At 72.5% G+C, this 103,842-nt stretch carries 70 protein-coding genes and 1 pseudogene; 43 read left to right on the forward strand and 28 right to left on the reverse strand.

Annotation, left to right across the window (positions count from 1 at the left end):
• Positions 1 to 71: 71 nt before the first annotated feature.
• On the reverse strand, positions 72 to 3,143 hold the full coding sequence (locus BCD49_RS33220) for an ATP-binding protein (RefSeq protein ID WP_071042290.1): 3,072 nt from the start codon (positions 3,141 to 3,143) through the stop codon (positions 72 to 74).
• A gap of 354 nt (positions 3,144 to 3,497) precedes the next feature.
• Between BCD49_RS33220 and BCD49_RS33225 the strand changes: the two are divergent.
• Positions 3,498 to 4,457 (forward strand): annotated as a pseudogene (locus BCD49_RS33225) (IS256 family transposase); the annotation flags it as partial.
• A gap of 473 nt (positions 4,458 to 4,930) precedes the next feature.
• Here BCD49_RS33225 and BCD49_RS33230 read toward each other — a convergent pair.
• Together BCD49_RS33230 and BCD49_RS33235 are read right to left on the reverse strand one after the other, a co-directional pair.
• On the reverse strand, positions 4,931 to 6,064 hold the full coding sequence (locus tag BCD49_RS33230; protein ID WP_007515662.1) for an epoxide hydrolase family protein: 1,134 nt from the start codon (positions 6,062 to 6,064) through the stop codon (positions 4,931 to 4,933).
• A gap of 198 nt (positions 6,065 to 6,262) precedes the next feature.
• Positions 6,263 to 6,679: a tellurite resistance TerB family protein gene (locus BCD49_RS33235; protein WP_425343368.1), complete on the reverse strand. Its 417-nt coding sequence runs from the start codon at positions 6,677 to 6,679 to the stop codon at positions 6,263 to 6,265.
• Between the two features lie 270 nt (positions 6,680 to 6,949).
• Here BCD49_RS33235 and BCD49_RS33240 point away from each other — a divergent pair, with 270 nt between their 5' ends.
• The 12 genes from BCD49_RS33240 to BCD49_RS33295 all read left to right on the forward strand — a co-directional run bounded on the left by BCD49_RS33240 (position 6,950) and on the right by BCD49_RS33295 (position 19,180).
• A complete protein-coding gene (locus BCD49_RS33240; protein ID WP_241832444.1) occupies positions 6,950 to 7,450 on the forward strand; it encodes a PPOX class F420-dependent oxidoreductase in 501 nt (166 codons plus the stop codon).
• Positions 7,451 to 7,601: 151 nt separating this feature from the next.
• Positions 7,602 to 8,678: an ABC transporter ATP-binding protein gene (locus tag BCD49_RS33245; RefSeq protein WP_007515659.1), complete on the forward strand. Its 1,077-nt coding sequence runs from the start codon at positions 7,602 to 7,604 to the stop codon at positions 8,676 to 8,678.
• A gap of 252 nt (positions 8,679 to 8,930) precedes the next feature.
• A complete protein-coding gene (locus BCD49_RS33250) occupies positions 8,931 to 10,175 on the forward strand; it encodes an extracellular solute-binding protein (RefSeq protein WP_007515657.1) in 1,245 nt (414 codons plus the stop codon).
• Between the two features lie 213 nt (positions 10,176 to 10,388).
• Positions 10,389 to 11,276, forward strand: a complete 888-nt coding sequence (locus tag BCD49_RS33255) for a carbohydrate ABC transporter permease (RefSeq protein WP_007515656.1) — start codon at positions 10,389 to 10,391, stop codon at positions 11,274 to 11,276.
• Entirely contained in the window at positions 11,273 to 12,100 is an 828-nt protein-coding gene (locus BCD49_RS33260; protein WP_007515655.1) for a carbohydrate ABC transporter permease, read from the forward strand. The genes BCD49_RS33255 and BCD49_RS33260 overlap by 4 nt, the downstream gene beginning before the upstream one ends.
• Entirely contained in the window at positions 12,097 to 13,227 is a 1,131-nt protein-coding gene (locus BCD49_RS33265; protein WP_007515654.1) for an ROK family transcriptional regulator, read from the forward strand. The genes BCD49_RS33260 and BCD49_RS33265 overlap by 4 nt, the downstream gene beginning before the upstream one ends.
• Positions 13,228 to 13,334: 107 nt before the next feature.
• Positions 13,335 to 14,252, forward strand: coding sequence for an ROK family protein (locus tag BCD49_RS33270; RefSeq protein ID WP_007515653.1), 918 nt, complete (start codon positions 13,335 to 13,337; stop codon positions 14,250 to 14,252).
• Positions 14,242 to 15,468, forward strand: a complete 1,227-nt coding sequence (locus tag BCD49_RS33275; RefSeq protein ID WP_232794377.1) for an N-acetylglucosamine-6-phosphate deacetylase — start codon at positions 14,242 to 14,244, stop codon at positions 15,466 to 15,468. The genes BCD49_RS33270 and BCD49_RS33275 overlap by 11 nt, the downstream gene beginning before the upstream one ends.
• A 49-nt stretch (positions 15,469 to 15,517) precedes the next feature.
• Positions 15,518 to 16,303 (forward strand): glucosamine-6-phosphate deaminase, encoded by a 786-nt coding sequence (locus BCD49_RS33280; RefSeq protein WP_007515651.1) that lies wholly within the window; start codon positions 15,518 to 15,520, stop codon positions 16,301 to 16,303.
• Positions 16,304 to 16,566: 263 nt separating this feature from the next.
• The gene (locus BCD49_RS33285; protein ID WP_007515650.1) at positions 16,567 to 16,845 is read left to right on the forward strand and encodes a hypothetical protein; all 279 of its coding nucleotides are present in this window, start codon (positions 16,567 to 16,569) and stop codon (positions 16,843 to 16,845) included.
• A gap of 309 nt (positions 16,846 to 17,154) precedes the next feature.
• Positions 17,155 to 17,661, forward strand: a complete 507-nt coding sequence (locus tag BCD49_RS45470) for a hypothetical protein (RefSeq protein ID WP_007515649.1) — start codon at positions 17,155 to 17,157, stop codon at positions 17,659 to 17,661.
• Between the two features lie 70 nt (positions 17,662 to 17,731).
• A complete protein-coding gene (locus BCD49_RS33295) occupies positions 17,732 to 19,180 on the forward strand; it encodes a hypothetical protein (protein WP_007515648.1) in 1,449 nt (482 codons plus the stop codon).
• A gap of 21 nt (positions 19,181 to 19,201) precedes the next feature.
• Here the strand turns inward: BCD49_RS33295 and BCD49_RS33300 are convergent, their stop codons facing one another.
• Positions 19,202 to 21,508 carry a hypothetical protein gene (locus tag BCD49_RS33300; RefSeq protein WP_083401852.1) on the reverse strand — a complete coding sequence of 769 codons (2,307 nt, stop codon included), beginning with the start codon at positions 21,506 to 21,508 and terminating at the stop codon, positions 19,202 to 19,204.
• 255 nt (positions 21,509 to 21,763) lie between these two features.
• On the opposite strand from BCD49_RS33300, the gene BCD49_RS33305 reads away from it, so the two are divergent.
• The 7 genes from BCD49_RS33305 to BCD49_RS33335 all read left to right on the forward strand — a co-directional run bounded on the left by BCD49_RS33305 (position 21,764) and on the right by BCD49_RS33335 (position 28,992).
• Positions 21,764 to 22,498: a DUF7873 family protein gene (locus BCD49_RS33305; protein ID WP_007515646.1), complete on the forward strand. Its 735-nt coding sequence runs from the start codon at positions 21,764 to 21,766 to the stop codon at positions 22,496 to 22,498.
• Between the two features lie 823 nt (positions 22,499 to 23,321).
• On the forward strand, positions 23,322 to 24,557 hold the full coding sequence (locus BCD49_RS33310) for a glycosyltransferase family 4 protein (RefSeq protein WP_035931593.1): 1,236 nt from the start codon (positions 23,322 to 23,324) through the stop codon (positions 24,555 to 24,557).
• Positions 24,554 to 25,663 carry a lysylphosphatidylglycerol synthase transmembrane domain-containing protein gene (locus BCD49_RS33315; RefSeq protein WP_007515644.1) on the forward strand — a complete coding sequence of 370 codons (1,110 nt, stop codon included), beginning with the start codon at positions 24,554 to 24,556 and terminating at the stop codon, positions 25,661 to 25,663. Before BCD49_RS33310 ends, BCD49_RS33315 begins: the two co-directional genes overlap by 4 nt.
• 149 nt (positions 25,664 to 25,812) lie before the next feature.
• On the forward strand, positions 25,813 to 26,703 hold the full coding sequence (locus BCD49_RS33320) for a sulfite exporter TauE/SafE family protein (protein WP_007515643.1): 891 nt from the start codon (positions 25,813 to 25,815) through the stop codon (positions 26,701 to 26,703).
• A gap of 110 nt (positions 26,704 to 26,813) precedes the next feature.
• On the forward strand, positions 26,814 to 27,410 hold the full coding sequence (locus tag BCD49_RS33325; protein ID WP_007515642.1) for a sulfite oxidase-like oxidoreductase: 597 nt from the start codon (positions 26,814 to 26,816) through the stop codon (positions 27,408 to 27,410).
• Between the two features lie 46 nt (positions 27,411 to 27,456).
• A complete protein-coding gene (locus tag BCD49_RS33330) occupies positions 27,457 to 28,185 on the forward strand; it encodes a ferredoxin reductase (RefSeq protein ID WP_051467611.1) in 729 nt (242 codons plus the stop codon).
• Between the two features lie 135 nt (positions 28,186 to 28,320).
• Entirely contained in the window at positions 28,321 to 28,992 is a 672-nt protein-coding gene (locus tag BCD49_RS33335; RefSeq protein ID WP_007515639.1) for an O-methyltransferase, read from the forward strand.
• Between the two features lie 45 nt (positions 28,993 to 29,037).
• Here BCD49_RS33335 and BCD49_RS33340 read toward each other — a convergent pair whose 3' ends face one another.
• Positions 29,038 to 29,907: an MBL fold metallo-hydrolase gene (locus BCD49_RS33340; RefSeq protein WP_007515638.1), complete on the reverse strand. Its 870-nt coding sequence runs from the start codon at positions 29,905 to 29,907 to the stop codon at positions 29,038 to 29,040.
• Entirely contained in the window at positions 29,904 to 30,980 is a 1,077-nt protein-coding gene (locus BCD49_RS33345) for a cyclic nucleotide-binding domain-containing protein (RefSeq protein ID WP_007515637.1), read from the reverse strand. Before BCD49_RS33345 ends, BCD49_RS33340 begins: the two co-directional genes overlap by 4 nt.
• A 341-nt stretch (positions 30,981 to 31,321) precedes the next feature.
• Here BCD49_RS33345 and BCD49_RS33350 point away from each other — a divergent pair, with 341 nt between their 5' ends.
• The 5 genes from BCD49_RS33350 (at position 31,322) to BCD49_RS33370 (ending at position 40,959) form a co-directional block, all read left to right on the forward strand.
• Positions 31,322 to 32,863, forward strand: coding sequence for an adenylate/guanylate cyclase domain-containing protein (locus BCD49_RS33350; protein WP_241832445.1), 1,542 nt, complete (start codon positions 31,322 to 31,324; stop codon positions 32,861 to 32,863).
• Between the two features lie 164 nt (positions 32,864 to 33,027).
• Complete coding sequence (locus tag BCD49_RS33355; RefSeq protein WP_007515635.1) at positions 33,028 to 33,834, forward strand: ABC transporter ATP-binding protein; 807 nt, start codon at positions 33,028 to 33,030, stop codon at positions 33,832 to 33,834.
• Between the two features lie 82 nt (positions 33,835 to 33,916).
• On the forward strand, positions 33,917 to 36,328 hold the full coding sequence (locus BCD49_RS33360; RefSeq protein WP_232794376.1) for an ABC transporter permease: 2,412 nt from the start codon (positions 33,917 to 33,919) through the stop codon (positions 36,326 to 36,328).
• Positions 36,329 to 36,363: 35 nt separating this feature from the next.
• On the forward strand, positions 36,364 to 38,811 hold the full coding sequence (locus tag BCD49_RS33365) for an ABC transporter permease (RefSeq protein ID WP_007515633.1): 2,448 nt from the start codon (positions 36,364 to 36,366) through the stop codon (positions 38,809 to 38,811).
• 6 nt (positions 38,812 to 38,817) lie between these two features.
• Positions 38,818 to 40,959, forward strand: a complete 2,142-nt coding sequence (locus BCD49_RS33370) for a sensor histidine kinase (RefSeq protein ID WP_131803612.1) — start codon at positions 38,818 to 38,820, stop codon at positions 40,957 to 40,959.
• Positions 40,960 to 40,975: 16 nt separating this feature from the next.
• On the opposite strand, the gene BCD49_RS33375 is transcribed toward BCD49_RS33370, so the two are convergent.
• Together BCD49_RS33375 and BCD49_RS33380 are read right to left on the reverse strand one after the other, a co-directional pair.
• Entirely contained in the window at positions 40,976 to 41,413 is a 438-nt protein-coding gene (locus BCD49_RS33375; protein WP_007520617.1) for a response regulator, read from the reverse strand.
• A 192-nt stretch (positions 41,414 to 41,605) separates the two neighbouring features.
• Positions 41,606 to 42,292, reverse strand: coding sequence for a response regulator transcription factor (locus BCD49_RS33380; RefSeq protein ID WP_007520618.1), 687 nt, complete (start codon positions 42,290 to 42,292; stop codon positions 41,606 to 41,608).
• 180 nt (positions 42,293 to 42,472) lie between these two features.
• Between BCD49_RS33380 and BCD49_RS33385 the strand changes: the two genes are divergently transcribed.
• On the forward strand, positions 42,473 to 44,056 hold the full coding sequence (locus BCD49_RS33385; protein WP_071042300.1) for a phytoene desaturase family protein: 1,584 nt from the start codon (positions 42,473 to 42,475) through the stop codon (positions 44,054 to 44,056).
• A 72-nt stretch (positions 44,057 to 44,128) separates the two neighbouring features.
• Positions 44,129 to 44,902 (forward strand): class I SAM-dependent DNA methyltransferase, encoded by a 774-nt coding sequence (locus BCD49_RS33390; RefSeq protein WP_007515252.1) that lies wholly within the window; start codon positions 44,129 to 44,131, stop codon positions 44,900 to 44,902.
• Between the two features lie 166 nt (positions 44,903 to 45,068).
• On the opposite strand, the gene BCD49_RS33395 is transcribed toward BCD49_RS33390, so the two are convergent.
• Complete coding sequence (locus BCD49_RS33395; RefSeq protein ID WP_157845323.1) at positions 45,069 to 45,632, reverse strand: hypothetical protein; 564 nt, start codon at positions 45,630 to 45,632, stop codon at positions 45,069 to 45,071.
• Positions 45,633 to 45,747: 115 nt separating this feature from the next.
• Positions 45,748 to 46,095 carry a type IV toxin-antitoxin system AbiEi family antitoxin domain-containing protein gene (locus BCD49_RS33400; RefSeq protein WP_131803613.1) on the reverse strand — a complete coding sequence of 116 codons (348 nt, stop codon included), beginning with the start codon at positions 46,093 to 46,095 and terminating at the stop codon, positions 45,748 to 45,750.
• A gap of 350 nt (positions 46,096 to 46,445) precedes the next feature.
• On the opposite strand from BCD49_RS33400, the gene BCD49_RS33405 reads away from it, so the two are divergent.
• The 5 genes from BCD49_RS33405 (at position 46,446) to BCD49_RS33425 (ending at position 53,138) form a co-directional block, all read left to right on the forward strand.
• Positions 46,446 to 48,353 (forward strand): methylmalonyl-CoA mutase subunit beta, encoded by a 1,908-nt coding sequence (locus BCD49_RS33405; protein WP_007515255.1) that lies wholly within the window; start codon positions 46,446 to 46,448, stop codon positions 48,351 to 48,353.
• Positions 48,353 to 50,674 carry a methylmalonyl-CoA mutase gene (scpA, locus tag BCD49_RS33410; RefSeq protein ID WP_007515256.1) on the forward strand — a complete coding sequence of 774 codons (2,322 nt, stop codon included), beginning with the start codon at positions 48,353 to 48,355 and terminating at the stop codon, positions 50,672 to 50,674. The genes BCD49_RS33405 and scpA overlap by 1 nt, the downstream gene beginning before the upstream one ends.
• Positions 50,675 to 50,769: 95 nt before the next feature.
• Positions 50,770 to 51,777 carry a methylmalonyl Co-A mutase-associated GTPase MeaB gene (gene meaB / locus BCD49_RS33415; protein ID WP_335341731.1) on the forward strand — a complete coding sequence of 336 codons (1,008 nt, stop codon included), beginning with the start codon at positions 50,770 to 50,772 and terminating at the stop codon, positions 51,775 to 51,777.
• A 63-nt stretch (positions 51,778 to 51,840) separates the two neighbouring features.
• Entirely contained in the window at positions 51,841 to 52,167 is a 327-nt protein-coding gene (locus tag BCD49_RS33420; protein ID WP_198939474.1) for an SH3 domain-containing protein, read from the forward strand.
• A 110-nt stretch (positions 52,168 to 52,277) separates the two neighbouring features.
• Positions 52,278 to 53,138, forward strand: coding sequence for a class I SAM-dependent methyltransferase (locus tag BCD49_RS33425; RefSeq protein WP_007515259.1), 861 nt, complete (start codon positions 52,278 to 52,280; stop codon positions 53,136 to 53,138).
• Here BCD49_RS33425 and BCD49_RS46605 read toward each other — a convergent pair.
• The 6 genes from BCD49_RS46605 to BCD49_RS33460 all read right to left on the reverse strand — a co-directional run bounded on the left by BCD49_RS46605 (position 53,084) and on the right by BCD49_RS33460 (position 63,707).
• The gene (locus BCD49_RS46605) at positions 53,084 to 54,298 is read right to left on the reverse strand and encodes a type IV toxin-antitoxin system AbiEi family antitoxin domain-containing protein (RefSeq protein WP_442960537.1); all 1,215 of its coding nucleotides are present in this window, start codon (positions 54,296 to 54,298) and stop codon (positions 53,084 to 53,086) included. The genes BCD49_RS33425 and BCD49_RS46605 overlap by 55 nt on opposite strands.
• A 238-nt stretch (positions 54,299 to 54,536) precedes the next feature.
• Positions 54,537 to 55,013, reverse strand: coding sequence for a DUF5990 family protein (locus BCD49_RS33440; RefSeq protein ID WP_007515261.1), 477 nt, complete (start codon positions 55,011 to 55,013; stop codon positions 54,537 to 54,539).
• A gap of 106 nt (positions 55,014 to 55,119) precedes the next feature.
• Positions 55,120 to 57,672, reverse strand: coding sequence for an Hsp70 family protein (locus BCD49_RS33445; protein ID WP_007515263.1), 2,553 nt, complete (start codon positions 57,670 to 57,672; stop codon positions 55,120 to 55,122).
• Between the two features lie 241 nt (positions 57,673 to 57,913).
• Positions 57,914 to 60,766: a WD40 repeat domain-containing serine/threonine protein kinase gene (locus tag BCD49_RS45985; protein WP_071042292.1), complete on the reverse strand. Its 2,853-nt coding sequence runs from the start codon at positions 60,764 to 60,766 to the stop codon at positions 57,914 to 57,916.
• A gap of 311 nt (positions 60,767 to 61,077) precedes the next feature.
• Positions 61,078 to 62,160, reverse strand: coding sequence for a hemolysin family protein (locus tag BCD49_RS33455; protein WP_007515266.1), 1,083 nt, complete (start codon positions 62,158 to 62,160; stop codon positions 61,078 to 61,080).
• A complete protein-coding gene (locus BCD49_RS33460; protein WP_007515267.1) occupies positions 62,157 to 63,707 on the reverse strand; it encodes a hemolysin family protein in 1,551 nt (516 codons plus the stop codon). The genes BCD49_RS33455 and BCD49_RS33460 overlap by 4 nt, the downstream gene beginning before the upstream one ends.
• Before the next feature lie 579 nt (positions 63,708 to 64,286).
• On the opposite strand from BCD49_RS33460, the gene BCD49_RS33465 reads away from it, so the two are divergent.
• The gene (locus BCD49_RS33465) at positions 64,287 to 66,413 is read left to right on the forward strand and encodes a glycosyltransferase (protein ID WP_007515268.1); all 2,127 of its coding nucleotides are present in this window, start codon (positions 64,287 to 64,289) and stop codon (positions 66,411 to 66,413) included.
• A 28-nt stretch (positions 66,414 to 66,441) separates the two neighbouring features.
• Here the strand turns inward: BCD49_RS33465 and BCD49_RS33470 are convergent, their stop codons facing one another.
• A complete protein-coding gene (locus BCD49_RS33470; RefSeq protein ID WP_007515269.1) occupies positions 66,442 to 67,344 on the reverse strand; it encodes a TauD/TfdA dioxygenase family protein in 903 nt (300 codons plus the stop codon).
• Between the two features lie 508 nt (positions 67,345 to 67,852).
• Between BCD49_RS33470 and BCD49_RS33475 the strand changes: the two genes are divergently transcribed.
• From BCD49_RS33475 to BCD49_RS33490, 4 genes are all read left to right on the forward strand, one after another.
• Complete coding sequence (locus tag BCD49_RS33475; RefSeq protein ID WP_083401856.1) at positions 67,853 to 68,725, forward strand: ABC transporter permease; 873 nt, start codon at positions 67,853 to 67,855, stop codon at positions 68,723 to 68,725.
• A gap of 229 nt (positions 68,726 to 68,954) precedes the next feature.
• Positions 68,955 to 70,073: a taurine ABC transporter substrate-binding protein gene (locus tag BCD49_RS33480; protein WP_106410592.1), complete on the forward strand. Its 1,119-nt coding sequence runs from the start codon at positions 68,955 to 68,957 to the stop codon at positions 70,071 to 70,073.
• On the forward strand, positions 70,057 to 70,932 hold the full coding sequence (locus tag BCD49_RS33485; protein ID WP_007515272.1) for an ABC transporter ATP-binding protein: 876 nt from the start codon (positions 70,057 to 70,059) through the stop codon (positions 70,930 to 70,932). The genes BCD49_RS33480 and BCD49_RS33485 overlap by 17 nt, the downstream gene beginning before the upstream one ends.
• Positions 70,933 to 71,320: 388 nt before the next feature.
• Positions 71,321 to 72,856, forward strand: a complete 1,536-nt coding sequence (locus BCD49_RS33490; protein WP_007515275.1) for an NAD(P)/FAD-dependent oxidoreductase — start codon at positions 71,321 to 71,323, stop codon at positions 72,854 to 72,856.
• A 92-nt stretch (positions 72,857 to 72,948) separates the two neighbouring features.
• On the opposite strand, the gene BCD49_RS33495 is transcribed toward BCD49_RS33490, so the two are convergent.
• The 3 genes from BCD49_RS33495 to BCD49_RS33505 form a co-directional block, all read right to left on the reverse strand.
• Entirely contained in the window at positions 72,949 to 73,944 is a 996-nt protein-coding gene (locus BCD49_RS33495) for an acyl-CoA thioesterase (RefSeq protein WP_007515276.1), read from the reverse strand.
• A gap of 175 nt (positions 73,945 to 74,119) precedes the next feature.
• On the reverse strand, positions 74,120 to 75,361 hold the full coding sequence (locus tag BCD49_RS33500) for a hypothetical protein (RefSeq protein WP_071042293.1): 1,242 nt from the start codon (positions 75,359 to 75,361) through the stop codon (positions 74,120 to 74,122).
• Positions 75,358 to 76,353: a hypothetical protein gene (locus tag BCD49_RS33505; RefSeq protein WP_007515278.1), complete on the reverse strand. Its 996-nt coding sequence runs from the start codon at positions 76,351 to 76,353 to the stop codon at positions 75,358 to 75,360. The genes BCD49_RS33500 and BCD49_RS33505 overlap by 4 nt, the downstream gene beginning before the upstream one ends.
• Before the next feature lie 344 nt (positions 76,354 to 76,697).
• On the opposite strand from BCD49_RS33505, the gene BCD49_RS33510 reads away from it, so the two are divergent.
• A complete protein-coding gene (locus BCD49_RS33510; protein WP_007515279.1) occupies positions 76,698 to 77,717 on the forward strand; it encodes a hypothetical protein in 1,020 nt (339 codons plus the stop codon).
• Positions 77,718 to 77,846: 129 nt separating this feature from the next.
• On the opposite strand, the gene BCD49_RS43300 is transcribed toward BCD49_RS33510, so the two are convergent.
• A complete protein-coding gene (locus BCD49_RS43300) occupies positions 77,847 to 78,029 on the reverse strand; it encodes a hypothetical protein (RefSeq protein WP_035931136.1) in 183 nt (60 codons plus the stop codon).
• Between the two features lie 734 nt (positions 78,030 to 78,763).
• On the reverse strand, positions 78,764 to 80,248 hold the full coding sequence (locus BCD49_RS33520) for a PP2C family protein-serine/threonine phosphatase (RefSeq protein ID WP_007515281.1): 1,485 nt from the start codon (positions 80,246 to 80,248) through the stop codon (positions 78,764 to 78,766).
• Positions 80,249 to 80,390: 142 nt separating this feature from the next.
• Here BCD49_RS33520 and BCD49_RS33525 point away from each other — a divergent pair, with 142 nt between their 5' ends.
• Both BCD49_RS33525 and BCD49_RS33530 read left to right on the forward strand, forming a co-directional pair.
• Positions 80,391 to 83,432, forward strand: coding sequence for an effector-associated domain EAD1-containing protein (locus BCD49_RS33525; RefSeq protein WP_007515282.1), 3,042 nt, complete (start codon positions 80,391 to 80,393; stop codon positions 83,430 to 83,432).
• 180 nt (positions 83,433 to 83,612) lie between these two features.
• The gene (locus tag BCD49_RS33530; RefSeq protein ID WP_007515283.1) at positions 83,613 to 84,440 is read left to right on the forward strand and encodes a DsbA family protein; all 828 of its coding nucleotides are present in this window, start codon (positions 83,613 to 83,615) and stop codon (positions 84,438 to 84,440) included.
• Positions 84,441 to 84,486: 46 nt separating this feature from the next.
• Here BCD49_RS33530 and nhaA read toward each other — a convergent pair whose 3' ends face one another.
• Positions 84,487 to 85,878 carry a Na+/H+ antiporter NhaA gene (gene nhaA / locus BCD49_RS33535; protein WP_007515284.1) on the reverse strand — a complete coding sequence of 464 codons (1,392 nt, stop codon included), beginning with the start codon at positions 85,876 to 85,878 and terminating at the stop codon, positions 84,487 to 84,489.
• Between the two features lie 280 nt (positions 85,879 to 86,158).
• Here nhaA and htpG point away from each other — a divergent pair, with 280 nt between their 5' ends.
• Complete coding sequence (gene htpG / locus BCD49_RS33540; RefSeq protein WP_071042294.1) at positions 86,159 to 88,120, forward strand: molecular chaperone HtpG; 1,962 nt, start codon at positions 86,159 to 86,161, stop codon at positions 88,118 to 88,120.
• A gap of 108 nt (positions 88,121 to 88,228) precedes the next feature.
• Here the strand turns inward: htpG and BCD49_RS33545 are convergent, their stop codons facing one another.
• The gene (locus BCD49_RS33545) at positions 88,229 to 88,630 is read right to left on the reverse strand and encodes a hypothetical protein (protein ID WP_007515286.1); all 402 of its coding nucleotides are present in this window, start codon (positions 88,628 to 88,630) and stop codon (positions 88,229 to 88,231) included.
• 25 nt (positions 88,631 to 88,655) lie between these two features.
• On the reverse strand, positions 88,656 to 92,828 hold the full coding sequence (locus BCD49_RS45990) for a CHAT domain-containing protein (RefSeq protein ID WP_274535052.1): 4,173 nt from the start codon (positions 92,826 to 92,828) through the stop codon (positions 88,656 to 88,658).
• 187 nt (positions 92,829 to 93,015) lie between these two features.
• Here BCD49_RS45990 and BCD49_RS33555 point away from each other — a divergent pair, with 187 nt between their 5' ends.
• Positions 93,016 to 97,224, forward strand: a complete 4,209-nt coding sequence (locus BCD49_RS33555; RefSeq protein ID WP_083401860.1) for a CHAT domain-containing protein — start codon at positions 93,016 to 93,018, stop codon at positions 97,222 to 97,224.
• A gap of 128 nt (positions 97,225 to 97,352) precedes the next feature.
• Here BCD49_RS33555 and BCD49_RS43805 read toward each other — a convergent pair whose 3' ends face one another.
• Entirely contained in the window at positions 97,353 to 97,517 is a 165-nt protein-coding gene (locus BCD49_RS43805; protein ID WP_157845322.1) for a hypothetical protein, read from the reverse strand.
• A gap of 1,029 nt (positions 97,518 to 98,546) precedes the next feature.
• Between BCD49_RS43805 and BCD49_RS41375 the strand changes: the two genes are divergently transcribed.
• Positions 98,547 to 102,482 (forward strand): helix-turn-helix domain-containing protein, encoded by a 3,936-nt coding sequence (locus BCD49_RS41375; protein ID WP_158072979.1) that lies wholly within the window; start codon positions 98,547 to 98,549, stop codon positions 102,480 to 102,482.
• Positions 102,483 to 102,489: 7 nt separating this feature from the next.
• Here BCD49_RS41375 and BCD49_RS33565 read toward each other — a convergent pair whose 3' ends face one another.
• On the reverse strand, positions 102,490 to 102,972 hold the full coding sequence (locus BCD49_RS33565) for a GNAT family N-acetyltransferase (protein WP_007515292.1): 483 nt from the start codon (positions 102,970 to 102,972) through the stop codon (positions 102,490 to 102,492).
• A gap of 10 nt (positions 102,973 to 102,982) precedes the next feature.
• Positions 102,983 to 103,842: hypothetical protein (locus BCD49_RS44420; RefSeq protein ID WP_198939475.1), on the reverse strand; the 860-nt coding region annotated here is incomplete at its 5' end.

A 103,842-nucleotide genomic window follows, 5' to 3' on the forward strand; every position in this document is an offset into this window, starting at 1 on the left:
CTCGTGAACCTCTTCCCGGGGCGCTTGCCTTTCTGATAACGTCGACGTGTAGGCTGCTATTCACCTCTGGCTTACACGGAAATCATGACAGGCTCGGCCAGCACTCCGGCCGCATCCCCCAACAGGCCCCGGATCTGCAACACCTGGCCCTCGTCCGTCGCCTGCGTCCAGGCGCCCAGTCCGCCCGCCGCCGTGTGCGCCGCTGTGTCCCGTGCCATGGCCAGCGCCTCCCGCAGCCGGCCCTGCCCCCACAGCAGGTTTGTCAGTTCCCCGGCTGCCGCCGAGGCGCCCCGGTCGTCGCCCGCCGAGGTCGCTGCCGCCAAGGCGGCGCGTAGTACCCCCTCCGCTCCGACCGGATCCACCCGGCTCAGCACCCGCCCATACATCCCCAGAGCCCTCGGCGCGCCGGTAGCTTCGGCGACCCGCGCCAGCAACGGCAACACCCGACCCGCTACCCCCGGATTCCGCCCCGTCCGCCGATACGCCTCCTCCAGGAGGAACGCCGCCCGGTCGAACTCGGCCAGCCGCAGCAGGTACGGCGCCGCCGCCACCCCCGCCCGCACCACCAGCTCCCCTTGCTCCGCAGTGCCCTCACGGCCACGACCCACGTCAACACCGGCATGCCAGAGGTCGGCCAGCTCTTCGTCGACCGCCTGCCGCACCCCGGACGTCGCTGCGGCTCGCACCACTTCGGCGACACCGGGATGCACTCCGAACCCGCCGTTCCTGCCGTTCGTCGCCGAAGCTGACGTGTCCGGTGTCTGGGGATCCACCGCAAGGACGGCCAGTGCTCCTACCGCCAGCTCCCGGGTCAGGCCTTCGACCGCGGGGGGATCGCCCGAGCGGCCCAGCTTCGACCAGATCTCGGCCCAGGCCGACTCGATGATCCAGAGCTGTCGGTCGTCCTCCTCCAGGCAGCAGACCACCTGCAGGAAGAGACGGGCGGGGTCGGACAGCGCCGCGACCGCGATCTCGACCCAGCCGGCCAGCGCGGCGAGGAACCCACCGGCGCCGACGGCGGACTCGCCGGACCCGAAGAACGCGTCCAGCGCACGGCCGTCGGCGGTGGTGGCCTGCTCGGCGAGTGTCACCCGGGCGGCGAACACGTCGCGGCCGGCGCGGGCTGCGGCGTCCGCCAGCTCCAGCAGCTTCGGATGGCCCTGGACGACCCGCAGCGCCCGGACCAGCAGGGCACGGTCCTCCTCCACCTCGGCGGGGCTGGCCGCCGTGGCCAGGGTGGATTCGCGTTCGGCGCCGGGGTCGTGGTCGTCGGCGTGGAGCAGCGCGCGCAGCCCTGGGAGCTCGCGGGCGAGCAGCGCGGCCTCGGCGAGGGGGAGGGCGTTGACCGGCTCGACGCGGATGGCTGGGTCGAGGCCGGCCGGGCGGATGCGGCTGGTCAGGACCACGCGGGACTGGCCGCCGCGCCTGGTCAGCGCGCCGAGAAGCGCCGGCCAGCGGGGATCCCGCCAGTGGCCATCCTCGCCCAGCAGGGTCTCCAKATTGTCGAGGACGAACAGGACGCCGACGCGGGCGCAGAGATCGGCGAGGGTCGGGAGGTACGCGGCGAGCCGGTCGGCGGTGGCGGCCTTGTCCGCGATCGGGACGTCGAGCTGTGTTTCCAGTGCAGCGGCGAAGGAGGGGAGGCCCTGGAGGTAGTCGTCGGGTGTGTCGGATGCGGACCAGAAGACGACCTTGGCGAAGTTGTCGGCGTGCTGGTGGGCGAGCTCGACGGCGCAGGCGGTCTTGCCGGCGCCGGCCATGCCGTGGAACAGCACCCCGGACTGGCCGCTGCGTGGCGCCAGCGCGGCGGAGGCACGGGTCATGACGGCGACGCGGCCGACGAACCGGRCCGGCTCCGCGGGCAGCCAGGCTGTCCTCGTCGACACGGTCCCCAGGTCGACGGCGCCGGTCGGGGCGGCCAGCCGCAGGCCCTCGGCCGGGCCGAGCAGGACGGGAGTCACGGCACAGGGCGGCGGGATGGCGGCCGTGGGCGCCGGGCCGGCCGCGTGGACGACGGCCAGGCCGGTCGCCGTGTCGAGGGTCCTGCCCTTGTCGAGGAGCAGGTCGTAGAACCTGTCGGTGAGCCGGATCGCGAACTCGTCGCCCACCGGGTAGCGCATCGCCAGCACCGCGCACCCCAGCGCGTCCACCAGCCCGCGTGCCAGCCCGGCGCCGGAACCGTTCCCTGAGTCTGCCCTGTCCGGGCCCGCCGCCGTGGCGGCGGTGGCCTCGGGTGTGGCGTTTCGCTCGACCTTTTCAGCCTGGTCGTCGAGGCCGAGCCAGCGCAGGATCTGGGCGGCGTCGGCGGCGGCCGACTGACAGGCGGACAGGACGGCGAGCTTCATCCGGCGCCGGGAAGGGCGCAGCATCTCGATCAGGTCGACGGTCGAGATCCGGTCGAGACGGCCGTCGGTCCGCTCCAGGGCCAGGGTGTCGACGGTGCCGTGGCAGGACAGATGCAGCAGATCCCATCCGTCGGCTTCCTCGACGGTCGCGCGCAGCTTCTCCCGGGTGACGCCGTACTGCAGGACGCGCAGCTCGATCCGGTAGCCGCCGCGGCCGGCGAGGGTGCGGATCAGGTCGACGAGCGCCCGACGTTCCCGGCGCAGTGCCAGAGGGCTGGTGCCGGAAGGCTGGGAGAACACCGCGAGCACCCGCAGTTTCTCGCCTACCGGGGCCTTGCTCGCCGCCCAGGCCGGGGCGGGTGGCATTCCGGCCGGAGCGTCGAGCAGGTAATCGAACGTAGCGTTGTGCGCGGCCAACGGCCGGCCGGCGACGTGGGCGATCTCCCAGGGCCAGTCCGGCAGGAAGCGGAGCCGCTCCGGTACCTCGACGGTGACGGTGACGGGCGCCTGGTCTGCGATGACCTTGCTGATGGTCGGGCCGAGGGCATGTGCGGCGGCCCACTCGCCGACCTCGCCGACGATCCGGGTCGCCGACGCCACTCGCTGATCTGGCGCGGTGTTCGCGTGCAGGTAGTCGTGAAGCCCGGTGAACGCGGCGAACTCCCACTGGCCACGGCTGGCGCCGAGCTCGACCGGATGATCCGCGATCGGGTTTCCGGTGGCGCCGTCAACGAGCAGCCATCGCCATCGCAGGCCGTCGGCGATCTCCACCGGCCGCAGAATCAGTCCATTCGCCACGCACGGCACCCCCGATCTTTCGCCGTGGGTCGACTGTAGCGGTCATGGTGGCAGATCCGTCGCGCTCCGCATCGAACCGCCGCGCCCCGGCCGCTGACACCCGACTCCTGGGTGATGTCGGGTTCCGACGTGACGTCGAGGCTTCTGATCGCGCCTCCGGGGCTCATCTGCCTCCTGACGTGCTGTCCGTTCGCGCGGTTCCGCGGAACCGCGCGAACGCGTGAACGGACAGCACGCCGCGGACGTCGACCGAGGGGCATGCCAGCGTCGAGGCGCCGACGGCGGGAGGTTGTTCGCACGGGCAGCGGCGCGGCGCGCGTTCGCCGATGAAGTGCGGTGGGGTGCCGGCGATCCCGACGCCGGCGCGCCGAACAGGCGCTGATATCCGTCGTCGCGACGTCGTATCTTCTCGGGGTCTCGACGCGCCGCGTGGACAAACTCGTCGAGCAGCTCGGTGTCGCCCATATCTCGAAGTCGCAGGTCTCGGAGCTCGCTCGTCATCTCGATGGCCAGGTCGAGGCGTTCCGCTCGAGGCCGCCCAACGCGGGGCCGTACCGGTTCGTGCAGGCCGACGCGCTGACGATGAAGGTCCGCGAGGACGGCAGGGTGATCAACGTGCACTGCCTGCTCGCGGTCGGCGTCAACGGCGACGGGCACCGCGGGATCCTCGGTCTCGACGTCGTGAGCAGCGAGGACGGCGCCGGCTGGCTGGCGTCCTTCCGCGGCCTTCTCGCCCGTGGCCTGACCGGGGTCCGGCTGGTGACCTCGGACGCCCACGCCGGCCTCGTGGCCGCGATCGGCGCGACGCTCCCCGGCGCTTCGTGGCAGCGGTGCCGGACGCATTATCTGCGGGATCTGCTGACGTTCACACCGAAGGGCTCACAGCCGTGGGTCGCCACGTCGGTGAGAACGATATTCGATCAGGCTGACGCGAACGAGGTCGCCGTCCACTTCGACCGGGTCGTCGACGCTCTCATCGAGAAACTACCCCGCGCCGCGACCCATCTGGAGGAAGCGAAAGCCGACCTGCTCGCGTTCACCACCTATCCCCGGGAGATCTGGCGCCAGATCTGGTCCTCCAACCCGCAGGAACGGCTCAACAAGGAGATCCGTCGACGCACCGATGTCGTCGGGATCTTCCCGAACCGCGACGCCATCATCAGACTCGTCGGCGCGGTCCTCGCCGAACAGCACGACGAATGGATCGAGACCCACCGCTACTTCGGCCTGGAAATCCTCGCCAAAACCGACCCAGCCGAAACAGCACCCGACACACCCGAGATCAGCGTGACCACCGAAGCCCTCACCGCATAACCTGCACCAGGGATCACGCGACGTCACTCTCCGTACACCACGCCGCTGGACGTGACCCTCAGTGATCGCTGTGTGTGCCCTGCCGTGGTTGCCGGCGGGGCACAATCGCGACCACCGGAGGGCCGAGACGGCGATCAGGCCGCAGGTCCGACCGCTGGGGGCGGCAGTGGTGAACTCGCAGGTCACAGCCGTCTGCGCGAAGTCACAAATGTAGTGCTTGACCACCGCGGTGAACGGAAAGTACTAATGGGCGCGGACGGCCACCCGTACTTCATCCCGCCCTATTCGGTCGACACCCGGCAGCGGCCCCGGCGAAACCCGCTCCACCGCACCCTCGACCACCTCTACACTGGAATCTGGGAACCTCCAGACTGACTCCAGCGCTGACATTCCCCAGCCGGGAAGGCGACCCCTGCGGTCGTCATCCCGGCATGTCTGCGTTCGGCTGGTCGGCGGATGCTGATGAGGGGCGGTCAGCGGACCTTCGCGAAGAAGGCGCGGAGATCGGTGGCGAAAGGACCCGGCTGGTCCATCGCGATGAAATGGTGGCCGGCCGGGTTGTCGTCCGGCCAGTGAACGATGGTGTTGTGGCGTTCGGCCAGTCGGCGGATGCCTGGCGGTCCGCTGTAGACGCCGGTGGGCGCGGCGGTCTGGCCTTCGGGCCAGCTGGAACTGGTGCTGTCGTAGTACGGCCAGGCTGACGTTCCGAACGTTCCGGTGAACCAGTACAGGCTCACGTTGGTCAGGAACAGGTCCCGGTCGATCACCTGGTCGAGCGGCCGGCCCGAGGCGTTGAACTCGTGGAACTTCTGGGTCATCCAGGCCAGTGCCCCCAGCGGGGAGTCGTGCCACCCGTACGTGAAGGTCTGGGGCGCGGCCCGCAACAGCGCGTGATGGTCGACGCCGCTCGCCCAGTCCTGCGACATCATGCTGGCGTACGCCGCCCGCTCGTCCTCGGTCAGGTCGGGAAGATCCTTCTCGGTAGGAAAGCCGAGACCGCTGACGACGTGGACGCCCACCACCTGGTCCGGCGCCGCCCTGGCCAGCTCCGGTGCGACATAGGCGCCGAAATCCCCGCCCTGCGCGCCGTACCGCTCATAGCCGAGACGGCGCATCAGTTCCGCCCACGTCCGGGCCACCCGCGTCGCGGTCCAACCAGTCTCCCGTGGCGGTGCGGAGAACCCGAATCCCGGCACGGAGGGCGCGACCACATGGAATGCCTGGGCCGGGTCGCCCCCGTGCGTGCGGGGGTCGGTGAGGTGGCCGATGAGGTCGGCGAACTCCACGAACGAGTTCGGCCAGCCGTGCGTGAGGACGATCGGCAGAGCGTCGGGCTCGGCCGAGCGCACGTGCAGGAAATGGATGTCCTGGCCGTCGATCTCCGTCATGAACTGCGGGAACTCGTTCAGCCGCGCTTCGTGCGGGCGCCAGTCGTAGCCGTCACGCCAGTAGCCGGCCAGCTCTCGGAGGTCGGCGGCGGGGACGCCGCGGCTCCAGTCCTCGCCGGGCAGTTGCCGCGGCCACCTGGCGCGGCCCAGCCGCTCGTTCAGGTCGTGCAGGTCCGTGGTGTCGATCTCGATCTGGAACGGACGGATCTCGGCGCTCATGTCTCTCCCGATTCGTCTCGACAACGGGATCAACGCTAGAACCCCTACAGGCCGGAACCTGTCCTAAATTCGCGGACCTGATGCCGGCCGTCGGTTCGGATTCGTGCTCCAGGCCCGATCGCCAAGCCGGGATGGCGACCAGACGCGGTCTCCATCCCGGCCATCCGTGCCTCGATCGCGGGCGTCAGAGGCCGCGGGTCAGAGGTCGAACTCCTCGGGGGACAGGCCGACGGCGAAGCAGGCCTCGCGGACGACCGCCTGCTCGGTCTTGTCGAAGCTGCCGTCCGCGCCGCCGATGATGATGCCGATCTGGATCACGGCGCGGGCCTCGGCCGGCTTCTTCTTCGTCTTGCCGATCTCCTGGAGCACCGAGACCTTGCCGAAGGCGAAGTCGGCCATCAGTTTGTTCAGGTACTCGTTGAAGCGCCGCTGCAGGTCGTCGGCCGGGAAGTTGTTGAGGACCTCGTTGGTCGCGATCAGGCCGGCCACCCGCTGACGCTCCGCCGGGTCGACGCTGCCGTCGGCGGCGGCGACCAGCGCGCACATCGCCATGCTCGCGTCGCGGAAGGCCCCGCTCTTCAGGTCGTTCTTCTTCGCGACCAGCTGGGTCTGCATGCCCTGTGCCGACTGCCGCAACTGATTCCAGATTGCCACCGCTGCTCCTTCGCGCGCGGCCGGCCGGGCGGGTATGCCGGGCCGGTCCCTCGTCCGCCTCCGACCGGATCGCCGCCGGGTGCCGTCGCGCCAGCAGGGTCGCCGCTGGCGTCGGCGACGGGCCGCGCCGTCGTCGGCGTTGCCGAATCTGCCCAGACAACGTCCGACGATCGCGGTGCGCTCCCGGCGCCCGGACGACGAGTCACCGGCGGGGGTTGACCTCAAGCATGCTTGAACTACCAGAGTATCGCCATGATCTTCACCGAGGCCGAGCGCCGGTATCTCACCACTCACCCACTGGGGCGTCTCGCCACCGTCGGGCCGCGCGGGGCGCCGCATGTCCACCCGGTCGCGCTCTGGGTGGACCTCGACGCCGGGACCATCGACATCGGCGGCCCGGCGCTGAGCCGTAGCCAGAAGTTCCGCAACGTCCAGGCCGACCCGCGGATCTCCCTCATCGTCGACGACCAGGCCACCMCCGAGGAATCGGTGGGGCCGGGCGGCCAGACCGGACGGGGCCTGGAGATCCGCGGCAGCGTCGAGATCCTCGTCGCCGGGGAGCCGCCGATGACGGGGTTCGGCAACGACGTGCTCCGCGTGCACCCACACAAGATCATTTCTTGGAACGTCGATGGACCTGGCTACACCACCCGCACCGTCTCGGCCGCTGCCGCCGAGACCGGGCGGCGGCGCTGGTCCTGGCCCCCGGTGACTGACGGCGAGCCCGTGTGAGCGTCGCGGCATTGCGCTCGAACCGGGCGTCTCTGACCGGGATGTCTCGAAACCGGGTGTACGGTGACGTCCGCCGCGTGCCGAGACAAGGCGCCGGTGTCTCTTCACAACGGATCGTCCGGCACGTACCTGCCGGTGGAGGGGAAACAAGATGGCGACCGTGGTCTTCGAGAAGGCCGAACGGCGATATCCCGGAGCGCCCACCGCGGCGGTGAAGGGCATCGATCTGACGATCGAGGATGGCGAGTTCATGGTGCTCGTCGGTCCCTCGGGGTGTGGCAAGTCCACCACACTGCGCATGCTCGCGGGGCTCGAGGAGGTGACCTCGGGCCGCATCCTCATCGGCGGCCGTGACGTCACCAACGCCCCGCCGAAGGACCGCGACATCGCGATGGTCTTCCAGAGCTATGCGCTGTACCCGCACATGTCGGTCTTCGAGAACATGGAGTACTCGCTCAAGATCGCCAAGGCGCCCAAGGAGGAGCGTGAGCGCCGGGTGAAGGCCGCGGCGGCGCTGCTCGGCCTGACGGACTACCTCGACCGCAAACCGAAGGCGCTCTCCGGTGGTCAACGCCAGCGGGTGGCGATGGGCCGGGCGATCGTCCGGGAGCCCCAGGTCTTCTGCATGGACGAGCCGCTGTCGAACCTCGACGCCAAGATGCGGGTGCAGACCAGGACCGACATCGCGAAGCTGCAGGCCGACCTCGGTGCCACGACCGTGTACGTCACCCACGACCAGGTCGAGGCGATGACGATGGGTGATCGCGTCGCGGTGATGAACGAGGGCGAGCTGCAGCAGGTAGCCGCGCCGATGGAGCTCTACCGCCGGCCGGTCAACCTCTTCGTCGCCGGCTTCATCGGCAGTCCGCAGATGAACCTCCTGCCGGCCACGGCGACCGACGGCTCCATCCGGCTCGGCGGGTACACCCTGCCGGTCCCGGCCTCGACGCTGGCGAAGCTGCCCAGGGACCTGACCGTCGGTCTGCGCCCGGAGGCGTTCCACGTCGTGCCCGACGGTGGCCTCCCGCTGGACGTCGTGGTCGTCGAGCACCTCGGCTCTGACTCGTACGCCCATGGCACGGTGCCGCTGGGCTCGGGGACCAGCAACCTGGTGGTACGGGTCCCGTCGAGGCAGGAGGTCGCCAAGGGCGACCGGCTCCGGGTGGCCGTGGACGGTGGCGACATCCACCTCTTCGACACCGTCACCGGCCTGCGCCTGAGCGCCTGAGCGCCTGAGGGTCTCAGGATCCGAGGGTCTGAGCGCCTGACCAGCGTGCTCGCCCCGGCCGCCCGTGGCCGGGGCGAGCCGGGCGGGCCGGCGCTGGGCGGAGGCGTCGTTACGTTCCGGTGAAACCGGGAGATTCCGCTTGACCTGAATAAGTAAGGCTGGTCAACTAACAAAACATCCCTGGGCGGTCGATCGGCCGGGCGGCCCAGACGGCTCTGTGGCAGCCAGTGACAGTCAGGAGACGGGAGTCCGATGAAGAAGAAGCTCACCGGTCGGGTCGCGGGCGGCGTCGCGCTCGTGGCGGCGACCACGCTCGCGCTGACCGCGTGCGGCGGTGGCTCGTCCGACGACGGCTCGACCACCCTCAAGCTCGTCGTCGCCGACTACGGCACCGGACCCGACAACGCCAGCTCCAAGTACTGGCAGGGCATCGCGGACGACTTCCACGCGGCGCACGCGGACATCACCGTCAAGGTCACGTCGATCGCGTGGACCCAGTTCGACCAGCAGGTCCAGACGATGATCCAGAACAAGCAGTACCCGGATATCACCGAGGGCGACTACTTCTCGAACTACGCCGAGGACGGCCTGCTGTACCCGGCCTCCGACGTGCTGTCGAACCCGGGCAACCTGCTGCCCGCCTTCAAGGACCAGGGCACGTTCGACGGGCAGCAGTACGGCCTGCCGTTCACGACGTCGAGTCGCACGCTGTTCTACAACAAGAAGCTGTTCGCGCAGGCCGGCATCACCAGCGCGCCGAAGACCTGGGCCGACGTGCAGACCGACGCCGAGAAGGTCAAGGGCCTCGGCCAGATCGGCTTCGGGCTGCCGCTCGGCGCCGAGGAGGCGCAGGCCGAGTCGTTGCTGTGGATGCTCGGCGCCGGCGGCGGCTTCCAGACGGACGGCAAGTACACCATCGACAGCGCCGCCAACGTCGAGGCCTTCACCTTCCTCAAGGGCCTGGTCTCCGCGGGTGACACCGAGCCGAACCCCGGCACCGTCAACCGCACCGACCTGTGGCAGAAGTTCGCGCAGGGCCAGGTTGGGATGATCAACGGCTCGCCGGCGCTCATCCCGATCATCCAGGAGGCCGGCAAGCTGCAGGACAGCGACTGGACCTCGGTCCCGATCGCGGGCAAGACCGGTCCGCTCGCGACCACGCTCGGCGTCTGCGACAACGTCGCGGCGTTCAAGCCGAACGGCCACCAGACGCAGATCAAGCAGTTCCTGGACTTCGCCTACCAGGACAAGTACCAGCTCCAGTTCGACAAGGAGTACAAGCTCCTGCCGGCCACCACCACGGCGACCACGGCGCTCGCGTCCGACCCCGTGTTCGCGCCGTTCCTCACCGCCCTGCCCAAGTCGATCCAGTACCCCAGCGACACGTCGTGGGCGAACGTGAAGACGAAGATCCAGCAGACCATCGGCACGGCGGTGACCGACGACCCGGCGTCGGTTCTCGGCGACCTGCAGAAGTCGGCCGCGGCCGGCAGCTAGGCCAAAGGGGGCGCGAAGATGGCGAAGCCTCGCGTCCCCGGAGGCCGTCGGACAGCCCTAGATCTCATGCCACCTCGGGCTGGGTCCGGCCCCGGGGCCGGACCCAGCCCGAGGCATGCTCACCTCAGTTGTCACCAGCTGTCCGGTATTCACAGCTATCCGGTATCCCAGCTGTCCAGCTGTCCAGCAGCCGAACCAGAACGTGAGGATCAGATGGCCGCCCTGCGTCGCCTGACGCCCCTGGCGTGGCTCGGCCCGGCGCTCGTGCTCATCGGCGTCGTCGTCCTATGGCCGGTCGTGGTCATGGTGCAGTCGTCGTTCCAGCACATCGGCGGTGAGGGCTTCGTCGCCGGCTACAACGGCACCGACAACTACCGCCGCCTGTTTCACGAGCCCGACTTCGCCGAGGTGTTGCTGCGGACGCTCCTGTGGGTGGTCGTCGTCGTGGTCGTGACGATGCTGGTGTCGCTCGGGCTCGCGCAGCTCTTCCACCAGCGGTTTCCCGGGCGCCGGGTCGCGCGTTGGGCCCTGATCGTCCCGTGGGCCGCGTCGGTGATGATGACCGCGCTCATCTTCAGGTGGGCGCTCGACCCCAGCAGCGGCGTCATCAACCTGTTCCTGCACCAGATCGGTGTCGTGGACAAGCTCGGCTCGAACCAGGCGCACTGGCTCGGCGACCCGCACCGCGCCCTGCCCTGGATGATGGCCGTGGCCGTGTTCGTGTCGGTCCCGTTCACGACGTACGCGATCCTCTCGGGGCTGCAGGGCATTCCCGAGGACGTGTACGAGGCGGCGTCGCTCGACGGGGCGACGGGGCTGCGCACCTACCGCGACATCACGCTGCCGCTGCTGCGGCCGGCGATCGTGGTCGCCACGCTCATCAACGTCATCAACGTCTTCAACTCGTTCCCGATCATCTGGGAGATGACGCGGGGCGGCCCGGGCTACCAGACGAGCACCTCGACCATCTACATGGTCGACCTCAAGCAGGGCAATGTCGGCGAGGCGGCCGCGATGTCGGTCATCAACTTCGCCCTCGTGATCGTGATCGTCGTGGTCTACCTGTCGACGACCCGTTGGAAGGAGCAGGTGGACCGGTGAGGACCTCCCGTGCCCGCACGGTGGCGGTCGCCGCCGGGGCGTACCTGGTCGCGATTGTCTTCCTGCTGCCCTACGTCGAGATGGTCATCACGGCCGGTCGGACGAAGAACGAGCTGCTGGACGCGAATTACTTCCCGAAGCACTTCACGTTCTCCAACTTCACGTCGCTGTGGTCCGCGGACGGGCTCGGCGGCAACATCTGGGTCAGCCTGCGGGTCGCCGGCGGCGCCACCCTGCTGGCGCTACTGGTCGCCGTGCCGGCCGGGTACTACACGGCGCGGCACCGATTCCGCGGCCGCACGGCGTTCCTGCTCGTGGTGCTGGCGACCCAGATGTTCCAGCCGGCCGCCATGCTCGTCGGCCTGCAGCGCGAGTTCACGAACTTCGACCTGCCCTCGGCGACGGTGTCCCTGATCATCGTGAACGCCGGGTTCAACCTCGCCTTCGCGATCTGGATCCTCAACGCGTTCTTCGCCTCGATCCCGGTCGAGCTGGAGGAGGCCGCGCAGGTCGACGGCCTCAGCCGGATCGGCGCGCTCGTGCGGATCACCCTGCCGCTGGCGGCGCCGGGCATCGTGACCGCGCTGATCTTCACGTTCATCACGGCCTGGAACGAGTTCCTGGTCGCTCTCACCCTCAGCCTGGGCTCGCCACCGGGCGACCGGCCGCTGACCGTGGCGATCGACGGGTACGTCGGGCAGTACTCCACCGACTGGGGCCATCTGTTCGCGGGCGGCCTGGTCGCGACGGTACCGGTGATCATTCTCTTCGCGCTGATCGAGCGCCGGGTCGTCACCGGGCTGACGGCCGGAGCGGTCAAGTGACCGTGGGGGCAGGCGGGCGGGCGGGCGCGCCGCGGCGGCGCCAGCTCCGGCCGACCGGCAAGCTGCTCGCCGAGGACGCCAGGCGACACCACCGGGCCCTGATCCTGCAACGCCTGTTCAGCGAGGGGCCGGTCAGCCGCGCCGACCTCGCCCGGGCCACCGGCCTGACCCGGGTGACGGTGTCCGACCTGGTGGGCGGCCTGATCGACGACGGCCTGATCGTCGAGCTCGGCTCGCCGGCGGAGGCCCGGGTCGGCAAGCCGCCGACACTGGTGGGCATCGCCGCCGACGCCCGGCACATCGTGGCTCTCGACCTGTCGCCCGACGACCGCATGATCGGCACCGTGCAGGACCTGCTCGGCGCGGTCAAGGCGCGCGTCGAGCTCCCGCGCGAAGGGCGGTCCGGCGCCCAGGCCGTCCAGCTGGCGGTGCGCCTGGCCGGCCAGCTGCTGCGGGCGACGGACCGGCCGGTGCTCGGGATCGGCGTCGGCAGCCCGGGCATCGTCGACGGCCGCGGTGTCGTGCTTGACGCGCCCAACCTGAGCTGGCGCGACGTCGACCTCGCGGGCACGCTGCACCGCGAGTTCGGCGTCCCCGTCCACGTCGCGAACGACGCGAACACCGCCGTCCTCGGCGAGCACACGTTCGGCGAGGCCGGCGACAGCGACTTCCTGCTGCTGCGCATCGCGACGGGTGTCGGCGCCGGCCTCGTCGTCGGCGGTGTCCTCGTCCAGGGCCACGGGTCCGCGGCGGGTGAGATCGGGCACGTGATCGTCGACCCAGGGGGCAAGCCATGCGCCTGCGGGCGTGTCGGCTGCCTGGAGACGGTGCTCGCCGTGCCGCGGCTGCGGGAGCGGGACCCGGCCACCCTTGCCCAGGTCGGCGAGGTGCTCGGCGAGGTGCTGGCGCCGGTCGTCGGCCTGCTCAACCTGCACCAGCTCGTCCTCGCCGGCCCGCGGGACCTGCTCGACGGCGCCCTGCGCGACGCCGTCGACCAGACCGTCCGGGAGCGCACGATGTCGGTGACCACGGCGGATTTCGTGGTACGCACCTCTCCGCTGGGCGACGACGTCGTCCTCGCCGGCGCCGCGGTGCTGGTGCTGTCCGGAGAGCTGGGGGTCTCGTGAGCCGAACCTCCCCGATCGCAGACCTCCCAGATCCGCTTCGCGGATCCGGCAGGAACCCTGCCGGCGATCGAGCAGGAACCCCGGGAGCAGGCTCGCCGCGCGCGCGGGTGGGGCTCGACATCGGGGCGACCAAGATCCTCGGGGTGGTCGTCGCCGACGACGGGACCGTGCTGGCCCAGGCCAGGCAGACGTCGGTCGCCGGGCCCGACGGGGTCCTGGCCTCCGCCGGGGCCGTGCTCGAACGGCTCGCCGCGGCCACCGGCGGGTCGCTGCCGGCGGTCATCGGCGTCGGGGTGCCCGGCATCGTCGACCGAGGCACCGGCACGGTGAAACACGCCGTCAACCTCGGCCTCGGCGGCGACTGGTTCCCGCTCGCCGAGCGGATCGGCGCGCGGGCCGGCGACCTGTGCCCTCCGGGAGCGGGCTCGGCCCGGGTGACGCTCGAGAACGACCTCAACGCCGCGACGTGGGGCGCCCATGTGCTCAGCGGTGCCGACGACCTCGCCTACGTGAGCCTCGGCACCGGGCTCGCGGCGGGCTTCGTCCTCGACGGCGTGCTGCGGCGTGGGGCGCACGGCGCGGCCGGCGAGATCGGGCACGTGCCCGTCGACCCGGCCGGCGAGCTGTGCTCGTGCGGGCAGAAGGGCTGCCTGGAGCTGGTCGCGTCCGGCTCGGCCGTGACGGCGGCGTGGCCGTCGCCGGACCAGCCCGCCGCCCAGGCGCTGTTCGCGGCCGCGTCGGCCGGCGACCCCGCCGCGGTCGCGGCGCGGGACCGATTCGTGCACGGCGTGGCGGACGCGGTCCGGATGCTCGGCCTGACCGTGGACCCGGCGGTGATCGTGCTCGGCGGCGGCGTCGCGAACCTCGGCGCCCCGCTGCGCGACGCGGTGGCCGCGGCACTGCGCGCGCAGGCGGCGACCTCGCCGTTCCTCGCCTCGCTGGACCTGGCGAGCCGGCTCGCGCTCGTGCCTCCCGGCATGCCTGTCGGCGCCCTGGGCGCCGCGATGATCGGGGATGCCGGGTGACCGGGCAGCCCAGATGACCGGCGCGGCCCAGATGACCGGCGCGGCCCAGATGACCGGCGCGGCCCAGATGACCGGCGACCTGCGCGTCGTCGGCGGTCTCGACGCCGCCGGCCGGCCGGTGGACGTCGCCATCGCGGGCGGTCTGGTCGTCGATGCTGCGGGCGACGCTGCGAGCGGCGGATCGGGCGGAACGCCGGAGTTCGACGCCAGCGGCCGTTATGTGCTGCCCGGCCTCATCGACCTGCAGGTCAACGGCGCCGGCGGGTGTGACCTGACCGACCAGCCGGACCGGCTGTGGGACGTCGCCGCCACGCTCGCCCGCTTCGGCGTGACCGCCTTCGCGCCGACGGTGATCAGCTCGTCGCCCCGGGCGCGCGCGGCGGCGTTGGCGGCCCTGCACGCCGGCCCGCCCGCCGGCTGGGCCGGCGCCGTGCCGCTCGGGCTGCACTTCGAGGGGCCGATGATCGCTCCCGGCCGCAAGGGCGCGCACCCCGAGCGCCGGCTGGTGGCGCCGTCGGCGGCCGTGATCGAGGGCTGGTCGCGGGCGGCCGGTGTGCTCATGGCGACGGTGGCGCCCGAGCTGCCGGGCGCGCTGGAGGTCATCCGGGAGCTCGTCGCCCGCGACGTGCTCGTGTCGGTCGGCCACACCGAGGCCACGGCGGCGCAGGTCGCGGCCGCGGTCGCGGCCGGGGCCACGCTCGTCACCCATCTCGGCAACGCCATGCCGCCGTTCTCCGCCCGCGAGCCGGGACCGATCGGGGCCGCGCTTGGCGGGTCGGGTTTGGTGGCCGGGGTGATCGCGGACGGCCTGCACCTGGACCCTCTCACGCTGCGGCTGGCGTGGCGCGCCCTCGCTCCCGGCCGCTTCCTCGCCGTCAGCGACACCACCGCCGCGCTCGGCATGCCCGATGGCCCGGCCCGGCTCGGGGACCAGGACGTGATCGTCTCGGCCGGCGCCGTCCGCCTCGCCGACGGGACGCTGGCCGGCTCGGCGGCGTCGCTGCCCGAGTGCCTGCGCACGCTGGTGAGGACCACGGGCTGCGGCCTCGCCGACGCCGTCGCGTGCGCCACGTCGACACCCGCCGCGCTCGTGCGCGACCCGGCCCGGGGGCGGCTTCGGCCGGGAGCGCGCGGCGACGTGACGGTCCTCGACCGTGATCTCGACGTGGTCGCCACCGTCGTGGCCGGCCGCGTCGTCCACGACGCGAGCCTGTGACTCTCCACGGCACAGGCCGCACCGCCCACGACACGAACGGAAGGTGCTGATGGAGGTCGTGCCGCTCACGACCGCCGGGGACGTCGCGGCGCTGGCGGCCGACGTCGTGGAGGCGCTGGTGCGCCGCCGGCCGGCCGCCGTGCTGGGACTGGCCACGGGCTCGAGCCCGCTGCCGGCCTACCAGGAGCTGATCCGGCGCCGCCACGCCGGCACGGGTCCGCCCTACGACGAGGTGACCTGCTTCAACCTCGACGAGTACGTCGGCCTGCCGGTCGGCCACGAGCAGAGCTACCGCGCGACCATCGCCCGCGAGCTCACCGACGGGCTCGGCGTCGACCCCGGCCGGGTGCACGGCCCCGACCCGGACGAGGACGGCCTGGCGACGGCGGGGGAGCGGTACGAGGAGCTGATCCACAAGGCCGGCGGTGTCGACCTCCAGCTGCTCGGGATCGGCTCGGACGGCCATCTGGCCTTCAACGAGCCGGGCTCGTCACTGGCGAGCCGCACCCGGATGAAGACGCTCACGGCCCGGACCCGCGCGGACAACGCGCGCTTCTTCGGCTCCCTCGCCGAGGTGCCGCGGCACGTGCTGACCCAGGGGCTCGGCACGATCCTGCGGGCCCGCCACCTGCTGCTGGTCGCCACCGGGGCCGGCAAGGCGGTGGCGGTGGCGGCCGCGGTGGAGGGGCCGGTGTCGGCGTCCTGCCCCGCGTCGGTGCTGCAGCTGCACCCGCACGCCACCGTGCTGCTCGACGAGGCCGCCGCGTCGGGGCTCGAGCGGGGCGCCTACTACCGCGAGGTGTACGCCGGCAAGCCGGCCTGGCAGGGGCTGTAGCCGGGCTGACCCTCCTGGCCGCGCCGGGCTGGTGACGCCGGCCAACATCGCTTTGCGGCCCCATCGGGGAGGTCCTATGGTTCGGATGTGCCAGCCGGATACAGCGGGTGATGAACACCGGCCCGGCACTGACCCATTTCGGCCATGGCGCCCGCGCCGCTGGCCGGTGTTCGCGCGTCAAGCCGTCGCAAACCACCGACGGTGTGCCCCCAAAGACAGGTCATGGCGGGCGCCGGGCCGGTATACCGAAACGGGAGCAAGTCATGCGGGATGACGTGGGAATGGATCAGACGGGAACGCCTCGCCCGGGGATGGGTATCGCCGAGCTGGCGGCGGAGAGCGCCGAGCTTCTGCCTGAGCGCATGACGCTGATGGTGATCGAGAACGGTGAGTCCATCGGCACCGGTAACAACTCGCCGGTCAACTCGCCGGGCAGCAACAACATCGTTTCCGGTAACAGCTCCATGGTACAGACGATCGGCAGCGCCAGTCCGTTCATCCAGTCTGTCGCCAGCGGTGATGTACTCATCAACCAGTGGTGACCGCCGGGCGGGTGAAAACCACTGCGGGTGCGGGTTTCTCCGTCCGTGGGCCCGTCCGCGCGAGCCGCTTTTCTGACCGCCGTCGGGCGCGTTTTCCTAAATTCTTGGAAGGCTCTCGTGGCCATGGGGTTACCCGGCCGGGCCCGTTCGCCGGCCGGCCGGGTTCTCCCTGCCCTGACTGCGTATCGAATGGTCCCGACATTTTTTCCGGCGGCGGCGACACGCCCGTGAAAATGTTTTGAGTCGCCTCTCGGTGCGGCTAGCCTCTCGCTGAAAGTAGTCGTGGAGGCACCGGACCGGGAGATGAAGATGAGTGAGGCCGGCGCGAAGCAGTGGGACGAGCGAGCGGAACTCTCCGAGAAGCGGGTGGAGCTGTCGGAGGAGCGGGCTGAGCTGCTCCCCGAGCGGACCACCCTTGCCGCGGTCGAGATCGGTCGGAAGGAGTTCTACCCCTCCAACGTCGCCGTCGAATCTCCCACGTCGAACAACTTTCCGGTCGGCTCTCCTGCGTCGAACAACGCGATTCTCGCTAATGCCTCGGCGCCGGAGGTCACGGGCGGCTTCATGCCGATTCTGATCACGCTGATGCCGAGCATCAACATCATAGTCCAGAAGTCGGATCTCGACGATCTCGGCCTCGGGAATCACTCGGACGACGGGCACGCGGATGACGCCCCTGTCGGTGATGGGCATGCTGACCCACTTGCCGACCATGGGAACGCGAATGACTCTCCCGCCGACACCGGTCACACGGCTGACCCGTATGCCGGCGGTGATGGATGGATGGACTTCCTGCGGCGGATGTTCGGTCGATAGTGGATATTTTCCATGATCGACGAGGCGCCGAGAGGAGCTGACGGACGGGCGCCAGGGGAGAGGATGCGCGATGACCGAGCCCGCGTGGCCGGCACAGGCTCCAGCCCCAGAGGCTCCGGTTCTCGAGGCTCCAGCCCCGGAACCGTCAGAACTGCCGGAACTGCCCGACCGGCCCAGCCGGGCCGACGGTCTGGCGTTGCTCGGCGAGTTCGCCGGGTCCGGCCTCGCGCGCCCCGTCTACCTGGCGCGCCGTGCCGATGGCCAGGTCGTGACGCTTACGGAGCTGCTCGCGCGGATCATCGAGGCGGCGGACGGCACCCGTGACCTCGCCGCGATCGCTGACCGCGCCGGGCGGCGCTGCGGCCGCGCGGTCAGCGGCGCCGACGTCGCGTACCTCCTGACCCACCGGCTCATGCCCCTCGGCCTGATCGCCGCCTCGACCGGTGCGACACCGACGCCCCGGGCGAGGGCCCTGCTCGCGCTCACCGCCCGGCGCACCCTGCTGCCGGCGCAGGCCGTGCGCCGGATCAGCCGGGTGCTCGCGGGGTTCTTCCGTCCGGCGGTCGTCTCCGTGCTGCTGGCGCTGCTGGTGGTCGCCGATGTCTGGTTGTTCGGTCGGCACAGCGTGCGGGACAGCGCCGCCATGGTGCTGGCCACCCCGTCGATGATCCTGGTGTTGCTCGGCTTCACCCTCGTCGGCGCGCTGGTGCACGAGTGCGGCCACGCGGCGGCCTGCCGCTACGGCGGYGCGCGGCCGGGCGTGATCGGCGTCGGTATGTACCTCGTCTGGCCGGCTTTCTTCACCGATGTCACCGACTCCTACCGGTTGAGCCGATGGGGGCGGCTGCGAACCGATCTGGGCGGGATCTACTTCAACGGGCTCTTCGCGCTGCTCGTGGCCGGGACGTTCGCCGTCACCCGGGCCGAGGTGCTGGTGATGGTAGCGCTCCTCGTTCACATGGACGCGCTGCGGCAGCTCGCGCCGTTCGTCCGGCTGGACGGCTACTACATCGTCAGCGATCTCGTCGGGGTACCGGACCTGTTCAACCGCATGGGTCCGGCGGTGCGCTCGGCCTGGCGGACGGCGACGCGCGGGATCCCGTCCCGGCGGCGGGCCCGGGCGGACGCGGGATCGGCACCGGACCCGGGGCTGGCCGGGCTGACCCGACGGGCCCGTCTCCTGGTTACCGCCTGGGCGCTGTGCGCCGCGCCGATGATCGCCGTGAACATCGTCCTGCTGGCGGTCTACGCGCCCTTCGTGCTGCCCCGGACGGCCGTGGCGGTACGCGACGAGTTCGGCCAGGCGAGCCGGGCCCTGGCTGACGGCGAGCCGGTCACGGCGATCGCCGGTGCCGTCGGCATGGTGCTGGTCGCGTTGCCGGCGGCCGGGATGGTCTACGTGCTCGTCCGGGTCGGCCGGCGGTTGGTACGGATGGTGCGGGTGGCGTGGGCGCTGCGGACGAGCCGGCGGGGCTCCGGGTTCGGCAGCCGGGCTGGGGCGCGGTCAGCGGGTGGTTGAGGCTCAGTTGGCGGTCAAAGCTCAGCTGGCGGTTACGGACAGGCCGTTGAGGKTGGCGATGGCCTGGGGGAGGGCGCCGATGTTGGCGAAGTCGACGGCGACGAAGGTGGGGCGGCGGTCCCGCGCGCGTTCGCAGACGCCCGCCCGGGCCAGGAGCAGGCCGGTCGCGTTGTCGTCCAGTGCCGCGCGGCGGCTGGGCGCGGCCGCGGTCAGCCAGTGGTTCACCAGCAGGAGCCTGGCGTCCGCGGAGCCGCGCTTGACCGTGCAGCCGGCGAGGTCGGCGGGCAGGCGGGCGTCGAACGGGGTGTCCGAGCCGTAGCGGTAGAACGAGCGCAGGAAACTGCCCGGGGTGTCCTGGCTCTCGGTGAAGACCACCAGGCGGTGCCCGGAGGTGGTCATCTGCCGCAGCGTCGGCCATTCGCCGTCCGGGTCGGCCGGTGGGGTTACCACCTTGTTTCCCAGCCCGGCCTGATCGACCGCGCCGATGATCTCGTTCGCCGGCACCTGGTCCTGCAGGATCAGGGTGACGACCTCGGTGGGGTTGCGGTCCAGCCAGTCGCCGATCGCGCGCAGCTCGGTGGTGAAGTCCAGCGCGCCGAGCTGGCACATGTCATGGCAGAGCCACAGCCCGGGCCGGGTCGACAGCGCGCCACGGGTCAGCGGCTCCAGCGCCGCCCGCGTCGTGGGGTCGAGCGCGTCGAGGGCCTTGCTCACCTCCTCGGGTGTCGTCCAGTGGTGGACGTCGAGCAGCAGGCCACGGACACCGAGGTCGAGCTGGTGGACGATCGAGGGGTCCTGCGCCGGGCCGAGGAACTGGTCCTCGCTGTTGGCCATCGCGTTGTGGCTGGCCGCGTAGCTGACCTCGTCGTAGTGCCGGTCGCACAGCCGCGCCGAGCCCTCGCACACCACCCGCGCGTCCGCCGCCGCGCCGGGGAACGCCGCCCAGGTGACGGCGACGATGGCCGGGATGACGACGACCGCGGTGGCCACCAGCCGGCGCCGCCGGGTGTGCCGCTCGAGGCGCGCCGCCGCGGCGGCCAGCAGCGAGAGCCCGGTGAGGATGGCGCCGAGCACGAGCATCCAGATCGTCAGGCGCAGGAAGTCGCTCTCGATGCCGCGGTAGGCGGTGGCGCCGAAGTCGGTCAGCACGTCGGCGGCGCCCTTGGGCAGCTTCGAGCCGGGGGCGTCCAGGGAGGTCAACGGGTTCGGCAGGGCCAGCCGCATCGCGATCCCCAGCAGCAGTGACCCCAGGCCCGCCGCGAGTCCCACGTAGCCCAGCGCCCGCACCGGCGAGCGCCCGCGGGAGGTGGCGATCGCGGCGGCGCCGACGAGCCCACCGAAGATCGCCACGACGCACGCGGCGCCGACCGGGAGCAGCAGCCCGGAGATGTCGTGCAGCCGGTCGATCGCCCTGATCGCCGGCCGGTCGCCCAGGTCCGACAGCGAGACGCCCAGGTTGAGCACGGTGCCGTCCACGAGCCGGCCGCGCAGCTGCTGGATCGCCTGGTCGTCGCCCTGGAACAGCGGTGGCCCGAGCAGGGCCAGCGCCCCCGCGATGTTGCCGGACAGCAGCAGCGCCCGCGCCGGCTCCTGCAGCTTCGCCCTGGTCACCGGGTCGAACCGGGCGAGTACCGTGCCGAGCACCAGGTCGGCGTCCTGCGGGCGCAGCTTCATCGTCGGCAGCGACGTGGGCGCGCGGCCGGCGGCGACGTCGTTCAGCGTGGCGATCACGCCGTCGGTGAACTCGGAGACGTTCGACACCTGGTAGGTGGTGCCGGCGCCGAGCTCGCCGGCGAGGTAACGGTTCGCCAGGCCCGAGATGTTGGTGAACAGCGGGCGCATGTCGACGGTGAGCGCGATGTCGTCCTCGTCGCCGCGCAGATAGGCGACGACCCGGCGGATCTGCTCGTCGGTCATCCCCTCGACCGTCGACGGCGGCAGCACCGTGCGCAGGTTGGCGGTGACCAGCGTCCGGTCGACCGGAAGTCCGGCGAGCAGGTCGTCGACGGCCGGGTCCGGCAGGATCTCGGTGTAGACCCGGTCGTAGGCGTGCACGTGACTCAGGCCCTCGGTGTAGAAGTCCGGGCTGAGCACGGTGGACCGCGCGGTGAGGATGACGACCAGCGGCAGCCAGCAGATCACGACGAGCGCCGTCAGCGCGATCTGCGCGAGCCGCCGGCGGCCCGTGTCCACCCGGGTGTCCGCTCGCTCGCCCGCGGGGTCGCGCCTGCTCAGCCTGGCCGCCAGGCCCAGCCCTCTCCGGCCGCCCGCCGGCTGCGCCGTCGCCGGCTGTGGCGCTGTCGCGCCGTTCCGCTCCCCGAGCCGCACGGTGCCAACCTACCGAGATCCGGAACGTACCGAGATCCGGACGGCCGGGCCGGCGCCCGGACGAGCCGCCCGGATGTCGCGTTGCCGACGGCTGGCGGCCGGAAATTCGTTCGGACAATTCGGTCGGTTTCGGTACTGTTGGCGACGGCCTGAGATCAACGACGTTCAGGGATCAATCGGGTTCACCGGTCCCAGAGGCCGATCCAGGCATCAGTCCGGGTATTCCGGTCCGCGTTCGCCAGCCCAGGGGGTGCCGTGACCAAGCTGAACCAGATCATCGCGATCGAGAAGGGTGTGAAGGCGCGCGCCGCGCGCGAGTTCGCCGACCTGCAGGGCTCCACGCAGAAGGACGCCCTGCTCGCCGGCATCTCCCGGACCTACCAGCCGCGCGACGAGGAAGGCGACCAGCTGCCGGCGGAGGGCACCAAGGTCCAGGTACGCGTGGAAGAGGTGCTGACGCAGCTTTCCGCGGTCCTGACCCGGTTGTTCGACGTGGTCGCCACCAAGGACATCGCGAACCGCGAGGCGACGGCCGACGTCGTCGTCGACGGCGTGACGCTGCTGCGTGACGTGCCGGTGGCCTACCTGCTCTTCCTGGAGAAGCAGCTCGCGGACCTGCAGGCGTTCCTCGCGAAGCTGCCGGTGCTCGACCCGGCCGAGGACTGGACCTGGGACCCGGCCGCCGGCGTCTACCGCACGCCGACGACGAAGACCGTGCGTTCCCGCAAGGTGCCCAAGGTGCTCGTCAAGTACGAGGCGACGGAACACCACCCGGCGCAGACCGAGGTGTTCACCGTCGATGAGCCGGTCGGCGAGTGGTCGACGGTGAAGTTCTCCGGCTCCCTGCCCGCGGACCGGCGCCGTCAGCTGGCCGACCGGGTCGTGGCGCTCGCCGAGGGCGTGAAGGTCGCCCGCGAGGCCGCGAACCAGTTCGAGGTGACCGACCAGACCGTCGGCCGGCAGGTGTTCGACTACCTGTTCGCCCGTTAGCTCGCCCGGCCCGAGGTAACCGGCCCTCGGCAGACCGGCCCGTGGCGGACCGGTTCACAGTCTCCCGCCTGGAGCGGCGGGACGCGTCCGGCGACGGACGTGAAGCTGAGACTCATACTCAAGATCATGAAGGGCGGTGACAGCGGGGGTTCGATTCCCCTCCCCGGCTCGAACCTGCCGGGGTAGCCCAGTGGTAGAGGCAGCCGTCATTGAATCTTAGTCTCTCGCTCCACAACTGAAGACAGGCCATATCGCCGGCCCGGCCGACGTCCGGAAAATTAAGGTCGAGGTTGCGGGTTCAAGCCCCGCGCGGTGCTCCACCTGCGCCGCTAGCTCAATTGGAAGAGCGCGACCCGTGTGATGCTGACCGGCCGCCAACAAAACGGACTGGCGTGTGCATGATGGCCATCCCTCGGGGCCCGGAGAAGGGTAGTCTCCGGGCTCCACCAAATCTCGCCGGCTTCACCAGTTCCCACGGTCGTGGCCTGCCTCGGGCGCGATCGGCCGCCCTCGGTCAGGCCGCCGCCGTAAGCTGACGCGACCAGGCCGACCGCCAGGTAGGCCGCTCGGTGGCCGGCTCAGTGGCCGGGTCCGGCGGTCGCTCCGGCGGTGGCTCCGGCGGTCGGTAGTGGCTGGCCGGCGTCCGCGCGATCGGGACGGTGGCGAGACAGACCACATGGAGATGCTTGAGGTCCGGGGTATCTTCCGGTATGTCCGACCTGGCGGTACCGGGGCCCGTCCGCCAGCCGTCCTCCAGTCAACGCGGACAGGTCGCGTCGTCCGCCCGAAAGGCGGCCGACAGCTGATGTCCACGCACCGATCGATGCATCGCACTCTGATCGTCGCGGACAAGTTCCCGCCGGTGCTGGGCGGGATACAGACCTTCGCCTACGCCTTCGCCGCGACGCTGCCCGCGGACAAGGTCCTCGTCGTCGCCCCGCCGCACCCCGACGCGCCCAAACTGGACGCGGACGCGCCCTTTCAGATCATTCGGCATCCTGCCGCCCGGCTGCGCCTGCCCGGAGCCGGTCCCGCCATCGGCCGGATCGCGCGCGCGGAGGGCTGTACCGCGGCCTGGTTCCCGGCCGGCACGCCGCGCGGGATGATCGCGCCCGCGCTGCGCCGTGCTGGCGTGGAATGGGTGGTGTCGTCCACGCACGGGCATGAGTACGGGTGGTCGCAGCTTCCCTACGGCTGGTCCCTGGTGCGCGCGGTCGCCGCTCGGGCGGACGTCGTCACCCACCTGACCGAGGTGACCCTGCGCCGCCTGAGCAAGGTCGCGCCCGCCGGTACCAGCTTCGAGCGGCTGACCGGCGGCGTCGACGTCGACCGGTTCCAGCCCGGCGTGGGCGGCGAGGACATCCGACGCAGGCATGGATGGGGTGATCGTCCTGTTGTGACGTGTGTCGCCCGTTTGGTGCCGCGTAAGGGCCAGGACGTCCTGATCAGGGGGTTGCCGTCGGTGTTGCGTAACCACCCGGACACGCTGCTGGTCGTCATCGGCCGGGGGCGGAGCGCCGGCCGACTGCGACGACTGGCGGCGAGCGCCGGTGTCAGGGAAAATGTCGTTCTCGCGGGCGCCATTCCCGAGAGAGAACTGCCCGCATACCTGGACGCGGCCGACGTGTTCGCCATGCCGTCGCGGCCAGCCAAGCTGGGCCTGGACCTGGAGGGACTCGGTCTGTCGTCGCTGGAGGCTGCCGCCGCGGGCAAACCGGTGATCACCGGTGCCGCCGGGGGAGCGCCCGAGGTCGTGATCCCCGGTAAGACCGGGCTGGTCGTCGACGGTACCGACGTGTCCGCGGTCGCCGACGCCGTTGGCGAGCTGCTCGCCGACCCGGACCGCGCCCGCCGGATGGGCGCCGCGGGCCGCGAGTTCATGACGTCGGCCTGGACGTGGGAGTACCTCGGTGGCCGGCTCGCCGCGCTGCTGACCGGCCCGTCATATGCCTCCGCCCTCGCGGGCGGCCCAGCGCCGGGAGCTGGCCAGCCATCCCCGGCTCCCCTGCCAACCGCCCCGTCCTCACCGGGCCACACAGACGGGGCGACGGCACGATGAGCGAACCAGCCGAACGAGAGGACGCGCCGTCGCCGGCGCCGGCGACGATGCTGCTCGAGGCATCGTTGCCCGAGACCCAGCCTTCAGAAACCCTGCCTTCAGGAATCCAGCCTTCAGAAACTCCGCTGTCCGCGATCGAGCTGCCCCAGGCGACGCCGACGAGCTTGCCGTCGACGGCGAAATCCCGCCGGTCCCGGCGGATCATGGCCGTGCTCAGCATCGTTGCGCCGGCGGTGGGCGCCGTATGGCTGGGAACCCACCACGAGGAGCTGCGCGCCGCCTTCCAGGCCTGTAAGCGGGCCGACGGCGAGTGGCTGCTGGTCGCGGTGGTGGCCGCGTGCGCGACCTACTTCGCCGCGGCGGCGAGCATGAAGGGCGCGGTGACGCGCAAGCTCCCGTTCGGCCAGCTGCTCGCCATCCAGATCGCCGGGATCCTGCCGAACGTGCTGGTACCCGCCGGTATGGGCGTCGCTGCCCTGCAGACCCGCTATCTGCTCAGGCGCGGCCTGACGATGGCCGAGGCCGTCGCCTCGACCGCCGCCAACGCGACGGCCGGCGCGATCCCGCACGCCCTGATGCTCATCGTGCTGCTGTTCGCCGGGGCGGTCCCGGTGCCGCACCTCGCGTTCGGGGGGAGCACCCGCTTGTTCGTGGTGGCGACCGTGGCGGCGGCGCTCGTGGCCGCGTGCGTGCCCAAGGTCCGCCGGGCCATCGTCTCGGTGGCGCGCCGGCTCGTCGAGCACCGCGACCTGTTGGCCGGCGCCGGCAGCACGCGGCGGGCCGCACTGCTGTGGGGCGGCTCGATCGCGATCCCGATGCTGCACGCCGCGACCCTGTGCGCGATCGCGGCCGCGCTGCACGCGCCGCTCGGCCCCGGGAAGATCATCGTGGTCTACCTGGTGGCGAGCGCGCTGTCGGCCGTCATCCCATCGCCCGGCGGCTTCGGCGGCCTCGACGCCGCGCTGACGGCGCTGCTCACCGGCGCGGGCGTGCCCACGGCGACGGCGATCGCCGCCGTCCTCGGCTACCGCCTGCTCACCGCCTGGCTCCCGCTGGCCCCCTCCGCCGCCGTCTGCGGCGTCCTCATCCGCACCCGCGTCATCTGACGGTCAGGGCACCGGCCCGCCGGGAGCCACGGCCCAAGATCCGCAAAAGCGCCGGTCCGGGTGCTCGGGACGGGCCTGGCCGCAGGTGCCGCGAGAATTGTGAGCCGGGCACAAGGCGGGTCCGGTGGGTGGACCGGAGGGTGTAGGGCGTGAACGGGGTGGACGCGGCGCTGACGGCCGGAGCCGGGCTGCTGGCCGGTGGCGTCAACGCGATCGCGGGCGGCGGCACGCTGATCGCCTTTCCGGCGCTGCTGGCCGCCGGACTGCCGGCCGTCACCGCCAACATCACCTCGTCGGTCGGGCTGGTCACCGGCTATGCCGGCGGCGCGCTGGGCTACCGGCGCGAGCTCGCGGGCCAGGCCGCCCGGCTGCGGGCGCTCGGGCCGGCCGCGGTCCTCGGTGGCGTCGTCGGGGCCGTGATCCTGCTGGTGACGCCCAAGGGTGCGTTCAAGGCGGCCGTCCCGTTCCTGGTCCTGCTCTCGTGCGCGCTGCTGGCCAGCCAGACGAGGCTCGGCGGTCTCGTCGCCCGCCGTCGCGCGGCCAGGACCACCGCCTCGGCGGCGGCCGCCACGCCGCCTGCGGTGCCCTCGGCTGGTGTGGCGACGGCGACCACCCAGGTGACCCTGGGCGCGGAAATGACCGTGGGCGCGGAAATGACCGTGGGCGCGGGAGCCGCGCAGCCGGTTACCTGGCCGACGCGTGTCGGGGTGTTCCTCGCCGGCGCCTACGGGTCGTACTTCGGGGCCGGGCTGGGTGTGCTGCTGCTGGGCGTCCTCGGGATCCTGCTGGTCGACGACCTGCAGCGCACGAACGCCCTCAAGACGCTGCTGTCGTTCATCGTGAACGCCGTCGGCGTGGTGATCTTCCTGGTGAGCGCCCAGGTCGCCTGGGCCTATGCCGGCATCCTCGTCGTCGCCTCGGCGATCGGAGGCGTGCTCGGCGCCCGCGTCGCCCGCCGCCTGCCCGCCAAGGGCCTGCGGGCCGGCGTCATCACCCTCGGCGTCGGCGTCGCCGTCGTCCTGCTCATCCGCGATTTCTGAATCCGCGATCTCCGGGCGGCGTCCGGCCGTGGGTCGGATCACGTCGTCGGAGGGACCGTCGGACGCCGTTCCGGACCTGGCACCGCCGGTGTCGTGGTACGTGTAGGCGCATGGGGATCGTCTCGCCTGGCTTCCAGGGCCGGCGCCGTTTGAGCCCGACGCTGCCGCCCGGCCAATACCTCGAAGAGGACTTCCCGGTCCTGTCGGCCGGACCGACGCCGCGCGTCCCGCTGGACCGGTGGCGGTTCACCATCACGACCGAGACCGGCGAGAAGTACACGTGGACCTGGGACGAGCTCCAGGCCCTGCCGCAGGAGACGCCGACGGTCGACATCCACTGTGTCACCCGCTGGTCGAAGCTGGGCACCACGTGGAAGGGCGTCTCGCTGGACACCCTGTTCGCCGACGTCGAGACGACCGCCGACTACACGATGATCCACTCCTACGGCGGTTACACCACGAACCTGCCGCTGGAGGACCTGCTCGACGGCCAGGCCTGGATCGTCCACACGTTCGACGGCGAGGATCTGGACTCGGAACACGGCGGCCCCGCCCGGCTCCTCGTCCCGCACCTGTACTTCTGGAAGTCCGCGAAGTGGGTCCGCGGCATCCAGCTCCTCGTCGAGGATTCGCCGGGCTTCTGGGAGGCCGCGGGCTACCACGACCGCGGCGACCCGTGGCTCGAGCAGCGCTACCAGGGCGACTGATGGCGAGGACTCCGTGACCGGCCGCCCGGCCCGGGTCGCGGCCCGGATGGCCTGGCGGGTCGGCCGGCTCACCGAGGTCGTCGACGAGACGCCAACCGCCCGCACGCTCGTCCTCGACGTGCCCGGCTGGCCGGGGCACCTCGCCGGCCAGCGGGTCGACGTCCGGCTGACCGCCGAGGACGGCTATCGCGCGTCGCGCGCCTACTCGATCGCCGCGCCGGTGGACGGCGACCGGGTGGAAGTCACCGTCCAGCGGGTGCCGGACGGTGAGGTGTCGCCCTACCTGACCGAGGTCTTCGCGGTGGGGGATCCGGTCGAGCTGCGCGGGCCGATCGGCGGCTGGTTCGTGTGGCAACCGGACGGCCCGCCCGATCCGGTGCTGCTCGTCGCGGGCGGTTCCGGGATCGTCCCGCTGATGGCGATGATCCGTGCCCGCCGCGCGGCCCGCAGCCGGGTCCCGTTCCGGCTGGTCTACGCGCTGCGCGGCCCCGGCGAGACGTACTACGCGTCCGAGCTGCGCGGCCTCGGCCCCGACGACGGCGGCCTCGACGTCGCCTACGTCTACAGCCGGTCCGTCCCGGAAGGCTGGCCGGTCCCGCCCCACCGGATCACCGGCCCGGACCTGGCCGCCGCCGGCTGGCCCGCCGAGTTCAGCCCCACGTGCTATGTCTGCGGCCCCACCGGCTTCGTCGAGACCGTGGCCGACCTGCTCGTCGACCAGGGCCACGACCCGTCGCGTATCCGCACCGAACGCTTCGGCCCCACCGGCCGCTGACGGCGCCGCGCTGCGGCCCTACGCGACGGGACCGCGGTGGGCGCGGCCGGAATCACCTGGAGATGTCCCGGGTGTCGGGGGAGAGTTGGGGACGGCGAGAGCGAGAGCCATGACGGGCGCTGGCGAGGAGGCCGGATGACGCGGGAGCTGTGGGACGCCGTCGACGACTACTTCGAGGGGCTGCTGGTGCCGGCCGACCCGGCGCTGGCGGCGGCGCTGCGGGCCAGCGACGCGGCCGGGCTCCCGGCGATCCAGGTGTCGGCGAGCCAGGGCAAGCTGCTGCAACTGCTGGCCCGGACCGTCGGCGCGCGCTCGATCCTCGAGGTCGGCACGCTGGGCGGCTACAGCACGATCTGGCTGGCACGGGCGCTGCCGGCCGGCGGCCGGCTCGTCACGCTCGAGGTGGACCCGGCGCACGCCGCCGTCGCCCGCGCCAACGCCGAGCGCGCCGGCGTCGCGGACGTGGTCGACGTGCGGGTCGGAGCGGCGCTGGAGACCCTGCCAAAGCTCGCCGCCGAGGGCGGTGGCCCGTTCGACCTGGTCTTCATCGACGCGGACAAGCCGAACAACCCGGGCTACTTCGAGTGGGCGCTCAGGCTCACCCGGCCCGGGAGTCTGATCATCATCGACAACGTCGTCCGCGGCGGCGCCGTCGCGGATCCCGACAACACCGAGCCCTCGGTCGTCGGGACGCGCCGCGTCCACGAGCTGATCGCCGCCGAGCCGCGCGTCAGCGCGACCGCCGTCCAGACCGTCGGCACCAAGGGCTATGACGGCTTTACTCTGGCCTTCGTCACGGGCGAGTAGCCCGCCCGTCGAGCCGGCGGCCGCGGCGTCCCCATCCCCGCACGGTCAGCCGGCGTGGACGGGCGCCGCGGCCGGCTGGCCGCACCAGATCACCTCGCCCTCCCTGCCGAGGCTCACCGCCGGGCCGTCGTCGTCGCCGTTGGAGCCGTCGGCGGCGAGCCTGGCCGCGAGCGCGTCGAGGTCGGCGTCGGTCCGGCCGGGGGAGTGGTGGATGAGGACCAGCGACCGTACCCGGCAGTCCCGCGCGAAGCGGATAGCGTCATCGATCGTCGAGTGGCCGTAGGCGTCGGCCGCTGCCCGGTCACCGAAGCCGTTCGAGGCGTCGTGCAGCAGCAGGTCCACGCCGGCCGCCAGCGCCACCGCCGCCGCCGTCGGCCGGCCCGCCAGCGCGTGGTCGGGCAGGTAGGCGAGGCTTGCCCCGTCCGCGCTAACCCGGTACCCGAACGTGCGGCCGCCCTTGTGCGGGACCTCGGCCGCCGTGACCGCGAACCGCGGCGGCACGGTGAGCCGGCCCGGGCGCACGAGCCGGGCGCGCCACTGCCCGCGCAGGCCGGAGATCCCGATCGGGAAGCTCGGCGGCGACATCGACCGGGCGAGCAGGCTGGCCGCGCTGCGGCCCCGCTGGGCCGGCACCCGCAGGTCGACCCGCGCGTCCGGCCGGTCGAGGCACCGGGTGAACGGCAGCCCCTGGGTGTGGTCCCAGTGCAGGTGGGTCAGCAGGACCGTGCCCCGGAACGGCGCCGGCCCGAGCAGGGCGTCGAGGTTGCGGGCCCCGGTGCCCGCGTCGAGCAGCAGCGTCGGCCCCGGCTCGCCCGCCGCGGTGACCGCCACGCAGGAGGTGTGGCCGCCGTAGCGGGCGAAGGGCTCGCCGGGCGCGGGCGTCGACCCGCGGACTCCGAGCAGGTGCACGTTCACGCGGTCACCGACTCGCGCCGCGCCGCCGGGATCGCCGGCGCCCGTGGCCCGGGTTCGCTCGGCGCACCGTCCCCCTCCTCGCGGCGGTGCCCGCGGGCCAGCTGCGCGAGGGCCGCGAGGTCGACGGCGTCCCTGCTGGCCCTGGCGACGCGCACCGCGGTCAGCGCGGTCAGCGTCGCGGTCCGCAGGCCGCCCTCCAGCAGCGAGCGCTCGCCGACGATCGCGCCTGGGCCGACCTCGGCGATCCGCGTGCCGTCGACGTCGACGCCGAGCACCCCGTCGAGCAGCAGGAACAGCGCGTCGCCCGGCGTGCCCTGCCGGACCAGCTCGGTGCCGGCGGCCAGGTTGTCGATCTGGGGCCGCTTACCGGCCCGCATGATGTGGTGGGACAGCTCCCGCTCGAGGGCCGTCTCAGCGGCGACCACCAGCGCCGGAGAGTCCTCGTCGCCCCATGGCGTGTGCCGCCACGAGGGCTGCGAGGTCCAGCTCGACCAGTCGGTGATCCCCGACTTGAGCACCAGGTGGCCGTCCGCGTCGTAGACCCAGTGCCGGGGGAAGGCGCTCGCGCCGACCATGTCGTACTCGGCCCGCCCGTCGGCGAACAGTGTCAGCGACAGCGTCGACCAGGTGACGGGGCTCTGCAGCCGGAAGTACGGCGGCCGCGCGGTCTGGCGCGGCAGCGGGAGCGCGGTGCGGCCGCCGCCGGTCTGGGTGAACCGCACCCAGCCGTCGCCCACGACGGGCTCGGCCTGGATGTCCGGCATGGCGACCCCGGCGAACGTCGCGCCCAGCCCGCCGAGGCGGACCGTGGTCGACCCGGTCACCGCGCCGCCCGTGTAGCGGAACGCCAGCACCTCGCCGTCGTCCCCGAACGTCGCGGCCGCCGAGAGGCGGTTGGCGAACCGGAACCGGTCCGCGCGGCGCAGCGCGTCGAGGTCGTCGACCTGGGCGGGCAGCGGCTCGTCGTAGTGGCTGACCCCGAGCGAGAAAGGAAGCTTGCCGAATCCCCGGATAGCCTCCGAAGGAATCCAGGACAACGACATGACGCTCGACTCGACCATCCGCGTTCCCATCACGCCCTCCAAAAGGAAATGTGAGGCGGGTCTTTTCCGAAATCCCGCCGTCCGGTTTACACCGTCAGAAGCTACGGGCGCGCCCGTGCGCCGCCGAGGGCGTCAGCCGCTTGCTCCGTGCGTGGCAGCACCCCGCGGGCCGGGTGCTGCCGGCGTGGGCCGGCCCCCGCGCCGCGCCCTGACCAGGGAGAACCTGGTGGACAACGGCCGGACGCGCCGGCGGCCGGCGGCCGGCACCGGCTTTCTGTGTGGCCCGCACCCGGGCCACCGGGTGCTAGCACGCCAGAAATGCCGTGCTGATCTCCTTGGCGTGACGGGCCGAATCCGGCTGAATGGACGCCATGGAACCGATCACGGTACTGCTCGCCGATGACAACCTCATCGCGCGGGAAGGTATTCGTGCGCTGCTTGGCACCGACCCGGCCGTACGGGTCGTGGCGGTCGCGGCCGACCGCGACGAGCTGGTCCGGGCGGCGTTCGAGCTGTGCCCGCAGGTCGTCGTGACCGACATCCGGATGCCGCCCACCTTCCAGGACGAGGGGATCGCCGGCGCCAAGGAGGTCCGCCGCCGGCATCCGGGCACCGGGGTGGTGGTGCTGTCGCAGTTCGACGACCCCGAGTACGCGATCGCCCTGCTGGCCGACGGAGCCGCCGGCTTCGCCTACCTGCTCAAGGACCAGGTGGGCGACTCCGACCGGCTGTCGAGGGCCATCCGGGAGGTCGCGACCGGGGGCTCCATGCTCGACCCGCAGATCGTCGCCACGATGCTCTCGCCGGTGACCCGGCGCGGGGAGCTGACGGCCGACCAGGAGGACCTGCTCGCCGACATGGCCGCCGGCCGGCCGGTGAAGGCGATCGCTGCGGCGCGCCGGCGCACCCCGGAGGCGATGAACGGCGAGATCGAGGAGATCTTCCTGCGGCTGGCCGAGGGCGCGAGCGCCGGGCGGYGCGGCGCGCTGCGCAGGCTGCGGCTGCTGCACACCGCGCTGCTGCGCCGCGAGGAGCAGGGGGAGACGCTGTCGCGGCTGCTCCCGTCGGGGCTCGCCGAGAAGCTGCGCACCGACGTGGGCGCAGCCACGGGGCGCACCGAGCGGCTCGAGGTCACGGTGCTCATGTCGGACGTGCGCGGCTACTCGACCATCGCGGAGTACACCGATCCGGCGGTGCTGGCCGGCCAGCTCAACGCCCACCGCCGCGAGATGAATGCGGCGATCCTCGGCCACGGCGGGACGGTGATGCAGTACGTCGGCGACGCGGTGATGGCCGTGTTCGGCGCCCCGTTCGCCCGTCCGGATCACGCACTGGCGGCCTGCCGCGCGGCAGGCGCGATGCACGCCCGGCAGGCCGGCCTCGACCAGGCCTGGGCCGGGGACGGCCTGGAACCGTTCGGGCTCGGTATCGGGGTGTGCAGCGGCCCGGTGGCGGCGGCCCTGCTCGGCAGCGAGGAGAGGCTGGAATACACCCTGGTCGGCGACACCGTGAACCTCGCCCAGCGGTTGGGAGACCTCGCCCGGCCCGCCGGGACGACGGTGATCAGCGATGCCACCGCCGCCGCGCTGCGGGGCCACGGGGAGTTCGACGTCTGGGAGATGCCGGCGCGCACCGTCAAAGGCCGCACCACCCCGGTACGCCCGTTCCAGCTGCACCCGCCTCGCTCTGGAGCGAGTTCTCCAGGCCCCGACGTGGCCGACTTCCCGCGCCTGGTGGAATGCGTCCCACCGGTCGGCGCTCTCATGGCAGATTCCCTGCAGGTGGAGGCGGTGGGCGCGGCGGGCGGGCTCGCCGTCACGCCCGTCGCCCGGGCTGGCGCGAGTGTTTCCGGCCGCGGCCGCCGGTGGTGGCCCACTCGTGGCCGGGGCAATGTCCAGGCGCGCGATGAGTAAGCCGGCGCGGCTGTTCCTCGCACGGCCGTCAGCGGGCCGTCTCTCGGCGGCCAATGACACTCGGGCGACGCGGCCGCATCCGAGGAGCCGCGTTCACGGAAACCGCCGGCGCGTCGCTGGCGGAAGGGAATGCCGGCGTACGCCGGCCGGGGGAAGGAACTGACATGACGAGTACTGACCTGCTCGGCGGCGCCGCCGGGCCGGAGCCCGGCGCTGGTACCGCCGCCGTTCCTGGCGGCGCCGCGCCCGCGCCGCCCACCGCGGCCGATCTCGGGGGGGCCGCGGTGGGCGACGCGGGCACGGCGCCGGTCGTGCGGCTGCGGGGCGTGCGGCGCACCTTCGACGCCGATCTCGCGCCGGTGCGGGCGCTGCGCGGCGTCGACCTGGACGTCGCGGCCGGCGACTTCGTCGCCGTCACCGGCCCGTCCGGGTGCGGCAAGTCGACGCTGCTGAATGTGATCGCGGGCCTGGAAGCCGTCGACGACGGCACCGTCGATGTCGTCGGCGAGCGGATCAGCGAACGCGACCCGGACTGGATCGCCCGGTTCCGGCGGCACCATGTCGGCATCGTCTTCCAGTTCTTCAACCTCATCGACGGCGTGTCCGCGTTGCAGAACATCGTGCTGCCAGCCTCGATCGGCGGAATGCGCCGGCGCGCTGCCGAGTCCAGGGCCCGGGACCTGCTCGACCTGCTGGGCCTCGCCGACCGCGCCGACCAGCTTCCGTCCGTGCTGTCCGGTGGACAGCGCCAGCGGCTGGCGATCGCGCGGGCGCTGGTCAACTCCCCCACGCTGGTGCTGGCGGACGAGCCGACCGGCGCGCTCGACAGCGAGGGCGGGCTGGAGATCCTCGAGCTGTTCCGCCGACTGCACGCCGACGGCCAGACGATCATCATGATCACCCACTCAGCGGATGTCGCGGCCGGCGCGCAGCGCGTCGTGCCGATGCGCGACGGCCGGATCGTGGCCTGAGGCCGCCATGATCACGAAACAGGGGTCGGATCGAACCGCGGACAGTGCGCCAGGCCCGAGGCCGCCGGGCATCGGCGGCCCGGTGGCTGGCCTGTGGCGGCCGGTCTGGGCGTGGCTGCGGCTGGACCTGCGGCGGCGCTGGCCTTCCCTGATAGCCCTCGCGCTGCTGGTCGCGCTCGCCACGGGCACGGTCATGACCGCGGCGGCCGGCGCCCGCCGCGGCGACTCGGCCCTCGACCGGATGCTCGCCGTCACGCTGCCCCCCACGCTGGTGCCGGTGCCCACGGAGCCCAACTTCGACTGGGAGGCCGCGCGGCGCCTGCCCGGCGTGGCGGCCCTGGGCACGTTCCTGGCATCCGGCTCCCTTTCCATCGAAGGCCACCCCGGGGTGGACGCCGGCTCGGTGCCGCTGGACACCGAGATCTTCCAGACGGTCGAGCGCCCGGTCGTCCTGGCCGGCCGGCTCGCGGACCCGACCCGGGTGGACGAGGCGGTTGTCAGCCCGCGCTTCCTCGAGAAATCCGGGCTGTCGGTGGGGGATACGGTGACCGCGATCCTGCCGACCCCGGCCGAGACCGCCGCGATGGCCGACAACGGTTCGGCCCCGGTCTCGTTCTCGGGCCCGCGCCAGCAGCTCAAGATCGTCGGTGTCGTCCGCTCCTTCTGGTGGTTCCGCGACGAGCCGAACTACCAAGGCGGGCTGGAGACCACCTACGCGTTCACCCAGACCTACCGGGAGAACCTGTTCGGCACCGGCGGCCAGGGCTTGGTGGTCGCCCTGGTCCGGCTGCGCGACGGCGCCGCCGGGGTACCGGCCTTCCAGGCCGCGCTCGACCAGCAGGCGACACACCCCGTCGACGCCTTCGACGTCGTCAAGGGCGCGGCGGACTACCGTGCGACCACCACCTTCGAGGCCGGCGCGCTGGCGGCGTTCGCGCTGGCGGCCTACCTCGCCGCCGTTGTCCTGGTCGGGCAGGCCGTGATCCGTTTCGTGATCGGCGCGACCGCGGACCTCGGTGTGCTGCGCACGCTCGGCCTGACCATCCGGCAGGCCACCGTCGCGGCCGCGGCCGGTCCCGTGCTCGCCACCACCGCCGGGGCGCTTGCCGGGGCCGTCGCGGCGGCGGCCGTCTCGCCGCTGTTCCCGATCGGCTCCGCGGCGGCCGTCGAGCCCAGGCCGGGCTTCGACGTCGACCTCGGAGTGCTTGCCGCGGTGGTGGGCGTGACGGTGCTGCTGGTGGCGGTGGCGGCGACCACGACGGCGTTCGCGGCATCGGCGCGCGGTGTCCGGCCCGCGCGCCCGCGTGGGTCGGCGGCCGCGCGGCTGGCCTACCGCGTGGGCCTTCCGGCCCCGGCGCTCACCGGAATACGGTTCGCGCTCGAACCGGGCCGGGCCGGTGCCGCGGTGCGCCCAGCGCTGGTCGGCGCGGTCGTCGGCGTCCTCGGTGTGCTGGGTTCGCTGACGTTCCAGAGCGGCGTCGCCGACGCGGCGGTCAACCCCGCCCGGTTCGGGCAGAACTTCGCGGTCGGGAGCACCGTCGGCTGGCTTGACAACGACTTCGCGCCGGCCGATGACATCGAGCGCCGCGCGGCCACCGACCGCGACGTGCTCGCGGTCAACGACACGCTGGTCGACGTCGCGGAGGTCGCGGGCCGGCCGGTGACGCTGTTCAGCCTCGACCCGGCCACCGCCCGCCCGCTGCCTGTCCCCGTGCTGTCCGGCCGGCTGCCGGCCACCTCGGGCGAGATCGTGCTGGCACCCGGGGTCGCCAGCCGGACCGGCGTCAAGGTGGGTGACGTCATCACCGTGGGGCGGGGCCCGGCGGATGGCACGCGGATGCGGGTGACCGGGCTGGCGTTCGTCCCGCAGGACTCGCACACCGACTACAACCAGGGCGGCTGGGTGACCGCGGGTGGCTACCGCGCGCTGTTCTCGAAGGGCTTCAAGTACCACGAGCTCCACGTCGAGCTGCGGCCGGGCGTGAGCGCGCCGGCCGTGCGTGACCGGCTCAACAAAGCCGCGGGCACCGGCGACGCCTTCTATGTTCTGACCGACGAGCTACCGATCGACGCGATGAACCGCTTCCGGGGCATCGCCGTCCTGCCCCGTCTCCTCGGGGCCTTCCTGGGCGTGCTCGCCGTGGGCGCGGTCGGCCACGCCCTGTTCGTCGGGGTGCGCCGCCGCCGGCACGAGGTCGCGGTGCTGCGTGCCCTGGGCACCACCGGGTGGCAGACGCGGGCGATCGTGCTGACCCAGGCCGCCGTCATCGTGATCGTCGGCCTGGCCGTCGGCGTGCCGGTCGGCGTCCTGCTCGGCCGCGCGCTGTGGCGGGCGATCGCGACGAGCACACCGCTGATCTACGCGCCGCCGGTCGCGACGCTCGCTCTCGCGCTCGTCGTCCCGGCCGTGATCGTCACGGTGAGCGTCCTGGCGTCTGTTCCGGCCCGGCGCGCGGCCCGCCTGCGCGTGCCGGACGTTTTGAGAGCTGAGTGAGAGCGACGATGACAGGCAGAACGTCGGAGACGGCAATGGACGGGCGCGCGCGGGTCGGCGGTGGTCCGGTGGCGCGTGTCTGGCGGCCGGTGTGGGCGTGGCTGCGGCTGGACCTGCGGCGCCGTTGGCTGTCGCTGCTCACGCTCGCGCTGCTGGTCGCGCTGGCCACCGGTGCCGTGATGACCGCGGCGGCCGGCGCCCGGCGCGGCGCCTCGGCCCTCGACCGGATCCTCGCCGTCACATCACCGGCCACGGTGGCCGCCGTGCCGAACGAGCCGGGCTTCGACTGGGACCCCGTGCGGCGCCTGCCCGGCGTGGAGGCGCTGGGCACGGCCCTGCTCACCGGCACCTTCGCCATCGAGGGCCACCCAGAGGTGGAGGTCCTGTCTCCCCCCATGGACGGCGAGATCATGCGGACGGTCGAGCGCCCCGCGGTGCTGGCCGGCCGGCTCGCGGACCCGGCGCGGGCGGACGAGGCCGTCGTCAGCCCGCACTTCGTCGAGACGACCGGGCTGTCGGTCGGGGACACGGTGACGGCGCTGCTGCCGACGCCCGCGCAGACCGAAGCGGCCGCCCTGAACGAGGAGCCGATCTCCTACTCGGGCCCTCGCCAGCGGCTCACGATCGTCGGCGTCGTCCGTTCCGGCTGGTGGTTCCGGGAAGGACAGGACAATCCGGGCGGTATTGGCACCACCTTCGCGTTCACCGAGACCTACCGGGAGAACCTGCTCGGCACCACCGGCGACGCGGCCATCGTGAACGCCGTGGTCCGGCTGCGCGCCGGCGCCGCCGGGATACCCGCGTTCCAGCAGGCGCTCGACCGAGTGGCGCAGCGTTCCGTCGAAACCCTCAACGTCGTCGCGGACGAGCAAAGCTTCCGCGAGACCACGACGTTCGAAGCGGTCGGTCTGGCCGCCTTCGCGCTGGCGGCCTACCTCGCAGCCCTGGTCCTGGTCGGGCAGGCCGTCGTCCGTTTCGTGATCGGCGCGACCGCGGACCTCGGCGTGCTACGTACGCTCGGCCTGACCACCCGGCAGGCCACCGTCGCGGCCGCCGCGGGGCCGGTCGTGGCCTCGGCCGCCGGGGTGCTCGCCGGGGCCGGCGCGGCGGTGGCCGCCTCGCCGCTGTTCCCGATCGGGTCCGCGACGCTCGTCGAGCCCGATCCGGGCGTCCACGTCGATCTCCTGGTGATCCTCGCCGTCGCGGGGGTGACGCTGCTGCTGGTGACGGTGGCGGCGACCACGACGGCGTTCGCCGCGTCGGTGCGCGGCGTCCGGCCGGTCCGGCCACGCGGGTCGGCGGTCGCGCGCCTGGCCTACCGTCTCGGCCTGCCGGTGCCGGTGCAGACGGGCGCGCGCTTCGCGCTCGAAACGGGTCGGGCCGGCGCCGCCGTGCGCCCGGCGCTGGTCGGCGCGGTCGTCGGGGTCCTCGGCGTGCTGGGCTCGCTGACCTTCCAGGCCGGCGTCGCCGACGCGGTGGCCAACCCCGCCCGGTTCGGGCAGGTCTTCGCGGTCGGGAGCTTCGTCGGCTTCGGCGGCGACGACGTCGCGCCGGCCGACGACCTCCTGCGCGCCGCGGCCGCCGACCCCGACGTGCTCGCGGTCAACGACACCCGGGTCAATGTCGCGACCGTCGAGCGCCTGCCGGTGACGTTGTTCAGCCTTGACCCCGTGGCCGGGCACCCGCCGTCGATCCAGGTGCTCTCGGGCCGTCTTCCGGCCACGCCGGGCGAGATCGTGCTGGCGCCGGGCGTCGCCCGCCGGACCGGCGTCAAGGTGGGCGACGTCCTCACCGTCGCCGGGCGTGACCCGGCGGCCGGCACGCCGATGCGGCTGACCGGCCTGGCCTTCGTTCCCCAGGACCCGCACACCACCTACAACGAGGGCGGCTGGGTAAGCGCGGCCGGCTACCGCGCGCTGTTCCAGGACGGCTTCAAATACCACGAGATCCGCGTCGAGCTGCGGGCGGGCGCCAGCGCCCCCGCCGTGCGCGACCGGCTCAACGCGGCCGTCGGCGCCCACGACGCCTTCCTCGTCCTGCTCGACGACATCCCAGTCGACGAGCGGGACCGATTCCGCGGTATCGCGGTCCTGCCCCGGCTGCTCGGGGTCTTCCTGGGGGTGCTCGCCTTCGGCGCGGTCGGTCATGCCCTGTTCGTCGGGGTGCGCCGCCGCCGGCACGAGGTCGCCGTGCTGCGGGCGCTCGGCACGACCCGGTGGCAGGCCCGGATGATCTTGCTGACCCAGGCCGCCCTGATCGGGACGATCGGCCTGGCCGTCGGCGTGCCGGTCGGCCTGCTGCTCGGCCGCGCGCTGTGGCGGGCGGTCGCGACGAGCACCCCGCTGATCTACGTGCCGCCGGTCGCGGCGCTCGCGCTGGCGCTGGCGGTGCCGGCCACGGTCATGATGGCGGCCCTCCTGGCGTCCGTTCCGGCCCGGCGCGCGGCCCGCCTGCGCGTGCCGGACGTCCTGCGAGCCGAGTGAGCAACGATGACCAGCCCCGTTCCCAGTACGACGCCGCATGCCGGCATGTCCGTCGCCCGCGGCGTCTCCGGCGTGGCCAGGCGCGCGTCGGCGTGGCTGCCCACCTTCGTCGTCCTGGCGGCGTTCGCGGCCGCGCTCGCCGGCCCACGCCTCGTGGGCACGGCGGGCGAGGCGCCGCTGGACGACGCCGTTCGGACGGTCGGGCTGGTCTCGACCGCCAGCTGGGTCGTGCTCGCCGTGGTTGCCCGGACCGTCCGGCCGCCCCGGCATGCCTGGGTCGCCGCGGTGGTCGCGGCCGTCCAGGCCGGCGCGCTGCTGGAACCGCGGCTCGCGGCCGCCGCGGTCGCCGTCTGGGCGCTCGCCCTGGCCGTCCCGCCCGACGGCGCGCTCCTGGGCGTCGGCCGGCTCGGGTTCGCCGGCCTGCTGGCCGCCGGGGCCGCGGCCGTCGCCGTCGCCGCCGCGCCGGGCTCGGCGGCGTTCGCCCCGGCGCTGGCCGCCCTGGCCGCCCTGGGCGCGCTGTATGTGGYGGCGTGCCACCTGGTGCTGGTCAACGCCCACGGCGGCCGGGCTGACGGCTCGGCCCACGGCCCGACCGGAGCCGGCGCGGGCGGGCGGACCAGGTGGGCGCTGCTGTGGACCGGGGCGGCCACGGTCATCGCCGTCGCGGCCGCGGCGGTCGGCGGCGCCGGAAGCATGCTGCTGGACATCCCGGACGACCCGGCGCCGGCGGCGCTCGCCGCCTGGGTGCTGGTGCCGTTGGCCATGGCGGCCGGGGCGCACCCTCGGTTGGCCCGGTTCGGCCCGCGCGCCTTCATCGAGGGCGTGACCGTCGCCGGGCTCGCGGTGCTCGTGGCCGCGGTCTACCTGGCCGTCGTGCTCGGCCTCGGGCGCCGGCCMGGCGCCGGCGAACGGGAGATCCTCACACTGTCACTGCTGGCGGCGTTCGGGTGCGCGGTGCTCGCGCTGCCCGCCCGCGCCTGGCTGGCCGGCGTCGCGGACCGCGCGGTGCGCGGCGCCGAGGCTCCGCCCGACCGGCTGCTCGCCACCTTCGGCACCAGGATGACCAGGGCCGTTCCCATGGACGAGCTGCTTCTCCAGCTGACCGAGCTGCTGCGGGCGACCCTCGGGCCGGCCGGCGCCGAGATCTGGACGGGCGGAGAGGGCACGCTGGGCCGGATGGTCAGCCTGCCCGAGCGGCCGGCCGACCGGCTGGCGCTCGGCGCGCGCGAGTGGTCCGTGGTCGCCCGGGCCAGGACCGGCGGCAACGCCTGGATCAGGGTGTGGCTGCCCGGCCTGCTGGCCGGCGACGAGCTGGTGCGCGTCGCCCCGATCACCCACCTGGGCGACCTGCGCGGGATGCTGGTGGTGCGCCGGCCGGCGACGGCGGGCCCGTTCACCCCAGCCGAGGACCGGGTGCTCGTGGAGCTGGCCCGGCAGGTCGGCCTGGCGCTGCACAACCTGTCGCTGGACAGCGCCCTGCAGGCGTCGCTGGAGCAGCTGCGGGAGCGCAACGCCGAGCTGCTCGCGTCCCGGGCACGCATCGTGACCGCCGCCGACGCGGCCCGCCGCCGCCTGGAGCGTGACCTGCACGACGGCGCCCAGCAGCACCTCGTCGGCCTGTCGGTCAAGGTCGGGCTCGCGGCGCAGTTCGCCGAGACCAACCCGGCGGCCGTCAGCCCGCTCCTGGCCGGCCTGCAAACGGACGTCCGGTCCGCGGCGGCCGCGCTGCGGGAGCTGGCGCACGGCATCTACCCGCCGCTGCTGCGTGACCACGGCCTCGCCCCCGCGCTGCGCGCGGCCGCGGCCCGCGGCCCGTTGGACTGCTTCGTCGACGCCGACGCGGACCGCTACCCGCCGGACCTGGAGGCCGCGGTCTACTTCTGCTGCCTGGAGGCGCTGCAGAACGCGGGCAAGTACGCCGGCGACGACGCGGAGGTGACGGTCAGCGTGACCGCCGAGGACGGCGAGATCCGGTTCGAAGTGGCCGATGACGGCGCCGGTTTCGACCCGACCACGACTGCCGGCCACGGGTTCGAGAACATGCGCGACCGGGTCGGATCCTTCGGTGGAACCCTCCAGGTCGAGTCCTCGCCCGGCGCCGGCACCCGGGTGCGCGGCACCCTGCCGCTGCCGGCCGGTGCGCGGTAGCGGCCCGCGCCCGCTCCTACCGGCCGGGCTCGCCGCGGCCCCGGCCCGCGACGGCGCGGCTCAGCGCGGCCGGAGTCAGCTCGTCCTTGCGCACGAAGCCGACGGCGCCGCACGCGGCGGCGCCGGGCGGAAGATCCTCGGAGCCGTAGGACGACATCAGCAGCACGGCGACCGGCGGGTCGCCGGCGACGATCCTGCGGGTCGCCTCGACCCCGTCGATGCCCGGGAGGTGCACGTCCATCAGCACGAGGGCGGGGCGTACCCGCCCGGCGAGCTCGACGCCCTCCTCGCCGGAGGCCGCCTCGGCGACCACGGACCAGCCGGGCAGGGCGCCGACCAGGATGCGCGCGACCTCGCGGAACAGCGCCTGGTCATCGACGACGAGGACTCCGAAACGCGTGCCGGCGGTGCCGGTGCTGGCCGCATCGGCGAGGTCGACGTCGGGCGTCTGCATGTGACCATGGTCCGCGTCGCGGGGACCAGGGACAAGGAAGTCAGCCGCTGGCCCGGGAGGGTGCCAGCACCCCCCGGGCGTCAGTGCGTCCGCGCGTGGCGGCGGGCCGGGGGAACCGGCGGGCGCGGGACGCTGGACATCCCACGTGGGGAGGGCACTGAGCGCCCGACAGGCTGGCGCGAAGCGCCAGCCCTACCGAGGGGCCAGCCGGTTCGGGCCGCGCTCCTCGGCCAGGTAGATCAGTACCGCCTTGACTCGGCGGTTCGTGTCCGGTTCCGCGGCGAGGCCCAGCTTCGCGAACAGGGTGTTGATGTGCTTCTCGACCGCGCGTTCGCTGAGGTACAGCGCGGCCCCGGCGGCGGCGTTGCTCTTGCCCTGCGCGATCTGCGCCAGCACGGCGCGCTCCCGCTCGGTGAGCGTCGCCAGCGGCGAGGCCCTGGAGGCCCTGGCGGCCACCAGGGCCTCCACGACCGCCGGGTCGATCACCGACCTGCCGGCCGCGACGGCGCGCACCGCGCCGGCCAGGTGTCCCGGCTCCCCGACCGCGTCCTTCACCAGATATGCCCGACCGCCGCTGCCGTGCTCGAGCAGCTTCAGGGCGTACTCGGGGTCGGCGTACTGGGACAGGACGACGACGCCGATTTCGGGGTTGCTGGCGCGCAGCAGCGCGGCGGCGCGGATGCCCTCGTCGGTGCTCGTCGGCGGCATCCGCACGTCGGTCACCACCACGTCCGGCGCCAGCTCCGCCACCGCGGCCAGCAACGAGTCCAGGTCCGCGCACGTCCCGACGACATGGAGATCCGGCTGGCTGTCCAGCATCCCGCGCACACCCTCGCGCACGATCAGGGAGTCGTCGGCAAGCACGATGCGCAGTGACACACACGCAGACTATCGAAAGTCGATCACGATCTGGTCGCTCTGTCCTCTCGATGACGCAGGGCCAGTCCTGTGACGAGGCGCACCGCGGCGGTCGTGTTCCCGTCCGGTCATCCCCTCGAGGACGGAGCGGGCCGGGGCGTGGGAGAGTGCGCCGCGGGAGCGGCGGAGGTGACGGGCGTGATGGCCCAGAACGGCGGAACACGGGCGGGTGCCCGATTGGACGGCTTCGACGCGGTCGTCGTCGGCTCCGGCCCCAACGGCCTGACAGCGGCGGTCACGCTGGCCGAGGCCGGGTGGCGGGTGCTGGTCCTGGAGGCCGCCGGCCAGTTCGGCGGCGGGCTGCGCACCGAGGAGCTGACCCTCCCCGGTTTCCGCCACGACGTCTGCGCCACTGTCCTGGCGCTGGCCGCCGCGTCCCCGGCGCTGCGCGCTTATGGTGCGGACGCGCCCAAGCCCGGGGCTGGTGCAACGGTGATCGGCGGCACGACGATCGGTGACGGAGGAGCCCGGGGCGTGACGGGTGGTAAGGGCGGGCCGACCGCGCCCTCGGTTCGGTGGGCGCACCCGCCAGTGCCACTCGCCCATCCGCTCGACGGCGCGGCGACCGCGCTGCTGCGGCGCGATGTCGGCGCGACGGCCGCCGCGCTGGGCCGGGTCGGCGCGGGCAAGCCCGCAGACCCGGCCGGGTGGGGGCGGCTCGTCGGGCCGCTCGTCGCGGCGGGGCCGCGGCTGACCGACGGGGTGCTGTCGCTGCTCGACCTGCCGCCGGCGGCGCCGCTCGCGCTGGCCCGGTTCGGGGCGGTCGGGGTGTGGCCGGCGACGGCGCTCGCCCGGGCCGCGCTGCGCGGCGACGCCGCCCGCGCGCTGCTCGGGGGCCTCGCCGCGCACTCGATGCTCGACCTGCACCAGCCAATGACCGCGGCCTACGGCCTGCTGCTGGCGGTGAGCGCCCACCAGGTCGGCTGGCCGGTCGCCGTCGGCGGTTCCCAGTCGCTGGCCGACGCGCTCGTCGCCCGGTTGCGGGTGCTCGGCGGCGAGCTCGTCACCGGCCAGCCGGTCACCAGCCTGCGCGAGCTGCCGCCGGCGCGGGCGGTGCTGCTCGACCTCACCCCCCGGCAGGTCCTGCGGATCGTGGGCGACGAGCTGCCCACGCGCTACCGGGCCGCGCTGGCGCGGTATCGGTACGGCCCCGGCGTCTTCAAGGTCGACTGGGCGCTCGACGGGCCCGTGCCCTGGCGGGACGAGGCGGTGGCCGGCGCCGGGACCGTGCATCTGGGCGGCACGCTCGCCGAGGTCGCCGCCGCCGAGCGCGCCGTCGCCCGGGGCCGGCACCCGCGGCGCCCGTTCGTCCTGTTCGTCCAGGCCACGGTCGCCGACCCGACCCGGGCGCCGGCGGGCAGGCACACCGGCTGGGCGTACTGCCACGTCCCGCTCGGCTCGACCGTCGACATGACCGCCGCGATCGAGGACCAGGTCGAGCGTTTCGCCCCCGGCTTCCGCGACCGGATTCTCGCCCGGCACGCCATGGGCCCGGCAGCGCTGGAGGCGCACAACGCCAACGAGATCGGCGGCGACATCGGCGGCGGCACCGCCGACCTGCGCCAGCTGCTCGCCCGCCCCGTCCTGTCCCGCCACCCCTGGGCCACCCCGCTGCCCGGGGTCTACCTCTGTTCCGCGTCCACCCCGCCCGGCGCCGGTACCCACGGCATGTCCGGCTACCACGCCGCGCGTCTGGCACTGCGCCGCGCCGGGGCGGCCGGCTGACGTCGGCCGAGCCGGAGAACGAGCCGGAGAAAATGAGATGCGGGTGATCGGAGCGACTGGCAGGCTTCCGCCATGGCCGAACTGCCCGGTGGATGGGACCCCGCCGAGTACGGGGATCGGGTCGCGGACGTCTACGACGACTGGTACGACGGCATGGAGCCGGCGATGCCCGCGGCTGTCAGGATGCTCGCCAAGCTGGCCGGGGACGGTCCGGCGCTGGAGCTGGGAATCGGGACGGGACGCGCCGCCCTTCCGCTGGCCGCCGCCGGGGTGAAGGTGGCCGGCATCGACGCGTCCGAGCGGATGGTGGCCCGCCTGTGGTCGAAACCGGGCGGCGCGGACATCTCGGTCACGATCGGCGACTTCGGCGACCCCGCGGTCTTGGCCGAGGCAGCCGCTCCCTTCGGTGGTTTCCGGGTCATCTACGTCGTCTTCAACACGTTCTTCGCGCTGCCCTCGCAGGCGGAACAGGTCAGGTGCTTCGCCTCGGTCGCCGGCGCTCTCGCTCCCGGCGGCGCCTTCGTCCTGCGCGCCTTCGTCCCCGACCAAGGGCTCCACTCGAACGGCTCGCGTTTCAGCACCGAGGCGATCGTCGGTGACGAGTCCAAGCTGGTCGCCGTCATCCACGACCGCAACTCCCAGACGGTCCGTGGCAACCACATCATCATCAGTCCCCGGGGAGTCGAGACCTACCCGGTCAACCTCCGCTACGCCTGGCCCGCCGAGCTCGACCTGATGGCCGCCCTGGCGGGACTGACCCTCACCGCCCGCCACGCCGACTGGTCCGCGGCCCCCTTCACCAACGCCAGCACGGCGCACGTCTCGGTCTGGCACAAGCCGGCCTGACGCCGCGGCGCTGACTTGCTGTGGGTCCATGACTCGCGGGGGATCCACTGTCCGCATGGCCCGTGGTGCCCAATACGCCTCTGATGGCGCCACAGGTCAGGATGAGATCTCATGATCCGATAGGGCGGTTGACGTGTTTCGTCGCGCGTCGGCCAGACCGGCCAGGTCAGGCTGGTCGTGAGCTCAGGGCTCCGCGGACGTTGGCGATCACTTCCAGCGGTTGATCCACGACGTCGAACCAGGTGACTCGCACGATCTTCCAGTCAAGCCGGGCGAGGGCATTCTGACGCCTGCGGTCGCGGAAGACCGGATCGACGCCGTCACGGGTCCAGGCCACACCGCTGGCACCGCGGTTCCCGCCTGCGCCGACGTGAAAACGCACGCCGTCGGCCTCCACCGCCACGCGGCGGCTGGGATAGGCGAGGTCGACCCGAGCGACCGGAACGCCGGACTCGTCCCGGACCAGCCACTGCAACTGCTCGGGCAGGAGTCCGCCGTCGACGAGGACCAGCCGGGCGCGGGTCTCCAGTGCGGACTCGGATCGTCCATCGGCCCGGGACCACCATGGTTCCGCTCGTCTGCATCCCGGCCTGCCCGCCGCGGCGGCTCGGGCGACGTCGAGCCTGTCAAGGCGGCCGGACCGCAGGGCCGCGTCCATGAGGCTGACCGCCTCCTCCGGCTCTGCGGAGCCGAGCACGAGATCAGCCAGGGTACGAGCCGGGGACGTCACCGGCAGGCCACTTACCGCCGTGATGTCATCCGGGGCAAGGATGCCGAACCGGACGTGGACGCCCCGCGCCGGGTGGATCGCCCCGCGTCGGGCGACCAGCAGGTGGATCGGCTCGTCAGCGGTCAGCGGTCAGCGGTGGCAGCGCGTGTGCACCGAGCCCAAGGAGCCGAGCCGCCGTGATCCCGGCGATGATCGCGTCAGGCCGTCCGGCGAGCGCGGCCTGAGCGCGGGCCCGTAGGTCATTCTCACCGTCCGCGGGCCCGACGACCGCACGGATCACGTAGCTGCCACGGGAGGGCGAATACCACCAGCCACGCGCGACGAACTGTCGGATCTGTTCTCTGGCCAGACCGGCGTCCAGTGCCTGCCGATAGGTGATCATGCCGTTCTGCCCACGGGCCACCTGCCCCGCGTGCAGCATCGCGGCGGTGACCACGGCCGAGGTGGAAGATCGGTGGCGCACTGCGTCACGTTCCGTCCAGCCCGCGGCCGTGTCGAGCCCGTGCCCACCGGCATGTGGATAACCGAGCCACGATGACCGCGCACCCATCGGATCATGGGCCGGCCGCCGCCTTCGACCGTGACCTCCGAGGACCCCATCGAGACTCCGAGCGTCCTGAGATGTGGCCATGGCTCGTGGGGTCAAGGCCGGCCTCCTGGGCACCAGAACTCATGGCTCGATGAGGCGTGGCCCCAGAGGCACCGCGATGCCTGGGGGAAGGGGGATGCGGGGGTGGCAGGGATCGACCGCAAGCGGATGTGACTGGGAGTACATTCCAGGCTCCCCGGGGCGAGGGACTCTACGATCCGGTCATGAGCGTTCCCTCGGCCGAGTTGGAGCTGGCCGCGCTGTTCCCGCAGGCGTCGCGAGAAGCCTGGCAGAAGCTGGTACTCGCGGTTCTGCGCAAGTCAGGAGCAGCCGGAGAGCAGGCCGTCCCGGCGGACGCCGAGTCGCTGCTCGCGACCGCCAGCTACGACGGTTTCGCGATCAAGCCGCTGTACACAGCGGGTGACGGAGTGCCCGTCGACGTCGGCGTTCCCGGCCTCGCGCCGTTCGTCCGCGGGCGACGCGCCGAGGGGGCGGTCGGGGGCTGGGACCTGCGGGCGGCGCACTCCCACCCGGACGCGAAGACGACCGCCGAGGCCGTGCTCGCCGACCTGGAAGGCGCCGCCACGTCGCTGTGGTTGCTGCTCGCCCCGGCCGGCGGCATCGCCGTCGAGGCGCTGCCGGACGTGCTGCGCGACGTCTACCTCGACCTGGCGCCCATCGTGCTCGACACCGGCGGCGACGCGGTGACGACGACCGCCGCGGCCGACGTGCTGCTCGCGCTCGCGGCCGCCCGTGGGGTCGCGCCGTCGGAGCTGGTGGCGACGCTCGGCGCCGACCCGCTCGGCCTCGCCGCCCGCACCGGCCTCGCCGGCGAGGCGGTGAAGGCCCACCTGGACGAGGCATCGCGGCTCGCGGAGCGCGTCGCCGCGAGCTATCCCGGGGTCCGGACGTTCGTCGTCGACGCGACGCCGTACCACGACGCGGGTGGCGGCGACGCGCAGGAACTTGGCGCGTCGTTGGCCACCGGGGTCGCCTACCTTCGGGCGCTCACCGGGGCCGGCCTGGACGTCGCCAGCGCGCTCGGCCAGCTGGAGTTCCGGTACGCCGCCACCGCCGGCCAGTTCTCGACGATCGCGAAGCTGCGCGCCGCCCGGCTGCTGTGGGCCCGCGTCGCCGAGGTCTGCGGCGCCCTCGACGCCGACCGGGCGCAGCGCCAGCACGCCGTCACGTCGTCGGCGATGATGACGCGGCGCGACCCGTACGTGAACCTGCTGCGCACCACGATCGCCGCGTTCGCCGCCGGTGTCGGCGGCGCCGACGCGATCACGGTGCTGCCGTTCGACGCGCGCCTGGGCCTCCCGGACGACACGTCCCGCCGGCTCGCGCGCAACATCCAGGTTCTGCTGCAGGAGGAGTCGAACCTGACCCGGGTGATCGACCCGGCGGGTGGCTCCTGGTACGTCGAGGCGTTGACGGCCCAGCTCGCCGAGGCCGCCTGGGCGTTCTTCACCGAGATCGAGCGGGCCGGCGGGATGGCCGCGGCGCTCGCGAGCGGCCTCGTCGGCGAGCGGCTCGACGCCACCTGGGCGCGCCGCCGGGAGGACCTGGCGCTGCGCCGCGCGCCGCTGACCGGCGTCAGCGAGTTCCCGAACGTCGCCGAGACGCTGCCCGCGCGCACCCCGGCGCCGGCGCGCACCCAGACCGGCGGGCTGCCGATCCGGCACTACGACGAGGACTACGAGGACCTGCGCGCCCGCGCGGACGCGGCGCTGGCGGCGAACGGCACCCGGCCGGTGGCGTTCCTCGCCACGATCGGGTCGCTCGCGTCCTTCACCCCGCGCGCGACGTTCGCCGCGAACCTCTTCCAGGCCGGCGGGTTCGACACCCCGAACGCGGGCCCGGGCGACGACCCGGCGGCGATCGCCGCGGCGTTCACCGCCTCGGGCGCGAAGATTGCCTGCCTGTGCGCGTCGGACAAGGCGTACGCGGCCAGCGCCGCGCCCGTCGCCGCCGCCCTCAAGGCCGCCGGCGCCAACCACGTATGGCTTGCCGGTAAGCCGGGAGAGCGGGCAGCCTCGGATGAGGCGGCCGGGATCGGCGGTTACGTCTTCACCGGCTGCGACGCCGTCGACGTCCTGCGCTCCGCCCTAGCGAAGGCCGAGGTCGCCTGATGCCCAGCAAGGACCTGATTCCCGACTTCGCCGACGTCGAGCTCGGCCTCGCCGCCGCCTCGTCGCCGGCGGCCGGTCCGGACGCCGCCGCTGGCGCGCATCAGGACAGCCAGTGGCGCGCCGCCGTCGAGGCGGCGACCGGCAAGAACGTCGACGCGCTGACCTGGGACACCCCCGAGGGCATCGAGGTCAAGCCGCTCTACACCGCCGCCGACACCGCGGGCCTCGACTTCCTCGACACCTACCCGGGGATCGCGCCGTTCCTGCGCGGGCCGTATGCGCCGATGTACGTGACCCAGCCGTGGACGATCCGCCAGTACGCAGGCTTCTCGACGGCCGCCGACTCGAACGCGTTCTACCGGCGCAACCTGGCCGCCGGCCAGAAGGGCCTCTCGGTCGCCTTCGACCTGCCGACCCACCGGGGCTACGACTCCGACCACCCGCGGGTGACGGGCGACGTCGGCATGGCGGGCGTGGCGATCGACTCGATCTACGACATGCGGCAGCTCTTCGACGGCATCCCGCTGGACAAGATGAGCGTGTCGATGACGATGAACGGCGCCGTGCTGCCGATCCTGTCGCTCTACATCGTCGCGGCCGAGGAGCAGGGGGTCGCCCCGGAGCAGCTGGCCGGGACCATCCAGAACGACATCCTCAAGGAGTTCATGGTCCGCAACACCTACATCTACCCGCCGAAGCCGTCGATGCAGATCATTTCGGACATCTTCGCGTACTCCTCGCAGAAGATGCCGAAGTTCAACTCGATCTCCATCTCCGGGTACCACATGCAGGAGGCGGGCGCGAGCGCGGACCTGGAGCTCGCCTACACGCTCGCCGACGGCGTCGAGTACATCCGCGCGGGCCTCGCCGCGGGCCTCGACATCGACGCGTTCGCGCCGCGGCTGTCGTTCTTCTGGGCGATCGGCATGAACTTCTTCATGGAGGTCGCCAAGATGCGGGCCGCGCGCCTGCTCTGGGCGCGGCTGGTGAAGGAGTTCGGCCCGAAGAGCAGCAAGTCGCTGTCGCTGCGGACGCACTCGCAGACCTCCGGCTGGTCGCTGACCGCCCAGGACGTCTTCAACAACGTCGCCCGCACCTGCATCGAGGCGATGGCCGCCACCCAGGGCCACACCCAGTCGCTGCACACCAACGCCCTCGACGAGGCGCTGGCGCTGCCGACCGACTTCTCCGCCCGGATCGCCCGCAACACCCAGCTGTTGCTGCAGCAGGAGTCCGGCACCACCCAGGTCATCGACCCCTGGGGCGGCAGCTACTACGTCGAGCGGCTCACCTACGACCTTGCCCGCAAGGCCTGGGGCCACATCACCGAGGTCGAGGAGCGTGGCGGCATGGCGGCGGCGATCGACGCCGGCATCCCGAAGCTGAGGATCGAGGAGGTCGCGGCCCGCACTCAGGCCCGCATCGACTCCGGCCGCCAGCCGCTCGTCGGGGTCAACAAGTACCGCCTCGCCGGCGGGGAGGACATCGACGTCCTCAAGGTCGACAACTCGGCGGTGCGCACGGAGCAGCTCGCCAAGCTGCGCCAGCTGCGTGCCGACCGCGACCCGGAGGCCGTCGAGACCGCCCTCGCCGCCCTCACCCGCGCCGCCGAGGAGGCTCAGGCGGGCACTCGGGCCGCGGGCCTCGACGGCAACCTGCTCAAGCTCGGCGTCGACGCCGCCCGCGCGAAGGCGACCGTCGGGGAGATCTCCGACGCGTTGGAGAAGGTCTACGGGCGGCATGCCGCGCAGATCCGTACGATTTCCGGCGTGTACCGCGACGAGGCCGGGCCGTCGCCCGAGATCAGCCGGGCGCGCGCGCTGGCCACCGCGTTCGAGCAGGCCGAGGGCCGCCGCCCCCGCATCCTGATCGCCAAGATGGGCCAGGACGGCCACGACCGCGGCCAGAAGGTCGTCGCCTCCGGCTACGCCGACCTCGGCTTCGACGTGGACGTCGGCCCGCTGTTCCAGACGCCGGCCGAGGTCGCCCGGCAGGCGGTCGAGGCGGACGTGCAGATCGTCGGCGTGTCGTCGCTGGCCGCCGGTCACCTGACGCTCGTGCCGGAGCTGCGTGCCGAGCTCGCGGGTCTCGACCGCTCCGACATCCTGGTGACCTGCGGTGGCGTCATCCCGCCGCAGGACTACGACGCGCTGCGCGCCGCCGGCGCCGCCGCGATCTTCCCGCCGGGCACCAGCATCGCCGAGTCCGCCGTCGAGGTCCTCGGCATCCTCGCCGCCCAGCTCGGCCACGACCTCGGCGACGGCACGGCCGCGGACGGCGACGGAGACGCCGACGGCGACGCCGCTGCTGGCGCGGCCTGACCCTGGTGACGGAGGTTCTCGCCCGCGTGCCGGCCGTCCGCCACACCGTCGACGTCGACGCCTATGCGGACGGGGTGCTCGCGAACAACCGGACGATGGTCGCGCGGGCGATCACCCTGGTCGAGTCGAGGCGGCCCGACCACCAGGCGGCGGCGCAGCGGCTGCTGGTGAAGCTGCTGCCGCACACCGGCAAGGCCCGCCGGGTCGGGATCACGGGCGTGCCGGGCGTGGGCAAGTCGACATTCATCGACGCCCTCGGCACGCGGCTGACCGCCGCCGGCCACCGGATCGCGGTGCTCGCGGTCGACCCGTCGTCGACCCGCACCGGCGGTAGCATCCTCGGCGACAAGACCCGGATGGCGACGCTGTCCGCCGACCCGAACGCCTTCATCCGGCCGTCGCCGACGGCGGGCACGCTCGGCGGCGTCGCGAAGGCCACCCGCGAGGCGATCGTCATCATGGAGGCCGCCGGCTACGACGTCGTGCTCGTCGAGACGGTCGGCGTCGGCCAGTCGGAGACGACCGTCGCCGACATGGTCGACACCTTCCTGTTCCTGACGCTCGCCCGCACCGGCGACCAGCTGCAGGGCATCAAGAAGGGCGTCCTCGAGATCGCCGACGTCATCGCCGTGAACAAGGCCGACGGCCCGCACGAGATCGACGCCCAGCGCGCCGCCCGCGAGCTCGCCGGCGCGCTGCGGATGCTGCGCGCCCCCGACGACGGCTGGCGCGCCCCCGTCCTGACCTGCTCCGCGATCGAGAGCAAGGGCCTGGACGAGGTGTGGGACCAGGTCGTCGCCCACCAGGACCTGCTCGACGCCGGCGGGCTGCTGGCGGCGAGACGCCGCCGTCAGCAGGTCGACTGGACGTGGGCGATGGTGCACGACCGGCTGCTCGCCGACCTGCGCGCCCGGCCGGCGGTCCGGGCGCTCACCCCCGACCTGGAGCGCCGCGTCCGCGACGGCACGCTCACCCCCAGCCTCGCCGCCGACGCGATCCTCGCCGCCTACGCCCAGTCCGCCGATGGTCGCGCGGATTCCCCCGGTTCCCCCCTTTCCTCCGGTCCAGCCGGTCCGGCGGCAGGCGCCGACCCGGTCGCCTGAGACGTGGCGGACGGGCACGCGCCGGGCCCTGGACTGCCTGGCATGCGGCGAGTGATCGCGTCCGTGGCGCACGAGACGCCCGAGCGGGCGCCGCTGCGGGTCGACGTGGGGGACCGGGTCGAGGTCGGTGGCCGGGACACCGACTGGCCGGCGTTCGTCTTCGTCACCACGGCGCGTGGCAGCGGCTGGGTGCCGGGTCGCCACCTGTCGGGCACCGCTGCCGGCCCGGCGACGGTCGTCACCCCCTACGACACGACCGAGCTGCCGACCGAGGTAGGCCAGGCGCTTGACGTCCTCGCAGAGGACCCGGAAAGCGGCTGGCTGTGGTGCCGCGACACCTCCGGCCGCGAGGGCTGGGTCCCGGTGCGGACCGTCGCCGACGTCGACTGACCGCCAGCCAAGGGCCTTTCGGCCCGGCAGGTGGACCTTTCGGTCCAAATCGGCGACGTGGGCCTGGCCTGGCCCTACGATCCGCTCGCGGGGTCTGACAGCGAGCGACCATGTGGGCGTTCCCGCGGCCCTTGCTCCGACTGCCCGGGAGGTCTGCGTTGCTCCGGCGGCATGCCGACAAGTTCGACGTCACGTTCGCCGCGTCGGACGGACTGCTCGGGTCGATGTCGGCGGAGCCGCGGGAGCTGTTGCTGCGCCGCGCGCTCGACGAGTTCGTCGCAGACGTCGCCGCGCTCGACGCCACGTCGGGCGCGATGGTGGCGGGCAGTGCGCGGCCGCTCATCGACGCGGCCGTCGACGCGGCCGCGCCCCAGCTGACCGACGACGAGCTGGTCGTCTCCGGCCAGGAGGTGATGCAGGCCTGGGAGCGCCCACTGATGCGGGCGCTCGCGGGCGCCGTCGCCCGGCCGGGCGGCTCGGTGCTGGAGGTGGGTTTCGGCATGGCGATCTCCGCCGGCTATGTGCGGGACGCCGGCGCCGCGCGGCACACCATCATCGAGGCGAACCCCCAGGTCGCGGACGCGGCCAGGAGCTGGGCCGCCGGGCAGCCCGGTGTGGAGATCGTCGAGGGCCGCTGGCAGGAGGTCATCGGCGGCCTCGGCCGCTACGACGGGATCCTGTTCGACACGTACCCGCTGACCGAGGCCGAGGTCGACGAGTACTACCTGCGCGGCGCGACGTTCGCCGAGCACTTCTTCGCGGCCGCCGCCGAGCACCTCGCCGACGACGGCGCGTTCACCTACTACTCGAACGAGATCGACTCGGTGTCCCGGCGCCACCAGCGCGCCCTGCTGCGCCACTTCGGCCAGTTCGGCGTCCGCGTCGTCGACGGCCTCACCCCACCCGCCGACTGCACCTACTGGTGGGCCCCCTCCATGGCCGTCATCGTCGCCACCGAGCCCCGCCGCTGAGGGCCCCGGCCCAGGGGGTCCCGGCGGCCGGTCCCGGCGGCCGTCCTTGCCGCCACCGCGGTGGCCGTCGCGACCAGCCACCGCCGAGGCAGGTGAAATCGGGGTGTGGACCGGCTGCTCGACCCCAATGTCACCTGCCTCGACGATGCGCCGAGCCGAGAGCGGCGCGGATCTCGGCGATCACCACGTGCGGCTGATCGACGACGTCGCACCAGGTGACCCGGATGACCTTCCAGCCGAGTCCGATCAGTGCGTTCTGACGACGGCGGTCGCGGAAGACAGGGTCGACACGGCCGCCGGTGGAACCCGGGCCGCCGTGGAACCGGACGCCATCCGACTCGATGGCGACCAGGCGGCTGGGATAGGCGAGGTCGGACCCGTGCGACGAACCGGCCGTCGGCCCCGGTGACCAGCCACTGGAGCTCCTCGGGCGGCAGACCTCGATCGACGAGGAGGAGTCTTACCCGGGTCTCCAGCGGGGACTCCGACCGGCCGTCCGCCAATGCCCACCAGCTGTCCACTCGTCGGCAGCCAGGTCGTCCCGTCGTCGCCGCGCGTGCCGCGGCGACATCGGAAAGCTGACCGCCGTGCAGCGCGGTGTCGATCAGGCTGACGGCGTCCTCCCGGCTCGAAGCCCAAAGCGCCAGGTCCGCGACCGTCCTGGCTGCCGAGGTCACGGGCAAGCCCATGATCGTGACGATGTCCGCGTCCCGGAGGTTCCCGCGATGGGGGGTGGTGCCGGGCGTGGGCCGTAGTGAGCCGCGGCCGCGCTCCATCACGTGAACCGGCTCATGATGGACCGGTTCGTGGCTGACCGGCTCCGCCAGGACCGCGAAGCCGAGCAGACGGGCGGCGGTTGGGCCGCAGATCACCGCGTTCGGGCGGGCCGCCAGGGCGGCGCGGGCACAGCCTCGCAGCTCCCGGGGCGACGACTCGACGCAGTCGTAGGTCCGAGGGGGCAGGCCGACGACATAGCGGATGATGTATGTCCCGTGTACGGGCCGCCACCACCATCCCCGAGCCACGAAGACGCGGATCTCCTCCGGCGTGAGACCGGCATCCAGAGCCTGGCGATAGGTGATCATCCCGTCCTGCAGGCGGGCGAGCCGCGTCGCGCTCAACAACTGAGCCGACACCGAATACGACGCTCGCCTACCCACGACGCGGACGATCCCCGCGCCCGCGCACCTCGTCGAGGCCAGACCGGCCCCCTGTGGACGCCGTCGCGTCGTCCACAGGCAGGCACGCAGACACGCGCCGCCATCCAGGCAGGTCAGAGTGGGGTCGGGACCGACCAGCCGACCCCAATCTGACCTGCTTGGATGACGTGTTCCGCGCCAGCCCTGGCCGGGGCAGTGACCCGATTTCGGCCTGGCGCCGGGCCGGGTGGGTGCTGCCTCAGGCTGTTTCGGCGGTCCAGGTGATGGTGGGTGGGCGGACGGAGGCGCAGAGGGGGTGGCCCTTGGCGTCGGTGAGGCCCAGGCGGCCGACCAGGAGGTTCGACACGACGGCGGCGGTGAGGACGTCGGCGGGCATGGCGTTCAGCCAGAGCTTTGCCCGCCGGAACATCGCGAAGCCGCCCTCGGCGGGGTCGACCACGCCCCAGGTCAGGTAGATGAACCGCTCACCCGGCCGGCCCTGGATGTGCTGGCCCCGCAGGTCGATCCCGCCGGGTGTGGTCGTGGCGGGTGTGGTCGAGGTGGTGCACTCGAGGGTCCATACCGCCGTCGCGGCGTCGCCCGGGACGAGACCGAGCAGCTCGGTGGGTCGGCCCCGCGGCTGGACTGCGACGTGGATGTTCGTGTAGCCAGGAAAGCCGGGCCCGCCCGCGCACGCCCGGCCCGGCAGGTCCGACCCCTCGACGCGGATCAGCACTGGCTCGTCTTCCCTCCGCTCGCGACACGGGTCCGAAAACAGGGCGGCGGCGGAATCCTCTCACCGGGGTGAGACAGGATTCCGCCGCCGGGGTGCGACGCCCGTCTTAGGCGGGTATCGGGCCTACTCCCTGGGACAGCTGACTCAGGCGGTCGATGTTGGACTTGGTGGTGGCGTTGGAACGCCCGACGTAGCCGGTCTCGGTCGTGATGGTCTGCGCGTGCTCCAGGTAGTAGCGCAGGTAGGCGACGGTGGCCGGGTCCTTCAGCGCGTCGACGCGGGCGTAGACGAACAGCGGCTTGCACAGTGGCACGTAGGCGCCGCTGCCGGCGGTGATGGCGTTCGGCGGCTGGCACCCCTCGCCCTCCCCGCCGTCGACGAGCACCCCGCGCAGCTTGGAGCCCAGCTGGTTGTACGTCGGGAAGTCGAGGTAGCCGATGGCGTCCCGGTCGTTCTGTACGGTCTGCGCGACGCCGGCCAGGTCCGTCGTCGTGTAGGGCCGGGACTTGGCGCTGTCACCGCTGATGCTGGCGTTGAACACCTGCGCCTGCACACTGTCGGGCTTGGGCCCGACGAAGTTGATCGGCTCGTCCGGGTACCTCGGGTTGAGCTGGTTCCACCGGGTGATGGTGGAGCCCGCGCCCCAGAGCTCCTTGAGCTTGGCCAGGTCCAGGCAGCCCAGCCAGGTGTTGGCGGGGTTCACCACGATCGGCAGGGTGTGGTGCGCGATCTCGAACCCGACCACCTCGTCCTTGCAGCTCGGGTCCGGCGCGAACTTCGGGTCCAGCTCGTAGGACGTGCCGGCGACAGCGACCTCGCCGTTGCACAGCTTGGTGAAGGCCTGGGTGGTGTCGGTGACCCCCGGATCGAAGGCGACCGTCACCTTGGGCTCGGACTGGCGGAACTCCTGGAACGCGCGCTCGCTGATCGGCGCGACCTCGTTCGAGTCGGCCACCCGGACCAGGTTGCGGGCCACGGCCGGAGGCGTCGTCGCGGCCCCCGTGGCCGGCTGGGTCGCCGGCTGGCTCGACGGCGCGGCGGTGATCGTCGGGCCGGAGCTGTCGGACCGGGTCAGCGTGAGCCCGAGCGCGGTGCCGCCGGCGATGAAGACCACCGCCGCGATGATGGCCGCGATCCCGCTCTTGGTGCGCAGCGAGCCCAGCACACCCGAGCGGCGCGGCGGCGGGCCCGCCGACCGCTGGGGAGCAGGTCCGCCTGGGGGCCGGCCGGCCCCGCCGTGCACGACCGTGCGCTCGCCCGTGTCCGGCCCGGTGCCCCAGGAGACGAGGCCGTGCTGCTCCGGATGCCCGGCCCCGGCCGCCGCCGCTCCGGCCGCGCCCACGCCGGCCGCGCCCACGCCCGCGGCGGTGGCCGCGGGGAAGGCTTCGTAGGCGGCGATGCGCGCCGTCGATTCCGGGTCCTGCCAGCCGCCGCCGGCCGCCGCCGCGACGGCTCCCGGCGCCACGTAGGTCGTGCCCGCCGGCGGCATCGACATCCCGGGGAACGACGACAGCTCCGGCGGCTCCATCGACGCCGGGCCGATCAGCGCCGTCGCGCCGCCGGCGACCGGCTCCGCCTGCTCGGCGAGCCCGGCGGCCAGCAGCGCCGCCCCGACCGCGAGGTCCTCGGCCGGCCGGTGCTCGAAACGCCCGGCGCCGGGCAGCGCGGCCCGCACCAGCCGGTCGGCCAGCGGCATCCGTGCGACGCCACCGTAGAGCAGCACCGCGGACAGCTGGTCCGCGGACGCCGGCACCGAGCGCACCGTGCGGACCAGCGCCCGCACGCTGTCCTCGATCGCCGGCGTGACCAGACGCTCCAGGTCCTCGCGGCGCAGCGTCACCCAGGCGAACACGCCGGGCAGGGTCACCGGGACGGAGGCCTCGTCGTCGGCGGCCAGCGTCTCCTTGGCGGCGACGACCTCCTGGCGCAGCCGGCTGAGCGCGGTGACCGTCGCCGGGTCGGACCGGTCCAGCCCCGCCACGACCGGGCCGGCGGCGGACAGCACATGCTCGAGCAGGAGCGTGTCCAGGTCGACGCCGCCCGTGTGCGCGAGCCCCGTCGGCGAGCCCACGACCTCGGCGCCGTAGTCGGTGACCGACAGCACCGCCGCCTCGCACGTGCCCGCGCCGAAGTCGTAGGTCGCGACCAGGTCGGTGGACCGGCCGCGGGTCCTGCTCGCGGCGCGGCGCGCCAGCACGGCGCCCAGCGCATCGGCCGCCGGCGCGGCGGACACCGGGATGTCGCGCGCGTCGAGCCGTTCCAGCGCCTCGGTGAACAGCTCTCGGCGCCGCGCGTTCCAGCTGGTCGGATACGTGACGACGACGTGGTCGGGATTCGAGCCGCGTGTCTCCGCCGCCGCGATGATCACCCGTTCCAGGAAACGGGTGACGAGTCCTTCCGGCGCGTATGCGCCGCCGCCGATCATGATCGGGGAGGAGTCGCCGACGCGGCGCGCGAATCCTTCCGTCGCACGAGCCGGATCGGCCAGCGCGCGCCGCGCGGCGGCCCGGCCGAACGAGAGCGGGCCGGTCGGCGGGAAATAGAGCACCGTCGGTATGGACGGGCCGCCCGCGACCGTGAGGACCTGCGGCCAGTCGCCGTCCGAAATGGCGACGACGGTGTTGGCTGTGCCGATGTCGATGCCGAGCTGGTAGCCCATGGCTATCCCCTGTGCTTCCTGCCGCCTCACACCGGGGCCGCGGTCATAGCGGCCCCGGCAGTGTTCCCCGGTTGGCTGTTCTGATGTTAGGTCACACGATCGAGTGCATTCGGCGGTGGCCGGGCCGATGTCGGCCAGCCGACCGCCGTCTACTTCCTAAAGATTCCCGGCTATGGCGCCCGCCGCCTTTCGCCGGCGGGGCCGCCATTCGGTCGTCCGTGCCACGTCCGACGTCTCGCCGTCAGCCCGAGCACGGGTCCTCGTAGGGCAGGTCGGCGATGAGGTTCGTCCATTCGGTGGCGCTGATCCGGTTCGCCGGGTTCTTGCAGGCGACCGTCACGAGCCGGGCCGGGTCGGTCGAGCCGAGGGTCACCCCGCCGGCCGAGGCGCTGGTCGGCGCGCTGAGCAGCCACTTGCCTGCGTCGTCGGCGGCCACGTCGCGGGGGGTCACCTGGCTGTCGAGCGACACGGGCGTGGGAGTGACCGACCCGGCGCCGAGGTCCCAGCCGAGCAGGGTGCCGCCCGCGTCGGTGCTCACGAGCCACGTCCCCCCGACCGGCACGACGTCGAGGACGCCGGACTGGTGACCGCGCCACTCCTGACCCACCTGCTTCGGCTTCGCCAGGTCGGTGATGTCCCACAGCCGCACGGTCGCGTCGTCGTTCCCGGTGACCAGGCGCCTGCCATCCGGCAGGAACGCCACGGCGTTCACCTGGCCTACCAGTCCCGCCGTGTGGCCGCGCTCGGCCGGGTTCCGCGGATCGCTGATGTCCAGCAGGCTAACCGTGCCGTCCACCCCCGCGATCGCCAGGGTGTGCCCATCGGGGCTGAGCGCGATGTCGGTCGTCAGGCCCGTGCTCCGCAACGGTCGCAGGAAGCGCGGGTTGGCCGGGTCGCTCACGTCCCACAGGTCGATCGCCTGGTTCAGGTCCGCCGTCGCCAGCAGCTTGCCGTCGCCCGAGAGCGCCAGCCGTGCCACCTGGCCGACCTGGCCCGACGGTGAGGTGATCGGGGCGAGCGGCTTGGGTGCGCGCGGGTCGCCCAGGTCCCAGACGTGGCCGGTGCCGCCGCCGGTGACCAGGCCACCGGCGGGCAGGAACCGCGGGCCGAGGATGGTCGGCCCGGCGTCGGCACCACCGCTCGACGTCGCGACGTCGGCGGCCGGCGCGGGGCTGTCCGGGTTCGACAGGTCCCACAGCCGCAGGTGGCCGGCGTTGTCGGTCGCGGCGGCGAGCCTGCCGTCGGCCGAGAGCGCGTCGCCGGTGTAGGTCGCGGCGGGGCCCGGCAGGGTGACCCAGGAACCGGCCGTGAACGAGGCGACCATCGCCTTCGCGGCCGCCTCGGTCGGCGAGAGCCGGTAGGCGGCGAGGCTGAGCCGCGCGGCCCTGGCCGGGTCGCTCGCTCGCGCGGCCGCGGCCTGCTGGGCGAGACCGGTGGAGAGCTCGGCTCGATGCGCCGCGGAGCCGGAGCCACCGCCGCCGTCACCGCCGGACCCGTTTGCGATCGCCAGCGGGATGCCGACGGCGGCGACGGCGAGCACGGCGAGCCCCGCGATGACCAGGATCACCTTGCGCCGGCCGGAGCGCCGCTCGGCGCCGTCATGGCCCGGATCGGGCTGGCCTGCCCCGCTCGGGCCCGCGAACGGCGGCGTCGGCGGCGCCTGCCGGCTGACCGTAGGCGGGGGCCGGTCACCCGAGCCGACCGCTGGCCCCCGGCTGGCGACGGGCGCCGGCGGGAGGGGGGCACGCGACGCCGGCGGCGGTCCACCCGGCACGGGTGGGACGGGTGGACGGGACGGCGCAGCGCCGGGGCCGCGCGACGGAGTGCCGACGGGGCCACCCGACCGGGCGGCCGGCCCGGCGCCCGGACGAGCTCCTCCCGGCGGTGCGGGCAGCGGCGAGGATGGCGTCGCCGGCGGACGAGGCGTGGCGGTGCCGGGGGCCGACGGCGCCCGGGACGTGGTCGCCGGCGGCCTGGACGTGGTCGCCGGTGTCGGGGGTGGGGTCTGGGTCGGCGGCGGAGTGAGCAGGCCGGTCGCGACGCTGGTCGGCCCCGGCCGTGATGTCGTTCCCGGCGTGGCGGTGACGGGCGCGTCCTCGGCTCCCAGCCCGCGGCCGCCACGGCCGAACAGATGGCCGCGGCGGCGCCGTGAGCCCTCCTTGGCGTCCCGGTCCGCCTCCTGGCCCGGCGCGGGCGCCTGGCCGGCGGCCGGCCCGGTACCCAGCGCCGCGATGCCCGGCACGAGATCGCCGCCGCTCATCAGCGCGGCGCGCAGCGCCTCGGCCGTCGGCCGCCGGTCCGGCTCCTTCTGCAGGGCGGCGTCGACGAGCGGCGCGAGCTCGGCGGGAACACCGTCGATGTTGGCGGGCTCGTAGAGGATCCGGTAGAGCAACGCCTCGATCCGGCCCTCGCCGAACGGCGGCCGGCCGGTGGCGGCGAAGATCGTGATGGCGCCCCAGGCGAAGATGTCCGCCGCGGAGGTCACCGGGGAGTCCAGGATCTGCTCGGGCGCCATGTAGCCGGGGGTACCGATCGCGTGCCGCGCGGTGCGGCTGAACTCGCCCGACCCGTCGAAGTCCCGGGCGAGGCCGAAGTCGATCACCTTCGGGCCGACGGGGGAGAGCAGCACGTTCGCCGGCGTCAGGTCACGGTGCACGATGCCGGCGGCGTGGATGGCCGAGAGCGCGGTGGCGACCGACAGCGCCAGCTGTTCCAGGTCGGCCGGGCGCAGCGGTCCGCGCCGGGCGACCATCTTCGACAGCGTCGGGCCCTCGACGTACTCCGTCACCAGGTAGGGGTTCGGCCCGTCGGGGTCGGCGTCGAGCACGGCTGCGGTCGTGAACCGCCGGACCCGGCGGGCGCTCTCCGCCTCGCGCCGGAACCGGCCACGGAACTCCGGCGCCTCGGCCAGCTCCGGTTTGATCACCTTGATGGCGACAGGAGTACCCTCGGGGGAGCGGCCGAGGAAGACGGTTCCCATGCCGCCCTGCCCCAGGCGGCCGATGATCTCGTACTTGCCCAGTCGCCGAGGGTCGGCTGCGCTCAGTGGGGCCGGGGCGTTCCCGGACACCGGGGGTGGAGTCGATCCCGCCACCGGATTGCCTCCCGCCTGGCCGCATTGCCGCGCTAGTGGTGTCGTCGGTGACGACGCCGATGGGCGACGACGCTCCCCCCCAGCCTGGAAGGCAGCCCCTGGGTTGGGGTGTCCGACCTCGGTGGTCGTGCCGCCGACCTTCCCGGCACTGTCAACAAGCTACGCCGCGCCGAACGCGGCGGGTACCGCGATTGCACTGACAACCGGCCAGTTGACGGCCATCCGACACCCTCGTGGGGGGCGGGTGAACGACCCCGGTGAGCCGGGTGACGCGACGATTCCGGTTCGCGGCTACCGGTGACCGCGAGGCGTCACCCCATGCGCTGCGCGGCCGGCGCCGCCGTCGGGCGAACCGGGCGGCCGGCCGCCTCGTCCCGGATCTCGCCGACGAGCTCCTCCAGGATGTCCTCCAGCGCGACCAGGCCGAGCGACTCGCCGCGCTCGTCGGTCACCTGGCCGAGGTGCGCGCCCGAGCGCTGCATGGTCGCCAGTGCCTGGCGCAGCGTCGTGCCGGCCGGCACGTGCACCAGCGGGCGCAGCCACTTGGCGGCGACCGGCGAGGCCCGCCGCTCCGGTCTGGTCTCGAGGATGTCCTTGAGGTGCAGGTAGCCGATCAGGCGGCCGGTGAAGTCGAGCACCGGGAACCGGGTGTAGCCGGTGCTCGCCGCGAGGTCCTCGATCTCCCTCGGCGTGACGGTCATCGGCACCGTGACCAGGCCCTCCCTGGGCAGCAGCACGTCCCGGGCGGCCCGCTCGTCGAACGACAGGGCCCCGCTGACCAGGTCGTGCTCGTCCTCGTGGAGCAGCCCCTCCCGGTGCGACTCGTCGACGAGCCCGGCCACCTCGTCGCGGGTGAAAACGCTCGCGACCTCGTCCTTCGGCTCGATCCCGCCGAGCCGCAGGCTGGCGTTCGCGACCCAGTTCAGGGCCCAGATCACCGGGCGCAGCAGCCAGACGAAGCCGGCCAGCGGCGGGGTGAGCACGAGCGCCGCCCGGTCCGGCCCGGCGAGCGCGATGTTCTTCGGCACCATCTCGCCGATCACCACGTGCAGGAAGGTGACCAGCGCGAGCGCGAGCACGAACGCCACCGGGTGGACGGCGGCGCTGGGCATCCCCGCCGCGTCGAACGGGTGCGCGATCAGGTGCGCGATCGTCGGCTCGGCGAGCGCGCCGAGGCCCAGGGTGCAGACCGTGACGCCGAGCTGGGAGCCGGCCAGCATGATCGAGACATGTTCCATCGCCCGTAGCGTGATCCTGGCGGACCACGACCCGGCGGCCGCGCGCGGCTCGATCGTCGTCCGCCGCGCGGAGATGAGAGCGAACTCCGAACCGACGAACAGCGCGTTGCCGAGCAGGAGAAGCACGGTCAGCGTCAGCTTGAGCAGGTCGTTCATCGCCGTCCGTCCGCTGTCGCGGTGTGGCTGCGCCGGCCGTTGTCGCGCGGCGGATGGGTGGGTGGCAGCGGCCGGCGGGCGTCCATCACCGTGTCGCCCTCGGTGAGCCCGCCGCCGGAGCCGGCCGTGGGATGGCCGTCGCCGTCCGCCGGGCGCGGCTCGCCGGACGGACGTGTGTCCGCGTGCCCGCGTCCCGCGCGGCCGGTATCGCCAGCCTCGTCCGGGTGGTCCCGGTGGGAGTGGGAGTGGCCGTCCACCGGTGGATCGAGGCGGATCCGGTCCACCCGGCGGCCGTCCATCCGCTCCACGGTGTAGCGGACGCCGGCGACCTCCACCGTGTCCCCGGCCGCCGGKATGCGCCCGAGCGCGGCCGACATCAGCCCGCCGAGCGTCTGGTAGGCGTCGTCCGTCGGCACCGGCACGCCAGTCAGCTCCTCGGCCTCCTCCGGGCGCAGCAGGCCGGACAGCGCCCAGCTGCCGTCGCGGTGCCGGACCGCTCGCGGGCTCACCCGGTCGTGCTCGTCGACCACGTCGCCGACGATCTCCTCGATCAGGTCCTCGGCGGTGACCAGGCCGTCGGTGCCGCCGAACTCGTCGACGACGATCGCCATCTGCAGGCCGCCGGCGCGCAGCTGCTCGAGCAGCGGCTCCAGCGGCGTACCCGACGGGACGGTGACCGCCGCGGCCATCACGGTCCGGACGGGCGTGGTCGTCCTGGCCTCCTCGGGCACGGCCACCGCGTGCTTGATGTGGACCAGGCCGACGACGTCGTCGCTGTCCTCACCCAGCACGGGAAAACGGGAATGGCCGGTGTGCCTGGTCAGCGCGATCACCGCCGACACTGGTTCGTCGGCGTTGATCGAGCGCATCCGCACCCGTGGGGTCATCACGTCCTGCGCTGTGCGGTCGCCGAACAGCAACGAGCGCTGGACCAGCGTCGCGGTCTCCCTCGGCAACGCGCCGTGCTCGGCCGACCGGCCGACCAGCGAGAACAGCTCCTGGGCCGAGCGGGCCGAGGCGAGCTCCTCGCGGGGGCTGATCCCGAACCGGTGCAGCAGCAGGTTCGCCGCGCCGTTGAGAAACCCGATCACCGGATGGGTGGCCCTGGTGAAGCCACGCTGGAAGCGCTGGGTGGCCTTCGCCGTGCCCAGCGGGCGGGCGAGCGCCAGGTTCTTCGGCACCAGCTCGCCGAAGACCATCGTCAGCGCGGTGGCGAGGACGAGTGCCAGCGTCACCGACAGCGTGTCCGCCAGCTTCTCGGACGCGCCGAGCGTGGCCACCGGTCCGTCGAGCAGCTCGGCGATGGCCGGCTGGGCCAGATAGCCGATGCCGAGGTTGGTCAGCGTGATGCCGAGCTGGGCACCGGAGAGCTGGGTGGACAGGGAGCGCAGCGCGGTCAGGGTGCCGCGGGCGGCGCGGTCGCCCTGCTTCGCGGCGCGCTCGACGCTTGCCCGGTCGACCGTGACGAGCGCGAACTCGGCGGCCACGAAGAGCCCGCAGCCCGCGAGCAGCAGGACACCGAGAACGAGAAGGAGCGCCTGGATCAACGGTCGACCTCCGCGGGCGCTCCCACACGCGAGGGTCGGTTCCTACTACAGCCGGTATCGCCGGAGCCGCTCATGATCCCTTCCGTCGTCGGGGGTCCGGGAACGTCTCCCGGGCGGACCTCGTGGGCCTTCGGGACGGCACCCGTGGGTGGTTCCCGGCCGATCCGCGGAAGCGGGCGGCCGGCGCCGGCGTGGAAGGGCCCACCTGAGCCACGCCGAGCCGGCGGCCGAGTGCCTGGTCGCCGGTAGTGGATGTCTCCGCTACCGGGCGTTTCCGGGCCTGGCCGTCGGTACCTGCTCTAGGTACCCGGCTGACGTGACGCGACGCGGCGCCCGATACGGGCGCGCCTCGCGGGTCCATACCCGATCGTAAATGGTCCGGCGACTCTTGTGGATCCCCTCGCGCGGCGCTGGTCGCCCGCCTGGCCGTCCGCCACCCTCCCCGGCCCGGGGGCCAGCCCAGAGCCGTCCCACACCTGACTCAGGGTCATGGGCCGCTCGCGGGGATCGGGCATGTTGATCTCACAGAATGTTACTGTCCGCAACCGAGGTGTAACTGATTGTTCGGAAGGGGTGGGCATGGCTGGCCGAGGAGCAGATCGCGACGCCGCTCGTCGGGCCGCCGCCCGCCGGGCGCGGGCACAGGCCGTCATTCCCACCCCGCGTGCGGCGGAACCGGAGGCAGCGGAGCCGGCGAAGGACAGCGGCACCACCCCGCCGACCACCAAGGCCGCCAGGAGCCTGAAGTACCTCAAGCCAACCAGGGCCGCCGGTGCCGCCGAGCCGGTCGAGGCCGCCGAGCCGGTCGAGCCGGTCGAGCCCGCCGCGCTCGCGGCGCCGGCCGGCGGGGCCACCGGCGAGCGTCCGGACGCGACCCTGCCGGTGGACCGGTCGCCGGCGTCGGCCGTGCGCGCGGGCTGGCACCTGGTGACGGACGGCGCGGCGCTCGTGGCGACGGTACCCGTGGCCGCGGGCGGCGGGGCCGTCCTCACCGGCGCGGTCTACCTGGTCTGGCGGACCAGCCACGTCGGCGGCACCGGGCTCACCGGGGCGGTGTGCCTCGCCGCGGAGGTCGCCGCCTACCTGGTGCTGGCCGTGCTGGCCGTGCAAGCCGCCCGGGTGAACCGGCGCTTCGTGCGCCGCGCCCCCAGCCCGGCCGGATCGCTGGACGTGTTCGTCGTGGCGCGAGGCGAGCCGTTCGGCGAGGTCGACCACGCCGTGCGGTCGGCCCGTGCCCTCTCCTACCCACACCGGACCTACCTGGTCGCCGACACCCGGATCGACGTCGCCGACGGGCACGACACCCGGACGCTCGAAGCACTCGCCGAGCGGCTCGGCGTGACCTGCCTGTGGCGCGCCGACGGCTCGCCGAGCCGGCCGGAACTGCTCAACGCGGCGCTCGCCCGCACGGACGGCGACGCGGTCCTGATGCTCGACGCCGGCGACGTCGTCACGCCGGACGCCGCCCACCAGCTGCTTGGCTACCTGCGCGACCCGCACGTCGGCCTGGTCGCGTCGGGGTGGCGGGCCGCCGCCGGCCCGGGCCCGCTGCCGGACCGGGCCGAGCCGGCGCTGGCCCGTCTGGTGGCCGCGGCCAGGGACCGCGACGGTGCCGCGGCCGGCGCCGGCAGCGGCACTCTCTACCGCCGGGCCGCGCTCGAGACCGTCGACGGGTTCAGCGAACGCGGCGGGACGGAGGAGCCGCGCACCTCCTACGAGCTGCACGCGGCCGGCTGGGAAAGCGTCCATCACCCGGCCATCCTCGTCGCCCGGGCCGCCCGGCCGCCGGCGACGGCCGCCCGGCTCATGGTCGTCCGCGCGGTCGACCGGCTGCGCATCCTCCTGTTCGACAACCCGCTGGTCAAGCCAGGCCTCGATCGCCGGCAGCGGGCGCACTACCTGTGGGACGCCGCGGCACCGCTGCTGGCCGCCGCGCAGGCCGGGATGTGGCTCGGGCCGGCGTTGGTGATCCTTGGTGACGGCCGGCTCGCGGCCGGCGCCAGACCGGCCGGCTGGCTCGGCTTCGGCCTGCCCTACCTGGCCGCCGCCGGGCTGTTCGGCCTCGCGGTGACCGGCACGGGCGGCACCGGCGCGAAGGGCGCCGCGGCGGCGCTCGCGGGCTGGCTGGTCTCGATCCCGTTGTCGCTGCTGGCCGTGGCCCGGGTCGCCCTCCTCGGTGGCCGGACAGGCGCCGGCGCCGCGCCGGACATCGCGCCGTCCGCTCTGCTCCCAGCGACGGCGTCGCCGGCGGTGTCGAGGACGCGGGCGGTCACCTCGGCACCCGCTGGGCGAGGCGCGGCCCTAGAGAAGGTTGCCCTGAAGAAGGCTGCCCTGGAGAAGAAGACCCCGGGGAAGAAGGCACTCGAACTGCCCACGGGGCGCCGGTCCGGGTGGATCTCGCGGGTGCGCTGGGACGGGTGGCGCGAGGCCGCTGCGCGGCTGGTCGCGGAGGCCTGGACGCCGCTGCTGCCCTTGCCGCTCGCCGCCGCCGGGCTCGCCGCGGCGGTCGTCGCCGCCGGCCTGCGACCGGACCGGGCTCTGCTGGGCGTGGTCGTGTGGGCGGGAGCGGTCCTGTTCACCGCCGCGGAGCCCGTGGCCGCGGCCTGCGGCATCTCCTGGGCCACCCCGACCGAGCGCCGCCGCCTGCGCGCCACCATCGCGGCGGTCACGCTCCTCGCGGTCTTCATCACCATGGTCTTCGGCTGAGCCACCCGGCGGGCGCCCCGTGTCCGCCTCAGGCGGCCGGGGCGAGGGGGCCGGCGGGGGCGTCACCCCTGATCGTGACGCGATGCATCAGCCGGCGGAAGTCGCCGTAGTCGAACGTCGCGTAGTGCGCCGTCGACCGGTTGTCCCAGAACGTGACGTCGCCCTCGGCCCAGCGGTGGCGCACCTGATGGTCGGGCCGGGCTAGGTGGGCGAACAGCAGGTCGAGGATTCCTCGGCTCTCCGCCGCCGAGACGCCCACGATCCGGGTGGTGAACGCGGGACTGACGAACAGCCCGCGCCGGCCGGTCACCGGATGCACCCGTACGACCGGATGCTCGACCGGCGCCAACGCCCGGATGCGCTCGCCGTCCCAGACGTTGCCCTCGCCGCCCCGGGCGGCCAGGTAGCCGGAGAACTCCGCGGACCCGTCGTGCAGCGCGGTCAGCTCGTCGGCGAGCCGGCGCACCGGCGCGGCGAGCGAGTCGTACGCGGCCTGCAGGTCAGTCCACAGGGTGTCGCCACCGGTGCGGGGCAGCCGCACCGCGCGCAGCACCGAGCCGAGCGGCGGGCGGCGCACGAAGGTCACGTCCGTGTGCCATTCGTCCGAGCGGCCACCGCCCTGGCCGTCGAGCTCCCACAGCTCCGGGTGGGCGTCGTCGAGCGGCGCCATCACCGGATGGGACGCGGTCAGCTCCCCGAAGCGGCGCGCGAACGCGATCTGGCTGTCCGGAGACAGCCGCTGCGCGGGGAAGAAGAGGACCTTGCGCTCGACCAGCGCGGCGCCGATCGCGGCGATCACCGCGTCCGGCAGGTCGCCCGCCAGATCGACCCCGTGGACCCGTGCCCCCAGTGCCGGCGTGACCGGTTCCAGGTCCAGTTCCAGGTCCAGCGCGCCGCCGGTCGATCTCACGGGAGTGGTCGCGGCGGGCATGGGCGCACATTACCTATGTTGTCGACCGGAAGTGTAGGTATTGACGGAGGTTCGCCCTCTGGCCATACTCGCCCACCATGACCAAATCGGCCGCGCCGCGGCAGGGGATGGGCCACCGTCCCGCCGGCGGCGCGACCGGAGGCGCCTCGGCGCCTCTCGCGACCAGGCGCAGGCACATCGACCTGTGCCGGGTGACGCGCATGCGCTGTCGCCGGGCGCGCTGAACCTGGGCGCCCGCCGGGCAGGGCGGGTCGCCCGCTCCGGCTAGCCGCGCGTCCCTCGCCGGCCGCCGCGCACCTCTCCCACCTCCCCGGCGGTCCAGGCGACCGCCGCTGGTTCGTCCGCGGCCCGGGCACGGCGCTCGTCCGCCCGGACCACCCCGGCGCGCCCATGCCCGCTCGCCCTGTCAACCCTGTCAACCCTGTCCCGCTCTGTCCCGTCCTKTTCCGACCGAGCCGCCCTGACCCGCGAACCGGTCGATCCGCGAAGCGTCCTGGAGGACCAGACCGTGGCCGTCACCGACACCCCAGCCGCCGCCGAGGCCGGTACGGCCCCGGTGCGRTCTGACGCGGCGGCCGACGGCCGCAGGCGACGGTTGGCCGTGCCGTGGCGGRCACTGACCGTGCTGGCGTCGGCGGCGTTCTTCGTCGGGGTGTGGTGGCTGGTCGCGGCCCTGAAGATCTGGGACCCGGTGTTCGTGCCGGCCCCGTCCGCGGTGTGGCACCAGCTGATCCGGACGTCCACCACGCATGACGGGGTGCGTGGCTACAACGGTCACTTCCTCTACGAGCACCTGCTGATCAGCCTGCGGCGGATCCTGCTCGGCTCGGCGCTCGGCGTCGTCATCGGCGTGCCGTTCGGCCTGCTGGTCGGCGGCGTGCGGGTGGCCCGCTGGGCACTGGAGCCGTGGCTGACCTTCCTGCGCCAGCTGCCGCCGCTGGCCTACTTCAGTCTGCTGATCATCTGGCTGGGCATCGACGAGAGCCCGAAGGTCTGGCTGCTGGTGATCGCGGCGATGCCGCCGGTCGCCGTGGCCACCGCGGCCGCCGTCGGCGGGGTGCACCGCGACTTCCTCAACGGCGCCCGGTCACTGGGCGCCACCCGGTTGCAGCTGACCTGGCACGTCGTCCTGCCGGCGTCGCTGCCGGAGATCCTCACCGGCATCCGGCTCGGCGTCGGCGTCGCGTACACCTCGGTCGTGGCCGCGGAGACCGTCAACGGCATCCCCGGCATCGGCGGCATGATCCGGGACGCCCAGCGCTACAACCAGACCGATGTGGTGATCCTCGGGATCATCGTGCTGGGGCTGTCCGGCATCGTGCTGGACACGGCCCTAAGCCAGATCCAGCGCTGGGCCACCCCCTGGCGGGGCAGGGCGTGACCGACTGCCGGGCCGCCGCGGGCCGCGCCCGACCGCGCCGCCGGGTCCGGTAGCCGCCGCCCGTCCTCGCCGGCCATGACTGCGCGCGGGTTCTCCCGCCGGGACCTCGGCTGGCGCCACAGCCGCACCCTCCGCGGCCACTGAGCCCCACTTTCCCAACCTCACCCACCGGGAAAAACGAGAAATGTCTTCCGGCACCCGGCCGGAGACCGACCGAAGGGACAGACAGATGCGACTGAGACCCGGCAGATTCGGACACGAGTCGGGGCGGCGGGCGGGCCGCCGCTGGCTGGCCGCGCCCGCGGCGGCGGTCCTCGCGGTGACACTGGCCGCCGCGGCCTGCTCGTCGGACGACGACGGCTCCTCGGCGGGCGCCTCCGCCGGCGCGACCGGCGCCGCGGCGAACGCGCCCAAGCAGATCCGGATCGCCTACCAGGCGATCCCGAACGGCGACCTGGTCGTCAAGCACGAGAAGTGGCTGGAGGCGGCGTTCCCCAACACGAAGATCACCTGGACGAAGTTCGACTCCGGCGGTGACGTCAACACCGCCGTCATCGCCGGCTCCGTCGACCTCGGCCTCGCCGGTAGCAGCCCGGTCACCCGCGGCCTGTCCGCGCCGCTGAACATCCCTTACCAGGTCGTGTGGATCCACGACGTGATCGGTGCCGCCGAGTCGCTGGTCGCTCGCAACGGCGCCGGGATCACCAGCATCAAGGACCTGGCCGGCAAGAAGATCGCCACACCGTTCGCGTCGACCTCGCACTACAGCCTGCTCGCCGCGCTCAAGCTCGCCGGCGTCGACCCGGCGTCCGTCAAGCTGGTGGACCTGGAGCCACCGGACATCCAGGCCGCCTGGGCCCGCGGCGACATCGACGCGGCCTACGTCTGGTCGCCGACGCTGGACGAGCTGAAGAAGAACGGCACCGTGCTGACCGACTCCTCGAAGATCGCCGCGGCCGGCTACCCGACGTTCGACCTCGGCGTCGCGACGAAGAAGTTCGTCGGCGCCTACCCGGACGTCGTCGCCGAATGGCTGCGCCAGGAGGACAAGGCCGTGAAGCTGCTCGCCTCCGACCCGGCGAAGGCGAGCGCCGACATCGGCGCCGAGCTCAACCTGTCGCCGGACGAGGCACTCGCCCAGACCAAGGGCCTGGTGTTCCTGACCGGCGACCAGCAGCGCGGCGCCGACTACTTTGGCACCCCGCAGGCTCCGGGCAAGTTCGCCGACGGTCTGCTCGGCGCCGCCGAGTTCCTCAAGAGCCAGGACAAGATCGACGCGGTGCCGACGCTCGAGACGCTGCGCGCCGGTCTCGCCGTCGACAGCCTCGACCATGCCTTCGCCGGCTGACGCGGCCGACCAGGACGGCAGCCAGGCCGGGGCCGGGGCACCCGCCCCGGCCCCGGCCGTGCCCGAGCCCGCCCCCGCGACGCCGTCGCGAGGAGCGGCGGTCGCGGTGAGCGGCGTCGGTCACTGGTTCGGCCGGCGTGGCGCGCGCCGCCAGGCCCTCGACGACGTGACGCTGGACATCGCCGCCGGCGAGTTCGTCTGCCTGATCGGCCCGTCCGGGTGCGGCAAGAGCACTCTGCTCAACCTCGTCGCCGGTTTCGTCACCCCGACGGCCGGCACGGTGGCGACCGATGGCCGGCCCGTGACGGGGCCGGGCGCGGACCGCGGTGTCGTCTTCCAGCAGCCCCGCCTGTTCCCGTGGCTGTCGGTGCGGTCCAACGTGGCGTTCGGGCCGCGGCTGGCCGGCGCGTCGCGGGCACGGCGGCGCGAGATCGCCGACGAGACGCTGGCGTTGGTCGGCCTGTCGGACGTGGCCGACCGGCCGCCATACGAACTGTCCGGCGGCATGCAGCAGCGGGCGGCCATCGCCCGCGCGCTCGGCGGGCGGCCGCGGGTGCTGCTGATGGACGAGCCGTTCGCCGCGCTCGACGCGTTGACGAGGGAGCGGCTGCAGGACGAGATCCTGCGGGTGTGGGCGGCCACCGGGACGACAGTGATCTTCGTCACGCACAGCGTCGAGGAGGCCGTCTACCTCGGCACCCGGGTGGTGGCCTTCAGTGCGCGGCCCGGACGTGTCGTGTTCGACGAACACGGCGGTTTCGGTGCGCGGCCTGATCGGGAGCATCTGCGCTCGGAACCGGAATTCGTCACATTCCGTGACCGTGTCCAGCAAGTGATCCGGGCCGCGGCCGGCGGCTGAACCGCTGGATGGACGGCGCCGTCGGCGTGATCCACCCATGCGTGCCGACGGCGGCCGTTCGTCGACAGTGCGTGGCGAGGCGGACCCGTGCGTTTCGTCGTTCTGTTGGCCGGTTACAGTGTGCGCGAAGCGGATAACCCCATCCGCTTTCTCCCCCAAGTCCCCGCGACCTCTGGAACTAGAAGCGGAGTCAACGATGCGCGAGCGGCTCGCCCTCTCCGGGGCGATACGCCCCCACCGYTGGCATGCTGCGCACGCCGCGAGGGGCACTGCCGTCGGTTCCGACACGCTGAGTGACCGGAGTTGGGCCGCTCGCGCGCGCGGGTGCACCGGCGGCGCGACCTGCGTCGTCGCCTTCGTCATACACCCAAGGAACGGCTGAGTCTTGATGTCGGAAAACGTAGACGTCGTCGTCATCGGCGCCGGACCGGCGGGCCTCACCGCCTCCTACGAGCTGCACCGGTACGGGATCCCCTCGACCATCCTCGAGGCCGACACCCAGGTGGGTGGTATCTCCCGCACGGTTGAGCGTGACGGCTGGCGGTTCGACATCGGTGGCCACCGGTTCTTCTCGAAGGTCCAGCGGGTCGAGGACTTCTGGCACGAGATCCTGCCGCAGGAGGACTTCCTGCTGCGGCCGCGCAAGAGCCGGATCTTCTACCAGGGCAAGTACTACGACTACCCGATCAAGGCCGTGAACGCGCTGCAGAACCTCGGCCCCAAGGAGGCCGCGATCTGCATCGCGTCCTACCTGCAGGCCCGGGTCAGGCCGCCGAAGGACCAGACGGACTACGAGAGCTGGTTGGTCGCCCGGTTCGGCTGGCGGCTCTACCGGACGTTCTTCAAGACCTACACCGAGAAGGTCTGGGGCGTCCCGGTCAGCGAGATGCCGGCCGACTGGGCCGCGCAGCGCATCAAGAGCCTCAACCTCGGCAACGCGATCCTCAACGCGGTCAAGCCGAAGACGAACCAGAAGGAGATCACCTCCCTCATCGAGGAGTTCGAGTACCCGAAGTACGGCCCGGGGATGATGTGGGAGGTCTGCCGCGACAAGGTGCTCGCGCAGGGCTCCAAGATCGCTCTCGAGACCAAGGTCACCAAGATTCGGCATGAGAACGGCAAGGCCTACGAGGTCGTCGCCGAGAATGCCGAGGGTGGTGTGGAGGTCCTCCCGGCGACTGAGGTCATCTCCTCGATGCCGATCTCCCAGCTTGTCGAGATCATGGACCCGCCGGTGCCGCCGCGGGTGCTCAAGGCCGCGCACGACCTGCGCTACCGCGACTTCCTCACGGTCGCCCTCGTCGTGCCGGCGAGCGCCGTGTCGTGGACGGACAACTGGATCTACATCCATGACCCGAGCGTCCGCACGATGCGGATCCAGAACTTCGCCTCGTGGTCGCCGTACCTTGTCAAGGACGGCCGTAACGTCCTCGGCCTCGAGTACACCGTGTTCGAGAACGACGCCGACTGGACCGCCTCCGACGAGAAGCTCATCGAGCAGGGCAAGCAGGAGCTCGACCGGCTCGGCCTCGTCAAGTACCGGGACATCGAGGCCGGCTACGTCGTGCGCCAGCCAAAGGCGTACCCGATCTACGACGAGCACTATCAGGCGAACGTCGACGCGATCCGGGGCTGGCTGACCGACTACGCCAGCAACGTGCACCCGGTCGGCCGCAACGGCATGTTCCGCTACAACAACGCCGACCACTCGATGTTCACCGCCATGCTGACGGCGGAGAACATCGCGAAGGGCACGGACCACGACGTCTGGACGGTCAACGTCGAGGAGGAGTACCACGAGGAGAAGGCATCCTCRTCCGGTGCCCCGAAGCCGGGAGGCTCGCACGGCACCGGCCGCGACGCGCCGGTGCTGCCMCGCAAGGTCCTCGACGCCGCCCGCTCCCGCGTCGGCGGATCGCGCTAGCAGGTAACACCTAGTACGCCTCAGCCCCGGCACGCATCGCGTGCCGGGGCTGTTCTGTTCTGTGGGTGTCTGTTCCGTGGGTGCCCGGGCCGTCAGCCAACGGGGCGGCGGGCGGGGCGGACCAGGGCCTCCTGGACGACGGTGGCGACGAGGGTGCCGGCCGCGTCGAAGAACTCGCCGATGGCCAGGCCCCTGGCGCCCGACGCGGTCGGGCTCTCCTGGTCGAACAGCAGCCACTCGTCGGCCCGGAACGGGCGGTGGAACCAGACCGCGTGGTCGAGCGAGGTCAGCTGCATGCCCTGGCCCACGCCGCCTTCCGGGCCGCGGATCGAGTGCGACAGCGTCAGGTCCGACATGTAGACCAGCGCGCAGGCGTGCGTGTGCTGGTCGTCCGGCAGCTTCTCGGTCACCCGCAGCCAGGCGCGCATCCGGGCGGGAGCGGGCTGTGAACCGCCGGAGGGCGCACCGGCCGGCTCGCCCTCGCCGCCAGTCGCCGCGGGCGGGGCCACCGGCGAGACGGCCCACACCTCGAAGCCGCGCCGGGCCCAGGCGCCGCGCCGCTCGTCGGCCCACTTCTTGCTGCCGACCCGCGGGCCGGCGTCGTCCCGCGGAGCGGCGTCGTCCCGCGGGGCGTGGGCCTCCGCCTGTTCGGGGGCGCTTGGCGCCCGGCCGTCGAACAGCGGGTGGCCGTCCGCGGGCGGCGGGACGTGTGGCGCCGGGCGCTGGTGGTCGACCGGGCTGTCCTCATGGCGGTGGAACGACGCGGACAGGACGAAGATGGCCTCGTCGTGCTGGACCGCGGTGATCCTCCGGGTGGTGAACGACTTCCCGTCGCGGATCCGCTCGACGTGGTAGTCGATCGGGCGGGTGGTGTCGCCGCCGCGGATGAAGTAGCTGTGCAGCGAGTGCACCGGCCGGTCCGGGTCGACGGTCGCCGTCGCCGCCACCAGCGCGTGCGCGGCGACCTGCCCGCCGAACGCCCGCAGCGGCGCGCCCTCGTGGCTGAGCCCGCGGAACAGGTCCGGCTCGGGCTGCTCGAGCGTCAGCAGGTCAAGGAAGGAGCCGGCCCCGTCCGCCGCCGTGCTCACATCGACCTCCGCGCTGTAGATCCACCTGGCCGCCGACGTCGCGGCCGTGATCCGTGGACCGCTCCCCGACGTTACCCGCCCGGCCGCCGCGCCGGCCTATGGTCATCGCCATAGCCGACCAGGCCTGTCCGGTTCTCGCCGGACCGGGCCGGTCGCGCTCCGCCCGTCCGGTGGCCTACTCGTCCGCCGTCTGCTGGGCCGCGAGCCGTCTGGCCTCGCGCTCGAAGCGCTCGGCCTCGGCTACCCGGTGGGCGCCCGCCGGGTAGCGGCCCCGCCGCGCCTCGACGGCGGCCCTGGCCTGGCGCAGGGCGTCGTCGCGCAGGGTGCCGTCGAGGTCGTCGCCCTCCTCGCTCAGGACGGCGGCGAGCAGTGCCCTCGCCAGCAGCAGTTCGGGCCAGCCGGGGTCGAGGTTCGCGCCGACGCGGCGGTTGGTCGCCAGCACATAGCGGATCTCCGAGGCCGCCTGGGACGGCTCGCCGGCGAGCAACAGCGCGTGCGCGTACACCAGCTGGGTGCGCAGCGTCGCGTCCGACGTCGCGCCGAACCGCTCCCGGCGGGCCGCCAGCACGGCCGCGGCCACCGCGCGCCCCTCGGCGATGAGTTCGTCGCGCGGCCGCGCCAGGTCGTCGCCGAGCACCGGGGGATAGCGGTCGTGCYCGGACTTCCAGGAGTCCGCGTCGACCGGCCCGGGACCAGGCCCCGGTGGGGTGGGGGAGTCGACGGTGCCGGAGTCGCCAGGGGAGGAATCGCCAGTGATGGAGTCGTCAGGGTCGGGCTCGGTGGGGTCGGCCCGCTCGGCGACCGTGAGGAGCGTCTGGGCGAGGATCACCTGCGCGATCCAGGTGAACGAGTGGTCCGCTCCCCAGACGGCGTGGCGGACCTGCACCTCCTCGCGCGCGATCTCGCAGGCGCGCCGCAGGTCGTCACGCCCACCTCGGTCACGCAGCGCTATGGCGAGGTTGGCGTGCGCCGTGCTGGTGCGGTCCGCCTTCGCGCCCAGGATCGCGAGCCGCCGCCGCCATTCGACCTCGTAGTTCTGCGCCGCCGCGTCCAGGTCCGCCGGGCCGCCGGACAACCGTGCATACCGGGCATACAGCGCCTTGATGCTCATCAGCGTGGTGTCGTGCCGGTCGAGCGTTGCCTCGGCGCGGGCGTGCAGCTCCGCCCAGACCCGCGCGGACTCGGCCACCGAGCGGGTGCGGCTGCGCAGCTCCTCGACGTTGTACTCGAGCAGCAGCGCGAGTGGGCCGGTGGGTCCGAGCGCGGCGCGGACCTCCTCGTGCAGCCCGACGAGCGGGCGCGGGTCGGCGGTCGCGTCCGTGTACGTCAGCACCGTCTGGRCTCGGCCGCGTAGTCGGCGCTCCAGCTCGTCGGCGCGCTCCGGCCCACCAGCCGGCGGCGAGGACGACAGCGTCATCGCTCCTCCCCGCCGGTYCGCTCGCCCGGATCATCGCGTCCATCCTCATCCAGGGGCCCTGGCGGGGTGCCGTCAGGGCTCGCCGGATCTGGCGACGCGGCCGGTCCTGGCCGCGTCAGCTGGTCGAGGACCGCGCGCAGCCGGGGGGAGAGCTCGTCGGCCATCCGGCGCCGCTCCTCGGTGGACAGCCCCGGCAGCAGGTGCTCCAGCTGGGTCAGCAGGTCGACGATGTCGGTGGTGATCTTCTCGGACTGGGCCGGCGGCCGGGTGACCAGCGTCGCGAGGCGACGGTGCACCGCGCCGAGCACGAAGGCCGGCCCCACTCCGCTCGCGCCGAGCGCGGTGCGGGCCACGGTCGTCAGCAGGCCGGTGACCTCGGCGAGCCGCGCGTCCCCGCCCGCGCCGTCGGCACGGGCGCGGCCGGGGCCAGGGTCGGCGAGCGTGAGCAGATCCTCGACGGCGGCCAGCGGTGGGGTGAACCCGGCCGCGCCCGCCAGCGGTGGCGAGCCCACCGCCCAGTCCGCCACGACCCGGACGAGGCTCGCCGCGGCGAGCCAGCGGTCGACGACGGCCAGGTCGTCGAGTGCCTCCAGCCAGCCCTCGCGGTGGGGCCAGTAGCTCCACACCTTCGTCTCCGTGACCAGCAGGTCGAGCACACGCTCCCCGTGGCGCCGTTCGTACAGCCGTGAGGACGACGCCGTGCGCAGCGTGCCCGCGAGCGACCCCGGGCTTTTCGGGCTTACGAGGTAGTAGAGGGTCGACGGCCGGCGCTGCCCGGCCGCGGCGGCCAGGGCGTCGCGCGCGAGGCCGTTGATCGACCCGTCGCTGGCGTCGAGGAACTGGACCAGCGTCTCGTAGTACCTGGTCCTCGTGTGCCAGTTCAACCGTTGGAGTGTCCCGCCGGTCTCCCGCCGCGCGGTATCGGGCCGGAAACGCGCGGCCCGATACCACCGCGCCACCGCGGTGTCCTCGAGTTCCGCTGTCAGTCGCACGATGGTTCCCCCGTCAGTCCCACCATGGCCTCATGTCACTGGTCAGCGTGCGAACAATGCGGCCGCGATCGTTGGCCCAACCGGGCGCGTAATGTCCACCGCGCCCCGATAATGCATCTATATGGCAAACCTCGACGGACGGTCGGGCGATGACGGCAGCCGCGCCGCCCGCCCGCCGTGCGTGCCCAATGTCAGGTGGAAAGTCAGCATAATGAAACCCGGCCAATGGTGGGCGGAGACGTCGGCGGACGCGCGCCAATGGGCCATCGGTGGCCAGCCTTCCGTGGTCCGCGCGGGCCTCGCCCACGTCGCGGGCCCGACCGTGCGTCCGTCGGAGACGAACCATGAACGGCACTGACCTCGCGGCCCTGCACGACGAGTTGCGGACGCTCGCTCGCGGCCGTGGCCTGCGGGCCGCGAACCTCGACGCCAGGACCGGGCCGTTGCTGCGCCACTACGCCGCGCTCGGCGACCTGCCCGGCGGCCCGTCGCGGTCCCGGCTGGTGGAGTGGCTCGGCGAGTGGCTGGAGGCGCTGCCCGAGGATCTGTGCCTGGTCGCCAGCGTCGCCCTCGGCGTGGACCCGCGAGCCGGCCACCGGCTGTTGACCGAGCGGCTCAACTGGCTCGCCGTCGAGTTCGACCGGGATCCGCGTACCCTGCGCCGCCGTGGCCAGGAGGCCTTCCGGCTGCTCGCCGAGATGATCATCACGGGTGCTGGCCCGAACGGTGCTGGCCCGAACGGCGTCGGGCAGGGACGCGACGAGCGGGCGCCGCGCGGTCCGGGAGCGGGCCCGGACCCGGCTGTCGGGACGACCGGTTGGTACGTGGAGCGGGTGCGAGCGTTGATGCGGCTCGACACGCCGACGCCCGAGCTGCTGGAGTCGAGGCGGATCGTCGCGGTGCGGGACGGGCTCGCGGAGGTGGCGGTGTCGATGAGCCTGCCCCGCCCGCCGGGCGCGCCGGCCAGCCCGCGCGGGCTCGAGGTGGACGTGATGTTCGGTGGCCGGATCGTCCGGCTCGACCGGCGGGGCGACACCCTCTTCTCCCCGGTGCTGCGGCTGCCGCATCCGCTGGGCGCCGAGGAGCGGCACGAGTTCGGGTGTGTGTGGCGGCTGCCGGAGGGTCAGCCGATGGCGCCGCGCTACGCCATGGTCCCGACGATCCGCTGCGACGCGCTGGACCTGCGGGTGCGGTTCCCGGACGGCGCCGATCCCGAGGTGCAGCGGCTGGACGGTCTGCCGCTGCGCGCGGTCGAGGACCCCGCCATCGACCTCACGGGCGTGCCACTGGACGGAGCGGGGGAGGCGTCGGCCCGCTTCGGCCCCCTCGCGCTCGGCCTGTGCTACGGCCTGCGCTGGACCTGAACGCCGTCCCGCGCGCGTGCCCCGGTCCCGCCGTGGATCAGTGAGCACGGGCGAGCTCGCCGGCCGACCCGCGCGGTGACCGGCGACGCCGACGTGTCATCCCGCGCGGGCCGTGTCGCTGGGCCGGCGTCAGGCGGTCCGTACCTGGCCCCCGCCGGTCTGGCTCATGCTCCTCGGCTCCTCGTTCTCGCCGCCGGTGCCGTCGCAGCGGGCCCACCCGGCGCCACCGCCGGTGGCGTCGGTGCTGATGGTCCTGGTAGTGGTGCTGGCGGTCTCGGCGGTCTTCCCTGACCCGCGCATGCTGCTGCCCATCTCCTGTCCCGTGTTTGTGTGCTTGGCCGGCGGTTCCGCCGGCCAGCCGCGCCGCGAGCCACCGCCCGCGGCCGACGCCTCCCCGTACCAGGCGTCGACCGCCCTGTGGCCGCGGCGCGTTCTCAGAAGATCCGTCGATATGGACCTCGCCCCACCGGCGGACCTGCCGGGCGGGGATCCGGAAACCCCGGCAGCGACGGCGACGCCGCGGCCGGGGCAACCAGCTGGCTGGTCGTGGTGACCAGAATGTGCCCAAGATGTCGAGATGTGTGAGACAGGAGCTGGACAACTTGCCTCAGCGGATCGCCCGGTTGAGGGCGATTCGTCTCGACTGGACAAATGTCGGCCACATCGGCACCTTGTGGGTCCTGGGTGAGCCGGACTGGCGAGCCGCCGTGCCCGCCCGTCGCAGCGGGCGGCGGGCGGCGGGCGGCTCTATCGGTTGCTCGGTTCCATCGCATCCCCCGATCGGTTGGCGTCATCGCTGCCGTCTCCGGCGACGCCAGTAGACCAGTCCCGTCTGCCGCGGAAATGGTCGAAATACGGGGAGCGGGCAGATTCGTCCGGTGTCGCCGGCCCTGGCCGGCGGGCGGCCGGAGCGCGAAGGGCCGGACGCGTGGAAGTCCGTGCGCGGAAGTCGGCGCGCGCAGGTCAGCGACCGTTTGGGTCAGTGCCCGGAGGTCGCGTCTGCGCGGCGTCTGGTCTGTGTCGCAACCGCGTCTGACCGCTCTTGGTCAGCAGAGCCGGGCGGCCAGGAGGCAGGCGTCGGCGTCTCGCCGGGACTCCGCCGAGGGCTCCTGGCCCTGGGACGGACGGCCGCCGGACAACTCGGCGAGCAGCGCGTCACAGGCGGCCGCGAGTGGCGGGACGCCGGCGAAGGCGCTGGAGACGGCGGCCGCGAGCGCGTCGAGGCGCTCGGCGAGCGGTGTGCCCGACCCGTCGACCAGACCGGCCGAGTAGAACAGGACGGTCGCGCCGACCGGCATCGTGATGGTGCTCTGCGCGTACTCGGTTCCGGCCCGCCCGTCGACGTCCCCGCCGGCGCTTACCCCGGGACCGGCTCCCGGCGCGGCCCCGAGCAGCGGGCCGTGCACGTCGCCGAGGAACGACACCGCCCCGTCGGAGCCGACGAGCACCGGCGGCGGGTGGCCAGCGTTGCACCAGGTCAGGTGGCCGGTCGGGATGTCGAACCGGGCCGTCACGGCCGAGGCGATCGCTTGGTGGCCACCCGCGAACAGCACGTCCGCCAGCCGGGTGGTGATCTCGGACGGCGGCAGGTCGAGCAGGGCGTAGGCGCGGGTCGCGTGGCACAGCTCCGCCATCAGCGCCGCGGCGCCGGGGCCGTGCCCGCCCACGTCACCGAGGTCGAGGACGGCGGTGTCCGCCGAGAGCGCCGTGATGTCGTACCAGTCGCCCCCGACGCGTTCGGGATCGCTCGCCGCCGCCCGCCGCGCGGTCACGTCCAGGCCGGGCAGGACCGGGAGCCGCCTGGGCGGCAGCGACTCCCACACCGACCGCGCCGCGGCCAGCGCTACCGGGTGCGTGTCGACGCCGGACGGTGTCGAAGACCCGGCCGACATGTCGACCATGCCGACGCCGCGAGGCCCGGCCGGAGCCGACTCCGCCATGTCCAGGCTGGCTGGGGGGTGGGGGTGGGCGCGGGCGGCGGCGTCGGCGGTGACCACGGCCGCCAGCGCGCCGGGGAGCTCGTGGGCCACCGCCGCGGAGACGGTCTGGGTGAGCGCCTGCTCCAGAGCGGTGGCCAGCCCGCCCGCCATCATCTCGGTGAACGACTCGTTGATCGACTCGGTGAGGGTGTCGGTGAGTGACTCCGCCACCGCCTCGCCCAGCGCCGCCGCAATGATCGCGTCCACCACGGCGCCGGAGGCACCGCTCATCGTGCCGGCTCCGCCCATCGCGCCGGGTCTGGCCGGGTCGCCGGGAGTGGTCGCCGGGCCGGACCCGACCGGGGCCGTGGCGGTCGCCGCCTTGGCAGCCGCCCGTTTGCCGGTCTTCTTGCCGATCTTGCCGGCGCCCTTGCTGTCGTGCTTCGCCCCGCGCGCCTTCTTCGCCGTGTCCCGAGGCTTCGCTGTGTCCCCTGGCTTCGCTGTGTCCCGCGGCCCTGCTGTCTCCCGCGGCGTCGACGCGGGCCGGTCCAGGTCCGCGCTCAGGGCACCGTGGCCAGCCTTATGGGCGTTCTTGGTCGCTGCTCGTCCCATGCCCACCCCGGTTGAGTCGGTTCCACCGACTGCCGGGGTACCCGGCCCGACCGGAGAAAACCGCGACCGTTGGCCGCCGGCTGTGACAGGCCGCGCACAGGGGTGGATATCGTGCTGGCACTGGTCGTGGGTGGGGGAGCGCATGCCGGGTCACGGGAGCGGCGACGGGCCGCTGGTGTTGCGGGCGCGCCTGGACGAGACGGCGCCGGATTCCGCGCGCGGGTGGGCCTGGAGGCTGTTCGGCGCCGACGGTCATGTGGCGGGAGACCCCGGTGCCGGGCCGGACGCCGGCCTGGACCACCTCGCGCGGCTGCTCGGCGAGCTGGTCCCCCCGGTGACCGTCGAGGTCCGGGTGCCGCCGGTCGCCGCCGACCTGCTCGCGCTGCCGCTGGAGGAGATCCCCGCCGGGGGCGCAACGCTCGCGAAGGAGGGCGTGACCTTCGTCCGGATCATCGAGCCGGGGGACGAGGCCGGCGGCGACAGCTGGGCCGCGTCCGGCTCGGGCCGGACGCGGGCGCGCGTGCGCCGGCCAGGGGACTCCACCGGGCCGGTCACGGCACCAGTACGCATCCTGGCCGTGTTCGGCCAGCCAGACTGGGACGACGGGACGTCGCAGCGCACGGCACGCGACGCGCTGCGCGCCCTGGTGAACGACCTCGTAGCCCGGTCGAACAGGGCGCTCGAGCTGCGGGTCCTGCACTATGGGGCACAGACATCCTGGATCCGCGCCGCCGTGGAGGACCAGGACGGCTGGGACATCGTGCACGTGGCCGGCCGGTTCGCGGCCGCCGGGGCCGGCGAGGCGGACGGCGACGCCTTCGTGCCGGGCGTGGACCTCGTTCCCCTGCTCCGGCCGTTCCGCCGCCGGCTGAAGCTGCTGGTGCTCGCGCCGTCCGGGCCCGTGACGGCGGCGTCAGCGGTGGACGGATGGGCCCTGCCGGCCTCGCTGCCCGCGGGGATCGCGGTCGCCCTGCGGGTGGCCGATAGGCTGGGCTGCGCCGTGCTCGCGCCGCTTGGCGACGACGTCGACGGGGAGGCCGCCGCCGCGTTCACGACGAACTTCTACGAACGGCTGCTCGGCAGGGGCCAGGCACTCACAGCGGCGGTACGGGGCGCGACCGAGGCCGCGGACCTGGCGGCGCCTGACATCGCTGGTTCTGGTGCTCGTGCGGGCGCCGCCGGCCGGCGCGGCGGAGCCGCCTTCGCGCTGTTCGGCGAGTCCAGTTCCACGCTGGCCTTCCGGCTGCCGGAAGACCCTGGGCCGGCCACCGGGCCGGCATCGGTGAGGATGGAGGGCTTCCCAGCGTGGGCTGGTGATCGACCCGCTGGCCCCGTGCCCGCCGGAGTCCTCAACCGGGCGGCACGGCTGCTGGCCCCCGCGCGGCTCGTGGGCGGTGCGCGGCCGAACGGGGTGCCACCGGTCGGACTGGTGCTCGTCGGACCTCCTGGTGCGGATCCGGCCGGCTGGGCGGTCGAACTCGCGCGCGAGGCCGAGGGCTGGTTCCGTGCGTTCTGCTGGTACTCGGCGGCCGACTCCGCCAGTTCGCGGCATGGACAGCCGGCCGCCCTGAGCGAACTACGCGTCGGGCTGGCCCAGGCCCTCGACACCCAGGCCGAGCCGTTCCAGCTGGGCCTGTACGAGGCGGCGCGTGGTCACCAGGCCGTGGCCAGGCAGGGGCCGAGGTTCACCGCCATCCTCGGCCGGTCGGCGATTCTCCTGGTCGTCACCCTCGACGAGCTGCTCACGCAGAACGCCACGTTCCGTGACGGCTTCCTGAGGGATGTCCTGCACGCCGCCGTCGGCCACCGGGGCCCGTCACGGCTGGTGCTGTGCGGTGAGCGTGTTCCCGCCGACCTGCTCCCCGACATCGTCGACGGCCGTGTGGTCGTCGAGCACCTGGACGCGCCGGCGCCCGACGGGCCCGTCCCGGGGACGTCGCCGGCCGGGGCCGGTATGCCGGCGCCCGGCACGCCGGCCCCACCTGACAGCGGCCGCCCGCCTGGAGCGAGTGGCCCGCCCGGGCGATGGCCCTCCGCGCCGGCGTCCGGGCGGCGGCCGCCGCCCCTGCCTCTGCCCCTGCCCAGGACCGTCGTGCAGGTCGACGTGGTCGGCTACAGCGAACGCGACGACCAGGCTCAGCTCGACCTGGTCCGAGCGCTGGAGGAGGTCGTCGACGATGCGATCGGCCGGGCCGGGATCGAGCCCGACGAATTCCCACGGCAGTCGCGGGGCGACGGTTTTCTCGGCGCCGTGTCGCCGATGGTGCCGGCGGCACTCGTCGCGTCCCGGTTCGTGCGGGAGCTGTGGATCGGCCTGCGTCGGCACAACGCGACGAGAAACGCGCAGGGGCGGATCCGGCTGCGGCTGGCGCTGCACCGAGGCGATGTCATCCTGGACCGGGCGGTGTGGGCGGGCAGCGCGGTGGTCGTCGCGACCAGACTCGTCGACGCGTCCCCGGTCCGCCAGGCGCTTCACGACGACCCCGCCGCGGACCTGGCGTTGATCGTTTCGGAGACGTTCTTCGAGACGGTGATCCGCCAGAAGTACCTCGACCTGGACCCGGACGCGTTCCGGCAGGTCGTGGTGGCCAACCCCAAGTACGACGGAACGGCCTGGCTCAGCATGCCCGGTAGCCCGCCAGCCCTTCCCGCCCGGCCGCCGGGCCCGACGGCCCCCGGGCCCGGCGGCCTGGACGCCGAGGCCACCGACCCCACCGACCCCACCGAGCAGGTGCTCTCAGTGGCGCCTGCGACGCCGGGCACGGTGGCTCCGGCGCCGAGGCCCGCGGCACTGGTATCGGAGCCCGAGATGAAATCGGAAGGAGCAGGCGTGACGGATGCCTCGGCGCGGCAGGCCCCGCCTGCGGCTGGCGCGGAGGACGGCCCGGAGATCTCGCTGACGCCCGACGAGGAGCGCGTGCTCATCGAGGCGCTGGCCGCGAACTACGGGTCGGAACTGGCGGCGGCGCCGCTGCTGTACGGGCGGCTCGGGCTTCGGCGTGGGACGTTGAACCCCTTCGGCGGCGAGCGGCCGAACCTCGTCTGGTGGGCGATCTACACCGATCTCCGGGCCGGCCGCATCGCGAAGCCGGGGCGCAGGTTGGTCGTCGAGGTCCTGCGCGACTATCCCCACCTCGAGTCGCTGCGGGCCGTCGCCCGCCGCCACGGCCTGGTCGAAGGCTGACCAGGCGACTGCCGGTTGTCTCGCGGGAGCGGGATTAGTTCGGGGCGCTGACGCGATACTTCAGGCATGGAACGCGTGTCGGCTGACCGGTTGGACGACTCCTTGGCCGCCCGCGCAGGCACCAGGAGCGCTGAGGATGCCAGGAGCGCTGAGGATGACGCCGCGGCGGCGCGGTGCTCGGTGCCCGGATCTCCGAACGGCGGCGCGCCCAGCGGCGACCGCGCGATCTCCAGCCTGATCGCGCCGGCAGGCTCGGTGGAGCGGACCGGCGGCCTGGTCGCGTCGGCGGTACCAGCGGTACCGGCACCGCCGGCGGCACTGGCGGCGCCGGCTCGGCTCGACGAGCGGCCGTCGCGTGGGGATGTGGCCGCGCCGGTGGTGCTGGTCGAGTACGGGGACTTCCAGTGCCCGTACTGCGCGCAGGCGGCGCCGGTGCTGCACGAGCTGGTGGAGCAGGACGGGGCGCTGGTACGGCACGAGTTCCGGCACTTCCCGGTGTTCGAGATCCATCCGTACGCGCTGACGGCGGCGCTCGCCGCCGAGGCGGCATACGCGCATGGCAAGTTCTGGCAGATGCACGACCTGCTGTTCGCCCACCAGGACCGGCTCAAGGACGTCGACCTGCGGATCCGCGCCGAGCGTCTCGGCCTCGACCCCGACCTCGTCGTCGGCGACGCGGCCCAGCCCTACGGCGACGCCGTCGAGGTGGACTACGAGCGGGGCATCGCCGAGGGCGTGCGCGGCACCCCGACGCTGTTCATCAACGGCCAGATGTTCCGCGGCCGCCCCGAACTGTCGGCGCTGCGCCGTGCGGTCCGCGTGGCCGCCACGTCCGCCCTGGTGGCGGAGCCGGCCCCCGTGCCGACGCCGGTGCCCGTGCTCGCCGGATCCGCCGGGGCGCTGTTCGCGGACGACGGCGACCTGGCGGGCCCGGGGGATCCCGCGGGCCCGGTGGCGCCGGCCGCTGGCCGCGCCCGCTGGTGGGCGCCCTGGGCCGCACGCCGCTGACCGACGCGCCAGGCCTGCCGCCGGGGCATCGGACCTTCCAGAGGCGTCAGCTCCAGCGGGCGGGGACCGCCGGGGGGCGCCAGGGCCGGGGCGGGAGCGGTGGCGGGAGGCCCTCGCTGTCCGGGGAGCACAGCGGCATCCGCTCGCCGAGGAAGCGCAGCAGGATGCTGCCGAGGGTCGCGGCGATGAGTGAGCCGACCAGGATGCCGATCTTCGCCTGGTCGCGCAGCGCCTCGTCGTCGAACGCGAGCTGGGTGATGAACAGCGAGATCGTGAAGCCGATCCCGGCGAGGACCGACGCACCCAGCACGTGCCCGTAGCGGACCTGGCCGGGCAGGACGCCGAGCCCGGTGCGGACCGCGCAGGTCGCGGCCAGGGTGATGCCGACGGCATTGCCGATCAGCAGCGCCACCACGACGCCGTGCGTCACCGGCGAGCTGGCCGCCGTCCGCAGCGTCTCGCCGTTCAGGTGCACCCCCGCGTTCGCCAGCCCGAACAGCGGGACGACGACGAACGCGCTGACCGGGTGCAGGAGGTTCTGCAGCCGCTCGTTCGGCGCGACCGCCGCCCGCGCCGCCGACACCGCCAGCGCGGACCGCGACGCCGTCGAGTCCTCCTGGAGCGCCCGTACGAACACCGGCACGTTGTCGATCTGCTCCCGCCGGGGTGGGAACGCCGGCACCAACAGGCCGATCAGCACGCCGGCCAGCGTCGCGTGCACCCCGGAGGCGTGCACCGCGAGCCACAGCAGCGCCGCGGCGATCAGGTAGGGCGAGAGCTGCCAGACCCCCATCCAGCGCAGCGCGAGGATCGCGGCCACCGCGGCGGCCGCCAGGATCAGCGCCATGGCGTTGACATGATCGGAGTAGAAGACGGCGACGACGGTGATCGCGCCGATGTCGTCGACGACCGCCAGCGTCAGCATGAACAGGCGCAGCCGGTCGGGGCAGCGCGGCCCGAACAGCGCGAGGATCCCGAGGACGAACGCGGTGTCCGTCGACATCGCGATGCCCCAGCCGGCACCGCCGGCGCCGGACCGGTTGAACAGCCAGTAGACCAGCACCGGGGTGACGAGCCCGCCGACCGCCCCCAGCGCCGGCACCGCCACCGACCGCCGGTCGCGTAGCTCCCCGGTCGTCGCCTCCCGGCTGATCTCCAGGCCGACGACCATGAAGAAGATCGCCATCGCGCCGTCGTTCACCCAGTCGTGCACGGTGAGACGCAGCGAGGCCTCGCCGAACGCCAGCGTCGTCGACGTCTCCCAGAAGTGCTCGTAGCTCGACGACCAGGGCGAGTTGGCCCAGAGCAGGGCGAGGACGGTCGTGCCGAGCAGCAGCACCGCGCTGCCCGCCTCGGTCGCGAGGAACTCCCGCACCGCCGGCGCCGGCCCCGGAATGCTCACCCGCAACGCCGGCCCCGGCCGCGGCGGAGCCGTCACCGCCCACCGCCCCTTCGCCCAGAGCCGATCCGCGCCCACCGCTGCCCGAGGATCACTTGCCCGAGGATCACTGCCCTCCCACCCGACGAAACACCCCACCGCCCGGCCGAAACCGGCTAGCCCCGCCGCAAGCGTATCGACGTCCCGTTCCCGGCCCGGCTCCAGCGATGACGGTCACCCTCGTCGACGACGATATGATCTACGCTGCCCGTTCCGTCGCACATGGAACCGGTTCGGCAACCGTTCCACAGACTGCTCGTATCCGTTTGGAGGAAGCCCCGTGAGCAGCCGGGTCGAGACACTGGAGTTTCAGGCGGAGGCGCGTCAGCTTCTGCAGCTCATGGTCCATTCGATCTATTCGAACAAGGACATATTTCTGCGGGAACTGATCTCCAACGCGTCCGATGCCCTGGACAAGCTGCGTATCGCGTCGCTGGTCGATGGCGGCCCGCAGGTCGACGGCGCCGATCTGCGCATCGAGATCGAGGCCGACCGGGAGAAGCGCACGCTGACCGTGCGCGACAACGGCATCGGGATGTCCCGCGACGAGGTCGTCGGGCTCATCGGCACCATCGCCAAGTCCGGGACGGCCGAGCTGCTGCGCAGACTGCGGGAGTCGAGCGACGCCGCGGCGTCGTCCGATCTCATCGGGCAGTTCGGCGTCGGCTTCTACTCCACCTTCATGGTCGCCGACAAGGTCACCCTCCTCACCGGGCGGGTCGGCGAGGACGGCGGCACCCGATGGGAGTCGGACGGCGAGGGCACCTATGTCATCGAGGCGGTGGACGACGCGCCGCGGGGCACCGCGGTCACGGTTCACCTGAAGCCCGAGGACAGTGAGGACCGCCTCTTCGACTACACCGACGAGGCGAAGATCCGGGAGATCGTCAAGCGCTACTCCGACTTCATCGCCTGGCCCATCCGGCTGGTATCCAGGCCCGGCGAGGGCGGCGGGAGCGCGGAAGGCGACGAGCCGGGCGAGAGCAGCGAGGCCGGCGAGGCCGGTGAGAAGGCCGACGACCGGCCGCTCAACTCGATGAAGGCGCTCTGGGCCCGGCCACAGAGCGAGGTCGACAAGGCCGAGTACACCGAGTTCTACCGGCACCTCAGCCATGACTGGACCGACCCGCTCGAGGTCATCCACATGAAGGGCGAGGGGACCTTCGAGTACGAGGCGCTGTTGTTCCTCCCGTCGCGCGCGCCGTTCGACCTGTTCACCCGGGACGCCAGGYGGGGTGTCCAGCTGTACGTGAAGCGCGTCTTCATCATGGACGACTGCGCGGAGCTGCTGCCGAACTACCTGCGCTTCGTCAGGGGCGTCGTCGACGCGCACGACCTGTCGCTCAACATCTCCCGGGAGATCCTCCAGCAGGACCGCCGGATCCAGCTCGTGCGCCGCCGGCTGGTCAAGAAGGTGCTCGCCTCGGTCAGGGCCCTCCAGGAGAACGACGCGGAACGCTACCGCACCTTCTGGAAGGAGTTCGGCGCCGCGGTCAAGGAGGGCCTCGTCGAGGACATCGACAACCAGGAGGCGATCCTCGACATCGTCTCGGTGGACTCGACGCGTGACGCCGAGCAGGCGACGACCCTGCGCGAGTACGTCGAGCGGATGAAGGACGGGCAGAACGAGATCTACTACCTGACCGGCGACTCGCGGGCGATGATCGAGAACTCGCCGCACATGGAGGCGTTCCAGGCCAGGGGCTACGAGGTCCTGATCCTGACCGACCCGATCGACGAGATCTGGGTCGAGCGGGTGGCGCAGTACGACGGCAGGCCGCTGAAGTCGATCGCCAAGGGTCAGGTCGACCTCGACACCGACGACGAGAAGGAGAGCGGCGAGCCTGAGCGGGAACAGCGGCGCAAGGACTTCGCCGCCCTGCTGGCCTGGCTGGGGGACAAACTCCAGGACGACGTGAAGGAGGCCCGCCTGTCCACCCGTCTCACCACCTCGCCGGCCTGCCTCGTGGGCGACACGTTCGACATGACCCCGGCCCTGGAGAAGATGTACCGCGCCATGGGGCAGAACGTGCCGCACCCTCGGCGCATTCTGGAGCTCAATCCGACCCATCCGCTGGTCGTGGGGCTGCGCAAGGCACACGAGCAGGACCCGGACTCCGACGCGCTCGCCGAGACGGCGGACCTGCTATACGGCCTGGCGCTGCTCGCCGAGGGCGGAGAACTGCGCGATCCGGCCCGCTTCACCCGCCTCCTCGCCGACCGCCTGGCCAGCGCGCTCTGACCCGGCTCGGCTCCCGCCCGCCGGCCGCACATCCGCGTCTGGTCCGTGCCGACACGGGCCAGACGCGGATGGCGGCGACCGCGGGAGGCTGGCGAGCCGGCTCGAGTTCTAGGCGGCGGGGACCTCCGCGGCGGCCAGGGCGGCGGTGAGGGCTTCGTCGACCTGGGGGATGTTCCTGCCGGTGGCGCGGATGAGACCGGGGATGGAGCGGTAGTTGGCCTCGACCGTGCCGTTCTCGACGAGGTATTCGACGTAGCCGATCTCGCTCAGGCCGCCAAGCATGACGTGGTCGTCGACCGCGGCGAAGGCCGTCGACGGGGACCAGATCTCGACGATCTCGCCGCGCCGGTGGTGGCGGTAGGCGTGCAGGTGGCCGGAGCCGACGGCGCGCARCTCGACGCCCTCGAACAACGCCAGCAGCCGCTCCCGGTCGGCGGGCGCGAGGTCGAGCTGGTGGTCGATCGGCTCGTCCAGCACCGCCCACACCTGCTTGTGCAGAAAGAGCAGCACGGGTGCGTCGGCGGCCAGGAACAGGTCACGTACTGGCCGGGTGACCCGGGGTGACGGGCGTGGCGATCCGGTCGAGGACGGTCGTGGCGATAGCCGTGTCGACGGCGTCCAGGCCGGTAAGCAGGGCGCCGGGGTTTCGCTCGCCAGCGAGGACGCGGCGCAGCGTGGTCGAGAGGTTGGCCCAGTCGTCGCTTCCGTCGAGCTCGTCGAGCAGGCCGTCGACCTCGGTCGACGTGGGCAGCCCGCCGGCGGCAAGCTCCGCGATGGCGGCGATGACCGGTTCCCATTCCGCGAGGTGCCGGTGGAGATCCGGGCCCGGCTCTGGCTCGGTGGCCAGGGCGCGGGCCGTGGTGATCAGGTTGTGGAGGGCCTGGTCGGCGGTGGGGCGGTCGGTGGTGAGGGTGTCGACGAGGTCGGCCCAGTGGACGCCGTCGACCTGTTCGACGACGGCGGCGATCGTGGTGACGGTGTCGGGTGGAGTGGTGTCGGGGTGGCGGACGAGGTCAGTGGCGAGCATCCGCATCGTGCCGTCGTCGAGGTCGTCAATGCCGGTGAGGTGGTAGAGGAGCGCGGCGGCGAGCCGGTGGGCCACGACGTCGGACCCGCTGCCGGCGGTGTCGGTGAGGTAGTTGGCGAGGTTGTGGTGGGAGGTGGCGACGTCAACCGGGTCGGGCCGGCTGTATTCGAGGCGTAGCGCGATGTGTCCGAGGCGGACCGCCTCGTCGGGCCGGCCACGCTCGGCGGCGAGGTCGGCACGGGCGAAGAATGTCCTACCGAGGTTCGCGAGGTCACCGGCGTCGGTGAAGATCCGCTGGCAGTCGGCCAGCAGCACGTCGGCCTCGTCGTACCGGCCCAGGCGCAGCAGCGGGCCGTAGTCTCCGAACCGGCAGGTCTCGGCAACCTCATACTCACTCGCACCCCGGGTCCGCATGCTCGCGGCCATCCGCGCCGACAGGTCCAGCTGCTGCTCCCAACGGCCCAGAGCCAGGGCTGCGACCGCAGCGATCTGCAGGACCATCTCACGGACACTCCACGGCTCGACCGTGTCGTCCGGGCCGGCCTGGTCGGGCAGGGCGTCGAGCCGGGCCAGCAACGCCTCCGCGTCAGCCAACGCCCCGGCCGCGTCCCCCAGCCTCAGCTGCAGCTGCAACACCTGGCCCTCGTCGTCGGCCTGGGTCCACGGGCCCAACCCACCCGCCGCTGTGTACGCCACCTGCGCTTCGGCAACCGCCAGCGCCTCCCGCAACCGGCCTCGCTGCCGCAACAGACCCACCAGATCGCCACTGGCCGCGGAGGCGACCCGATGATCCCCAGCTGCGACCGCCGCCGCCAACGCACCCCGCAACACCCCCTCCGCCCGTACCGGATCCACCTGCCCCAGCACCCGCCCATACAGCCCCCGGTCCTTCGGCGCGCCAGTCGTCTCGGCCACCTGCGCCAGCAACGGCAACACCCGCCCCACCACCCCAGGACCACCCCCAGACCGCCGAAACGCCTCCTCCAGCAGGCTCGCCGCCAGGTTCAGCTCGCCCAACCGCAGCAGGTACGGCGCCGCCGCCACCCCCGCCCGCACCACCAACCACCCGCGCTCACCACCCCCACCCTCACCAAGACCGACAGCAACCAGCTGGTGCCAGAACGCCGCCAGCTCCACATCCACCGCACGACGCACCTCCGGCGGCGTCAGAACCCGCACCGCCTCCGCCACCCCCGGATGCACCCCGACCCCCACAGACGAGCCGCCATCCGACCCATCCGACAACACGCCCAGCCCACGATCCACCGCCACCAACGCGCCGGCCTCCAACTCGGCCACCACACCAGCCAGCCCGGGCGCCTCCCCTGAGCGGCCCAGCCGCGACCACACATCCGCCCAGTTCGCCTCGATGATTCCCAGCTCCCGGTCGTCGTCTTCCAGACCACACACCAGCTCCACCAGCAGCAGGGCCGGTGGTGAGAGGGCGGCCAGCGACAGGTCCACCCAGTCGGCGAGTGCGGCCAGGAAGCCGCCCGGATCCAGCGCGCTTTCCCCGTCGGTGAAGAAGGCCGCGAGGCCGCGGCCGCCGGTGCTGGCAGCCTCCTCGGCCGCGGCCACCCGGCCCGCGAGCACGGCGCGGCCTTCGTTCGCCGCCGCGTCGGCGAGCTCCAGGAGTTTGGGATGGCCCTGGACGACGTTGAGGGTCCGGGTCAGCAGGGCACGGTCCTCGGCGACCCGGTCGGCGCTCGGCGTCTCGGCACGCCGGCCTGGGCCGGGGCCGCGGTCGGCGCGGAGCGCGCCCGGCTCGTGGTCGTCGGCGTGCAGCAGGGCGCGCAGGCCGGGCAGCTCCCGGGCGAGCAGGGCGGCCTCGGCGAGCGGCAGCGCGTGGACCTGCTCGACGTGGATCGTCGGGTCGAGGCCGGCGGGGCGGATCCGGCTGGTCAGCACGACCCGGGACAGGCCGCGGCGGCCGGTCAGCGCGCCGAGGAGTGCCGGCCAGCGGGGGTCGCGCCAGCGGCCGTCGTCGCCGAGCAGGGTCTCGAGGTTGTCGAGGACGAACAGGATGCTGGTGCGGGCGCAGGTCTCGGCCAGGGTGGGCAGGTAGGCGGTGAGCCGTTCGGCGGTGACGGCCTTGTCGGCGATCGGCAGGCCGAGCTGGGTTTCCAGGGCGGTGGCGAACAGGGGGATGCCCTGGAGGTGGTTGTCGGGCTGGTCGGGGGCTGACCAGTAGACGATCCCGGCGACGTGGTCGGCGTGCTGGTGGGCGAGCTCGAGTGCGCAGGCGGTCTTGCCGGCGCCGGCCATGCCGTGGAAGAGCACCCCGGCCTGGCGGCCGCGGGGAGCGAGGGCGGCGGAGGCGCGGGTCATGGTGGCGACGCGGCCGACGAACCGCTCCGGCTCGGGCGGCAGGTACGCGATCTTCGTGGGCACAGATCCGAGGTCGACGGCACCGGCCGGCGCGCGCAGCCGCAGGTCGGCGGCCGGGCCGAGCAGCACCGGGGTCACCAGGCAGGCCGGCGGGATCGCGGCGGTCGGCGCCGGGCCGGCGGCCTGGGCGACGGCGAGGCCGGTGGCCGTGTCCAGGGTCCTGCCCTTGTCGAGGAGCAGGTCGTAGAGCCGGTCGGTAAGGCGGATGGCGAACTCGTCGCCGACGGGGTAGCGCATCGCCAGCACCGCGCACCCGAGGGCCTCGACCAGGCCCCGCCCCAGCCCTGCGGCGCCGCCGGGCACGGTCGCGCCAGCCCGGTCCGGGCCCGTGGCGCCGTCGCCGTTGGTGGCCTGGGCGTCAACCTGGACGACCTTGGCAGCGTCGGCGGCTTCGGCGGTGGCGCGCTGGTCGAGGTGGTCGGCCTGGTCGTCCAGGCCGAGCCAGCGCAGGACCTGGGCGGCGTCGGYGGCGGCGGACTGGCAGGCGGACAGGACGGCGAGCTTCACCCGGTGGCGGGACGGGCGGAGCATGTCGATCAGGTCGGTAGTCGAGATCGCGTCGGGCTGGCCGTCGTCCGACTCCAGGACCAGCGTGTCGACGGTGCCGTGGCAGGACAGGTGCAGCAGGTCCCAGCCGTCCTCCTCCTCGACCGTCTCGCGCAGCCTGTCGCGGGTGACGCCGTACTGCAGGACCCGCAGCTGGAGGTGGTAGCCGCCGCTGCCGATGAGCCTGCGGACCAGGTCGACGAGTGCCCGCCGCTCCCGCCGCAGCGCCAGTGGGCTGGTGCCGGACGGTTGGGAGAACACGGCGAGGACTCGCAGCGTCGCCCCGACCGGCCTCTTAGTGCCACCGCCGGCCGCCGCGCCTCCGCCGTCACCGAGGACGTAGTCGAACGTGGCATGGTGCCGCGCCAACGACCGGCCAGCGGCGTGCGTGATCTCCCACGGCCAGTCGGGCAGGAAACGCAGCGTCTCGGGGACCGCCACCGTGACGGTCACCGGCGCGCGGTTGAAGATGATCTGGCTGACCCGCTCGCCGAGCGCGTGCTCGGCCGCCCACGCCCCGACCTCGTCGACGATCGCCGTCTCGGCGGTCAGCCGCCGGTCGGGCGCGGCGTTCGCGCGCAGGTAGCGGTCGAGCTGCGCGAACGCCTGGAAGCGCCAGTCCTTCGGGTTCAGCTCGACCTGGTGGTCGGCGACCGGCCTGTCGGTCGCCCCGTCGAGCAGCAGCCATCGCCAGCGCAGCGGCCCGTCGACGTCGACCGCTTGCAGGACCAGCCCGTCATTCACCACCGACGGCACCCCGTTCCGTCGATCTTTCGCTTTCGCCGACTGTAACGAACGAGTGGCCCGTTTCGTCGCTGTCCGCACCAGGCCGGGCGCGTCGCGTCGAATGCCAGCGGAGAGCGCCCGGTGCGCCACTATGTGATGGATCTACTCGTTGGAGTCAGCACACGCGCGGGATCTACGGGGAGTCGCCGTGGCGGTACGACTGATCTTGCGGCCGGTGGACGTGACGGGTCCGAACGGCTGGCGCTGGCTGCTGCTCGAACCGGGCTCGGGGGCGCCGCTCGCCGAGCACCAGGTCACGGTCGACCACGGCCGTTGGCAGACCAGGGCGTTCGCCGAGCTGTTCCACTACCTGGACGTCAACGCCGACCCCGACGACCGCGTCCGTTCCGAGCAGGCGATCACTGGCCTTCTCGGCGCCTGGGCGGCTGAGGAGCTGCTGGGCTCCGACATCTGCGAGGAGATCGCGGCGGCGGTGCCGGTCACCGTCAGCGTCGAGGTGCCTGAAGAGCTGAGCTTCCTGCCGGACTGGCCCTGGGAGCTGGCCTCCGTCGACGGGCAGCCACTCGTCCGGCACGGCGCGACGTTCTGCTACGAGATCGCGGCCCCGTCGGTCGCCGGACGGCCCGGCCGGGCGCCGCGGAAGGACCCGGTGGGGGACACGCTGCGGATCCTCGCGGTGTTCTCCCAGCCCGACGGTACGGGCACCCTTGCGCTGCGGCGGGAGCGACATGCGCTGACCGGGGCGATCCAGGAGCTGACCGGCCGGCAGGGCCGGAAGATCGAGCTGCGGATCCTCCAGTACGGCGCCACCCGCGCGTTGCTCACCGAGACGGTCGAGGAGGGCGCCGGCTGGGACCTGCTGCACCTGTCCTGCCATGGCACCGTCGACACGGTCTTCCTGGAGACCGCCGACGGCCGCCCCGACCCGGTCAGCACCGCCGACCTGATCGACATGCTCCGCCCGTCCCGCCACCGGGTGAAGCTCGCTGTGCTCTCCGCCTGCCAGTCCGCCGCCGCGACCGCCGCCCAGACACTGCGCTGGCTCGGCCTGCCCGAACAGGCCGAACAGCTCGAACAGGCCGAACAGGCGGCGCGGGCGGAGCGGGCAGCACTGCTCGGGCGGCCCGAGCAGGCGCGAACCGCCGTGACGCCGCTGCCTGACGACCTGAGCAGGGCCGCCGCCGGTTCGACCACCCTGGCAGGCGCGGGACTCGCGCGTGCGCTGATGGCTGCGCTCGGCTGCGCGGTGCTCGCGATGCGCTACCCGGTGGGCGACGAGTTCGCGATCCGGCTCGCGGACCGGTTCTACGACCTGCTGCTGCGCGCCGGCACCGCCGTCGACGTGGCCACCGCGCGCGCCATTGCCGACGCCGCCGGTCCGGCCCCCACCCTGACCGCCCCGCCTGCCTCGCTGGTGACCCCGGTCCTCCTCGGCTCCGCCGCCGGCCTGAGGCTGAGCGCCCCGACCGGCCCGGTCGAGCTCGCCGCCACCTCGGCGAAGACCAAGGATCTGCCCGCGGAGCCGCCCCGTTTCGTCGGCCGCGGCGGGGTGCTGACCCGTGCCTTCGCGGCACTCGCCGCCGGCAGCGACCGGGTCGGCGTCCTCCTGCACGGCATGGCCGGCGCCGGCAAGACCGCCTGCGCCCTGGAGCTGGCATACCGGCAGGCCGACGCGTTCGAGCGGGTCGTCTGGTGGAGCGCGCCGCAGCAGCCGGACGACCATCTGCGCGGGCTGCCGGACTTCGCRGTGGCACTCAGCCTCCAGCTCGGCCTGCCGGTCGCCAACGAGGTCGTCGCCGCGGACCGGTTCGAGGCCTTCCTGCCGAGGCTCGCGGCGGCCCTCGCCCAGACCGGTGTGCTCGTCGTCGTCGACAACCTCGAAAGCCTGCTCGGCGACGGTGGCACCTGGCGGGACCCGCGCTGGCCCCGGCTGCTCGCCGCCCTCGCGCCGCCCGGCGGTCAGTCCCGCCTGCTCCTGACCAGCCGGACCGTCCCGGTTCCCGCGCCGGCCGGCGGGCCCGGTGGGAACGGCGCGCGGACCTGGGCGGCGGCCGGCGTGCTGGTCGAGCCGATCCACGCGCTCTCCCTCGCCGAGGCCGCCGTGCTCGCCCGGGAGCTGCCCGGCCTGCGCGCCCTGCTGCACGCCGACGACCACGAGCCCGGCGCCGCCCGCGACCACGGCGAGGCGCGCGCCGCCGGCGCCCGGGCCGACCGGGACCTGGTCCAGCGCGCCCTGCGCGTCGTCCAGGGCCACCCGAAGCTCCTGGAGCTGGCTGACGCGGCAGCCAGGGCGGGCCGTGACGTCCTCGCGACCAGGGTCAGATTGGCCGAGACCGCGGCGGCCACGGGTGCCCGGCCGCTGGCCGCCTTCTTCGACGAGGGCGAGAGCGCCCTGGGCCCGGACGGCTTCCTTACGGCCCTAGCGAGCTGGGTGGACGTGACGGTTGCCGGTCTGTCCGCCTCGGCCCGGCTGCTGATGGAGCTGGTGTGCGGTCTGGAGGACGACGACCGGGAGCTGGGGATCGTCGAGGCGAACTGGGCGGATGTGTGGTCGCGGCTGGGCCGCCCAGGTGAGGCGCCCGCGCTGGCTGGCGTGCTGCCTGAGTTGGAGGCCGGCGCGTTGGTGGCGGTGGATCGTGGCGTGGGCGGGCTGTCGGATGACTCGGAGGACGGTTCGTCGGTGGGGGCTGGGGTGCATCCGGGGGTGGCGGAGGCGGTGCGGGCTGTGACACCGGTGGAGGTGCGTGGCGCGGTGGATGTGGAGTTGGCGGCGTTCTGGCGCCAGGGGGTTGCTGTCGGTCTTGGTGAGGGTGGGGGTGGTGAGCGGGGGTGGTTGGTGGTGCGGGSGGGGGTGGCGGCGGCGCCGTACCTGCTGCGGCTGGGTGAGCTGAATTTGGCGGCGGCCCTGCTGGAGCAGGCGTTTCGGCGGTCTGGGGGTGGTCCTGGGGTGGTGGGGCGGGTGTTGCCGTTGCTGGCGCAGATCGCCGAGGCGACTGGTGCGCCGAAGGACCAGGGGCTGTATGGGCGGGTGCTGGAGCGGGTGGATCCGGTGCGGGCGGAGGGGGTGTTGCGGGGTGCGTTGGCGGCGGCGGTCGCGGCTGGGGATCATCGGGTCGCGGCCGCGGCCAGCGGCGATCTGGCGGATCTGTTGCGGGATCGGGGCCGGTTGCGGGAGGCGCTGGCGGTCGCCGAAGCGAAGGTGGCGTACACGGAGGCGGGTGGGTTGGGCCCGTGGACCCAGGCCGGCGATGAGGGCCGGGTGTTGCAGCTGCGGCTGAGTCTGGGGGACGCGGCCTGGGCGTTGGCCGGCGCGGAGGTGTTGCTGGGCCGGCTCGACGTCCTGCCCGACCGGCCCGGCCAGGACGACACGGCCCAGCCGTGGGGTGTCCGTGAGGTGGTTCTGCATATCGCCGCGAGCGCGGCCCTGGATCTGGGCAGTTGGGAGCAGGGGCTGGATCTGTCTGCGCGGATGGCGGCGAGCATGCGGGCTCGGGGTGCGAGTGAGTACGAGATCGCCGCKACCTGCCGGTTCGCGGACTACAGCCCGCTGCTGCGCCTGGGTCGGTACGACGAGGCTGACGTGCTGTTGGCTGACTGTCAGCGGATCTTCACCGACGCCGGTGACCTCGCGATCCTCGGCCAGACGTTCGGCGCCCGCGCCGACCTCGCCGCCGCGCGCGGCCGGCCCGACGAGGCGGTCCGCCTCGAACACACCGCGCTACGACTCAAGTACAGCCGGCCCGACCCGGACGTCGTCGCCGCCTCCCACCACAACCTCGCCAACTACCTGACCCGCACCGCCGGCAGCGGGTCCGAGGTGGTAGCTCACCGGCTCGCCGCCGCGCTGCTGTACCACCTCACCGGCATCACCAGCACCTCGCAGACCAACACCATGCGGACGCTGGGCGCCGCCCTAGCCCGCTATCCGGACATGACCCCGCCCGACACGGTCGCCGCGGTCGCCGCGGTCGTCGAACAGGTCGACGGCGTCCACTGGGCCGACCTCGTCGACACGCTCACCACCGACCGCCCCACCGCCGACCAGGCCCTCCACAACCTGATCACCACGGCCCGCGCCCTGGCCACCGAGCCAGAGCCGGGCCCGGATCTCCACCGGTACCTCGTGGAATGGGAACCGGTAATCGCCGCCGTTGCCACCGCCGTGACCACGGACCGGCCCATTCCCGCCGAACTCGACGAGCACCTCGACCAGCTCGCCCAAACCGATGACTGGGCGCACCTGGCGGCGGCGCTGCGGCGGGTCCTGGCCGGCGACCGCGTCCGCGAGGCCCTCGCCGCCGCCCTCGACCAGATCGACACCGCGATTCTCACCGAGATCCTGGCCCGCATAGCCGCGCCCGGCCCCCAAGGAGATGACCAAGTCCCCGCACCCTAGAGCCACCAGTCCCGCCCCGGGCGATTCCACCCCCGCCAGCCGCGGGCGCCGGGTGCTGATTGCTGTTTCGGCCCTGCCGTGGTTGCTCCGGCGTCTGGATCACGACCGCCGGAGGGCATCAACAGCGATCAAGCCGCCGTTGCTATCTCCAGTGAGGTGAACGACGGCGGGTTCGCGACCCCGGGAGGCTTGGGGGAGTCGTCGTGCCGGCGGCTTCTCGTGCTGGTGGCCGCGTCGTCCGAGGCGGTGGCGACCAGCTGCAGGCGGGTCGTCGCGTCGGACTGTGCGCTCACCCCGGAAACGCCCACTCCGGAAGCGCCCACCCCGGAAGAAGGTCGCGCGAAGCGCGACACCGGGGGTCCGGGGGTCGCCCCCCGGAGCAATATCGCGACACCGGCGAAGTTGGTCCAAAGGACCAACGAGCAGCGTCGGCGGTAGACYTCGTGGAGCGCCTTTCCAGTGATCAATTTCGGGAGGAACTTGATCGTTTGGTGAACCTGTCGGGTGAGACAGGTATCCCGACTGGCGACCCTCAGACGGCACGCCTCAGCGTATCGACCTGTCGCTGTGGGTGCGGGCGGGGCGTCCTCCCGCCACGGCAGTTCGTGAACCAGGCGCACCAGATGGTGTGGCTCCAGGCGCAGGAGGGCCGAAACTTCAAGAAGTCGGGAGCCGCAGAGGTGCTGGAGCAGCCGTCGAGGCTGGGGTCGCCGGCCTCACGGCATCGCCAGACTGATCTCTAGCCGTGCCTGGCGTCAGCCGGGTCCCATCGAGGGCTCACGTCACCTGCCGCCGGGAGCCGGGCCCCTCATCGGCCCCTACTCCTAGTGGAAAGCGCACGTCCGAACTCAGGTCGAAGCGGGAGCCGCTCGCCGATGCCATCCGGGTGGGTGCCAGCGAAGTCAACCAGCAGGGTGCGGAGGTCAGCGTCCGCAGGGTTATCGGCTGCCTTCCGGACAAGGTACTCGTGCAACCTGGCATGCCTCCACCGCAACCGCAGCTCGCATGCCCCCCAGATCTGCGTGGTGACGAAGACGAGCAGCGCCGCCACCGTACTGCCATGAACGGTCATGATCGTGGCAGTTCCGCCGACTCCAGCGAAGGAGGTGGCCGCCGCGCCGGCGGATCGCGCAAGACCCCTGGGGCGACGCTGACTCGGCGTCCCCTCGGAGGCAGCCATCCGGTCGCCCACCTACCTTGACTCGTTGATCGGGACGCCTGGGTTGCACGCCGAGCCCGGTCGGCTCAGTGCACAAAGTCCACAACGAGAGTAGCATGTGTGTATGAGTGGAGACCAGACTGGGGCCCCAGAGCTGCTGAGCGTGCGGGAGACCGCCCGCCGCCTTGGTGTCCACGAGAACACGATCCGTAACTGGGTGAAACAGGGGCTTCTCCCGACCGCCAAGGTGCCTGGCGCGCGGTTCCACCGCTTCGATGCTCGAGATGTGCAACGTCTTCAGGACCAGCGAGGGGCCTCCGTGTTGTCGGTGGCCCCAGATCGACGGACGCTGGGGCCCGAGCTGGTCGGCGCGAGCCAACTCCACCAGTGGGCGGCTACCCGGGAGGCGCAGGACACGTTCCCGGAGGTGATGCGACGACTGTTCGTCTCTACAACCGGTCTAACCGGGGTTTCAGTTCGTGCCGGCGATGGTGTCTCGGCCGGCGGCTGGGACGGTCACGCCGAGTCGGAAGGAACCTCTTATCTACCTAAGGGATCGCTGTACTTCGAGTTTGGTGTAGGCAGAGATTCCCGAGCAAAAGCAGATGCCGATTACAAGAAGCGACGAGAAGACCCGGCAGGCGCCGTCCCGTCAAAATCGATCTTTATTTTCGCGACACCCAGGCGGTGGCCCGGTGCGGACGAATGGGCAGCTCAGCGGCGTGCTGACCAGTTTTTCCGTGACGTCCGTGTTCTTGACGCTGACGATCTGGAAGGGTGGCTTCAAGCCTCGCCAACCGCTCACTACTGGACCTCCGAGCAACTTGGTCGAAGCCCGCGAGATGGGGAGACCCTCGAACGGTGGTGGAATCGCTTTCAGGTTCGTACAGATCCCGCGCTTCGCGCCGAGTTGTTTCGCAGCGGTCGGGATAAGCAGTGTCAGCAGCTAAGTGATCTTCTCAATGGGGATGCGACCGTCACTACAGTACAAGCGGGGTCGCKGGATGAGGCCGTCGCCTTCCTGTATTCGGTCATCGGACCAACGCATGGGACTTCCGGGCTCGTCGATCAAGCACTCGTCATATCCTCGGCCGACGTCTGGAATCGTGTTAGCTCGCAACCCGGTCGAATACTGCTCGTTCCTCTGTTCAACGATCCTGAAATTTTTTCCGCTCGCAGCCACCACATCATCCTGCCTGCCGGTCCGGATGAAATCGTACGAGCCTCAGCGATCATCCTTCCTCCACCCGAACGAAGAGGCGCCGCCAACTCGCTGAAGGCGTCGGGGATACCTGACGACCGCGCCGATCGACTGGCTGCTTTGGCCCGCCGCAGCCTCCCGGCACTGATGCGCACCCTGGCCCGTGACCCGAGAGTATTGCGCCCCTCGTGGGCACGCTCCCCGGCCGCCGCGATCATAGCGCCGCTCGTGCTAGCAGGCGCGTGGAGCGACATTCCTGAAGATAAGAAGATAATTAGCCTTCTCGCGGATGTTCCGTGGGACGACGTGGAGGCAGTACTGCTGCAAGGACTCAAGACAGATGATCCGCCGTTCGTTCGTTCAGGTGGTAAGTGGCATCTCACCTCGGCGGAAGAGGCTTTCCTGGTCCTCCACGACAGTCTGAGGTTGGCGGACCTTGACCGCTGGCACCGGATTGCTGGAGCAGTCCTCCTGTCTGCCGACCCGACATTTGATCACGCCGAACTAATCTCAGGGGGCTCCGAGGGGATAGACGGATCTACTTCAGCCGTTCTCCGAAAGGGACTAGCGCAAGGTGCCGCCCTGCTTAGCTCTCTGGGAAATGAACTACTCGGCGACGGAGTGAGCGGATCCGACCAAGCGCGACGCTTGGTACAAAAAGTTCTCAGGCGTGCCAACACCGATACCACGGCGCATGTATGGCGGTCGCTGGCAGACGTACTGCCATTGCTTGCGGAGGCTGCTCCAAACTGCTTCTTGGAAGCTGTCGACGAGGACCTTTCTCGCCCTGAACCGATTCTCACCCTTATGTTTCAGGACAATGATCAAGGGTCTGGCGCCTACGGATCTTCGTCGCATACTGGACTATTGTGGGCACTTGAAACTCTATGTTGGTCCAAAGATCTTGTCGCCGAGGCGTCGTACATGCTCGCGCGCCTCCACACTGTCGATCCCGGTGGACGCCTGTCGAACAGGCCCCTCACAAGCCTGCAAGAAGTACTTGCCGGCTGGGTTCACAACACGGCCGCCCCCGTCGAAACGAAGATAGGCATAATCGATTATCTGCGGCGCCGGCTACCTGATGTGGGTTGGAAGGTGATTCTCGGCGTGTGGCCGAGCAGTCACGCCATCTCGCATCCACCGCATGATCCACGGTTCCATGACTGGAAACCCGACGAAGCTGCGGTCCTCATCCCGGAGTGGATTGACTACATCGGARGACTCGTGCGGATCGCCATCGACTCAGCTGACACTGATCCGCAACGGTGGGCCGACCTGGGGGTTCGTCTAGGACCACTTCCTCCAGCAGAGCGAAAGCGACTGATCGATGGGCTCGACCTCTTCAGCGAGATTGCGGAACTGGACTCGGATCAGCGCCTTCTATTGTGGGAACCAATCTACAAGGAGGTCAGCCGGAATCGCGCGTTCCGGACTGCGGCGTGGGCGATGGATGGCGACAGTCTTGCCCGTTTGGAAATAGTCGCCGAACGACTTAAGCCCACGACGAATGCGCAGCGGTATGCTTATCTTTTCGAGTGGCATCCGGATTTGCCTGAGATTGATCTTATGAATCACGAAGAATATGCCGCAGAAGTCCTCAGATTGCGGACGCAAGCTGTGACCGAGATACTCGCCGAAGGGTCGATTGATGGTCTGCAACGGTTGGCGGAGAAGAGCATTGCATCAGGCCAACTAGGATGGGTTGTCGGAGCTGTAGTTTCTGAAAATCTCACGCCGGCACTTCTTTCTTGGCTCGATTCCGAGAATCTAAGAATCAGGAACACTGCGGCGGCTTGGGCCGAACGTAAGCTATCGGACCACGGTATCCGATGGCTTCATGAGACGCTTCGGCGTCCGGAGGCCGCCCATCCTGCTCGGCGAGAGGCAATTGCTCTAAGTGTGCCCGCTCGTCCTGAATATTGGGACGCGCTGAACGACATCGATCCAGAGCTCATAAATACGTACTGGAAAAATACGTCGGCGAGATTTATTTCGGCCGTCGACATTGACCGTGCGGCACGAGAACTTCTTAGCCACGGGCGAGCTTGGGCCGCTGTACAGTTGATAGCAAGTCCCGGAGTTCTAGGGGGAGAGGGGGAATCGTTCTGTTCGCCAGCGCTTGTGGCCGCAGTACTCGACAAGGCGATAGTTACCGATCCAGCGGGTACTCAGCCGTCGTCGCTTGCATACGAAGTTGGACGTCTTCTTGACTACTTGGAAAGAGAGAATGTCGAATTTCAATTGCGAATGCGATACGAGTTCGCGCTCTTTCGATTTCTTGAAGATCAACGGGAACCACGAGCTTTGTTTAAGGCGCTTGACGGCGACCCGAGTTTTTTCGTCGACCTTATTTCTAGAATCTACCGTGGAAGAAATGAGGTGCGACGCCAGCTTAGCGAGCACGATGAGGCGATTGCTCGTCATGCATGGTGGATCATTAAGAACTGGCGTAATCTCCCGGGGCGCCGTGATGACGATACGGTTGATGCGGAACACCTCAACCGCTGGGTGCGCGAGGCTCGGCTCGCGCTTGCAGAGGCTGATCGGGCTGACGTGGGCGACGAACAGATAGGCGAAGTCCTTGCGGCGAGTCCAGCTGGCGCTGATGGTATCTGGCCTGCCGAACCTGTCCGGGAACTTCTGGAGGTAATCGGTAGCCCATCCATGCAGAACGGACTGCATATCGGGGTGATGAATGACAGAGGCGTCACTACACGTGGGGTTTACGACGGAGGTGAACAGGAGCGAGTCCTCGCGAGCCGCTACCGCGAATGGGCGTCTTTGGCGAAGATTAACTGGCCTCGGACGGCTCGTATCCTACAAAATATTTCGGAAGACTACGAACGACAGGCTCAGCAAGAGGACAGGCAAGCGCGATTTTGGGCTGACTCGGACTAGGCTAAGGTCAAGTGTTAATGGATGTGGCCGTGCCGCCCTCAACCCGGTAAAACACCTTGCCCTCATGCACCCGAGTACCCAAGGCGTCATAGAATGCCTGCGCTGCCGTGTTTTCCAGATCGGTCGTCCACTCGAACCGGCTGCACCCCTGCTCGGTGGCCATGGCCTGAAGCCGCTCCATGAGCAGCCGCCCCACACCGTGCCTCCGGGCGTCCGCGGACACGTACAGCTCCTTGAGAAACAGCGAGTGAGTGACTCCGGCAGCAGGCCACAAGTAGGAGTACGAAGCCATGCCGACCAGTCGGCCCTTGTCCCGGGCCAGCAAGACGTAGGCCACAGGGACCGGGCCGAAGAGAAGCCGCCGGATCTGGGCGAGACGCTCGGCAGGCTGCTCGGTGGGCGGCGCGCCGTAGAAGGAGTCCAGCTCGGCCATGAGGGCGGCCAGGTCTTCGGCGTCGTCCTGGCTGGCAGGCTGTACCGAAATCGTCACCCGCGAGAGTTTAGGCCCCGCCTCCGACAGATCCGGCAGGCAGTTCGAGCACTTCGTACAACTGCCGGACAGCAGGCAGCGTCCGGTGATGGCGGGCGGTGGCCTGGGCCAGGCCCCGAGCCCGCTGGAGGATGAGCCCGTCCCGCCGCCCCGGTGGCAGTTCCAGAAGGGTCCGCGCGACGCGGGCGGCCCCTTCGGCGACCTCGCCGTCATGGATGAGGCAATCGGCCCGGTCCAACTGGATGAGGGTGCGGTCCATGTAGTCGCTGGCCGGGTACAGGGTCAAGGCCCGATCGGTGGCCTCCCAGACCCGGCTTCGGTCGTGGAGATGGGTCAGGGCGTTGCCCTCGTGGAAGCGGAGTTGGGCTTCGTTGTAGCCGAAGGCGGACTCCGTCACGTCTTCTGTAGCCAGGCTGCTCAGGATGGCTTCGGCCCGGCGCAGGGCCGCGTCGGTTTCGGCTTGCTGCCCGAGGACTGCATGGGCGCGGGCCTGGAGCGCGGCGGCCAATACAGCCCCCACGCAGGGCGTTTGGCCCGCAAGGGCCTGGGCTTCCTTCGCCGCCGCGATGGCCTCAGGCACGGAGCCGCCGTAGTAATAGGTGTAAGCGTCCTGGGCCCGAACCCACGACGCCACCGCCGGATCTCCGGCTTCCCCGGCGGCCAACCGTGCCGTCCGGCCCCAGGCCCGGGCGGGGCCGCGCTGTCCCATCTTGATGAGCGACAAGCTGATGAGCCCGGCCAACTGCGCCGTGATGCGGGTGAGTTGCCTCGTCGTGCTGGACGGCTGGCGGGTTGACAAGGCGTGTTGCACTTCGGCGAAGTCGGCGGCCAAGTCGTCCAGCTGCACGGCGGCGGGCAGGTACCGCGTCG

This window comes from Pseudofrankia sp. EUN1h, assembly GCF_001854645.1.
In the GTDB taxonomy this organism is placed as follows: Bacteria; Actinomycetota; Actinomycetes; order Frankiales; family Frankiaceae; genus Pseudofrankia; species Pseudofrankia saprophytica.

Bases quoted from the DNA above. Each gene is read 5' to 3' on its own strand.
- BCD49_RS33230 (WP_007515662.1), bottom strand. From the start codon at position 6,064: ATGAGCGCCGAGATCCGTCCGTTCCAGATCGAGATCGACACCACGGAC.
- BCD49_RS33235 (WP_425343368.1), bottom strand. From the start codon at position 6,679: ATGCAGACCCAGCTGGTCGCGAAGAAGAACGACCTGAAGAGCGGGGCC.
- BCD49_RS33245 (WP_007515659.1), top strand. From the start codon at position 7,602: ATGGCGACCGTGGTCTTCGAGAAGGCCGAACGGCGATATCCCGGAGCG.
- BCD49_RS33250 (WP_007515657.1), top strand. From the start codon at position 8,931: ATGAAGAAGAAGCTCACCGGTCGGGTCGCGGGCGGCGTCGCGCTCGTG.
- BCD49_RS33255 (WP_007515656.1), top strand. From the start codon at position 10,389: ATGGCCGCCCTGCGTCGCCTGACGCCCCTGGCGTGGCTCGGCCCGGCG.
- BCD49_RS33275 (WP_232794377.1), top strand. From the start codon at position 14,242: ATGCCGGGTGACCGGGCAGCCCAGATGACCGGCGCGGCCCAGATGACC.
- BCD49_RS33280 (WP_007515651.1), top strand. From the start codon at position 15,518: ATGGAGGTCGTGCCGCTCACGACCGCCGGGGACGTCGCGGCGCTGGCG.
- BCD49_RS33285 (WP_007515650.1), top strand. From the start codon at position 16,567: ATGCGGGATGACGTGGGAATGGATCAGACGGGAACGCCTCGCCCGGGG.
- BCD49_RS45470 (WP_007515649.1), top strand. From the start codon at position 17,155: ATGAGTGAGGCCGGCGCGAAGCAGTGGGACGAGCGAGCGGAACTCTCC.
- BCD49_RS33310 (WP_035931593.1), top strand. From the start codon at position 23,322: ATGCATCGCACTCTGATCGTCGCGGACAAGTTCCCGCCGGTGCTGGGC.
- BCD49_RS33315 (WP_007515644.1), top strand. From the start codon at position 24,554: ATGAGCGAACCAGCCGAACGAGAGGACGCGCCGTCGCCGGCGCCGGCG.
- BCD49_RS33325 (WP_007515642.1), top strand. From the start codon at position 26,814: ATGGGGATCGTCTCGCCTGGCTTCCAGGGCCGGCGCCGTTTGAGCCCG.
- BCD49_RS33330 (WP_051467611.1), top strand. From the start codon at position 27,457: ATGGCCTGGCGGGTCGGCCGGCTCACCGAGGTCGTCGACGAGACGCCA.
- BCD49_RS33335 (WP_007515639.1), top strand. From the start codon at position 28,321: ATGACGCGGGAGCTGTGGGACGCCGTCGACGACTACTTCGAGGGGCTG.
- BCD49_RS33345 (WP_007515637.1), bottom strand. From the start codon at position 30,980: ATGGGAACGCGGATGGTCGAGTCGAGCGTCATGTCGTTGTCCTGGATT.
- BCD49_RS33355 (WP_007515635.1), top strand. From the start codon at position 33,028: ATGACGAGTACTGACCTGCTCGGCGGCGCCGCCGGGCCGGAGCCCGGC.
- BCD49_RS33365 (WP_007515633.1), top strand. From the start codon at position 36,364: ATGGACGGGCGCGCGCGGGTCGGCGGTGGTCCGGTGGCGCGTGTCTGG.
- BCD49_RS33375 (WP_007520617.1), bottom strand. From the start codon at position 41,413: ATGCAGACGCCCGACGTCGACCTCGCCGATGCGGCCAGCACCGGCACC.
- BCD49_RS33385 (WP_071042300.1), top strand. From the start codon at position 42,473: ATGGCCCAGAACGGCGGAACACGGGCGGGTGCCCGATTGGACGGCTTC.
- BCD49_RS33390 (WP_007515252.1), top strand. From the start codon at position 44,129: ATGGCCGAACTGCCCGGTGGATGGGACCCCGCCGAGTACGGGGATCGG.
- BCD49_RS33405 (WP_007515255.1), top strand. From the start codon at position 46,446: ATGAGCGTTCCCTCGGCCGAGTTGGAGCTGGCCGCGCTGTTCCCGCAG.
- scpA (WP_007515256.1), top strand. From the start codon at position 48,353: ATGCCCAGCAAGGACCTGATTCCCGACTTCGCCGACGTCGAGCTCGGC.
- meaB (WP_335341731.1), top strand. From the start codon at position 50,770: ATGGTCGCGCGGGCGATCACCCTGGTCGAGTCGAGGCGGCCCGACCAC.
- BCD49_RS33425 (WP_007515259.1), top strand. From the start codon at position 52,278: ATGTGGGCGTTCCCGCGGCCCTTGCTCCGACTGCCCGGGAGGTCTGCG.
- BCD49_RS33445 (WP_007515263.1), bottom strand. From the start codon at position 57,672: ATGGGCTACCAGCTCGGCATCGACATCGGCACAGCCAACACCGTCGTC.
- BCD49_RS33455 (WP_007515266.1), bottom strand. From the start codon at position 62,160: ATGAACGACCTGCTCAAGCTGACGCTGACCGTGCTTCTCCTGCTCGGC.
- BCD49_RS33465 (WP_007515268.1), top strand. From the start codon at position 64,287: ATGGCTGGCCGAGGAGCAGATCGCGACGCCGCTCGTCGGGCCGCCGCC.
- BCD49_RS33470 (WP_007515269.1), bottom strand. From the start codon at position 67,344: ATGCCCGCCGCGACCACTCCCGTGAGATCGACCGGCGGCGCGCTGGAC.
- BCD49_RS33480 (WP_106410592.1), top strand. From the start codon at position 68,955: ATGCGACTGAGACCCGGCAGATTCGGACACGAGTCGGGGCGGCGGGCG.
- BCD49_RS33485 (WP_007515272.1), top strand. From the start codon at position 70,057: ATGCCTTCGCCGGCTGACGCGGCCGACCAGGACGGCAGCCAGGCCGGG.
- BCD49_RS33510 (WP_007515279.1), top strand. From the start codon at position 76,698: ATGAACGGCACTGACCTCGCGGCCCTGCACGACGAGTTGCGGACGCTC.
- BCD49_RS43300 (WP_035931136.1), bottom strand. From the start codon at position 78,029: ATGGGCAGCAGCATGCGCGGGTCAGGGAAGACCGCCGAGACCGCCAGC.
- BCD49_RS33520 (WP_007515281.1), bottom strand. From the start codon at position 80,248: ATGGGACGAGCAGCGACCAAGAACGCCCATAAGGCTGGCCACGGTGCC.
- BCD49_RS33525 (WP_007515282.1), top strand. From the start codon at position 80,391: ATGCCGGGTCACGGGAGCGGCGACGGGCCGCTGGTGTTGCGGGCGCGC.